The organism is uncultured Idiomarina sp., from assembly GCF_964010655.1.
GTDB lineage: Bacteria > Pseudomonadota > Gammaproteobacteria > Enterobacterales > Alteromonadaceae > Idiomarina > Idiomarina baltica.
On the sequence record NZ_CAXGLS010000002.1, the window covers coordinates 57,672 to 143,056 of the forward strand.

At 48.5% G+C, this 85,385-nt stretch carries 72 protein-coding genes and 1 pseudogene (1 of these 73 only partly in view); 56 read left to right on the forward strand and 17 right to left on the reverse strand.

The genetic code is table 11. The annotated features are described in order from the left end of the window. Nucleotides 1–1,500: the 3' portion of a DUF1302 domain-containing protein gene (locus ABNS04_RS01040; protein ID WP_272977674.1), read on the forward strand. Its footprint begins 321 nt before the window's first position; only the last 1,500 of its 1,821 coding nucleotides appear in the window; the start codon falls outside the window, past its left edge; it ends in the stop codon at nucleotides 1,498–1,500. A gap of 119 nt (nucleotides 1,501–1,619) precedes the next feature. Then, complete coding sequence (locus ABNS04_RS01045; RefSeq protein ID WP_348671165.1) at nucleotides 1,620–3,644, forward strand: S9 family peptidase; 2,025 nt, start codon at nucleotides 1,620–1,622, stop codon at nucleotides 3,642–3,644. A 58-nt stretch (nucleotides 3,645–3,702) separates the two neighbouring features. On the opposite strand, the gene ABNS04_RS01050 is transcribed toward ABNS04_RS01045, so the two are convergent. Genes ABNS04_RS01050 through ABNS04_RS01060 form a run of 3 tightly spaced genes read right to left on the reverse strand, consistent with a single transcriptional unit; the run spans nucleotide 3,703 to nucleotide 6,631 of the window. Continuing rightward, on the reverse strand, nucleotides 3,703–4,815 hold the full coding sequence (locus tag ABNS04_RS01050) for a glycosyltransferase (protein ID WP_272978719.1): 1,113 nt from the start codon (nucleotides 4,813–4,815) through the stop codon (nucleotides 3,703–3,705). After that, nucleotides 4,812–5,534 (reverse strand): glycosyltransferase family 25 protein, encoded by a 723-nt coding sequence (locus ABNS04_RS01055; protein WP_272978717.1) that lies wholly within the window; start codon nucleotides 5,532–5,534, stop codon nucleotides 4,812–4,814. Before ABNS04_RS01055 ends, ABNS04_RS01050 begins: the two co-directional genes overlap by 4 nt. Then, entirely contained in the window at nucleotides 5,534–6,631 is a 1,098-nt protein-coding gene (locus ABNS04_RS01060; protein ID WP_272978716.1) for a glycosyltransferase, read from the reverse strand. The genes ABNS04_RS01055 and ABNS04_RS01060 overlap by 1 nt, the downstream gene beginning before the upstream one ends. Before the next feature lie 75 nt (nucleotides 6,632–6,706). Between ABNS04_RS01060 and ung the strand changes: the two genes are divergently transcribed. Continuing rightward, nucleotides 6,707–7,381: a uracil-DNA glycosylase gene (gene ung / locus ABNS04_RS01065; protein WP_272978714.1), complete on the forward strand. Its 675-nt coding sequence runs from the start codon at nucleotides 6,707–6,709 to the stop codon at nucleotides 7,379–7,381. On the opposite strand, the gene ABNS04_RS01070 is transcribed toward ung, so the two are convergent. Next, nucleotides 7,368–7,607: a cytochrome b/b6 domain-containing protein gene (locus ABNS04_RS01070; protein ID WP_272978713.1), complete on the reverse strand. Its 240-nt coding sequence runs from the start codon at nucleotides 7,605–7,607 to the stop codon at nucleotides 7,368–7,370. The two genes, ung and ABNS04_RS01070, sit on opposite strands and share 14 nt — an antisense overlap. Next, nucleotides 7,607–7,879, reverse strand: coding sequence for a cytochrome b/b6 domain-containing protein (locus ABNS04_RS01075; RefSeq protein ID WP_272978712.1), 273 nt, complete (start codon nucleotides 7,877–7,879; stop codon nucleotides 7,607–7,609). The genes ABNS04_RS01070 and ABNS04_RS01075 overlap by 1 nt, the downstream gene beginning before the upstream one ends. 265 nt (nucleotides 7,880–8,144) lie before the next feature. Here ABNS04_RS01075 and ABNS04_RS01080 point away from each other — a divergent pair, with 265 nt between their 5' ends. Beyond that, nucleotides 8,145–8,318 (forward strand): DUF3545 family protein, encoded by a 174-nt coding sequence (locus ABNS04_RS01080; protein WP_006956962.1) that lies wholly within the window; start codon nucleotides 8,145–8,147, stop codon nucleotides 8,316–8,318. Between the two features lie 50 nt (nucleotides 8,319–8,368). Here ABNS04_RS01080 and suhB read toward each other — a convergent pair whose 3' ends face one another. Further along, nucleotides 8,369–9,166: an inositol-1-monophosphatase gene (gene suhB, locus ABNS04_RS01085; RefSeq protein ID WP_272978711.1), complete on the reverse strand. Its 798-nt coding sequence runs from the start codon at nucleotides 9,164–9,166 to the stop codon at nucleotides 8,369–8,371. Nucleotides 9,167–9,279: 113 nt separating this feature from the next. On the opposite strand from suhB, the gene trmJ reads away from it, so the two are divergent. The 3 genes from trmJ (at nucleotide 9,280) to ABNS04_RS01100 (ending at nucleotide 11,716) form a co-directional block, all read left to right on the forward strand. Then, the gene (gene trmJ / locus ABNS04_RS01090; RefSeq protein ID WP_272978710.1) at nucleotides 9,280–10,005 is read left to right on the forward strand and encodes a tRNA (cytosine(32)/uridine(32)-2'-O)-methyltransferase TrmJ; all 726 of its coding nucleotides are present in this window, start codon (nucleotides 9,280–9,282) and stop codon (nucleotides 10,003–10,005) included. Nucleotides 10,006–10,081: 76 nt separating this feature from the next. Beyond that, the gene (iscR, locus tag ABNS04_RS01095; RefSeq protein ID WP_006956955.1) at nucleotides 10,082–10,549 is read left to right on the forward strand and encodes a Fe-S cluster assembly transcriptional regulator IscR; all 468 of its coding nucleotides are present in this window, start codon (nucleotides 10,082–10,084) and stop codon (nucleotides 10,547–10,549) included. Nucleotides 10,550–10,564: 15 nt separating this feature from the next. Continuing rightward, entirely contained in the window at nucleotides 10,565–11,716 is a 1,152-nt protein-coding gene (locus tag ABNS04_RS01100) for an IscS subfamily cysteine desulfurase (RefSeq protein WP_272978707.1), read from the forward strand. On the opposite strand, the gene msrA is transcribed toward ABNS04_RS01100, so the two are convergent. Beyond that, on the reverse strand, nucleotides 11,702–12,250 hold the full coding sequence (gene msrA / locus ABNS04_RS01105) for a peptide-methionine (S)-S-oxide reductase MsrA (RefSeq protein WP_006956951.1): 549 nt from the start codon (nucleotides 12,248–12,250) through the stop codon (nucleotides 11,702–11,704). The genes ABNS04_RS01100 and msrA overlap by 15 nt on opposite strands. 164 nt (nucleotides 12,251–12,414) lie before the next feature. Here msrA and ndk point away from each other — a divergent pair, with 164 nt between their 5' ends. The 9 genes from ndk (at nucleotide 12,415) to der (ending at nucleotide 21,535) form a co-directional block, all read left to right on the forward strand. After that, entirely contained in the window at nucleotides 12,415–12,846 is a 432-nt protein-coding gene (ndk, locus tag ABNS04_RS01110) for a nucleoside-diphosphate kinase (RefSeq protein ID WP_006956949.1), read from the forward strand. Nucleotides 12,847–12,925: 79 nt separating this feature from the next. Next, nucleotides 12,926–14,062 carry a bifunctional tRNA (adenosine(37)-C2)-methyltransferase TrmG/ribosomal RNA large subunit methyltransferase RlmN gene (locus tag ABNS04_RS01115; RefSeq protein WP_006956946.1) on the forward strand — a complete coding sequence of 379 codons (1,137 nt, stop codon included), beginning with the start codon at nucleotides 12,926–12,928 and terminating at the stop codon, nucleotides 14,060–14,062. A 49-nt stretch (nucleotides 14,063–14,111) separates the two neighbouring features. Beyond that, a complete protein-coding gene (locus ABNS04_RS01120) occupies nucleotides 14,112–14,522 on the forward strand; it encodes a tetratricopeptide repeat protein (RefSeq protein ID WP_116287568.1) in 411 nt (136 codons plus the stop codon). A 48-nt stretch (nucleotides 14,523–14,570) separates the two neighbouring features. Then, the gene (locus ABNS04_RS01125; RefSeq protein ID WP_006956942.1) at nucleotides 14,571–15,734 is read left to right on the forward strand and encodes a RodZ domain-containing protein; all 1,164 of its coding nucleotides are present in this window, start codon (nucleotides 14,571–14,573) and stop codon (nucleotides 15,732–15,734) included. Between the two features lie 20 nt (nucleotides 15,735–15,754). Further along, nucleotides 15,755–16,873: a flavodoxin-dependent (E)-4-hydroxy-3-methylbut-2-enyl-diphosphate synthase gene (ispG, locus tag ABNS04_RS01130; RefSeq protein ID WP_272978704.1), complete on the forward strand. Its 1,119-nt coding sequence runs from the start codon at nucleotides 15,755–15,757 to the stop codon at nucleotides 16,871–16,873. Nucleotides 16,874–16,939: 66 nt separating this feature from the next. Then, a complete protein-coding gene (gene hisS / locus ABNS04_RS01135; RefSeq protein ID WP_272978702.1) occupies nucleotides 16,940–18,217 on the forward strand; it encodes a histidine--tRNA ligase in 1,278 nt (425 codons plus the stop codon). 9 nt (nucleotides 18,218–18,226) lie between these two features. After that, nucleotides 18,227–18,844: a tetratricopeptide repeat protein gene (locus tag ABNS04_RS01140; protein ID WP_006956937.1), complete on the forward strand. Its 618-nt coding sequence runs from the start codon at nucleotides 18,227–18,229 to the stop codon at nucleotides 18,842–18,844. Next, complete coding sequence (bamB, locus tag ABNS04_RS01145; RefSeq protein ID WP_272978700.1) at nucleotides 18,844–20,082, forward strand: outer membrane protein assembly factor BamB; 1,239 nt, start codon at nucleotides 18,844–18,846, stop codon at nucleotides 20,080–20,082. Before ABNS04_RS01140 ends, bamB begins: the two co-directional genes overlap by 1 nt. A gap of 13 nt (nucleotides 20,083–20,095) precedes the next feature. Continuing rightward, nucleotides 20,096–21,535, forward strand: a complete 1,440-nt coding sequence (gene der, locus ABNS04_RS01150; protein WP_006956933.1) for a ribosome biogenesis GTPase Der — start codon at nucleotides 20,096–20,098, stop codon at nucleotides 21,533–21,535. Between the two features lie 52 nt (nucleotides 21,536–21,587). On the opposite strand, the gene hslO is transcribed toward der, so the two are convergent. Then, complete coding sequence (gene hslO, locus ABNS04_RS01155; RefSeq protein WP_006956931.1) at nucleotides 21,588–22,424, reverse strand: Hsp33 family molecular chaperone HslO; 837 nt, start codon at nucleotides 22,422–22,424, stop codon at nucleotides 21,588–21,590. Continuing rightward, nucleotides 22,421–22,816, reverse strand: a complete 396-nt coding sequence (hslR, locus tag ABNS04_RS01160) for a ribosome-associated heat shock protein Hsp15 (RefSeq protein WP_006956928.1) — start codon at nucleotides 22,814–22,816, stop codon at nucleotides 22,421–22,423. The genes hslO and hslR overlap by 4 nt, the downstream gene beginning before the upstream one ends. Nucleotides 22,817–23,019: 203 nt before the next feature. Here hslR and gspC point away from each other — a divergent pair, with 203 nt between their 5' ends. From gspC to ABNS04_RS01225, 13 genes are all read left to right on the forward strand, one after another. Next, on the forward strand, nucleotides 23,020–23,901 hold the full coding sequence (gspC, locus tag ABNS04_RS01165; RefSeq protein ID WP_272978697.1) for a type II secretion system protein GspC: 882 nt from the start codon (nucleotides 23,020–23,022) through the stop codon (nucleotides 23,899–23,901). 5 nt (nucleotides 23,902–23,906) lie between these two features. After that, nucleotides 23,907–25,994, forward strand: coding sequence for a type II secretion system secretin GspD (gspD, locus tag ABNS04_RS01170; RefSeq protein WP_272978696.1), 2,088 nt, complete (start codon nucleotides 23,907–23,909; stop codon nucleotides 25,992–25,994). Beyond that, on the forward strand, nucleotides 25,987–27,468 hold the full coding sequence (gene gspE, locus ABNS04_RS01175) for a type II secretion system ATPase GspE (RefSeq protein ID WP_272978694.1): 1,482 nt from the start codon (nucleotides 25,987–25,989) through the stop codon (nucleotides 27,466–27,468). Before gspD ends, gspE begins: the two co-directional genes overlap by 8 nt. A 3-nt stretch (nucleotides 27,469–27,471) precedes the next feature. Continuing rightward, nucleotides 27,472–28,698 (forward strand): type II secretion system inner membrane protein GspF, encoded by a 1,227-nt coding sequence (gspF, locus tag ABNS04_RS01180; protein ID WP_006956923.1) that lies wholly within the window; start codon nucleotides 27,472–27,474, stop codon nucleotides 28,696–28,698. Nucleotides 28,699–28,700: 2 nt separating this feature from the next. After that, entirely contained in the window at nucleotides 28,701–29,138 is a 438-nt protein-coding gene (gene gspG, locus ABNS04_RS01185) for a type II secretion system major pseudopilin GspG (protein WP_006956922.1), read from the forward strand. Nucleotides 29,139–29,141: 3 nt separating this feature from the next. Next, a complete protein-coding gene (gene gspH / locus ABNS04_RS01190) occupies nucleotides 29,142–29,720 on the forward strand; it encodes a type II secretion system minor pseudopilin GspH (protein WP_272978692.1) in 579 nt (192 codons plus the stop codon). Then, nucleotides 29,707–30,108 (forward strand): type II secretion system minor pseudopilin GspI, encoded by a 402-nt coding sequence (gspI, locus tag ABNS04_RS01195; protein ID WP_006956920.1) that lies wholly within the window; start codon nucleotides 29,707–29,709, stop codon nucleotides 30,106–30,108. The genes gspH and gspI overlap by 14 nt, the downstream gene beginning before the upstream one ends. Continuing rightward, nucleotides 30,098–30,766 (forward strand): type II secretion system minor pseudopilin GspJ, encoded by a 669-nt coding sequence (gene gspJ, locus ABNS04_RS01200; RefSeq protein WP_006956919.1) that lies wholly within the window; start codon nucleotides 30,098–30,100, stop codon nucleotides 30,764–30,766. Before gspI ends, gspJ begins: the two co-directional genes overlap by 11 nt. Further along, nucleotides 30,759–31,727: a type II secretion system minor pseudopilin GspK gene (gspK, locus tag ABNS04_RS01205; RefSeq protein WP_272978689.1), complete on the forward strand. Its 969-nt coding sequence runs from the start codon at nucleotides 30,759–30,761 to the stop codon at nucleotides 31,725–31,727. The genes gspJ and gspK overlap by 8 nt, the downstream gene beginning before the upstream one ends. Before the next feature lies 1 nt (nucleotide 31,728). Next, nucleotides 31,729–32,946 carry a type II secretion system protein GspL gene (gene gspL, locus ABNS04_RS01210; protein ID WP_272978688.1) on the forward strand — a complete coding sequence of 406 codons (1,218 nt, stop codon included), beginning with the start codon at nucleotides 31,729–31,731 and terminating at the stop codon, nucleotides 32,944–32,946. Continuing rightward, nucleotides 32,943–33,473: a type II secretion system protein M gene (locus ABNS04_RS01215; RefSeq protein ID WP_286681441.1), complete on the forward strand. Its 531-nt coding sequence runs from the start codon at nucleotides 32,943–32,945 to the stop codon at nucleotides 33,471–33,473. The genes gspL and ABNS04_RS01215 overlap by 4 nt, the downstream gene beginning before the upstream one ends. After that, a complete protein-coding gene (locus ABNS04_RS01220) occupies nucleotides 33,470–34,207 on the forward strand; it encodes a type II secretion system protein N (protein WP_272977377.1) in 738 nt (245 codons plus the stop codon). The genes ABNS04_RS01215 and ABNS04_RS01220 overlap by 4 nt, the downstream gene beginning before the upstream one ends. 105 nt (nucleotides 34,208–34,312) lie before the next feature. After that, nucleotides 34,313–35,137 (forward strand): mechanosensitive ion channel domain-containing protein, encoded by an 825-nt coding sequence (locus tag ABNS04_RS01225; protein WP_006956914.1) that lies wholly within the window; start codon nucleotides 34,313–34,315, stop codon nucleotides 35,135–35,137. A 31-nt stretch (nucleotides 35,138–35,168) separates the two neighbouring features. Here the strand turns inward: ABNS04_RS01225 and ABNS04_RS01230 are convergent, their stop codons facing one another. Together ABNS04_RS01230 and ABNS04_RS01235 are read right to left on the reverse strand one after the other, a co-directional pair. Beyond that, nucleotides 35,169–36,443 carry an O-acetylhomoserine aminocarboxypropyltransferase/cysteine synthase family protein gene (locus ABNS04_RS01230; protein WP_272977376.1) on the reverse strand — a complete coding sequence of 425 codons (1,275 nt, stop codon included), beginning with the start codon at nucleotides 36,441–36,443 and terminating at the stop codon, nucleotides 35,169–35,171. After that, entirely contained in the window at nucleotides 36,440–37,390 is a 951-nt protein-coding gene (locus ABNS04_RS01235) for an alpha/beta fold hydrolase (protein ID WP_272977375.1), read from the reverse strand. The genes ABNS04_RS01230 and ABNS04_RS01235 overlap by 4 nt, the downstream gene beginning before the upstream one ends. Nucleotides 37,391–37,513: 123 nt before the next feature. Here ABNS04_RS01235 and xseA point away from each other — a divergent pair, with 123 nt between their 5' ends. From xseA to ABNS04_RS01260, 5 genes are all read left to right on the forward strand, one after another. Beyond that, entirely contained in the window at nucleotides 37,514–38,833 is a 1,320-nt protein-coding gene (gene xseA, locus ABNS04_RS01240; protein ID WP_272977374.1) for an exodeoxyribonuclease VII large subunit, read from the forward strand. A gap of 67 nt (nucleotides 38,834–38,900) precedes the next feature. After that, the gene (gene guaB, locus ABNS04_RS01245) at nucleotides 38,901–40,370 is read left to right on the forward strand and encodes an IMP dehydrogenase (protein WP_006956910.1); all 1,470 of its coding nucleotides are present in this window, start codon (nucleotides 38,901–38,903) and stop codon (nucleotides 40,368–40,370) included. A 69-nt stretch (nucleotides 40,371–40,439) separates the two neighbouring features. Further along, nucleotides 40,440–42,017 (forward strand): glutamine-hydrolyzing GMP synthase, encoded by a 1,578-nt coding sequence (gene guaA, locus ABNS04_RS01250; RefSeq protein WP_272977373.1) that lies wholly within the window; start codon nucleotides 40,440–40,442, stop codon nucleotides 42,015–42,017. Between the two features lie 107 nt (nucleotides 42,018–42,124). Beyond that, a complete protein-coding gene (locus ABNS04_RS01255) occupies nucleotides 42,125–44,581 on the forward strand; it encodes an ATP-binding protein (RefSeq protein ID WP_272977372.1) in 2,457 nt (818 codons plus the stop codon). A 6-nt stretch (nucleotides 44,582–44,587) separates the two neighbouring features. Next, nucleotides 44,588–44,965, forward strand: coding sequence for a response regulator (locus tag ABNS04_RS01260; RefSeq protein WP_006956907.1), 378 nt, complete (start codon nucleotides 44,588–44,590; stop codon nucleotides 44,963–44,965). Nucleotides 44,966–44,996: 31 nt separating this feature from the next. Here ABNS04_RS01260 and ABNS04_RS01265 read toward each other — a convergent pair whose 3' ends face one another. Next, on the reverse strand, nucleotides 44,997–46,190 hold the full coding sequence (locus tag ABNS04_RS01265; protein WP_006956906.1) for an endonuclease/exonuclease/phosphatase family protein: 1,194 nt from the start codon (nucleotides 46,188–46,190) through the stop codon (nucleotides 44,997–44,999). A gap of 430 nt (nucleotides 46,191–46,620) precedes the next feature. Here ABNS04_RS01265 and ABNS04_RS01270 point away from each other — a divergent pair, with 430 nt between their 5' ends. The 3 genes from ABNS04_RS01270 (at nucleotide 46,621) to ABNS04_RS01280 (ending at nucleotide 54,619) form a co-directional block, all read left to right on the forward strand. Further along, entirely contained in the window at nucleotides 46,621–49,824 is a 3,204-nt protein-coding gene (locus tag ABNS04_RS01270; protein WP_272977371.1) for a TonB-dependent receptor, read from the forward strand. 129 nt (nucleotides 49,825–49,953) lie between these two features. Further along, entirely contained in the window at nucleotides 49,954–53,109 is a 3,156-nt protein-coding gene (locus ABNS04_RS01275; RefSeq protein WP_006956904.1) for a TonB-dependent receptor, read from the forward strand. A 118-nt stretch (nucleotides 53,110–53,227) separates the two neighbouring features. Then, entirely contained in the window at nucleotides 53,228–54,619 is a 1,392-nt protein-coding gene (locus ABNS04_RS01280) for a Na+/H+ antiporter NhaC family protein (RefSeq protein WP_272977583.1), read from the forward strand. Here ABNS04_RS01280 and tadA read toward each other — a convergent pair. Continuing rightward, on the reverse strand, nucleotides 54,578–55,075 hold the full coding sequence (gene tadA, locus ABNS04_RS01285; RefSeq protein WP_272977584.1) for a tRNA adenosine(34) deaminase TadA: 498 nt from the start codon (nucleotides 55,073–55,075) through the stop codon (nucleotides 54,578–54,580). The two genes, ABNS04_RS01280 and tadA, sit on opposite strands and share 42 nt — an antisense overlap. Before the next feature lie 115 nt (nucleotides 55,076–55,190). On the opposite strand from tadA, the gene ABNS04_RS01290 reads away from it, so the two are divergent. Together ABNS04_RS01290 and mltF are read left to right on the forward strand one after the other, a co-directional pair. Further along, complete coding sequence (locus ABNS04_RS01290) at nucleotides 55,191–56,453, forward strand: amidohydrolase (protein WP_050750018.1); 1,263 nt, start codon at nucleotides 55,191–55,193, stop codon at nucleotides 56,451–56,453. After that, nucleotides 56,454–57,827, forward strand: coding sequence for a membrane-bound lytic murein transglycosylase MltF (gene mltF / locus ABNS04_RS01295; RefSeq protein WP_006956900.1), 1,374 nt, complete (start codon nucleotides 56,454–56,456; stop codon nucleotides 57,825–57,827). Nucleotides 57,828–57,833: 6 nt separating this feature from the next. Here mltF and rfaH read toward each other — a convergent pair whose 3' ends face one another. Both rfaH and ABNS04_RS01305 read right to left on the reverse strand, forming a co-directional pair. Further along, entirely contained in the window at nucleotides 57,834–58,331 is a 498-nt protein-coding gene (rfaH, locus tag ABNS04_RS01300) for a transcription/translation regulatory transformer protein RfaH (RefSeq protein ID WP_006956899.1), read from the reverse strand. Nucleotides 58,332–58,534: 203 nt separating this feature from the next. Continuing rightward, nucleotides 58,535–58,678, reverse strand: coding sequence for a hypothetical protein (locus ABNS04_RS01305; RefSeq protein WP_272977582.1), 144 nt, complete (start codon nucleotides 58,676–58,678; stop codon nucleotides 58,535–58,537). Between the two features lie 146 nt (nucleotides 58,679–58,824). Here ABNS04_RS01305 and purL point away from each other — a divergent pair, with 146 nt between their 5' ends. Together purL and ABNS04_RS01315 are read left to right on the forward strand one after the other, a co-directional pair. Beyond that, nucleotides 58,825–62,715, forward strand: coding sequence for a phosphoribosylformylglycinamidine synthase (purL, locus tag ABNS04_RS01310; RefSeq protein WP_348671166.1), 3,891 nt, complete (start codon nucleotides 58,825–58,827; stop codon nucleotides 62,713–62,715). A gap of 133 nt (nucleotides 62,716–62,848) precedes the next feature. After that, nucleotides 62,849–63,352, forward strand: coding sequence for a hypothetical protein (locus tag ABNS04_RS01315; protein WP_242603679.1), 504 nt, complete (start codon nucleotides 62,849–62,851; stop codon nucleotides 63,350–63,352). Between the two features lie 33 nt (nucleotides 63,353–63,385). Here the strand turns inward: ABNS04_RS01315 and ABNS04_RS01320 are convergent, their stop codons facing one another. Then, nucleotides 63,386–66,307, reverse strand: a complete 2,922-nt coding sequence (locus ABNS04_RS01320) for a zinc-dependent metalloprotease family protein (RefSeq protein ID WP_272977580.1) — start codon at nucleotides 66,305–66,307, stop codon at nucleotides 63,386–63,388. A 211-nt stretch (nucleotides 66,308–66,518) separates the two neighbouring features. On the opposite strand from ABNS04_RS01320, the gene ABNS04_RS01325 reads away from it, so the two are divergent. From ABNS04_RS01325 to ABNS04_RS01380, 12 genes are all read left to right on the forward strand, one after another. Beyond that, on the forward strand, nucleotides 66,519–66,875 hold the full coding sequence (locus ABNS04_RS01325; protein WP_272977579.1) for a hypothetical protein: 357 nt from the start codon (nucleotides 66,519–66,521) through the stop codon (nucleotides 66,873–66,875). A 96-nt stretch (nucleotides 66,876–66,971) separates the two neighbouring features. Further along, on the forward strand, nucleotides 66,972–67,709 hold the full coding sequence (locus tag ABNS04_RS01330; RefSeq protein ID WP_272977578.1) for a YjbF family lipoprotein: 738 nt from the start codon (nucleotides 66,972–66,974) through the stop codon (nucleotides 67,707–67,709). Then, nucleotides 67,709–68,563, forward strand: coding sequence for a capsule biosynthesis GfcC D2 domain-containing protein (locus ABNS04_RS01335; protein WP_272977577.1), 855 nt, complete (start codon nucleotides 67,709–67,711; stop codon nucleotides 68,561–68,563). Before ABNS04_RS01330 ends, ABNS04_RS01335 begins: the two co-directional genes overlap by 1 nt. Before the next feature lie 5 nt (nucleotides 68,564–68,568). Then, a complete protein-coding gene (locus ABNS04_RS01340) occupies nucleotides 68,569–70,713 on the forward strand; it encodes a YjbH domain-containing protein (protein ID WP_272977576.1) in 2,145 nt (714 codons plus the stop codon). Between the two features lie 19 nt (nucleotides 70,714–70,732). Next, complete coding sequence (locus ABNS04_RS01345) at nucleotides 70,733–71,899, forward strand: nucleotide sugar dehydrogenase (protein ID WP_272977575.1); 1,167 nt, start codon at nucleotides 70,733–70,735, stop codon at nucleotides 71,897–71,899. Between the two features lie 74 nt (nucleotides 71,900–71,973). Next, the gene (galE, locus tag ABNS04_RS01350; protein WP_272977574.1) at nucleotides 71,974–72,996 is read left to right on the forward strand and encodes a UDP-glucose 4-epimerase GalE; all 1,023 of its coding nucleotides are present in this window, start codon (nucleotides 71,974–71,976) and stop codon (nucleotides 72,994–72,996) included. Between the two features lie 14 nt (nucleotides 72,997–73,010). After that, complete coding sequence (pgi, locus tag ABNS04_RS01355; RefSeq protein ID WP_272977573.1) at nucleotides 73,011–74,513, forward strand: glucose-6-phosphate isomerase; 1,503 nt, start codon at nucleotides 73,011–73,013, stop codon at nucleotides 74,511–74,513. Next, nucleotides 74,513–75,268 (forward strand): 3'(2'),5'-bisphosphate nucleotidase CysQ, encoded by a 756-nt coding sequence (cysQ, locus tag ABNS04_RS01360; protein WP_272977572.1) that lies wholly within the window; start codon nucleotides 74,513–74,515, stop codon nucleotides 75,266–75,268. Before pgi ends, cysQ begins: the two co-directional genes overlap by 1 nt. A gap of 133 nt (nucleotides 75,269–75,401) precedes the next feature. Beyond that, the gene (locus ABNS04_RS01365; RefSeq protein WP_272977571.1) at nucleotides 75,402–77,624 is read left to right on the forward strand and encodes a S8 family serine peptidase; all 2,223 of its coding nucleotides are present in this window, start codon (nucleotides 75,402–75,404) and stop codon (nucleotides 77,622–77,624) included. 23 nt (nucleotides 77,625–77,647) lie between these two features. Then, nucleotides 77,648–78,133, forward strand: a complete 486-nt coding sequence (locus ABNS04_RS01370) for a hypothetical protein (RefSeq protein ID WP_272977570.1) — start codon at nucleotides 77,648–77,650, stop codon at nucleotides 78,131–78,133. Between the two features lie 123 nt (nucleotides 78,134–78,256). Continuing rightward, a complete protein-coding gene (locus ABNS04_RS01375) occupies nucleotides 78,257–79,564 on the forward strand; it encodes an alkaline phosphatase (RefSeq protein ID WP_272977569.1) in 1,308 nt (435 codons plus the stop codon). Nucleotides 79,565–79,701: 137 nt separating this feature from the next. After that, nucleotides 79,702–80,100: a hypothetical protein gene (locus tag ABNS04_RS01380; RefSeq protein ID WP_272977568.1), complete on the forward strand. Its 399-nt coding sequence runs from the start codon at nucleotides 79,702–79,704 to the stop codon at nucleotides 80,098–80,100. A 25-nt stretch (nucleotides 80,101–80,125) separates the two neighbouring features. Here the strand turns inward: ABNS04_RS01380 and ABNS04_RS01385 are convergent, their stop codons facing one another. Further along, nucleotides 80,126–81,301: a DcaP family trimeric outer membrane transporter gene (locus tag ABNS04_RS01385; RefSeq protein WP_272977567.1), complete on the reverse strand. Its 1,176-nt coding sequence runs from the start codon at nucleotides 81,299–81,301 to the stop codon at nucleotides 80,126–80,128. A 158-nt stretch (nucleotides 81,302–81,459) separates the two neighbouring features. Between ABNS04_RS01385 and acs the strand changes: the two genes are divergently transcribed. The 3 genes and pseudogenes from acs to ABNS04_RS01400 form a co-directional block, all read left to right on the forward strand. Next, nucleotides 81,460–83,400 carry an acetate--CoA ligase gene (gene acs, locus ABNS04_RS01390; protein ID WP_272977566.1) on the forward strand — a complete coding sequence of 647 codons (1,941 nt, stop codon included), beginning with the start codon at nucleotides 81,460–81,462 and terminating at the stop codon, nucleotides 83,398–83,400. Nucleotides 83,401–83,412: 12 nt separating this feature from the next. Next, on the forward strand, nucleotides 83,413–84,045 hold the full coding sequence (locus ABNS04_RS01395) for a response regulator transcription factor (RefSeq protein ID WP_006954150.1): 633 nt from the start codon (nucleotides 83,413–83,415) through the stop codon (nucleotides 84,043–84,045). 51 nt (nucleotides 84,046–84,096) lie between these two features. Then, nucleotides 84,097–85,385 (forward strand): annotated as a pseudogene (locus ABNS04_RS01400) (hybrid sensor histidine kinase/response regulator); the annotation flags it as partial.

Sequence of the window (85,385 nt, forward strand, 5' to 3'; positions counted from 1 at the left end):
TATGACTTCGTCATCTCTGAAGAGAATATGCCGCATGGTCATCCGGGTAACAACTACTACCCTGACACAAAACTTAACGACGATGTGTTCGACGATTACTCGCAAGGGAGCGGTATTGAGTTACTCGATGCGTTTGTCTTCGCTAATTTCGATTTGGGTGATATGCCCACCAGCTTGCGCGTCGGTCGCCAAGTATTGAGCTGGGGTGAGAGTACCTTTGTCTTCAATGGTATCAACGACATCAACCCTCTTGATGTAAACGCCGCGCGTCGTCCCGGTGCAGAAATCAAGGAAGCGCTGCTGCCTGTGGGTATGGTCAGCCTCAACGTGGGCTTGACCGACAGCTTGAGTCTCGCAGCGTTTTATCAATACGAGTGGGACAACACCAAGCTTGATGGTTGCGGCACATTCTTCTCGAGTGTCGACATTATCGGTGGCCCAGGTTGTGGCAAAGTGACGCTGAACCCACAATTGGTCCCAGGTGACCCAGACAGTTACTTAAGTGACCGCGAATCGGTAGAAGCGGGCGCTTATATTGGTAGTAACCCACGTCTTGAAGCCTCTGACAGTGGTCAGTGGGGTATGAACCTGCGTTACTACTCAATCGACCTCGATACCGAGTTCGGTTTGTATTTCATGAATCTGCATAATAATACGCCAATTATCTCAGCGTATAACTGGACCGTTGATCCTGAGCAATTCATGGATGCAGCGGATCGTCAGAACCCTAATTACACCTATGCAACGCCGAACGGTTACCCTATCGATGGTCCTCGTTTGGTTATTGAATACCCTGAAGATACAGAGTTGTACGGTGCAAGCTTCAGTACTAACATTGGTCTTTGGTCAATTGGCGGTGAGTATAGCTATCGCAAAGACATGCCTGTACAAATCAACACCACAGAGATCTTAACAGCGGGTTTGCGTCCTAACGTACCGAGTACCTTTGGTGACCGTGTACAAAGCACTGAACTAGGTGGTTTAGCTCACGGGTATGACCGGTTGGACGTGAGTCAGGCGCAAGCCAGTTTCGTTCGTTTCTTCGATCGTTTCATGGGCGCTGACCGCATGACCTTCGTGGGCGAAATCGCAATGAACCAAGTACATGACCTGCCGGGCTTAGAAGAGCAGCGTTACGGTCGTTTACCGTTATTTGGTAAGTGCCTATTACCGAGTGAAGTCGGTCCAACAGCAGCAGGTAACTGTGAAGGCTTTGTGACAGAAAACTCTTGGGGCTATCGCACACGCCTACAATGGGAATATTTGAGTGTTTGGAACGGTTGGAGCTTAACGCCAACGCTTCAGTTTAATCATGACGTTGACGGTTACTCTCCAAACAGTAACTTTATTGAAGACCGTAAGTCAGTCGGTCTAAATTTAGCGGCTGATTACTTGTCGACTTATAAAGTGACATTGGGTTATACCCAGTACACAGGTGGCGACTTTGATGCGACTACCGATCGTGACTACGCATCAGTAAGTTTCTCATACGCATTCTGATGATGCCGTCAGTTTGTACAAAAAGCATGCTTATTTAGCTTGCATGTTTAACGCACTAACGCTAAAACCGTCTCTTATGAGGCGGTTTTTTATTTGTAGGCAACACCGAGAGAACACGCATGAAAAAGTGGCTAATGGGAGCGGTAGCGGTGACGTTGTCGGCCAGTGCCGTTGCACAGACGGAGCGCACGTTGCAGTTACAGAATGTCTTTGATCTCGAGTATGCAGCGTCGCCCGCATTGCATCCAAGTGGAGACTACGGTGTGTTTGTGCGTCAATCGATGGACATTAAGCATGACCAAAAAACAGGGCGTCTGTGGACGGTAAAACCGAACGGTGACATCCGCCCGCTTACGGGCGATTCTGCTCATGAGTGGAGTCCTGTTTGGTCACCCGATGGCAAACGGCTCGCTTTTATCTCGGACGCTTCGGGTAGCCCACAAATTGCAATTTATTGGACCGACACGGGCAAACATGCGGTTGTGAGTGAATTGACGCAAACGCCGAGTTCGTTGAGTTGGTCGCCCAACGGTGACTATATCGCGTTTAGCCAATTTACTCCGATTAAGTCGGCAGCCCCTGTGTCGTTGCCGGGTAAGCCGGAAGGCGCTGACTGGACCGCGCCTCCGCAGTTCGTTGACAAAGACAACTACCGTTACGATGGTGGCGGTTACGTCAGTGATGGCTATCAACAAATTTACGTGATTAGTGCCGAAGGCGGCACCGCGCGTCAAATCACTGATGACGAGTATAATAATGGTGGTGATCTGGAGTGGTCAGCTGACGGCAAACAAATTTATTTCTCGGCAAACCGCCGTAGCGATGCGTTTCGCCAACCGATGAACAGTGAAATTTATGCGGTTCAAGTCGACACGGGGCAAGTACGTACTCTAACTGACCGCAATGGTCCTGATGGTGCGCCAAAACGTTCGCCTAACGGCGATTGGCTCGCCTTCATTGGCAATGACGATAACGGCATGAGCTCACAGATTTCACGTCTTTACGTGATGTCCGTGGATGGTACCCAGTCACGTGTACTGACGTCGGAATTAGATCGTAGTGTGACAGGTTTCGCATGGGACACTGACGGTGAGGGTATTTACTTTACATACGATGATAAGGGTGTTGGTCAATTAGCGCGCACTGATCTTGACGGTGACTACGAGCCGTTAACGGGTCGTGTTGGCGGTTTATCTTATGGTCGCCCTTATGGTGGCGGTGACTTTTCAGTCGCAGGCGATGATCAAGTGTTATATACCTTATCAAACCCATTGCGTCCTGCCGATTTAGCATGGTGGGATGATGGCGACAGCCAACAAGTCACACAACTTAATGAAGATGCGCTCGGTCATAAGAAGCTCGCGCAGGTTGAAGAAATCACCTATAAATCGTCAGTGGATGGCCGAGATCTACAGGGCTGGATTGCTTATCCCCCCAATTTCGATAAAGATAAAGACTATCCATTAATTTTAGAAATTCACGGTGGCCCCCATACAAACTACGGTCCACGCTTTTCCGTAGAGGTACAGTTGTACGCAGCGGCAGGATACGTGGTGCTATATACCAACCCGCGGGGTTCAACCAGTTACGGTGATGACTTTGCCAATGAAATACACCAGAACTACCCCAGTCATGACTATGATGACTTGATGGATGGTGTGGATGCCGTTATCGATAAAGGCTTTATCGATGAAGACCAATTATATGTCACCGGCGGTAGCGGCGGTGGTGTATTAACCGCTTGGATTGTCGGACACACCGAACGTTTCCGTGCCGCGGTGGTGGCGAAGCCTGTTATCAACTGGTACAGCTTCGTATTAACGGCGGATATGTATAATTACTTCTATCAATATTGGTTCCCTGGTTTACCATGGGAAAATCTCGAGCAGTATATGAAGCATTCGCCTATCAGTTACGTAGGCAACGTCACGACGCCCACTATGTTATTAACCGGTGAACAAGATTATCGAACGCCGATTTCAGAGACTGAGCAGTACTATCAGGCGCTAAAATTAGCAGGTGTTGAGACAGCGATGGTACGAATTCAAAATTCTGGACATAGTATTTATGCGCGCCCGAGTAACTTGATGAGTAAAGTAGCCTACATTTTGTATTGGTTTGAACAGCACAAATCAGACGACTAACGCTATATATCCTCAAAAAAGCCGGCATGAACGCCGGCTTTTTCGTATCTCAATATACCTACTGGATACTTTCTAAGTAGCGATTCACCGCATACTCTGGCGTCACTTTATCGCGTAATGCCCACTGATCATGGTCAATGGTTACGGGCTCGTTTAGCATAGCCACTAAACGCTCTGCCAGTGCATTCGGGTCATTCATCGGTACCAACCAATCTTCTAAAATACCCTCAGCGATTTCGGTCGGACCACACTGACACCGTGTTGAAACAAACGGCGTGCCACACACAACAGACTCGACAAGTACGTTAGGAAGACCTTCAAAATCTGAACTTAACGCCAAACATTGGGCTTGTTTAATCCAAGGAAACGGATTGTTTTGGAACCCTGGCACAATCACGTCATCGTGTGCATCAAACCGATCAAGTAACCGGCGTAGCTTTTTATCTTTGCGGGTTAATAACACTAACTTAACGTCGGGTCGGTGTTGGCGAACCTGCTTAAATGCGGCGAGCAACACATCATGACGTTTTGCTTTGGCGCAACGTCCAATATGGATGACATAGGGCGTATCAGGGAGCGCATCGTGAGTCTGTGCGGCCTGATGCTGGATATCTTCCCAGTCAATAGGGTTGTGGATCGACTCGACGGTACCAAGGGGGAGCCAATCATCAGCCGCTGAGTATTCGCGTGCTAATTCGTCCGATACGGCAATAACGTGTTGATCCTTGAGTGACAACTTCTTGCGTTTTAATCGCCAATGTTTTAACCAGCTCATACGGCGTGCGGTAGCCATCTCGCCTTCGAGGGAGGTATGCACCACATAGCGCTTGGGGATATCACGCGGTAAGCGACGGACCACCCAATGTGCTTCATCCAGGTGGGCAAACAGTGCGCTAATACGGGTGTTGCTGTCTCCCTCTATTGTTTTTAAGCAGCGTTCAAGAGAGGCGACCATTTGCCTTGATTTACCCAGTAAATCAATATTCTTGGTATTCTCAAATGGAAGCATGTGAATATTGGTGAGCCGCTCGATGTCGTAGACACCTTTAGTACACAACACGACAATGTGGTGGTCAATTCCACGCTTGAGAAACTGTTCATGTAAGCGTAGGCACACTTTTTCAGCACCACCGCCTGTTAAGGTTGGTATAACAGTTACTATCGTCGTCATTGATGACTCGCCTTTTTTAATTTAAATTTGATAGATTCTTTTAGCTTTGTCCAACGGCGCTGCTTGAGGTCTTTGCGTTGGGCCATTTGCTGAATTTCACTTTCGGCATCACTCACGTTGGCGACATAGGGCACCAAGCCTTGAACCTTTATACCGAGTTCCCACTCCCATTGCAGATCAACATCAATGGCACGGAAAAAGGGTGGACGATGACTGAGCAGAGTCTCCGCCCCCTGAAAGCTAACTGCTTGTGCGACCGTGCCTGTGGGTGCTTTGGGATAATTTACAAGTGTGAAGCGGTCGAGTGCTGTTCGCGTTTGGTAAGGACGCTTTTTAAAGGGGTTAGCCAGCTTAATATAGTCCCATTCATTGCTATGAGTGAACTGTTCGATAGCACCGATAGCATGGGGAAATTGATCGTCTAAGACTAAATCATCTTCAAGAATAATGGCGAAATCGAGTTTATCGGTAATAATCCGTCGCCAACACTCAACATGGCTGAGGTAGCATCCAATTTCACCAATCGTCAAATTATAAGCGGTTCGTCGTTCGGCTTGCTCAGTATCAAACGCCGCATCGATCTCTGCTCCCGTGAGCTTTGAACCATCCACCGCTGATACTCGCTCAAACGGCACATTGAGCCGATTCAATTGTTGCGCGGCTTTTTCCAAGCGCTCGGTAGAGCGATCTAAGTTAATCAAGAAAATTTTCACATTCATCAGCGGCTTGATCCTTGCTGTAGATCTCTGAATAGATTGAGATAGTGTTGGCTCATCTGAGTTTGCGTGTAATGCGATAGGGCGTCTTGACGGGCCGATAGCGCAAGACGGTCGCAGAGTGAATCGTCTTTTACCAACCGCTCAAGTTGGTCAGCCAAGTGCTCCGCGTCTTGGTGCCGATGTGTCAGACCGTTGCTGTCTTCAACAATGACCTCTTGTACACCGGGTACTTGGCTACCAACGACCGCACATCCAGCCGCCATGGCTTCGATCAAAGTCAGCGGCATTCCCTCATAATGAGTACACTGCACAAAAATACGTGTGCTTTTTAGCAATTCCGGCACGTCTGAACGAAAACCCGCAAACTCAACTTGAGATTCCAGACCTAATGTTTGGACTTGTTGTTTGAGCCCATCAACGATACGTGGCTTACCCTTGCCAATGAGGTGCAGCTTAACGTTTACATGGCGCTGCTGCAAAATGGCGATCGCCTCGATGAGAGTACGATGGTCCTTTTGCTTTGCAATACGCGCTACCATGATAATGTCATTTGGGCGCTTTGATGCTGGTACGGGTTCATCGATGAAAGGGTCGGGCTTAATGCCATTGCTAATCGCTATGCATTTGTCAGCGTCATAACCTCGCCTGAGGAGTACTTGGCGGACACCTTCTGAACAGCCAACAATGGCATCTGTGACTGTATTTAGTTTACGCGATAGCCAATAGCGAAACCGGGTGTAACGCTCTTTGGTGTTGTGTTCCACTTGAACGATATGCGGCACACCCGCCAAGTAAGCCGCCAAGCGGCCCCACAAATGTTCACTGAATCCATGGGCGACAAAAACATCAGGTTTTAACTGGTGACAAAGACGTACGAGTGCGAAGACGGTTGTAAGGTGTAGCCAGTTATTAACGACATACACGTGAATACCTTCCTGCCTGAGTGCTTCGACCCGCTGTTTGGGCATGTGGCTTTTCTTTCGAAGCACTAGAATGCTCTCTACGTCGGGCTCGTGCTGCGTCGCACGCACCAAAGATAGAGCGACCTGCGTAGCGCCGCCGGAAAAACCACCCGTAACAAAATGAATGACTCGCAAAAACGATGTACCTTTTAAAACCTAGCTAGTGAGTGGCATTATAAGGCAAAGTGAATCATCAAGTAAGGTCGTATCATGGCAAAAGCGTGGCAGCCACTCCTGGCAGAGGAAAAGCAAAAAGAATACTTTGTGCAACTCATGCAGCGTGTCGAGCAGGCGCGAGAAACAGAGGTTATCTTTCCACCCGAATCGGAGGTGTTTAATGCGCTTAAGTTGACGGCTCCCGAGCACGTTAAAGTCGTCATTTTAGGGCAAGATCCTTACCATGGGCCTGGACAAGCGCATGGTTTGAGCTTCTCGGTACCTGAGGGGGTCAAATTACCACCCTCACTACGGAATATTCTCAAGGCAATTATACAAGACTATCCGGAAGCGCAAGCACCCACTCAGGGTGATTTAACGGCTTGGGCACAACAAGGTGTTCTGCTACTCAACACGGTACTCACGGTGGCACAGGGTCAGGCACATAGTCACGCAAATTGGGGCTGGGAAACCTTCACCGACACAGTGATTGAGCGCTTAGCTAACGAGTACGACAACATCGTATTTATGTTGTGGGGCGCTCATGCGCAAAAAAAGGCAGCACTTATCCCGGATGATAAGCACTGCATATTAAAGGCACCTCATCCGTCACCATTATCCGCTCATCGTGGCTTTTTCGAAGCGCATCACTTTGTGCAAGCCAATCAATACCTCATGGCGCACGGACGGACACCCATTCAATGGGCGCCGGGTATCAGCGTCGATTAACTTCACGATGAAACTGTTTGATAGCCGCAAGCATGTGCAGCGCGATCAAACTTGGTAGCACGTAAGTTGCCAGGATCTTGTGTATTTCTTCGGCTGGTTCATGAAGCCATGACCAACCGGAGAGATCAATAAGCCAAGTAGTTTGTGAAGAAAGAGCGATCCCTTCGCCTTCGGTGAATAAGTATAAAGGACCGGTGATGAGCACGACTAAGAGTGTCAGTAACATCAAGCTTTGTAATCCTTTAGCGAGCTTAAATGTTGTTTGCTCATCGGCTCTGGCGCGCGAAAGCCTGCGAATGCTCTAAATCCAATGCGCACTAATAAGAAGAGCCCAAGATAAAAGCCTGTCGTTACATGAATGCCTTCAACGGCATGTTTAAAGGTGCGTTCGTCGGCAAATACCATCATAAAGCCGAGTGTTAACATGATTGAGAGTGCGATTACAGTGAGCCAGTGCATAAACTGTGCAAGCGCAGAGTAATGTGTGGATGTATTCATGAGTTTAACCTCGTTGATTCACTTTGCTTTAGCCTATGCCGTGAAACTTAAATTTATCTTAATTAGAGCAACTTTCGTTTAACTTATTCCTTACAAGTGTCTATATCATGATCCATGTCATGTAAGATTCATGCGCAGTTAACATATTTGAAACAAACTGCTTTTATTCTTGCAAAAAGTGTGATATTTAATCATATGTGAACAAATTGTTGGGCAGTTTGTTTTGTGCGCTAATCCATAATTATAATGATACTGAGAGGTAGTCATGGACCATTCAGAAGAGCTTCAGAAAGTAAGTGAAAAATCATCGAAAGGACGCACAAGTAAGCGTAGGTGGCGTGAAATAGAACAATTAAAAGAAAAATACCTCTTACGCGAGGAGCTCACCGATATCGATTCTTCGTTTGATATCGATTTGGAAGAAATCGAGCTTCGTTAAAAGAAAAAGGCCGGCAAATTTGCCGGCCTTTGTCGTTCTTATCATAGCGTTTAGTCGTTGCTTTCTGGCTTTTTACGCAGTTGTGCAAGCATCTGCTTGAGCACCTTAGGTGCGCCGGCCACGATATGGCCGCTTTGAACATAATTGTGGCCACCTTCAAAATCAGTCACGATGCCGCCTGCTTCTCGTACAAGGAGGTCACCGGCCATCAAATCCCATGGCTTCAAGCCAAGCTCGAAGAAGCCATCGTAACGACCCGCGGCAACATAGGCGAGGTCGAGGGCTGCAGCACCAGCACGGCGCATATCCGCACAACGCTCAAATAAGCGACCAAACATCGCCTGATATTCATCGTAGCGATGTTTTGCTTTAAAAGGGAAACCTGTTGCGAGCAATGCACCATTAAGTTCTGTTAATGGTGATAAACGTAACCGACGGCCATTAAGCTGAGCGCCCGCGCCACGTGATGCGGTGAATAGTTCTTCGCGTACAGGATCGTAAACGACGCCTTGTTGCACCGTTCCTTTATGAACGACAGCAATAGAAATACAGAAGTGGGGAACACCGCGCAAGTAATTTGTTGTGCCGTCCAACGGATCGATAACCCACTGAAAATCGTTATCTTTACCCGTTTGCGTGCCGCTCTCCTCAGCGATAATACCGTGTTCAGGATAAGCCTTTTTAATGGTATTGATGATCGCTTGTTCAGCCGCCTTATCCATTTCAGATACCCAGTCGTTTGGGCCTTTGGCGGTTGCATCGATAGGTTGACCCTGATCGAATTCTTTAAGCAAAATTTTACCGGCTGCACGCGCTGCGCGCACCGCAATGTTTAACATCGGATGCATTTTCAAATTACCTGTGCTGTGAAAGAACGAATTTTAAGGTCGCGCATATTACCAGTGTTGAGGTAGAATGCGCAACTTTTCTACACTGGTTAAAATTAGATAAAGGCACTGTCATGCTCGATAACGTTCGAATTGTACTGGTGAATACCTCACATACTGGCAACATCGGTTCCGTCGCACGGGCGATGAAAACCATGGGTTTTAGCGATCTAGTATTAGTCGACCCGGTTTCGGAGCCGGACAGCCATGCATCGGCACTCGCCGCTGGCGCTACCGATATCTTAGCTAACGCGCGTATTGTTGAACGACTCGACCAAGCGATAGACGACTGTGGATTAGTACTTGCTACCAGCGCCCGTAATCGTACCCTTGACTGGCCGTTGCTCGGTCCGCGTCCAGCAGCAGGGCAGGTGTTAAGCGAAGCACCGAAATACCCTGTCGCCATCGTATTTGGTCGTGAAAACAGCGGTCTCACAAACGAAGAGTTGCAGCAAAGCCATTTTCATTTACATATCCCGACCAACCCCGACTATGGTTCGCTGAATTTGGCGATGGCCGTTCAAACCGTGTGCTACGAAGTGCGCATGCAGTTCCTTGAACAGGACGAAATGCCTGAAGTTACTCAAGCGTATCCTCGCGTTGAGGCACTCGAGCAGTTTTATCAACATTTAGAGTCGACGCTGACAGATACGGGCTTCATTATTCGCCAACACCCAGGGCAAGTTATGACCAAGTTGCGACGCTTATTTAACCGTGCGCGCCCCGAGGAAAACGAACTCAACATCTTGCGCGGTATACTAGCTTCCGTGGATAAGCAAACGAAAAACTCGGGTTCTTAGAATACTTGACTAATTTAGTCGGAAAAGTACACTAATTAGGAGAACGATCACACTGAGTTATTAGAGGGGGAGATTGATGCGCCTGACTTCAAAAGGTCGCTATGCAGTGACAGCGATGCTCGACGTCGCGATGTTTGCAAAGCAAGCACCCGTGCCCCTAGCAGATATCTCAGATCGCCAAGGCATTTCGTTATCCTATCTCGAGCAACTCTTTGCTCGCTTACGTAAGCGGGGATTGGTTCATAGCGTGCGAGGACCTGGAGGTGGCTATCGCCTTGGGCGAGATGCCGACTCAATCTCTGTCGGTGCGGTGATCGATGCCGTTGACGAGTCTATCGACGCGACCAAATGCCAAGGCAAAGGTAATTGTCACAACGGTGAGCAGTGCCTGACCCATTCACTCTGGGAAGGGCTCAGTGATCGTATCGCACAATTTCTGGACGGCATTACCCTCGCCGAACTGATGGCCACTAAAGAGGTGGCCCAAATTGGCAACCGCCAAGTGGGTGACAACAACCAGAAAATAGAGCTCAATGTGCTGTAATAGCGGAGAGTTGTTTTGAAACAGCCTATCTATCTTGATTATGCGGCAACCACGCCCGTGGATAAATCCGTCGCAGATGCCATGATGAAGTACTTAACAGCGGATGGCGTTTTTGCCAATCCGGCATCGCGCTCGCACCGCCTCGGTTGGCAGGCGGAAGAGGCAGTCGACATCGCGCGAAATCAAGTTGCGGATTTAATCAACGCCGATCCGCGTGAAATCGTTTTCACCTCGGGTGCGACAGAATCGGATAATTTAGCATTAAAAGGTGTCATGCATCAGGCGCGTAACAAGGGAAAGCACCTAATTACGGTGGCGACAGAGCACAAAGCCGTTATTGATCCGGCATTGCAGCTTGAGCGCGAAGGTTTTGATGTGACGTTTTTATCGGTTGATAAAGACGGCTTGATAGATAGCCAAGCATTACAACAAGCGATGCGCGAGGATACGGTATTAGTCAGTGTGATGCATGTAAACAATGAGCTGGGTGTTATTCAAGATATCCCAGCGATCAGTGCATGTTGTCGGGAAAACAACGTACTTCTGCATGTCGATGCTGCGCAAAGTGCCGGTAAACTGCCACTTGATGTAGAACAACTTGGTGTAGACTTGCTTTCTATATCGGCACACAAAATGTATGGGCCAAAAGGAATAGGTGCGCTCTATGTGCGTCGTAAACCTAAAGTACAACTTGAGGCTGAAATGCATGGGGGTGGGCATGAACGCGGCATGCGTTCGGGTACCTTGGCGACCCATCAGATTGTTGGTTTAGGCGAAGCGGCGCAGCTTGCCCGTCAACGCTTAGGAGATGATCGTGAACATTACCGTGCGTTGAGCCAGTTGTTTCTCGATAAATTATTAGCGGAGCCTGGCATTAAATTGAATGGTGATGTATCGCAACGCGTACCCAATATCATGAATTTACGCTTTGCTAATGTAGAAGGTGAGTTATTGCTGATGTCGTTAAAGGACTTAGCGATTTCTTCAGGGTCAGCCTGTACATCCGCGAGTGTAGAGCCTTCTTATGTGCTGCGCGCGATTGGTTTATCCGATGAACTGGCACATGCATCGCTCAGGTTTAGTTTGGGCCGCGACACCACCTTGCAGGAAATGGAATATGCCGCGGACCATGTACTGAACACCTATCGCGTGTTAGCTGCGCAGTAATTCAGCGAAGGTTTTACGGAATTTTGCCAGCTTAGGTGAAATAACCGCTTGGCAATACGGGTTCTCCGGATTGCGATTAAAGTAATCATCATGGTAATCCTCGGCACTGTAGAAGGTGTCGAGCGGTGCAACTTCTGTCACAATCGGATCTTCAAACACCACATCATTTTCGAGTTCATCAATGAGTTCAAGCGCGATCTGTTGTTGCTCGTCATCATGATAAAAGATAGAAGTGCGGTATTGTGTGCCCACATCGTTACCTTGACGATTCACTTGCGTGGGATCGTGCAAGGTAAAAAAGATTTCCAAAATCTGACGATAACTAATAATCGACGGATCAAAAGTTAACTGTACAACTTCCGCATGACCGGTATCGCCATTGCAGACCTGTTTGTAGGTCGGATTCTCGGTTGTGCCGCCAGTGTAACCTGACTGCGCCGATTCAATGCCTTTAAGTTGATTAAATGCGGATTCAATACACCAAAAACATCCACCGCCTAGGGTAGCTTTTTGGAACTGGGTCGTATTCGACATCTGACGGACTCCTTTTGGACGTCTATAAGGCTAAACGTTTTTCGATAGTAGCTGAGAACGAGTTAAAAAACAATCAATAGATATTCGATTTTTTCCGAGATCTAACGTATAATTCGCGCGGAAATTTTCACCTCTGGTTAAATACCCATTTTGGAGTAAAAAAGATGGCTTTAGAGCGCACTTTATCAATTATTAAGCCCGACGCGGTTGCGAAAAACTTAATCGGCGCAATCTATAATCGTTTCGAAAGCGCAGGTCTGCGTATCGTAGCGTCAAAAATGATGCACTTGAGCAAAGAACAAGCTGAAGGCTTCTATGCAGAGCACAGCGAGCGTCCTTTCTTTGGCGCGTTAGTTGAATTCATGACTTCAGGTCCAATCGTAGTTCAAGTATTGGAAGGCGAAGAAGCTATCCTGAAAAACCGTGAAATCATGGGTGCAACGAACCCAGCAGACGCATTGGCAGGCACGCTTCGCGCAGACTATGCTGAAACTATCGACGAGAACGCAGTACATGGTTCTGACGCAGCTGAAACTGCAGCACGCGAAATCGCGTACTTCTTCAGCGATGAAGAGATCTGCCCACGTACTCGATAAGTCTTACGCAAGACTGATCGTTTAACGAATAAAATCGTGCGCCCTTTGGCGCACGGTACTTTTTAGATACAGGAAATTTATGACCAACGCTATCGATAAAAAAGTGAATCTTCTAAACCTGAACCGCGATGGAATGAAAGCCTTTTTCAAAGAGATGGGCGAAAAACCGTTCCGTGCCGATCAGGTCATGAAATGGCTCTATCACTTTTGTGTCGACGACTTTGATGAGATGACCAATCTCAACAAAGGACTACGCGAGAAGCTCAAACAATGTGCTGAAATTCGCGCACCAGAAATTCGCGAGCAGCAGCAATCGAGCGATGGCACGATTAAATTCGTCATGACATTGTTTGATGGTCAAGATGTTGAAACTGTTTGGATCCCAGAACGTGACCGCGCCACCTTGTGCGTTTCATCACAGGTAGGCTGTGCTCTTGAGTGCACTTTCTGCTCAACGGGCCAACAAGGTTTCAACCGTAACCTCAACGTAGCGGAAATCATTGGTCAGGTGTGGCGTGTTAATCAGCTACTCGGGGCCTATGGTAAAACAGGTATCAAACCTGTGACTAACGTCGTCATGATGGGCATGGGCGAACCGCTGCTCAATCTCAACAATGTGGTGCCAGCGATGGACCTCATGATGGATGATTACGGTTTTGGTTTGTCTAAACGTCGAGTTACCTTGAGTACCTCAGGTGTGGTACCGGCATTGGACAAGCTACGCGAGCAAATCGATGTAATGCTCGCTATTTCGTTGCATGCGCCTAACGACGAGCTGCGCAATGAAATCGTACCGATTAACAAAAAGTACAACATCGAACAGTTTTTAGCGTCGAGTCGTAAATACGTTGAGCAGTCAAAAGCTCAGCATAAAGTGACGGTTGAGTATGTCATGCTCGATCACGTAAACGACTCGATGGACCAAGCGCATGAGCTCGCTCGTACGCTTAAAGATACACCGAGCAAAATCAACCTGATTCCGTTTAATCCATTCCCAGGTTCCGACTATGGTCGTTCGAGTAATTCGCGCATTGACCGTTTCGCTAAAGTATTAATGGACTATGGTTTTACTGTTATGGTTCGTAAAACTCGAGGCGACGATATCGATGCCGCATGCGGTCAGCTCGTAGGCGATGTTATCGACCGCACTAAGCGTATCCTAAAACGTCAGCAAGCGCAGCGCGGCGGTGATGCTATTCAGGTTAAGTCAGACTAGACAGTGATGAATACCTATGCCTTGAGTGACTAAGTAAGGAGTAACTTCAATGCATAGGTTTATCCTAGGAGCGATAGGATTTGCTTTAACGGCCTGTTCTGTTTCCACTGATGAAACGGTAGTGGATGCCCATTTGAGAGCGGGAATGGCTTATTTAGCCCAGAACCAGCTTGACCACGCCGAACGGCACTTTAAACAGGCATTTTTGGCAGACCCAAAGCGAGTAGACACTGTGTTAGCCCTAGGACACTGGTATTTACGTAAAGAACGTGTCAATTCTGCGTTGCTACTTTACCAAGAAGCATTATCATGGCAACCTATGAGCGGAGTTCTGCACAACAACTATGCCGTAGCGCTGTGTCTATCAGGTCAGCAGCAAGCCGCTCAGCGTGCATTTGCGCAAGCCCAACGATTAGGCGCGCAAGCGAGCCAGCAAAATCACTGTGCACAACATCACTAGAATGTAATTCGCTCAACTTTAGTTAAACTAGGGAACGATCCAAAGATCATGACTGCCGATAATTCATCTGCAAATAACAACTCAAGCGCAGACTCAAATAACGAAGAACTAATGTCGTCGCAAGAGCAATCACGTCGCCCCATTGCAGGTCCGGGACACATTCTTAAAGAAGCGCGTGAGGCAAAATCGATGACGCCTCGCGAGGCCGCTGATCGTTTACGTTTGCGTTTACAGGTCATTGAACTGATTGAAGCAGATGACTATGACACCTTTTCAACGACCACCTTTGTCAAAGGCTACCTCCGTGCTTACGCCAAATTGTTAGGTGTTGATCAAAGCAAAATTGATGAAGCTTACAAATCCCTGAATATCCGAGAACCTGAAAGCACGCCGATGCAAAGCTTTTCGCGTCGAGTAAAACATCAAGAGAGCGATAACCGATTGATGATGATCACTTGGCTAGTGGTTGTGGTCGTCATCGCGTTGGTAATTTGGTGGTGGCAAGACAGTGATTTGAGCTTCTCGAAGTTGAGCAATGATGTCGAACAAGCGGTTACTGAACAAACCGACTCAGCGCAACAAGAGGACAGCACAGATACACCGACTCTGCGTCAATCAAATCAGGCGCAAGAAGCCACTTCGAGCGAACAGCCATTGCTTGAATCTGAAGTCAGTGCTGCCGATGCAAGTACTTCATTAAGTATTAATGATCCTGCCCAACAGGATGAAATGAGCCCAGACACGATTGAGCAACCTGTCGCAGAGATGCCAGAAACGTCATCAAACCAACAAGTCACATCCGAAGCGATGTCGGAGGTGGCGCAAGAAAGTGATGCGAACGAACCGCGTGAAACACGTACCGCAGAGCAAAATACTGCGTCAGAACCTGAGCCAACAGTGTCGGCGAGCAGCGACGCTAACTCAGTATCTGGCGGCGATGAAGATGAAGCAGACAATACCGCACTAGCCGCCGATTTGGTGATGGAGTTCAGCGAAGAGTGCTGGGTAAAAGTTGAAGACGCCGATGGTGAAGTGCAAGCGATTGGTACAAAAGCACAGGGCTATCGTATGCCGGTACCTGGTAAAGCGCCGTTTTCGGCGACCATCTGCAAGCCCGCCGCCGTGACTATTACCTATGCAGGTAATGCGTTAGACTTATCAAATTATCGTCAAGATCGTGTCGCACGATTAACGATTCCTTCAAGTAATTAAAAGACCGAGTGTAAGCCGTTATGATGCACGAAAATCCAATTAAGCGCAGACCTTCCCGTCGGATCTATGTAGGTAATGTGCCGATTGGAGACAATGCGCCCATTTCTGTTCAGTCAATGACGAATACTGAAACGACGGATGTTCAAGCGACTGTTGAACAGATAAAACGTATTGCAGCCGCTGGTGCTGATATTGTTCGTGTCTCTGTGCCAACGATGGATGCAGCAGAGGCGTTTAAGCTGATTAAGCAACAAAGCCCTGTTCCCCTTGTTGCCGATATTCACTTCGATTACCGCATCGCACTTAAAGTGGCTGAATACGGCGTTGATTGTTTACGAATTAACCCGGGCAATATCGGTCGTGAAGATCGTATTCGCGCAGTTGTAGACGCCGCGCGCGACAAAAATATTCCGATTCGTATCGGTGTGAACGGCGGTTCGTTAGAGCGTGAATTGCAAGAGAAGTATGGTGAACCGACACCGGAAGCGCTCGTTGAATCGGCTATGCGACATGTTGATATCTTGGACCGTTTAGACTTTCAAGATTTTAAAGTCAGCGTTAAAGCATCCGATGTATTCTTAGCGGTAGAATCGTACCGTCTTTTAGCGAAGCAAATCGATCAACCCTTACACTTAGGTATTACCGAAGCCGGTGGCCTTCGCAGTGGTTCGGTTAAGTCGTCCATTGGTTTAGGCATGCTGTTAGCAGAAGGCATTGGCGACACATTACGCGTGTCACTTGCCGCGGACCCTGTCGAAGAAATCAAAGTGGGTTTCGATATGTTGAAATCGCTGCGTATTCGCTCGCGCGGAATCAACTTTATTGCCTGCCCCAGCTGTTCACGGCAAGAGTTTGACGTGATTTCTACGGTGAATGCGTTGGAGCAGCGACTCGAGGACATCACCGAGCCGATGGATGTTTCTGTGATTGGCTGTGTGGTCAATGGTCCCGGTGAAGCATTGATTTCAGAAGTCGGTCTTGCCGGTGCCAAAAGCAAGAGTGGCTTGTATATTGGTGGTGAGCGCCAAAAGCTGAGGCTCGATAACAATGATCTCGTGGATCAATTGGAAGCTCAAATCCGTGATCGCGTAGAATATATAAAAAAGCATCGCATTGATGTAAAAGAAATCGACAACTGATTTTACCCGCCGTCGTAAAGACTCTATAATACGCGCTTATTTTGTAGGCTAAACGGAAGAGTAACCGTGGCAAAGACCATCCAAGCAATTCGAGGAATGAACGACCTGTTACCAGAGCAGACAGCTGCTTGGCAACAAGTCGAGGCGATAATCCGTCAAGTTGCCGCAAGCTATGGCTATCAAGAAATACGCATGCCAGTGCTTGAGAGCACGGCACTGTTCAAGCGTTCGATTGGTGAAGTGACCGATATCGTTGAGAAAGAAATGTACACCTTTGACGATCGGAACGGTGAGAGTGTGACCCTGCGTCCCGAGGGCACGGCGAGCTGTGTGCGAGCCGGTAACCAACATGGTTTGCTGTACAATCAGATTCAACGTTTGTGGTACATGGGCCCCATGTTTCGCTACGAGCGTCCACAAAAAGGGCGTTATCGCCAATTTCATCAATTTGGTATTGAAACTTTTGGCCTTGAAGGTGCCGATGCCGATGCTGAAGTGATTCTCTTATCAGCTCGACTTTGGAAAGCTCTGGGTATGGCCGATCAAGTTGAGTTGCAACTTAACTCGCTTGGTTCAAATGAAGCGCGGGCACGCTATCGTGATGCGCTGCGTGGCTATTTAGAGCAATATAAGAGCGAATTAGACGAAGACAGTCAACGCCGACTCGACACTAACCCGCTACGTATTTTGGATTCGAAAGATGGCAATACGCAGCAACTGTTAGAACAGGCACCTAAGTTATCGGACTACTGGGACGAAGAATCCAAGCAACATTTTGATGAGTTAAAAGCTCGCCTCGATGCAGCAGGGATTCCCTATGTATTCAACGAACGTCTTGTGCGTGGTCTTGATTACTATAACCGCACCGTGTTCGAATGGGTCACTACCGCTTTAGGCGCGCAAGGTACCGTGTGTGCGGGTGGCCGTTACGATGGCCTGGTTGAGCAATTAGGTGGTAAGGCAACACCGGCTGTTGGCTTTGCCATGGGCATGGAACGTTTAGTTCTGCTGCTCCAAGAACAAGAGAAACTTGCACCGCGACGTGCCGTTGATGCCTATTTAATGCCTTTAGGTGAAGCTGCGGAACTTAACGCCCAAGCTGTTGCCGAAAAGCTGAGAAATGAACTACCGGACCTGCGCATCGTGGTGCACAGCGGCGGCGGTGCAATGAAAAAGCAAATTAAGAAAGCCGATAAATCCGGCGCTGAAGTGGCGCTGATTTTAGGCGAGAATGAATTAGAAAATAATCAGTTAACGGTCAAACCCTTGCGGACGACTGATGACCAACAAACACTTGGTTGGGGCGAACTGGTCGTTGCGCTCAAACCATTGACACAAGAATAGGGGTGTCCTGTGGATCAAACAGAAGAACAACAAGTAGAACGAATTAAAGAGTTTTGGGCCGAACACGGTAAAGGCATCATCGCAGGTGCGATCATTGGCTTAGGCTTGTTCTTTGGTTGGCGCTATTATGATAAAGCGACCATCGAAGCGCAAAACACCGCATCACGCGGCTACGAAGCGGTCGTGAGCCAGCTTAATGCGGGTGAAGAAGGTGCGATAAGTAATGCACAAAACTTCATTAAATCGCATCAAAATTCGCAATACGGTTATCTAGCAGCGTTGCAGCTCGGTCGTTTTGCCGCGGATGAAGGTGATTTAGCAACAGCGGTCACATCGTTCCAATCCGTGATTGATGGTGGTGCTGATGATAATCTAGCAGCGATTGCGCGTGTTCGTCTGGCGCGTGTGTTGGCAGCACAAGCGCAATATCAGCCTGCGCTCGATGTTCTTAACGTTGAACTACCAAAAGCGTATTTGGCATTCGCTAACGAAATTAAGGGCGATGTATACGTTGCTCAAGGCGATACGGCAAAAGCACGTGAAGCTTATGAAAAAGCACTCAACAGCGACGGTTCGACTCTGTCTCCAGCGGTAGAACTCAAACTCAACAGCTTGGCGAAGTCATAATGCAGTCTAAAACAGCGATGAAATCTTTATTTCGTACCAGCCTGATTGCCTTAGCAGGGCTTTCATTGTCGGCGTGTTCTCTTTTCGGTGATGACGACGAAGAAATCAAAGTCGCTCCGTTACAACCAGTCAGCCAACAGGTCGATACACGGATCAAGTGGGAACGTTCGGTCGGCGATGGCATCGGCGATTATTTTTCACGGCTCAACCCAACGGTAGCCTATGGCAAGGTATTTGCCGCCGATAGACAGGGCCTTGTTAAAGCGTTTGATAAAGAAACCGGTGAAACCCTGTGGCAAGTTAATTTACATAGCCTGATAGAAATTAACGAAGGTTCAGACGATAGCTGGTTTGGAGGCTTGTTTGCTTCACCCTTCCCGGCTCGTATCGCCGGTGGCTTAGTCGCTCAATATAATAAGTTGTTTTTGGGCACCGAAAACGGTGATGTTGTCGCACTAGATACCGAAACAGGCAAACTTGTTTGGCATGCTGAAGTGGGCAATGAGGTCACATCTGACCCAGCCGTGGGTGATGGTATGGTTGTGGTGCACACAACCGGCGGCAAAGTGATTAGCCTCTCGGCTGACACCGGTGAACAGAACTGGACTTTCGAATATCAGACACCCACCCTAACTTTACGCGGCGCTTCGGCACCAACGATCGTAAGCGGTGGTGTGATTTTAGGTGATGCATCAGGCAAAGCTTCGGTCTTAATTGGCACTAGCGGTCAGCAAGCTTGGACGCAAACGGTGGGCGAGCCGACCGGTGCCACTGAGCTAGAGTCGTTAGCAGATATTGATGCCAACCCAGTGGTCGTGGGCGGTGTGATTTATATGATCGCTTATAACGGCGAACTCGTTGCGCTAGAGCTGCGTTCGGGTGAAGTGCGTTGGAAGCGTGATTACAGTTCTTATGAAAATCTCTTAGTCGACACGGGTAGCATCTATTTAACCGATGCGGATAGTCACGTGTTTGGGCTGGATATTCAAGGTGGTATTGAGCAGTGGAGCAATAACGAGCTGTTTGGAAGAGCACTCACCGGACCTAAGAAAGTAGGTAATTATTTAGCTCTCGGTGACTTTGAGGGTTACCTCCACATACTCTCGGCAAACTCGGGAGAAATAGTTGGTCGTATGGAATTGGGCGGAGATGGAATTTACGCGCAGCCAGTATCCGACGGCAACACTCTTTACGTACAAACCCGCGATGGCGACTTATACGCTATCGAGGTAAATTAGGAAATCGCTATACATGTTACCTGTCGTGGCCTTAGTAGGTCGACCCAATGTAGGCAAATCTACATTATTTAATCGTTTAACTCGAACTCGGGATGCGCTGGTAGCAGACTTCCCGGGCTTGACCCGTGATCGTAAGTATGGCCAAGCCAATTACGACGGTTATCAGTTCATAGTTGTCGATACCGGCGGTATTCACGGTGATGAAGAGGGTATTGACGAGGTGATGGCTAAACAATCGCTGCAAGCGATTGAAGAGGCTGATGTTGTCTTGTTTTTGGTCGATGCACGCGACGGCGTCACCGTAGGTGATCAAGCGATCGCGACTCATCTGCGTAAACAAAAGAAAAAAGTTTACTTAGTTGCTAACAAGATTGATGGAATCGATGCGGATTCTGCAATGGCAGACTTTTATTCGCTGGCACTAGGTAACCTCTATGGCATCGCGGCGGCGCACGGGCGCGGTGTTGAACATTTGTTGGATTCATGCTTTAAGCCGTTAGCCGACGACTACCCAGACGTTATCGTGCCGGATGAACCGGATAGCGAAGATCTGGAGCACGACGAAATTGATTACGATGCGTTACCGTTAAAGCTTGCTATTGTTGGGCGGCCAAATGTAGGTAAGTCAACACTCACTAACCGTATTCTTGGTGAAGATAGAGTGGTGGTGTTTGATATGCCTGGCACGACGCGTGATTCAGTCTACATCCCCATGGAGCGCGATGGACGGGAATATGTCTTGATCGATACTGCAGGTGTGCGGCGTCGGGGGCGTATTGATGAAGCGATTGAAAAATACTCAGTGGTTAAGACCCTGCAGGCAATCGAAGATGCCAACGTAGTTTTAGCGGTTATTGATGCACGGGAAACCATCAGCGACCAAGATCTGAATCTGATTGGTTTTGCGCTGAACGCCGGTCGTTCCATCGTGATCGCTGTCAATAAATGGGATGGTTTGCAGCAAGACCATAAGGATGAAATTAAACGGGAACTCGATCGTCGCCTAGGCTTTGTCGACTTCGCTCGTCTGCACTTTATCTCAGCGCTTCATGGTACGGGCGTTGGTCACTTATTTGAGTCCGTTGAAGAAGCTTATAAGAGTGCGACGCAACGCGTGTCGACTTCTAAGTTGACCAAGATTATGGAGATGGCACAAGAAGAGCACCAGCCGCCATTGGTTGGGGGGCGTCGAGTGAAACTGAAATATGCGCATGCTGGGGGTTATAACCCACCGCGTATCGTGATCCACGGTAATCAGGTTACTCGCTTGCCAGGTTCTTATCAGCGCTATTTAACGAACTATTTCCGTAAGGCGCTTGGGGTCATGGGAACACCGATTAAAGTTGAGTTCCGAGAGCCGAAAAACCCGTATGCCGGTAAGAAGAACAACCTGACGCTATCGCAGCAACGCAAACGGCGTCGATTGATGAAGTTTGTTAAGAAGAGCAAATAGCACAAAAAGAGGTCCTCAGGACCTCTTTTTTTGTCCATACGTAGCCGCGCGGCTACGCAAAGTCTTCGTCTTTAAAGACATATTCCGTCAGACAGTAGTCGCAGGTCATGACAATCTCGCCATCCTGCTCAAGGATCTGTTTAAGCTCGTCAACAGGGACTGACGCCAATGCCTCTAATGTGCGCTCTTTCGAACAGCCACATACAAAGCTAACCGGTTGCGATGGATACATATGTACGGTTTCTTCGTGATACAGACGATGCAGCAGTTGTTCAGCCGGAAGTGTAAACAATTCTTGTGCGGTCACGGTCTCGGTCAAGGTCGCCAAGTGCTCAAAGCCAACCATGTCTTTCCCTGAGGCAGGCATGCGTTGTAAAAACATACCTGCAGCATGCTCGCCATCGGCGAATAGCCAAACGCGGGTCGACAACTGTTCAGACTGTTCGAAGTAGTCTTGAATAACCTCTGCGAGTGAATCGGCGTCGGCACTGACAACGCCCTGATAGCGCTCGCCATCTTGCGGAGTCAAGGTAATAATCAGTTGCCCGCGGCCAATCAGGCTGCGTAAATCAGTTTCGCCAATATCAGCGCGCACCCGAGCAATACCGCGTAGTTCTAATGCATGGTTACCATTAACAGCGACAAAATTAACCGGTCCATCGCCTTGCAGTTGCACCGCAATATGGCCTTCAAACTTGAGTGTCGCAGTCAGCAACGAAACGGCCGCCATCATTTCACCAAGCAACTGTTGTACCGCCGGATGATACTGATGTCCTTTAATTAAGCTTTGGTAACTACTGGTCAATTGCACCATCTCGCCGCGTACATCTTGCTCTGCAAAGCTGTAGCGCGCGAGTTGATCGGTTGGATAGTCAAGCTGGGTTGTCATGTATTACCACCATCTTTCATTTTAATCAGTTGCCGGCGTTGTTTCTTATCCGGACGTTTGTCGGGATGTGGGTTGTAAAGCGCATTCAACTTACGCGCCTCAGCATTCTGCTCGCGTTTCTCTATACTCGCTTCAGACTCTTGGTAAAGTGATTGTGCTTCAGGCGCTCCCCGTCGTTGCTCGCTCAGCCCCAATACTTCGACCTCTTTGCTGTCAAAGCCTTGTCGTAAGGTAATTCGATCACCTATCTGCACGAGCTTAGAGGGCTTACTGCGTTTACCTGCAACGTGTACTTTGCCAGATTGAACCATCTGACGTGCAAGCGCCCGCGTTTTATAAAAGCGCGCTGCCCAGAGCCATTTGTCGAGCCTTACACCACTGTCTTGTGTCATAAAATCGTCACGAAAATATTATAAAATTAGTGTTAATCGATTGTTGACTACTCGTGCCTACGCTACAATGCCAAAACATCAAATTACTATAATTCGACGATGCGAGACTAGCGCTAGCCATCAAGTTGCGTATATTGTATCAAATTCCTATACGGATGTAGTGCATTGCTTCGGTAAAACAACAACGATAAAAGTGAATTAAATTGATAAGCCTAACGCCATCAACCCAGAACGCGAGTCAGTGGATATCCCGCTCGATCACCTTAGTAACGGTGCTTTTGTGGATATGGGTCGTCATTGTTGCTGCGCAAGCAACGTGGTGGTTTGTTACGCCCACGCCAGAGACTCAGCAACGTCCAGACGTAGACGTGCGTTCACAAAGTCGCGACAACCAAAGTGTCGATCTCGCTCAGTTACAGCAATTGCCTATTTTTGGCCGTCAGCAGGCCGGTACCCAAACGCGTGGTAATGATTATGCAAACGCACCTAAAACGTCATTGAACGTGCGTTTGGTCGGAGTCTCTGCCAGTTCGCGACCCGAGCGGTCAGCGGCTATTATTGAGCAGGCGGGTAAGCAATCGACCTACATTGTCGGTGATACGATAGGGCGAAGCCGTGTCAGTGTGGAACAAATCCTTGCCGATCGTGTCATTCTCGATAACGGTGGGCGTTTAGAAACATTGCAATTAGAGGACATTGGTGAAGACCGTCCAGCATTATCGTTAGTTGTCGAAAGTAGTGGTAAAACTGACGCTAATGAACCGAAAGAGACCGCGAACGCATTGCAACGAGTTAAACAAGATCCGGGTCAACTATTAGACTACGTTTCTATCACACCCGTTTTAGAGCAAGGTAGCTTACAAGGCTACCGCCTTTCGCCTGGTAATCAGGCCGATATATTTTATCAAGCAGGCTTTCAGGAAGGCGATTTAGCCGTCGCAATCAACGGTTATGACTTGACCGATATGCAACAAGCCTCAGAGTTGAGCAGCCAATTACAGGACGCAACCGAAGCAAATGTGACGGTGCTACGTAACGGCGAGCGTATCGAGCTGAGTCTGCAGCTTCCTAACCAGCAGGAATAATAATTATGACAGTTACCCGTTTTGGTCCAAAAACATGGTTGAGCGCGCTGGCTATCGCTATTGGGTCGGTATCAATGACAATGCCCGCGCCGTCAATTGCGCAAGAGTACGCCGCTAGTTTTAAAAATACGGATATTACCGAGTTTATCCAAGTTGTCGGACGTAACCTGGGCAAAACTATCATCATCGATCCCAATGTACGTGGCACCATTGATGTGCGTAGCTACGACGTGATGAATCAAGAACAGTACTACCAATTCTTTTTGAACGTCTTAGAAGTCTATGGCTTTGCCGCAGTGCAAATGGACTCCGGTGTGATTAAAGTCATCCGTGATAAAGACGCTCAACACGCGCCTTTACCGGTAGTCGCAGGTGACCAAAACGAACAAGGCGACACCATGATCACTCGCGTGGTGCCGGTAGAAAACGTCTCAGTGCGTGAGTTGGCACCGTTATTACGTCAGCTAAACGATCAAACGGGCGGCGGTATGGTGGTAAGCTATGACCCCTCCAATGTCATCATGATGACAGGTCGTGCCGAGACGATTTCTCGTTTGGTGCAAATTATCGAACGTGTTGATAAAGCCGGTGACCAGGATGTCGACATCGTGGAACTGCAGTATGCTTCGGCACGTGAACTGGTAGGGATTGCGCAAAATTTATTTGAAAAAGCGAATGCCGATGGCACACCTGCATTATTGATTCCGAAAATTGTCGCCGATGAACGCAGTAACAGCGTTATTGTCAGCGGTGAGCCGCGCGCACGTTCTCGGGTTGTTAAATTGATAAAGCAACTCGACCAAGACCTTAAAACTGAAGGTAACACCCGCGTTTACTACCTCAAGTATGCGCGCGCCGAAGAAATGGTCGAAGTATTACAAAACGTCAGTCAGTCGATCAAAGCGGAAGAAGCGAAACAAACGGGCCAGAATTCAGTACGAAACCGTGCTGATAACAGCATCAGTATCAGTGCGCATGAATCCACTAACACGGTGGTAATAACCGCTGAACCCGACATGTTAGCAGCGCTTGAGAACGTAATCCGTGATCTCGATATTCGTCGAGCGCAAGTGCAAGTCGAGGCGATTATCGTTGAGGTATTAGAAGGCGATAATGTCGATTTTGGTATCCAATGGATCAGTGAAAATGGCGGCTTAGTTCAATACAATACGGGTAACCAAGTTCCGATCGGTAGTTTAGCCGCAGCAGCTTACCAGGCTCGCCCGCGCGAGGGTACATCGGTGACTACCGTCAACGATAATGGTCAAACAGTGACAACGACCAATCCCGAAGAGCGTGGCAATTTAGAGCTTCTAGCGAACTTGCTTGGCAACGTAAACGGAATGATGTTTGGAACAATCCAAAATGATTGGGCGGCGGTTGTTCAAGCTGTCTCACAAGATACCAACTCTAATATTCTAGCCACGCCAAGTATTGTTACAGTTGATAACGAAGAAGCCAGTTTTCTCGTCGGTCAGGAAGTACCAACGATCACAGGCTCCACACTCGGCAATGATAACCAAAGCCCATTCCAAACAGTGGATCGCCAAGAAATCGGTATTAAGCTCAAGGTCACCCCGCAAATTAACGAGGGTAATGCCGTACAAATGGTAATAGAACAAGAAGTCTCGAGTCTAAGTGGCGCAACATCGGTCGATGTTATCGTGAACAAACGCGAGTTAAAGACCACCGTGATGGCTGAGGACGGCGAAACTATCGTTCTAGGCGGTTTGATAGATGAGGATGTCCAAGAATCGGTATCGAAGATTCCATTACTTGGCGATATTCCCTTTATCGGTCGGTTGTTCAGTTCAACCTCAACATCCACACAAAAGCGCAACTTGATGGTATTTATCCGGCCAACTATCGTTCGTAACGGTAGTAAGCTCTCTGATATCAGTAAGCAAAAATACAACTACATGCGAGCACTACAACTCGATCGTCGGTCTCGTGGTGTGGCACTGATGCCTGATAAAGAAACACCAGTGATGAACGACTGGAACAGCGATTTAACCTTGCCGCCGAGCTTTGAGGAGTACCTCAACGAAAAGGGCGCGATTAAAGAAGAGTTAAAAGAGCAGCAAGATGACTGATGCCAGCAATATTGCCACAAAGCGCTTACCTTTTAGCTTTGCTAAGCGTTTTGGTGTTGTGGTTGAAGATGGCGAGCCGCCCGTCGTGCATCATCGCGACGGCGCGTCAGCAGAGACGCTACTTGAGGTACGGCGTCGTTTAGGCGAGGTATTTACCTTACAACGGCACGATACCGAAGCATTTGAGCGTTTGTTGACCCAAGCCTATCAGCGCGACTCATCCGAGGCGAAACAACTGATGGAAGATATCGGCAATGAGTCCGATTTATTCTCATTAGCGGATGAGCTGCCGCAAACCGAAGATTTATTAGAGAGTGAAGATGACGCGCCTATTATCAAACTGATCAACGCGATGTTGAGCGAGGCGATTAAAGAAGGTGCATCAGATATTCACATCGAAACCTACGAGAAGCAGTTAACCATTCGCTTTCGTATCGATGGCGTTCTGCGTGAGGTGCTGACACCTAATCGCAAGCTGTCTTCATTGTTGGTTTCGCGTATTAAAGTTATGGCGCAGCTGGATATTGCCGAGAAGCGAGTGCCACAAGACGGTCGTATCTCTTTACTGATTGCCGGACGCGCAGTCGATGTGCGGGTTTCGACTATGCCATCGAATCACGGTGAGCGCGTGGTGCTGCGTTTGTTAGATAAAAACAATGCCCGTCTTAATCTCGAGCAACTCGGTATGACAGAAGCTAACCGCGAAGTATTCGCCGAGCTGATCCATAAACCTCACGGTATTATCTTGGTTACCGGTCCTACCGGCTCGGGTAAGTCGACCACGCTCTATGCCGGACTGACCGAAATTAACTCGAAAGACCGCAACATTTTGACAGTCGAAGACCCGATAGAATACGCAATTGATGGTATCGGGCAGACGCAAGTTAATCCGCGTGTCGATATGACCTTTGCACGAGGCTTACGCGCGATTTTGCGTCAGGATCCCGATGTTGTCATGGTCGGTGAGATCCGCGATATCGAAACCGCACAAATTGCTGTACAGGCTTCATTAACCGGTCACTTGGTTTTGTCGACGCTGCATACTAATACCGCAGCGGGCGCGATAACCCGCTTGGAAGATATGGGCGTAGAGCCATTCTTGTTGTCCTCAAGCCTACTCGCGGTGTTGTCACAGCGCTTAGTAAGGACCTTGTGCCCAGACTGTAAGCAACCGCATCAGGCCGATGAAAAAGAGCGGGCGCTACTCGGTGTGACTGATTCAGCGTTGACGATTTACCGTGCACAAGGTTGCGAAAAGTGTAATCAGACCGGTTATCGTGGCCGTACGGGCATACATGAACTCATCGAAGTGGATGAGCAAGTACGTGAGCTCATCCATAACGGTCACGGCGAGCAATCCATTGAACGCTATGTGCGTAAGCATACCCCGAGCATTCGCAGCGATGGTTTGGCGAAAGTACGCCATGGCGTAACCACCCTTGAGGAAGTTTTGCGCGTGACGCGCGAGGAGTAATCTGTGGCGGCTTTTGAGTATCATGCGCTGGCGGCAGATGGGCGTAAGAAGAAAGGCATCATCGAAGCAGACACCATTCGCCAGGTGCGTCAGCAATTACGCGATCAAGGGCTCATCCCTATGGATGTTATGCCCGCTGCCGAACAAGAACACAAGAAAGGTCAACAGCAAAGTCGTTGGCGTCGTGTACGCCGTGTCAAAGCACAAGATTTAGCGCTGATTACTCGCCAGCTATCCACTTTGGTCAACTCGGCTCTACCCATTGAGCAGTGTTTGCTCGCCGTGGCAGACCAAAGTGAAAAGCCACGCATGAAACAACTACTCATGGCGGTGCGCAGTAAAGTGGTAGAAGGCTATGGTCTGGCTGAGGCGATGGCGGAATATCCCGGAGTGTTTGATTCGCTTTATACAGCGATGGTTGCCGCGGGTGAAAAGTCAGGTCACTTGGACCAAGTTCTGGATGAGTTAGCCGATTACACCGAACAACGCCAGCATATGAAGAGCCAGTTGACGCAAGCCTTGGTGTATCCAGTGATGCTGACATTAGTGGCGATCAGTATTGTGATCTTTCTGCTAGTGTCTATTGTGCCGCAAATCGTGCACAACTTTTCTACCCTCGGACAGACGTTACCACCCACCACTCAATTTATGATTGGTTTATCGGAGTTTTTGCAGAACTGGGGCTTGTTTATCTTAGCCGGAATTGTGGTGTTGGTGTTTGCCTTTAAGCAATGGTTAAAGAAGCCTGAACATGAGCTTAAATACCATAAACGGCTGTTAAAATTGCCGTTGCTAGGTCGAGTGATTCGGGGCGTCAGTACTGCACGTTTCGCGCGTACCTTGAGTATACTTACGTCATCGGCAGTGCCGTTACTCGATGGACTTAAAATCACAGCCACGGTGATTGGTAACCGTGCGATCAGAGAAGCCGTCGACGAAGCGGCAACGCGGGTACGTGAGGGGGCATCACTGCGTGCGGCATTGCAAGAAACCGGTTTGTTTCCACCAATGATGCTCCACATGATCGCCGCAGGTGAGAAATCCGGTGAGTTACAGCAAATGTTGCGACGCACCGCAGATAACCAAGACAGAGAATTTGAATCATTGGTGCAAATATCACTCAAAGTCTTTGAGCCGGTGCTTATCGTTTCGATGGCCGGGATTGTATTCTTTATTGTATTGTCAATTATTCAGCCAATTTTGCAGTTGAACCAGAGTATAGGGTTTTAAATATGATGCGTAAAAATCAAGGTTTTTCATTGGTCGAAATTATGGTGGTTATCGCCATCATCGGTATTCTCGCTACCATGATTCTACCCAATGTGTTGGGCAGCCAAGAGCAGGCGAATAAACAGAAAGTGACAGCAGACTTAGTCTCGCTTGAGAACGCGTTAGCGCAATATCACTTAGATAACGGCATGTTTCCAACCACAGAACAAGGTTTAGAAGCCTTGGTGGAGCGGCCTAATGTTGATCCGCAGCCACGCAACTACCGCAATGGCGGCTATATTCAACGTCTGCCGCAAGACCCGTATGGTAATGACTATATGTTACTTAACCCCGGTGAGTACGACGATATCGATATTTTTTCACCCGGTCCCGATCAACAGCCAGGCACTGATGATGATTTTGGTAACTGGATGATCGGACAAGACAATGAATCCAACTAAGTAATGCGCTCATCGGCGTGCAAGCCATCAGGGTTTACCCTTGTTGAGATTCTCGTGGTGATGGCGATCGTGGGTTTGATTGCTGCATCGGTGGTATTTACTGTGCCGAGCATGACCCGCGATGAAACCACGCCACAAACCGCCGCCGCCACACTGGAAGCCCAGCTCCAGTGGGCGCGTGAACGCGCCATGATAGAGCAACGTCCGCTCGGGTTGTTACTTAACACCGAAGGGTATGAGTTTTTAAGGTGGCAGCAAACCGAAGAGGGCTGGCGTTGGCAAGCGGTCAATGAAAAGGGCTTAGCCGCTCAGGATTACCAAGATAACCTCAGTCTCGAGTGGCGCATCGATGAACCGCCCTTTATTGCGCAAGAAAAGCAGTTAGAAAACACCCTGTTTTCGCCGTCTGATGATAATGACGACGAAGATCAGCCGATGCCTCAGTTACTGATACTGCCGACAGGTGAGTTGACACAATTTTCGATTCAGTTTGCCGCGCCCTTTGATACCGAACCGAGCTACTGGTTAATTGCTGATAGCGCTTGGACCACTCGCATAGCAGATAGTGATGAAACGCAATAATCGTGGTTTTACATTAATCGAGGTCATGGTTGCCATCGCCATCTTTGCGATGGCGGCACTGGCGGCTGTGTCGGCTGCAAGCGGTCACCTTAATAGTTTAAGCACCATACAACAGCGCACCTTTGCCCAGTACGTAGCGGCTAATCGGCTGACCGAGCTGAATCTAACAACCACTTGGCCGATTAAAGATAATCAGCGCGGTAGTGAACGCCAAGGCGGCGTTGAGTGGCAATGGCGGCAACAAGTGGTTGAAACGGTCACACCCAATGTGGTGGCGGTGACTATTGAAGTCACACAGGGGGAGCAGGATTACCAATGGGCGCGACTGACCCAATATATTCGTAAACCTCAATTAGCCGATACCGACGGAGGCGATAATGCGCTCTGAACGCGGTTTCACCTTAGTTGAGATCATGGTCACCATGGTTATTTTTACCTTGATAGGGCTCGCAAGTTACACGGTGCTTGACCAAATGTCGCGTACCAAAAGCTTGTCGGAAGAATCCTCCGAACGTATCGAACAACTGCAATTCACTTGGCTGCTTATCCAACAAGACATGCGCCAAGCGGTGCCTAAGCCGACGCGTCCCAATGGTTTAGAAGTCGCACAACAGCTGATTACTAACGACGAACGCATTATTGAATCACAAAGTGGCGTCTTAGGATTTGTGCGCAGCGGTTACGATAACCCTGGCTTAATGTTGCCACGCAGTGAACTTCAGCCGGTGGTCTATCGCGTGCAAGATAATGTTTTACAGCGTATGACCTACCCGTATGTGAACGACCGCAGTGGTGAGCCTGTGGTGCAAGATCTGCTGGAGGGGGTAAAGTCCTTTCAAGTACGCTTTTATCGTTCGTCTCAACAGTCGCAATCGAATCAAGGCATTGAGGCCGGCTGGCGCACTAGCTGGGAAACACCGGATGACTTCCCGGCCGCCATCGAGTTAACGATTAACAGTGAAGACTACGGCGAAATTAGACGGCGCTTTTTAACCGGTGTTGAGCCTGCACAAACGGTCAAGAAAGAGGGTGACAACAATGCGTAAGCAGCAAGGTGTCGCTCTTATTACCGTGTTGTTGGTGATGGCTATCATCGCTGTCATTGCAACGAACTTGGGTACTCAGTTACAACGCCAAGTGACGCGCACGGCCAGCTTTGAACAATCAGAACAAAGCTATTGGATGTGGCTAAGCGGCGAAGCCGTTCTCAAGGAAGTGCTGCAACAGGAAATCGAACGTGATGACGGCATCGTTCATGCCAATCAGAACTGGGCACAACGCGCCGGGCCGTTCCCGGTGGAAGGCGGACAGATAGCTGCGCAAGTAAAGGATTTGCGTAGTTGTTTCAACCTCAACAGTTTAGCTGGCACTGAGCAGCAAGGCCTCAGCCTTGAAAAACGCCGCAAGCAGTTTCAACAACTACTCGTGAGCCTAGAGCTTGATGCCTTCCAAGCCGAGAGTTTGGCAGGCGCACTGACCGACTGGCTCGACAGCGACAGTGAACTGTCGCAAAGTGGTGCCGAAGATCCCGATTACGAAGCGTTACCACACCCTTATCAAACCGCCAATGGGTTGTTATTTGATGTCAGTGAGCTGCGTATGATTAAAGGTTTTACGGCTGAAGTCGTGCAACGTATTAAGCCCTACGTATGTGCTATTCCCGGTAACGCAGAGTTACGTATTAACGTCAACACGCTCGATGAAGAGCGCGCGGTTTTGCTGGTGGCGGCGACTCAAGGTAAGCTAACCTTGGATGGTGCCAAACAATTGATCCAAGCACGTCCTGAACAGGGCTATGAAAGCCGCGAAGAATTGCTGCAAGATAGTTTACTTACGGGGGCGCAGGACAGTGAAACCGGCTCGCTCGATGAACTCGCTGTTAGCAGTGAGTACTTTTTACTACAAGCTTATATACAATGGGGGTCGTTAGAGACCACCGCTCGCTCAGTGCTACATGTGACAGCAGGTCAAGCGCGTGTTGTGTACCGAGCCATGGGAGAAGATTGATATGCAAGAACGCTTACTCATCAGGTTACCGGCCTCCGATGCCGAGCCACGAATAAGCTGGCTGATTTGGCAGCCCTCAGGTGCCGAAGTGATTGCTAGTGGTGAGCTCAATGATCCAGCTGAACTGACGCAGCTGACCGAGCAGGCAAAGCGCTGTCAGGTGACCCTGTTGTGTCCGGGGCAAGCGATTTCGATGCGTAAAGTCACCATTCCTAACAGTGGCAAACGTCACCTCGATAAGCTAATCCCTTACGCGTTGGAAGATGAACTGGCAGATGACATTGATAGCCTGCATTTTGCTTGGGCGGAAAACGGCATTAAAGAAGGCCAGATCCCCGTCGCGGTTGTCCGTCATAGTGAAATGCAGCAGTGGCAGCAATGGTTGGCCGCAGCACATCTTGAAGCCGATGAGTGGGCGGTTGACTACCTGATGCTGCCAGAACCAGAGAGCGAACAACAGTGGACAGGTGTGCAAATTGCTGACGACGTGCTCATTCGTATGGGACGTTGGGATGGTTTGGCCGTTGAACAAACATTGGCGGACACCGTGGTCGGGTTAAAACAGCGTGAGTACCCACAAACCAACCAAGTGGTCGCTTATTCCGATATCGCGCTCAACGGCAGTGCGCTAGCGCTCGAATTTGCCAACAGTGAACTGCCGATGGTGGCGTTTGCCAACCAGCGGGTCAGTCTTGATATTCGCGGTCAACGGTATGCACCCAAGCGAGCCAAACGAACCCTTGAAATACGTTGGCAGCCGCTGGCGTGGGCGGCAGGTATCGCTCTGGCAGTGACGCTGGCGAGTAGCTGGGTCAAAACAGCCTATTTAAATCACCAAGCAGAGCAGCTACAGCAGCAAGCCGAAACGTTATACAAAGAGACGTTTCCGAATCAAACACGCATCGTTAATCTACGCGCGCAGATGCGTCAGCAATTACAATCCTTAGGTATCGATGATCAAGCCATGCCATCGGCATTAGCGATGCTGGACCAGTTGGCGCCGGCGTTTTTACAACAACCACAACTGAGCCTTGAGTTGCTGCGTTATCAAGATGGCGCACTGCGGATGCAAGCAGTGGCACAAAACTTCTCACAATTCGAGGCCTTCCAGAACCAAGCACAACAACTCGGTTTTGAGGTGCAGCAGGGCGCGCTGAATAATCGTGGTGACGGTGTCGCAGGCACCTTGACTATTGCCTATCAAGGAGGTCGTTCATGAGTCGTCTTACACCATTACTACAAAAACTCACGCAAACGCCCCTAGTACAAAGTGCGCAACAGCGCTGGGCGCAACTTGCGGTACGTGAGCAAAACCTCGTGAAAGGGCTCGGTGCTGTTATCATCGTTGCCATAATCTACTTTGCCATCTGGCAACCCACCTATAGCGCCCAGCAATTAGCTGAACGGCGCTTAGAGGGGCAACAGCAACAGTTACTCTGGCTGCGTGAACAAGTGGCACGCTATCAGTCATTGTCTGCAACCCAAGCACAATCCGAGGTCAGTGGGTCGTTGTCGCAGCGCGTCAACGAAGCGGCTGCCAGCAATAAGATCCAAATTGCACGGATGCAGCCGCAAAACAATGGACTCATCGTCAGTGTCGATGAAACCTCGTATCAACAAGCCATGAGCTGGTTATATGCGCTTGAACAGACCTATCAATTGCAAGTGACAACACTCGATTTAGCGCGATTAGACGAGCCCGGCAAAGTACGTGTGCGACAAGTGTTGGTAACGGAGAAATCATGAAGAAGTGGTTGTGGTTAATTCCAGTCTATCTCATTGCACTGATTGCCTATATGCCGGCGGCAGTGGTGCATTGGTTGCCAATGCCAGCCGGCATTTATGTTGAGCAAGTATCGGGCACGTTATGGCAAGGCCGGATTGGTTATGCGGTGGTTAATCATACCGCTTTTCATAACGTCAGCTGGTCACTGGCACCGAGTCAGCTGATTACCGGTCAACTCGGCTTTTCAGTGACGGTACCGAGCAAAAATAATCCACTGGCCGCGCAAGCATCAGGCAGTGCGTCATTGAGTTCGATTGAATTGACTCAACTGCGTGCGACAGGTGAGTTGGCGCCGCTGATGCAACTGGTTAATTTTAATATGCCACTAAAGACAGAAGGACAATGGCGTATCGCATTAGAAAATTATGCACTGAATGATCTGTCGGGCGCCAAGCTTTGTAGTGCATTAAAAGGAAACGCGTCAGGTTCGAACATTCGCGTACTGGTTAATCACCGCTGGGAGCCGCTGGGTGATTTTCCGCTTAGCCTAAGCTGTGCACAAGCCGGGGCAGTAGCCCTGTCGATGGCGGGAGAGAACAGTTTAGGTCTTAATTTCGAGGGTACGGTGAGCCCCAGTTCAATACGTGTGAATGGTACGGTGCAACCCAATCCCAGAACGCCCGAAGGACTGGCAAAAATGTTGAGCTATTTAGGACGACCGGACAATCAGGGACGTTATCGTTTCTCAATTTAGTGTTTGCCAACTTGCCGAGATCAAAATAAATCGTTAATCTGAACGCATCTTCAAGAAATCAGATGCTATATATATCCGTATCGTTGCCAACAAAAGGACATTTTGATGCAAGCTATAATTGATTGGATTAATAATAACCAAGACATGCTGATCGAATATTCGATCAAAGTGATTGTCGCGATTGTTATTCTGTTTGCCGCTTCAATAGTGACGCGAATCCTCGCCTCAATCATGCGCAAAGGGATGCAAAAACGTCAGGTCGACAATGCTGTTATCAGCTTTTTAACAGCCATTGTTAAATCACTGATTTTCATCGCCGCATTGATGGTCGCATTGAATCAAATCGGTGTTGAAACCACATCGTTTATTGCCATATTAGGTGCCGCGGGTCTTGCCATCGGTTTAGCATTGCAAGGTTCACTCTCGAACATCGCGTCGGGCGTATTATTAATCATGTTCCGTCCTATTCGTTCGGGTGAGTACGTCGAAGCCGCAGGGACAGCAGGTACGGTTGAAGAAATTAATATCTTCCAGACCATCTTAAAAACACCGGATCGTAAAGTGGTCTATCTGCCGAACTCACAAGTGATTGGCAGCGCTATTACTAACTACAACCGCGAACCGATCCGTCGTATCGATTTGGTGATCGGTGTCAGTTACAGCGCTAACTTGCAAAAAACCAAGAAAGTATTAATGGAGGTGCTCAAAAATGACGAGCGCATCTTGCAAGATCCAGAGCCTGTCGTGACCGTTACAGCACTCAATAGTTCGTCAGTGGACTTTAATGTGCGTCCGTGGACTAAAACCGAAGATCACTGGCCAACGCGCTGGGACTTACTCGAGAAGATTAAAGATCGGTTAGATGAAGAAGGTATTGGTATTCCGTTCCCACAAATGGATGTCCATATCAAAAAAGAAGACAAAGAATAAGATGACTAAACGGGGTCTCAGCCCCGTTTTTTTATGCTTGCTGTAAGGCTTGCTCGATATCCGCAAGGATATCATCAATGTGTTCGATACCCACACAAAGGCGTATCGCCTCAGGTGTCACACCAACCGCCGCTTGTTCTTGCTCATTGAGCTGGCGGTGAGTGGTTGAGGCAGGATGACACGCTAAACTTTTCGCATCACCAATGTTGACCAAACGTTTGAACAACGCCAATGCGTCGTAAAAGCGCACGCCCGCCTCAAAGCCACCTTTGATACCAAAGGTCAGCAGCGAAGCAGGAACACCGCCATTAATGTATTTTTGCACCCGTTGGTAATAAGCATCATCCTCAAAGCCGGCAAAACGAACCCAATCAACCTGCGGATGCTCACGCAAATACTCAGCCACTTTCAGTGCGTTTTCGCAATGACGCTCGATCCGTAGCGGGAGCGTTTCGAGCCCTTGCAGGATTAAAAACGCATTAAACGGTGAAATCGCCGCACCGGTATTGCGCAGCGCAACGGTCCTGACCCGCGCAATAAAAGCAGCAGACTCAAATGCCTCGGTATAGACAATGCCATGATACGCGGGCTCCGGCTGACTAAACTGTGGGAAGCGGTCTTTATGCTTAACCCAGTCAAAACGACCTGAGTCCACGATCAGTCCGCCCACCGAGGTCCCGTGGCCACCGATATACTTGGTTAACGAGTGCACGACAATATCGGCGCCAAAATCGATGGGTTTACAGAGCACCGGTGAAGCCACTGTGTTATCAACCACTAACGGTACGCCTTGGGCATGAGCGACCTCAGCGAGTCCTTCTAAATCCGCTACATTACCCGCGGGGTTGCCAATGGTTTCACAATAAACGGCTTTGGTGTTGTCATCAATGAGCGCAGCAACCGCTTCTGCTGTATCATTTTCAGCAAAGCGTACCTCGATGCCAAACGAGGGCAGCATGTGGCGGAACAAGGTATAGGTGCCCCCATAGAGCTGCGGCGTAGTGACAATATTATCGCCCTGACTGGCGAGCGTGATCAGCGCATACTCAATCGCAGCCATCCCCGATGCAACGGCGAGTGCTGCGATGCCATGTTCGAGCTCGGCAACGCGTTGCTCGAGCACATCATGAGTCGGATTCATAATGCGCGAATAAATATTACCCGGCACCGTCAAATCAAATAGATCGGCCCCATGCTGGGCGTTATCAAACTCAAAAGCGACCGACTGATAAATCGGCGTAGCAACCGCCTTGGTAGTTGCGTCGGTGGTATAACCATGATGAATCGCTAACGTTTCGTCTTTCATAAAATATCCTCGGTCAGGGGTGATTGAGCACCCCGTGTCGTCTCTAGTTGGGGCAAAAAATGGCGCACAACAGCGGCGTAGTCGGCTACGTTCTTAATAAAGCCGTCGTGACCAAAGGGTGTATCAATCAGGGCGAGTCCACGGCAATCAGGTAACGCCGCCTCTAACTGATGCATCAAGCGCGGGGGCGCAATAATGTCGGACTCAAAGCCAACCAGTTGCACCGGCACCGTAACGCGCGATGGGTCGATTCGGTACTCGTTTAAAATAGGCGTCAAATGGGTAAACAAGCTCTGCGCATGCTGGCCATGCCGCTTAAGTAACTTTTCACCTTGCGCCAGTAAATAGCTAAAGGCTTCATCGCCATCATTAAAGCGCTGCTCAAATTCATCTGCGCTGCGGTAAGTCAACATGGCCAGTGCCCGCGCCAACACGACGCCTTGTTGGGAACAATCAGCTTGTTGCAATAACGCTTGCTGAAATAGGCGCAGTGCAGCCGATTGCACCGATGGTTGATGGGCCGCGCCAATCACGACCAGTGCATCGGGTTTAATGAGCCCATCCTGTACCAACTGCAAACCAAGTACGCCGCCAAACGAACCACCCAACCAGGCACCTGGTTGTGTTAAACCGAGTGAACGCAATACGCTGGCATAAGCCTCAGCGTGCTGCGACAGAGTGATAGGCTCTTCTGGCGTATCAGAACCACCGACACCGCCGAGATAATCTAAACTGATCACTTGCAGCTCAGGGTGCGGCGCAAATAGCGGGTGTAACGACTGCCACCACCCATGACCGTCTAAGCGCCAAAGCTGACCACTGGCGCTGATACCGCCCTGCACAATCACTGTATTTTCGGGTTCCGCATCAACATTGCCGAAACGAAAGCCTTTCACCCGTCCATGAGGTGTTTCTGTATAAAAGGAGCGTCCTACCGGAAAAACCATGATGACCTCAACGCCGATTAATGGATGAGGTTAATTTAGCAATATTTACGTTTAACCGTCAAGGTGTTTAGACGTCTAAATGTGGTGTGGTGGCACGCACTTCGGGTGTGCTATGATTTGCCCATGTCGATATATACCGTCACACAACTCAACAGCGATATCCGCAAGGCAATAGAGCAGGGCTTTGGACACGTATGGTTGATGGGCGAAATCTCCAACTTTGCCGCACCAAACTCGGGTCATTGGTACCTCACCTTAAAGGATGAACGCGCCCAGATACGTTGTGCCATGTTCCGTGGTAATAATCAGCGCGCCAAAGTACGCCCGCAAAATGGCTTACAAGTATTGGTGCGTGGTCGGGTGACGGTGTACGAGCCGCGCGGCGACTACCAACTCATTGTTGAGCATATGGAAGAAGCCGGTATCGGCTTGCTACAGCAGCAGTTCGAGCAGCTTAAAGTAAAACTTGCGGCCGAGGGCTTATTTGCGCAAGAACGCAAGCGGCCACTGCCGGAACACATCCGCCGTGTTGGTGTTATCACGTCGCCGACAGGTGCAGCTATTCAAGATGTGTTAGCGGTGATGAAGCGCCGCGATCCGAGCGTCGAGGTCATTATTTACCCGACCGCCGTGCAAGGTGACGCCGCAATACCGCAAATAAAAAACGCATTACACACTGCGTTTCAGCGTAATGAAGTTGATGTGCTGATAGTAACCCGTGGCGGTGGCTCGTTAGAAGACCTTTGGTGTTTTAATGATGAGCAGGTTGGGCGCTTGTTACTTGATGCCCCGATGCCTGTTATCAGTGCGGTCGGCCACGAGGTTGATTTTACAATTTGTGATTTTATCGCCGACTTGCGAGCGCCGACACCCTCGGCAGCCGCCGAGCAGGTGACCCAAGATCGTAGCGCTCAAGTCAATCGTTTACAGCAGTTGCAACAGCGTTTGGCGACGGGCCAAAAGCGCCGCATAGAGCGTCAACACAGTTTACTACAACAACTACAAATTCGATTGAATCAGCAGCATCCGCAACGACAGCTGCAACAACAAAGCCAGCGTTTAGATGAATTATTAGCGCGTGTGTATCGTGCCCAGCAGCGAACCTTGGTTAATCAGCAACAGCGACGTCAGCATGTTATCCAACGCTTGCAGCAAGTCCACCCGCAACGTGAATTGTCGCGCGCTCAACAAAAGCTCTCGCAGATTCAGCAACGTATACCGTTAGTGGCTGAAGCATGGCTCAAACAACAACACCAGCGCCACCGGGCGTTACTGCACGCATTAAACTTAGTGAGCCCACTGAATACTCTTGATAGAGGGTACGCTATTGTGCGAGATGAAGAGGGGCATGTGATTACGCAACCTGAGCAGACGCAAGCAGAACAAAAGCTCAGTGTTAAAGTAGCAGGTGGTGAATTTAACGTTAGAAAGTGTTCAGAATAAGTTGCTAAAATAACCATTATCGAGTAAAATCCACACGCAACATGAATCCAGTCACGGAGTGTTGCAAATGCTGCGAATCGCCCAAGAAGCCCTTACTTTCGACGACGTCCTACTTGTCCCAGGGCACTCAAACGTATTACCGCATCAAGCGGATCTCAAAACCCAATTAACGCGTGGTATCACGCTCAATATCCCGTTGGTTTCAGCAGCGATGGATACCGTCACAGAAGCACCACTCGCTATCGCGCTGGCGCAAGAAGGCGGCCTAGGGTTCATCCACAAGAATATGACACCTGAAGATCAAGCAGCACACGTACGCAAAGTGAAAAAGTACGAGAGTGGCATGGTCAATGATCCTGTCACCGTGAACCCCGACACCACCATTGGTGAGATCAAAGCATTGACTGCCGAACACGGCTTCCAAGGCTTTCCTGTAATCGAGAAGAACGGCGACTTGGTCGGTATCGTGACCGGTCGTGATACACGTTTTGAGGACGATGATTCTAAGCCGGTAAAGGAAGTGATGAGCGATAAATCACGCCTAGTTACGGTACATGAGACCGCGCAAAGTGATGAAATCTTGCAGTTAATGCATAAGCACCGCATCGAAAAAATTCTCGTGGTCGATGATGCCTACAAATTAAAAGGCATGATCACCCTCAAAGACTTTGAAAAAGCCGAAAACAAACCGAATGCCTGTAAAGATGAACTCGGCTCGTTGCGCGTAGGTGCAGCGGTTGGTGTAGGTCCAGGTACCGAAGAGCGCATTAAGCTGTTAGTTGAAGCGGGCGTTGACGTACTGCTGATTGATACCTCGCACGGTCATTCAGAGGGTGTGCTAAAACGTGTCCAAGAAACCCGGAAAGCCTATCCGAACTTACAAATCATTGCCGGTAACGTGGCAACGGCGGCAGGTGCGAAAGCCTTGGTGGATGCCGGCGTAGACGCAGTCAAAGTCGGTATCGGTCCAGGTTCTATTTGTACGACACGCATCGTCACAGGTTGTGGTGTGCCACAAATCACTGCGATTAGCGACGCGGCAGATGCGCTGAAAGGCACTGGCGTACCCGTTATTGCAGACGGGGGGATTCGCTTCTCTGGCGATATTGCTAAAGCCTTAGTAGCAGGCGCGCACTGTGTGATGGTGGGTAGCATGTTAGCCGGTACCGAAGAGTCACCAGGCGAAGTCGAACTGTATCAAGGTCGTTACTACAAATCATACCGTGGCATGGGCAGCTTAGGCGCGATGAACCAGCGTAACGGCTCATCGGATCGCTATTTTCAAAATAGTAACGAGGCTGAGAAGCTCGTACCTGAAGGTATCGAAGGCCGGATTGCCTATAAAGGCCCTATTTCGGCGATTATTCATCAGCAGATGGGCGGCGTACGCTCAGCGATGGGCTTGACCGGCTGCGCCAACTTAGAAGAGATGCGCACCAAGCCACAGTTTGTCAAAGTCACTGCGGCTGGCATGGGTGAGTCACACGTACACGATGTGCAAATCACCAAAGAAGCGCCAAACTACCGCAGTTCTTAATACCGATTTGTGAGCCGCCGCTAAGGCGGCTCTTTTACTTTTAGTTTTATCTGTTACTGGGACCCAACAATGAGCAGAGATATCCACGACCACCGAATTTTAATTTTAGACTTCGGTTCTCAATATACCCAACTAATTGCGCGCCGTATCCGTGAAATTGGCGTTTACTGTGAGCTGTGGGCATGGGATGTCGACGAGCAAGACATTAAAGACTTCGACCCTAAAGGCATCATCCTTTCAGGTGGACCAGAAAGCGTCACCGAAGCCGGTTCTCCGCGCGCGCCAGACTATGTATTTAAGGCGGGCGTCCCTGTCTTGGGCGTGTGCTATGGCATGCAAACCATGGCGCATCAATTGGGTGGTTCAGTGCAAGGCTCACTCGAACGTGAATTTGGCTATGCCCAAATCGAGCTCGTAACAGAAAGCCCTTTATTTGAAGCGATCGAAGATGCGGTCAGCGAAGACGGCAAGCCATTGTTGGACGTGTGGATGAGCCACGGTGATAAAGTCGAAGCCATTCCTGAGGGTTTCCACACCGTTGCAACCACTTCGTACTGCCCATATGCGGCCATGGCCGATGAATCACGTCGTTTTTATGGTGTCCAGTTCCACCCAGAGGTTACCCACACGCGTCAGGGCATGCGCATGCTCGAGCATTTTGTCAGCGGTATCTGTGGTTGCGAAAAACAATGGACGCCCGCACAGATTATCGAAGACGCGATCGAGCGTATTCGTGAGCAAGTCGGTAGCGATAAAGTGATTTTGGGCTTAAGCGGTGGCGTCGATTCATCGGTAACAGCGATGTTGTTACACCGTGCAATTGGCTCACAGCTCACCTGCGTGTTTGTTGATAATGGCTTATTGCGTTTAAATGAAGCCGATCAAGTCATGGAAATGTTTGGTGACCACTTTGGGTTAAACATTATCCCCGTCGCAGCGGAGCAACGCTTCCTAGACGCGCTGAAAGGCGAAGCGGATCCAGAGAAGAAACGCAAAATTATCGGTAATACCTTTATTGAGATCTTCGACGAGCAAGCGTCTCAGTTGACCGAAGTCGACTGGCTGGCGCAAGGCACCATCTACCCCGATGTCATTGAGTCAGCAGGTTCAAAAACCGGTAAAGCACACGTCATTAAATCGCATCACAACGTAGGTGGCTTGCCCGAGGATATGAAACTCGGTTTAGTTGAACCATTGCGCGAGCTGTTTAAAGACGAAGTACGCAAAATTGGTCTAGAACTCGGTCTGCCTTATAACATGCTTTATCGTCATCCGTTCCCAGGGCCGGGTCTGGGTGTGCGCGTATTGGGCGAGATTAAGAAAGAGTACTGTGACTTATTGCGCCGCGCCGATGCGATCTTTATTGATGAGTTGCACAAAGCCGATTGGTATCACAAAGTAAGCCAAGCATTTGCGGTGTTCTTACCCGTACGCTCGGTCGGTGTTATGGGCGATCAGCGCAAGTATGATTGGGTTGTTTCACTGCGCGCAGTCGAAACTATCGATTTCATGACCGCACGTTGGGCACATTTACCGTACGAATTATTGGAAAAAGTGTCGAATCGTATCATTAACGAAGTCGACGGTATTTCGCGAGTCACCTACGATATTTCGGGCAAACCGCCCGCCACCATAGAGTGGGAATAACACAGTCATCGAAGCCCGCGACTCGCGGGCTTTTTTATGCCATTGCCGAACTAACAAAAAGTCGGCATAGTAGCGCTTATTCGTAGTTACTTGTTAAGCGGTATAAGATGGATCGAAACCGTTCGTTAAGTCAGAGTCTTTGGCAGGCATTTAGGCGCTATGCGCTGCTACCCATGATTATGGTGGAGCTGGCGCTGATAACTATTTATGTAGTGACCAATCAATGGGTAACACAGCAAACCAAACAAGAACTCGTCGAAACGGCTTTATCTGAATCAACGCAAATAGCCAAACGCCAAGCAACGGTCGTGGATGCTCAATTGGCCTCTGTACAGGACCAACTGGCTCTTTATCGTGAATCGATAGCTGCGGTGCTTGATGACCCACGGATCACATGGCAAGGGCATGAAGCGTGGACGCAGGGAGCGAACGGACAGTCCTTTACGCAGGAGGCACTGGGCAAAGATGGGATTGCTGCCTTCTATTCATCGCTGACACCATTGCCTCAACAGAATCTCGACCGTATCGAACAATTACATCTACTAACTCCAGTGATGCGGCAAATGGTCACTGAAGATAGTTGGGTACAGCAGGTCTACTTTAATACACACGATAGCCTTAACGTTATTTATCCGTTTATCGATGTTGGTTCACAATACGCGGCCGACGTAAACATTCCTAAGTTTAATTTTTTCTATCTCGCTGATAAAAAACACAATCCCGAACGCAAGCCTGTTTGGACACCCGTTTACCTCGATCCTGCGGGACAAGGTTGGATGTTATCGGTGATTGCACCGGTCTATAAGGATGATTCTTTGGTAGGAGTCGCGGGCGCCGATGTCACCATCGAAAAGCTCGTTAACTATCTAACTCACACGCGCGTGCCGTGGGACGGCTTTGTGGTACTCGCCAGTCAGTCGGGGAAGATTCTTGCCTTATCGGAACGAGCGCAACAGCGCCTTGATATTACTGTGCCTAAAAGCGTTGCAGTAAAACACGCAAAGCAAGATGAAATCGGTTACCAAAGTGCCGCTTTGTCAGATATTAAAGGCGCTGAACATCTTTTGTCGCTTTGGCAACATGATCATGACAGCTTAGAAGCTATTGCGTTGGGTGGGATGTCTTATATTGCCGCCTGGCACCCTGTCGCAGAAACGGATTGGCAGGTTTTGGTATTAGTGGAAGAGGAAAAGCTACTTGCACGTACCAATAGCATTTACCGGCAAACTGAATTGCTCAGTCTGATCCTGCTTGCAGGACTCGTGATTTTCTACTTACTGTATTTTCAATTTGTAAAAAGTCGCACATATCGCTTCAGCCAGCGATTAAACCGTAATCTGAAAAAGTTATCCGATGCGTTGGCACAAACCGGTCGACAGGAATTCGAACTTACGATTCCCGATCTCGAAGCGCCGGAACTGAATCGGCTCGCTTTACAAATTACGCAAGTCGCTGAGCAATTACGCAGCAACCTATTTAGTTTGCGAAAGAATGAAGCGCGATTAAGATTTGCGCTAGAAAGCAGCGGTGAGTCGCTTATTACACAATCAATAGAACACAATCGAGTCGAAGTCACTGATAACTTCGAAGAGATATCTCAGCGTCCAGAACGAGTGTTTAACCTTGATGAGTATTCGAGCTGGATTCATCCCGACGACCGTGAAAAGGTCAAGGCATTACGACTGCATGCTCAGCGTACTAAACGGCCATTGAGCGCTGACTACCGATTGCAACGAAAGGACGGTAGCTACGTGTGGGTGCAAAGTCGCGGCCAGGTACTCGAAGACGAAGCATCGGGACAAGCGCTGATTATCGGCACCCTGACCGATATTAGTGAGCGTAAGGCAATCGAGCAAAACCTCAGGGCTGCCAAGGATGCTGCTAATGAGGCAAACCGTGCTAAATCAAAGTTGTTGTCGTCGATTACGCATGAAATAAAAACACCATTGACGACCATACTGGGTATTGCAGATATTTTGCGCTTCAAGTTAGCGGATGTCGGGCAGAGAGATTCAATCAGACGTTTAATCAGTGCAGCGGAGCATTTAAATCATTTGGTTGATGATATATTAACGCTGTCGAAGCTAGAGTCTAAGTCACTTACAGTAACGATTGAGCAGGTCGTTCCACAATTTTTGATTGCTGAGACGATCGACTGGTTTAGCGAAACGCTAGAAACGTCAAAAATACAGGTTCAATGCGAACTATTGCCAAACGCTATTGAACTGAAAGCCGATCCGATACGTTTTAAACAAGTACTCACTAACCTGTTGTCTAATGCGATTAAGTACAGTCCTAAACATTCGAAAGTAAAAGTGATTGAAGCCCAAACAGAAGAGGTGTACACAATAACTGTTAAGGACGAAGGTTGGGGGATTCCGCCGTTATATCGCGCTCGTTTATTTGAAGCATTTAATCGATTTGGACGTGAACAAACGTCGGTGGAGGGAACTGGAGTCGGTTTGGCCATTTGTCGTGAGTTGATGCGCCTGATGGGAGGCGAGGTCAGTTATCAACCTCTAGAACAGGGAAGTGCGTTTACTATATCGTTTCCCATGAGGTGATTAGAAATGAAACGTTTAAAGCGTGCACTGGTTATCGATGATAACACCACGAATTTAATGGTGCTAAAAGAGCTCATTGAAATGATCGGTGTGCCACAAGTTATCGCAGAAACGAATCCTGTTTATGCATTGAATATTTTAAAAAAGACGCCCGTTGATTGCGTGTTAATCGATCAGAATATGCCACAGATGTCAGGACTCGAGCTATACAGCGAACTCAAACAGGTGATGCCTAGTATCCCCGCCACCTTCATGGTGAGTGCTATCGATGACTCCGAATTAAGAGAAAAAGCCCGCGCAATAGGAATGGTGGGCTTTATCAGCAAGCCGTTTAGGTATGAAATTATCGAGCGCATGTTGCGCGACTTGGATGAGCGTTTGTAGGCCAAGCCGTTGTGCTTGGCCTATGCCTCGATCACTCAGGTAGTTCGATATCGAGCCAAACGAGACGGTGGTCAGAAGAAGCATCCCGTTTTTTCATCAATTCATAACCTGGTTCACCCTGAACCGGCCAAAAAATCCCCGCGTCTTTCACAATTAAGTCGTCAGAAGGCAGTACATAGTCTACCCGTTTACGCCACGCGGCGGTGTGATATTTAGATCCCTCAATATCCGGTGAGTGATTTGCGCCGCCCTCACTCATTGGCATCACATCGTTGACACGCGGATGTTCTAATAACTGAGTCATAGCACCATCCACGCCGCTCGCACCGGCTTGCGCGTTGAGATCGCCCAGTACTACAAAAGAGCCATTGGCAGCGATACCACCACGCTGACCTTGGTCATCGTAAATGTAGTTATCAGCGCCAGGGGTCAGATAGTCACGCACGAAACGAATTTCGTCGTAGTTCTTCATGCCATTGCGGTTTTCTGGGCCGTCAAACGCTGGCGGGGTTGGATGCTGAGCTAAAACATGTACAACTTTACCACCTATTTGAACCGGGACATCCCAGTGAGACTTTGAGCTCAGCGGGTATTGCGCCATAGCCTCATCGCTGTACCATGGCTCATTCGTTGGCTTGCCTTCTTCATCGTGTACATAAGGGACATGGTGACCCGGCATGTCTTTCCACAAGAAGTGTTGGAAAGTGCGAATTTGTTCTCTCAGTATCGGGTACTTTGATAAGATCACCATACCGTACTGCCCTGGATACCAACCAAAGCCCCAAGCATCATTGCCCCGGCCGGTCGCTTTGCCATCCCGGTTGAGGTCAAACGCAGAAGGGGAACCGGTATTGACAGGTGCGGTGTAAACATAGGGGTACGAAATAGGTTTAAGATTATTTTGCGATTCCCCTAAATAACTGTTTAAAAATACGTCAATCCCTTGTTCTTGGGGGACGTAGTCAAACTCGTTGAGAAGAATAATATCCGGCCGAACGCGCTGGATAATCTCCGCGATGCCACGAATTTGGGCATTGTTTTCCTGCAAAACTCGCGGTAACACCGATGCATGAGTGTTGGGAAGTTCTGAGTTTGGAAGGTGGTTGCTGGAGTCCATACTGACGTTGAAAGTCGCGATACGTACGGAGTCTTGCGCTAAAGAGAAGTTTGAATAAGTCATTATTAAAAGCAACGAGAATACAAAGATACTACGCATAGAATTCATCTGAAAGCCTGCAAAATGGAACGATACGACAACACGGAAGAATAAAGGTTCCCTAAACACTAGGCAAGCGCATAAAAATTGATTAAAATATGTCACATATCTGACACGAAAATGTCGCAGAAGCTTAATGAATTTAAATGTTCTTCACAAAACAGCCCGTTTTAAGCCGCTGCCGTGAAATTTTTCACGCAGTCAGCTTTCCCGTCTTAAACCGACGGTTATACCGTGGTTCATTAAGCGTTGCTAACTCGTTTTTATGTAAAGTAGAACGTCCAGCATCCCATCTCAGTTTTTTCTGCACACCCCTCAGTGTCATCAAGTTGTCATATTCCAGCGTTATAAATGCGCACTCAAAATTTAGCTCATTTGCTAGTGAGCTTGCTGTACCAAAACCATTAGTACGTTTAATTACAACCTCAGGGATAACTCAATGAAATTCAACTCCAAGGTGAGTCGTATTTCTGCTGCCATCGCGTTAGCAGTAGGAATGTCGACGAGTGTCATGGCTCAAGAGACCTCATCGTCAATGCGCGGTGTGATCACAGGCCCACAAGGAAACCCAGTAGCGAACACTAAAGTTATCGTTACCCATGAACCGACAGGGACTGTGAACGAGTTTGTCACTAGCGCTGACGGTACCTTTACTGCGAAAGGTCTGCGTGTAGGTGGTCCTTACACAGTCGTTATCGATTCAGACAAATACCAAGACGCAGAGCTTGATAATCTTTATCTTGCTTTGGGTGATACCTTACGTGTGACAAGCCAACTGAAAAATAACGACATGGAGCGTATTTCAGTATCTGGCTCAGTTATCATGACCGAAAGCGGTGGCGCGAGCAGTAACTTCGGTGAAGAAACCATCGATAACATGCCAAGCCTAAGCCGTGACCTTAAAGACATCGCGCGTATCAACCCATTGGTTTCTATCCGTGGTAATGGCGAAATGTCGATTGCAGGTGGTAACCCACGCTCAAACAGCATTACTGTTGACGGTATCGGCCAGAACGATGACTTCGGTCTAAACTATGGCGGTTACCCAACGGAGCAGCCACCGGTTTCATTGAGCTCAATCGAACAAATCTCAGTTGACGTGGCACCTTTCTCAAGTAAGAAAGGCGATTTCTCTGGCGGTACAATTAACGCAGTCACTAAATCAGGTACTAACGAGTTTGAAGGCGAATTCTTCTACGAATACTCTTCACCTGACATGAAAGGCGATTCAAAGCGCTTAAACCGTATTACCGGTTCTTCTGGTAATGACCAAGGTTTCCGTGAATACGAAACCGTTGACGTTGAGCCGATTCAAAAGACTTCAACCTTTGGTATGGCGCTGAGCGGCCCGATCATCGAAGACACTTTGTTCTTCTTCACCAACTATGAAGAGTGGAACAGTAAACTCGATTATCAATACGGCTTCCAGGGTAGCGGGGCGAGCAACGAATTCTACACGACACGTGAGAACTTCGAAGAGTTCCTAAGTATTTTGGAAAACACTTACGGCGTCCAAGATTCACTGCCAGGCGCGCCAGAAGATAAAGACCGTAAATGGTTAACTAAGTTAAGCTGGAACGTAAACCAAGATCACCGTCTTGATTTAACCTATCAGTGGCAAGATAACTCAGACATGCGTGGTCACTCAAGTGGCGGTAACACTGTCGTACTTAACTCACGTATTTATGATTATCACACGCGCATGAGCAACATCAGCGCACGTCTATACAGTGACTGGTCAGCAAACTTCATCACCGAAATGGGTATCACCTATAAAGATGTTGTGTCTGATTCAATCACCAACGCTGACTTTGGCGCAGTAAAAGTTGAAGAATTCTTCCGCGGTCCTGCGTACGAATTCGGTGCTGACCAATATCGTCACGCGAACAAAGTTGAGAACCAGAACCTGACTTTCAACTTTGATGCGACCTACCTATTAGGTGAGCATGAGCTTGCTTTCGGTGCTGAGTATGAGCGTCTGCGCTTATACAACAAGTTTGTTCCTGAGAGTTTAGGTGCATGGGAATTCGATAGCTTTGATGGATTCCAAAACCGTGAAATCGGTAACTACAACGGTACTTATGACTTCTCGTACCAGAACGCTTATACCGGTAATCCAGAAGACGCTGCGTATGACGCAGTACGTTACACTACAGCGCTGTATGTAGAAGATACTTTCTACCCAACAACTGACCTCGAGTTGACAGCCGGTGTTCGTTACGAGCGTTTGTCATCAGATGACAAGCCAACCTTGAACCAAAACTTTGTTGATACCTACGGTTTCAGTAACCAAGAAAACCTAGACGGTATGGACATCGTATTGCCACGCGTGAGCTTCAAGTACTACTTGAACGACGACGTTACTTTACGTGGTGGTTTAGGTCGTTTCTACGGAGGTGTGCCTAACGTTTGGTACAGTAACCCGTTCACTAAAGACGGTATCACGCTGGTAGCGGCAAACAGCGATTTCATCAACGATTACTTCGCTAACAGCTCAGATCCTGCGGACTTCACACAAGTACCACAAGCGATCCAAGACTCACTGCAGCAAGGCGCAGGTAGCACCAACTACATCGACCCTAACTTTGAATTGCCAAGCGACTGGCGCGCACAGTTAGCAGCTGACTACAGCTTCGATATCCCAATGGTGGGTGACGACTTCCGTGCGACAACATCATTGCTATACATTCGTAAGCAAGATGAAGCCGTATGGTTAAATACAGCGCTTGAACCAACAGGAACCGCGGCTGACGGCGAACGCATCATTTACGATACGATCTACAGCGGTAACCGCTCGGATAATTTCGATATCATGATGACTAACGCTGAAGATCATGGCCGTAGCTACATCTTTACTCAGTCATTGGCGAAGCAGTGGGATAATGGTCTCAACGTGACCATGAGCTATACGCACCAAGACGTCGAAGAGGTTTCTCCAGGATCTTCTTCACAGGCTCAGAGTAACTACCAGCATTATGTAGCTAAATCGCGTAACCAACCGTTCTCGGCTCGTGGCGACTATGAAATTGAGCACAGCTTCAAAGTTACCGTGGGTTACGAAAAAGAATTCTTTGATGGTTACAAAACTAACATCAACTTGTTCTACGAGCGTCGCTCAGGTCGTCCATTTAGCTACACCATGAGCATGTATCAAGATGGCGATTTCGGTGATACGCGCGACTTCTACACGCAGTCAGCTTATCTTGCTTACATCCCTTCTGGTGCAGACGATCCAAATGTCGACTGGGACAACTCAGTCTCTTGGGATGAGTTGAGTGCAGTGCTTGACCGTGCTGGTATCGCTCCAGGCGGATACATCATGGATCGCAACAGCGGTACTCAACCATGGGTCACCAATTTGGACCTAAGCATTAAGCAGCAAATCCCAGGTTTTGCTGAGGGTCATCGTGGTACCTTGTACTTCACCATCGATAACCTTGCAAACCTATTGAATAGTGACTGGGGTGTTGAGAAACGCTTAGGCTATCCACAAGTCGATCTTTATGATTTCGGTGGCTTGTCTGATGATGGTAAATATCAAATCGAACGCTTGTTCAACGGCTATGCTCCGCAGAACTACGACGAATATGATATTGGCGCATCATCATGGTCTGTCAAACTCGGCGTACGCTACGAGTTCTAAGGCTCAGAGCCCCTCAATTTTGTTGAGGGGCTTTTTTTTGATCATGTCACAGAACTGACACGATCACGGATTACACTTCACGGACTGAATTACATAACAACAGTGTTGAACTAACGGGGATGAACACACATGTTTAACTCAACTTTTAAGCGCACCGCTTTGGCCGCTGCCATCGCAATGACTGTATCAGGTGCTGCGCTTGCACAAGACACCTCATCAAGCATTCGAGGCGTCGTAACCGCAGAATCAGGTTCTATCATTAGCGGTGCAACTATTCAGTTGCGTGATGAACGCACTGGCTCAGTTAAAACCTTAACGACCAACGCGCAAGGAACATTTTCATCACGAGGCTTGCCAGTGGGTGGCCCATACACGTTGATGGTTAAAGGTCCTAACGGTCAAAGCCAAGTCATCGAAAACGTTTACCTCACGTTAGGTGACTCAGAAACCGTGAATGTAGTTCTTGAACCTCAAGATATTGAAACAATCAGTGTAACGGGTGCGGCGCCAACTAATGCGTTGTACGGCAGTAATAGCCCAGCGGCAAACTTCAATCTTGCAGACTTGCAAGACGCGCCGGCCGCTAACCGTGACCTAAAAGACGTAGTGCGTATCGACCCACGTATCTACATCAACGAAACGAATGCAGGCGACATCCAGTGTGGTGGTGCAAACCCGCGTTTCAACAGCTTGACTGTTGATGGTGTGCGTATGAACGATAACTTTGGCTTGAATTCAAGCGGTTATCCAACAGAGCGTATGCCTTTCTCTTATGATGCAATCGAACAGGTTGCAGTCGAATTCGCACCGTTCGATGTACAATACGGTGGTTTCACCGCATGTAACATCAACGCTGTCACCAAATCAGGTGACAATGAAATGTTCGGTGGAGTGTTTTTTGATTACACCAACGACTCTTTACAAGGCAGTAAGCTTGAAGGCGACAGCATCAACGTTGGCGCATTCAACGAAAAACGCTACGGCTTTAATGTCGGCGGCGCTATTTTAGAAGACAAACTATTCTTCTTCACCTCTTATGAAAAGCTCGAAGGTTCTGACACCTTTGACCGCGGTCCAGAAGGCACCGGCGTAGCATCACCTGTATTAGGTGTTTCTGCAGCGGACGCGGAGCGTATTCGCCAAATCGCGATCAACAACTACAACTACGATCCCGGCACGTTCCCTGCGAGCTTGCCAGTGGAGGACGAGAAGTTCTTAGCTAAGTTAGATTGGTATATCAATGACGCACACCGTGCATCATTTACCTATAACTACAACGATGGTTTCTCGATTGCTGAATCAGACGGCGACGCAGATGAGCTTGAGTTCTCTAACCACTTCTATGAGCGTGGCTCTAAGTTCACTTCATATGTTGGTGAGTTCTTCTCTGACTGGACAGACAACTTCTCTACTGAAGTACGTGTGGGTTACTCAGAGCTAGACGCACGCGTTAACCCATTAGGCGGCACCGAGTTCGGTGAAGTACAAATCGGCGTTAACGATGCAACCGTCTACTTAGGTGCAGATGACTCGCGTCACGCAAACAAATTGAAGTATGACACGACGTTCTTCAAGTTAAAAGGGACTTACCTTGCCGGTGATCACATCATCTCCGCAGGTATCGAGCAAGAGAAATACGACGTTTATAACTTGTTCGTACAAGAAGCGGAAGGTGAATACCGTTTTGGCTCTATCGACGATTTTGAAGCCGGTACACCAAGCCGTGTAATCTATGAAAGCGCAGCAGGTACGAATAACCCAACGGATGCGGCAGCAGAATTCTCTTACGCTGTAAACACGGCATACGTACAGGACGAGTACTACTACGCGCCAATGGATATTACGTTTACTTATGGATTACGTTATGACTGGTACACTAGCAGCGATAACCCAGTAAACAACCCATTGGTAGAAGACCTTTACGGTTTCTCTAACCAGCAAAACATGGACGGCCAAGACTTGCTGCAACCACGTTTTGGTTTCAACTGGTTTGTGAGCCCACAGTTAGAAGTACGTGGTGGCGTTGGCTTGTACTCAGGCGGTAACCCGAACGTATGGATCTCTAACAACTATTCAAACAACGGTGTTACTCAGTATGAAGCGAACCTATTCGGTGACTTCTTCGCGGGCGGTAACACCTTGTTCAACATTCCTCACACAGGCGAAGGTCGTCCAATCTACGACATTCCACAAAACCTGTTTGACGAAGTCGCTAATGCGAACGGTGAAGGTCCAATCAACACCATGGATCCAAACTTCGAATTGCCAAACGAGTGGAAATACGCGTTGGGTGCAACTTACACGTTCGATAATGACTACGTGTTGTTGGTTGACTTCTTACACACTGAGAAGAAAGACGCAGCCGTTATCTACAACCTCGGCTTAGAGCAAACAGGCACAGCGCCAGATGGTCGTCCTATCTTTAGCGAACTTTCTACCGACGGTCGTGACCAAGGCGACGATTTCTTGTTAACCAATGTTAAAGGTGATTCAGGTTCACAAACGACTGTTTCACTGGCATTGAACAAATCATATGACTTCGGTTTAGACTGGAGCTTTGCATACGCTTACAACCGTGCGAAAGACGTGAACCCAATGACCAGCTCAGTGGCGTTCTCTAACTACACCAACTTAGCAACGGCGAACCCACAGAACCCAGGCGTGTCGACCTCTAACTACGAGATCCCGCACCGCTTCACGTTCCGTGCAACGTACACTTCAGAAATCATGGGTTACGAGAACACTATGACCTTGTTTGCTACGCGCAACGAAGGTCGTCCATACTCGTTCACTATGTCTGACGGTGCATTCGGTGATGTTGCGTACCAAGGTCGTCAACTACTTTACGTACCGACCGGTATCGACGATCCTAACTTTGTCGCCGGCATGGATGGTGACGGTAATCCGTTCGACTCACAAGCGTTCTTCGACTTCATCAACTCACAAGGATTGGGTGAGTACGCGGGTGGTATCGCACCACGTAACGAATTCAACTCTAAGTGGTGGACCAAAGTTGATTTACGTGTTGAACAACAACTGCCAGCATTCAGCAACGACCACGAAGCATCAGCCTTTTTCGTTGTTGAGAACTTAGGTAACTTGTTGAACGACGACTGGGGTGTATTATACGAAGCAAGCTTCCCACGCGCTGTGACGGTCGCTGATGTGAGCATCAACGATCAAGGCCAGTACGTATTTGAAAGTTTCCGTGACCCACGCGTTCAATCACGTGCAGGTGCGCCTTCATTGTGGTCAGTACGTGTAGGCTTCGAATATAAGTTCTAAGTATGTCCTAAGACATCGTCAAAGGCCGCTCATTTGAGCGGCCTTTTTATTTTCATATCTTGCCGCTTACCGCTAATTCCGCTAACCTCGCTCAATCACTTATTAGATAAAAACCACTATGGAACTGAGCTGGACCAGTTTACTACCTTCACTACTTGCCATCATTTTTGCTATCGTTACGCGACGCGTTTTATTGGCGCTTATTGGCGGTATCTTACTCGCTAATATCATTCTGTTTTGGCCCTCGTTTGAAAATATAGCGCAGGGGACTGGGTGGTCCAGTTGGAGCACACTCACCGATAGCAGTAATATGCTGGTCTGGTTCTTTACACTTGGAATCGGTGCTTTGTTCGGTGTGCTGGAAAAGGGCGGTACCTTTAAACAGTTCGTACAAAAGCTTGAGCAACGCCAGTGGGTCGAAAATAAGCGTAGGGCACGAATGATGACCTGGATATTGGGTGTGGTGGTCTTTATCGAGTCCAATGTCACCATTATGATAGCCGGTACGACCTCGCGTCCGCTCTACGACCGCTTGGGTATTTCGCGCGAAAAACTCGCCTACATCGTGGATTCCACCTGTGCCGCTATTTGTATCTTGATTCCGCTGAATGCCTGGGGTGCGTTTAACCTCACATTGATCGCCAAACAAGGCGTTGAAGAACCCTTGTGGGTATTCATTCAGTCTTTAGGCTTTAGCTTTTATGCCATTTTTGCCGTATTACTGGCGTTAGTGGTGGCATGGTTTGACTGGAATATTGGCCCAATGAAAGCGTTCGAGCGCAACGCACAGCCTGACCGCGTATCAAAACATAACTGGGGTGATGAGGGTAAAAGTAAGCCAAGCTATGGCAAAGGCACCGCTGTCGTTTTAACCTCTCTGTTGAGCCTCGTGGTGATGGTACCGGTGATGTTATTAATTACGGGCAACGGCGTGCTGGTTAAAGGCGATGGCACCTTAAGCGTGTTTATTGCTATCTATACAGCGCTGGCGATTGCCATCGTGGGTACAAAATGGGTACGTAAAACGTCGCTACTCACCATCATCAAAGCAGCCTTGCAGGGCGCGTGGAACATTTTGCCACTCGCGATTATTTTATGGTTATCGATTACCTTAGGCGGGTTAACTCGCGATATGGGAACGGGCGAATTTCTAGCATCGATTCTTGATGGCAGTATTCAAGTTTGGATGCTATTGCCGCTGATATTCGTGTTAGCGGCACTGACGGGGTTCTCTATCGGTTCAAGCTGGGGTACCTTTGCCATCATGCTGCCGCTGGCAATCCCTATCGCCATGTCGTTGAATTTGCCGTTGGCTCCTTTTATCGCGGCAGCGATATCGGGTGGTATTTTCGGTGATCATGCGTCGCCGATTTCCGACACCACGATTATTGCCTCCATGGCGTCAGGCACCGAGCATATCGACCACGTTCGTACGCAATTACCTTATGCGTTGCTGGCGGGTGGCGCGTCAGTCGTTGCCTTTGCTATCACCGGTGCTGCTATCGGTTGACGCCTTCTTTCGGCGAGCCCTGAAAAATTGGCGTAGGATATCGCCACAGGGCTCGGCTAACACGCCAGACGTTACCTCAACACGGTGGTTCATTGAGACATGGTTGAGTACTTCAATTGCCGTGCCTGTCGCACCAGTTCGCGGATCGGGAGCACCAAAGACTAGACGTTTAACACGCGCATGAGTGATCAGCCCTGCACACATTGCACAAGGCTCTAAAGTGACGTACAACGTAGAGTCAATCAGACGGTAGTTATCCACGTTTTTTCCGGCAGCGCGGATCGCTTGTGCTTCGGCGTGGGCACTGGGGTCTGATAAGGTAATGACTTGGTTGTAGCCCTCGCCAACGATCATGTCATTAAGTACCAGCACCGCTCCAACCGGCACCTCATCCTCGTCAGCGGCTTTATGCGCCAACTCAAGGGCACGTTGCATGTAGATTTCATCAGTTGTCATGGCAGCGATTTTAGCGCAGACTAAGATGAATGACATCCACATTTTGCGGCCAAACCCTATCGCGGGGAGAACAACAATGAAGCACTGGGCATTTGCACTAACAACGGCAGCGGTGATGAGCGTATGGGCACCTCCAACGTATGCGCAACAGCAGTCACCGGTGATGATTGACAGTACCCTGGAACAAAAAGTGATTGATTGGCGTCGTCATATTCACGCGAACCCGGAGTTGAGTAACCGAGAATACGAAACCGCCAAGATGGTGGCCAACCACTTGCGCGAACTTGGGTTAGAAGTGAAAACCGATATCGCCCACACCGGCGTGGTGGGTTTATTAAAAGGCCGTGGCGACGGCCCCACGGTGGCATTACGCGCAGATATGGATGCCCTACCAGTCACTGAAAAAACCGAACTGCCATTTAAGTCCACGGTTAAGTCAACTTATCGCGGCAAGGAAGTGGGCGTCATGCATGCCTGTGGGCATGACACGCACGTTGCGATGTTAATGGGGGCGGCCGAAAAGCTCGCCAGTATGCGCGATGAGCTTAACGGCAACGTACTGTTTATCTTCCAACCTGCAGAAGAGGGGGCGCCAGAAGGGGAGGAAGGCGGTGCTGAGTTGATGCTCAAACAAGGCCTGTTTAGTGATGTGTTCCCTGACTACCCACCTGAGCGTGTTTTCGGAATTCACGTTTGGGCAGGTTTTCCAACCGGTCATATTGGTTATCGTAAAGGCCCATTAATGGCGTCATCGGATAAATTTGAGATTACCGTCAAAGGCAAACAGACTCATGGCTCGCGTCCGTGGGCTGGGGTTGACCCGATTGTGACGTCAGCGCAGATTATTAATAGCGCGCAAACGATTATCAGCCGTCAAACCGATATTACAAAAGCACCGGCAGTCCTCTCATTCGGTATAGTCGAGGGCGGTGTGCGAAACAATATTATTCCCGATGATGTCACCCTGATCGGCACCATAAGAAATTTTGATATGGATATCCGTTCGGATATCCATAATCGTCTGACGCATACAGCGGAAACCATTGCCGAGGCAAATGGCGCTGAAGCGGACGTTAAAATCGATCTAGGTTACCCTGTCACGGTTAATAACCCTGACCTTGTTGAGGAAATGCTGCCTATTACGCGCGAGATCGCTGGCGCAGACAACGTTAAAGAAGTGCCATTGGTCACAGGCGCTGAAGATTTCTCTTATTATGCGTTAGAAGTACCCGGCATGTTTGTGTTTTTGGGTGTAACACCCGAGGGGCGTGATATGGCGTCAGAGCCGAGTAATCACTCGCCGTATTTTTACGCTGATGAGAAGGCGCTTAAAACGGGTGTAAACCTCTACGTAAACTGGACTTTAGAGTCATTGTAGATGCAGTTAAATGCGGTAAAGTGGTGTTATGGGGTGCTCTTAGCAACTTTTCTAATAGGGTTGCAAGGTTGTACACCCCAACCGACACCCAATCAGCTAGACATAGTGAAAGAACGGCAAGTGATCCGTGTCGGGACACTGATGAATCCGACGAGTTTTTTCTATGACCATGAGCGCGAGCAAGGCTTTGAGTATGAGTTAGCGCAGCGTTTCGCGAACCGTATGGGTGTCGAACTGCAGATAGTACCTCGCTTTGATGTCGCCGATCTTTTTACGCTATTGCAACGGGGAGAAATTGATATCGTTGCTGCGGGGCTCGATGAAACCGCCCAGCGGCGCGCTTTATTTCGATTTGGTCCTCCTTACGATGAGATAAGCCACAAGCTTATTTTTAAACAGGGGTCCAGGCAACGACCTAGAGACTGGGCACAAGTCGATGATGGTGAAGTTGTCGTCGTGACGGGTAGCTCACATGAAGAGTTTTTACGTTCAATTGAGGATGAATTCCCCAAGTTAAAATGGCGTTCAACCAGCGAACATGATGCTGTTGAGTTAATGCGAATGGTCGATCGCGAAGAAATCGACTATACCATTGCAGATAGCAATCAATTGGAAATCCAACGGCGAGCTCACCCGGGGCTCAGTGTTGCTTTTACAGCCCAACGTGAGTTGGCAGTCGCGTGGGCAATGAAAGATATGCCGGATGACTCTTTGTATGCGGCGGTTATCGAATATTTTGGCGAAGTTCGAGAAAGTGGTCGCTTAGCTTACATCAAAGAAAAGCACTTCGGTCACGTCAAACAGTTTAACTATGTCACGACGCGGTTGTTTATTGATGCGGTCGAGCAACAACTTCCTAAATATATTAATTTATTTAAACAACACTCGGGCAAGCTTGATTGGCGTCTACTTGCCGCTATTTCATATCAGGAGTCATTATGGAATCCTCGCGCCGTATCACCGACGGGCGTTCGCGGTATGATGATGTTGACTCTACCAACAGCTAAAGCGATGGGCGTACAGAGTCGTTTGAATGCCGAGCAGAGTATCCGTGGTGGCGCGCGCTACTTTGAACGTATGCTGCAACGTATCCCCGCTCGTATCCCCGAGCCCGATCGCACGTGGTTCGCCTTAGCTGCCTATAATATTGGTTTTGGGCATTTAGAGGATGCGCGTGTATTAACACAGCGGCAAGGGGGCAACCCCGATCGTTGGCTGGATGTGAAGAAGCGGTTGCCACTGTTGCGTCAAAAGCAGTTTTATCGTCAAACTAAATTTGGGTTTGCACGCGGTGATGAACCCGTCACCTATGTCGGTAACATTAGGCGTTTCTATGACACGCTCAAGTGGTTAGATAAGCAAGGACGATTGTGAATGGGTTCACTGAATTTGCAGTTCGCTATACGACATGGACGCTTTAACCTCTTTTTGCATCCACTCTAGCAGCACAAAGCAACGAGACTCTCCATCAAGCGCAACGACTTTCGCAAGAAAACCCTTGAACGGTCCTTCGGTAATCTCGACCTGGTCACCCACTTCGGGGGCTTGAGTTTCCGCTGAGGCCTCCATGCCCCGTATTGAGTCTATCCATGACTGCGGAAGCTTTGGTATTCGATCGCCAAAACGTACGACCGAATGAACGCCATAAGTGCTTCGCAATTTGTAAAACTGCGTCGCTAATTCATCAGATTGTACAAAAATGTACCCAGGAAACATGGGTTCGGTGCGAACAGTACGCTTCCCGCGCAATATACGTTCGACAGCAAGCTTGGGTCCAAAGCTGTTGAACCCTTGACGAGCTAGGTTTTCTAAAGCGCGGTCTTCCTGACGCGGCTTTGTCTTTAGAACATACCAGCCATCGTTTGCCATTGAATCCATACGCAAAACCCTATGTGTTTCATCTGACCAAAAAAGTCTATCGCTACTACAAGCAAATTTACAAAACTTTAAAGATTATATTAGTTAACGTAAAAAGTTGACGTCAAAAATCGTGAAAAATGCATCTAGAATATAGCATTGATTCTAAAAGGCTCATATTGAATCCATCAAGCCACTACGATAATGCTAATGCTCTTGAGACATTAACGCTCGATTTTAGGTGTGCCTTCTTTTTTGACTAAACGAAACCACTTTTCTCTGCGCTCAATAATTCGTTTACGACGAGCGCGGACAACAGCACGGCGGCGAGCATCATTGGCGGTCTTATTAATTCGGCGTTGTAACATACAAGACTCCTTTGCAGGTGGAACTTGATCCTAGCAGATCACTTCCTAAGCTGTCACTTAAAAAGCCAAAGTCAAACATGGCAGGCAGAGGGATTTTTCGATATAATCGCCGCGCAAATTTTACACAAGCGTTGGAGACTGTTGTCGTGGAAATCTTTCGTGGTTCACCTGCCTTATCGGCGTTCAAAATTACAAAAAAGCTTGAACAACTCAAACATGCGGGGATCCCCATAAAGAGTTTATATGCGGAGTATCAGCACTTTATTCACCTTCGCAACACACTCTCCGACGCGCATCACGACATTCTCAAGCAACTGCTAACCTACGGCCCCACCGCTCAACAACAATCACCCAGCGAATCCAGTACGCTTATTTTGGTCGTCCCACGCCTTGGCACTATTTCGCCTTGGGCATCAAAAGCAACCAACATTGCCCATAACTGCGACATTAAAGAAGTCCATCGTATTGAACGCGGCGTTGCGTATTATCTAGACGGTGACTTATCCGCCGAGGAGCAAAAACAAGCTGCACTCCTTTTGCATGATCGCATGACTGAGAGCGTGCTGTATCACATGAGTGATGCAGAAAAGCTGTTTCAACAAGCCGAGCCAGCCCCATTATCCAACGTCGATATTCTTGCCGAGGGCCGCTCAGCGCTAGAAGACGCCAACGTATCGCTCGGTCTAGCGCTTGCTGATGACGAAATCGATTATCTATTAGAAAACTTCAAAAAGTTAGGGCGTAATCCAAACGATATCGAGCTGTACATGTTTGCGCAGGCAAACTCTGAACACTGTCGTCACAAAATCTTCAACGCGGATTGGACCATTGATGGCGAGGCACAGCCTAAATCGCTCTTCAAAATGATCAAAAACACCTTTGAGGTCACGCCAGACTATGTGTTGTCGGCATACAAAGACAACGCCGCGGTGATGGAAGGACATGAAGCAGGGCGCTTTTATCCAGCGCCTGAATCGACCTCCTACAGTTATAATCACGAACCGATTCATATCTTAATGAAGGTCGAGACCCACAATCACCCGACAGCGATTGCTCCTTACGCCGGTGCCGCAACGGGATCAGGGGGTGAAATCCGTGATGAAGGCGCCACCGGTATCGGCTCAAAGCCCAAAGCAGGTTTGGTTGGCTTTAGCGTATCTAACTTAAACATTCCTGGCTTCAAACAACCGTGGGAAGAAAACTACGGCAAGCCTGCGCGTATCGTGAGCGCACTCGATATCATGCTCGAAGGTCCGCTCGGTGGTGCCGCATTTAACAATGAGTTTGGTCGCCCAGCGCTAACCGGTTACTTCCGTACTTATGAGCAAACCGTGAATAGTCATAATGGTCGTGAGGTGCGCGGTTATCATAAACCCATTATGATTGCCGGTGGTTTGGGTAATATCCGCGAGGCCCACGTACAAAAAGACGACATCCCCGTGGGTGCCAAACTGGTGGTACTGGGTGGTCCTGCGATGAACATCGGTCTGGGGGGCGGCGCTGCGTCGTCAATGGCATCGGGCGAGTCAGCAGAAGACCTTGATTTTGCTTCCGTTCAGCGCGACAACCCAGAAATGGAGCGGCGTTGCCAAGAGGTCATCGATCGCTGTTGGCAGCTCGGTTCAGATAACCCCATTGCCTTTATTCACGACGTAGGCGCGGGTGGTTTATCCAATGCCATGCCAGAGCTCGTCAGCGACGGGGGGCGGGGCGGCCGCTTCGAACTACGTGACATACCCAACGACGAACCCGGTATGACACCGCTGGAAATCTGGTGTAACGAATCACAAGAGCGCTACGTGATTGCCATCGCTCCAGAAAACATGGCGCGTTTCGAGCAAATTTGTGAGCGCGAGCGTGCCGAGTACGCCGTAATTGGTGAAGCGACCGAAGAACTCACCATCTTATTAAATGATGCGAAATTCAATAACCAGCCGATTGATCTACCGCTCGACGTGCTACTCGGTAAGCCACCCAAAATGCACCGTGATGTCAAACGTCAACAAGCGGCTGGCGAAGCGCTTAAACTCAACAGCATCGATGCCAACGAAGCTGCAGAACGCTTGATGCGCTTACCAAGCATCGCCGAGAAGACGTTCTTAATTACTATTGGTGACCGCTCGGTCACCGGCTTGGTCGCGCGCGATCAAATGGTCGGTCCGTGGCAGGTACCGGTCGCCGATGTGGCGGTCACCGCCGCCTCGTACGACACCTATCATGGTGAAGCCATGGCGATGGGCGAGCGCACGCCATTAGCCTTGCTAAACTATGGCGCTTCTGCGCGCATGGCAGTGGCTGAGGCTTTGACTAACCTTGCCGCTGCTGATGTCGGTGAATTAAAACGCGTTAAATTGTCCGCAAACTGGATGGCCGCCGCCGGTCACCCCGGTGAGGATGCTGGCTTATACGAGGCGGTAAAAGCCATCGGTGAAGAACTATGCCCTGCATTGGAAATCACCATTCCGGTAGGTAAAGACTCCATGTCGATGAAAACCCAGTGGCAAGAGGAAGGCGAAGACAAAGCCGTAACCGCACCACTGTCATTGGTGATTACCGCCTTTGCACGGGTCAACGATGTACGTAACACCGTGACACCGCAACTGCGTCTGGATAAAGGTGATACCCACCTGATTGCTATCGATTTAGGTCAAGGTAAGAACCGGTTAGGTGGTTCAGCGTTGGCACAAGTGTACAAGCAACTGGGTGAACAAACCCCCGACTTAGACGACGCAGCGCAGTTCAAAGCATTTTTCGAAACACTGCAACAGCTGATAGCCGAAGGGCGTATTCTTGCGTATCACGACCGCTCCGATGGCGGTTTAATGACGACCTTGGCTGAGATGGCGTTTGCCGGTCACTGTGGTGTCCAAGCCGACTTGAGCGATTTGGGTGATGAAGCCTTAGCGGCACTGTTCAGCGAGGAGCTCGGTGCGGTCATACAAGTGACGGCCGATCAGCGTGAACACGTACTCTCTGCATTCCAAAAAGCAGGGCTTGAGAACGCGGTCCATATCATTGGTCAGCCCACCGAGCGAGACGAGATTAAACTGACCTTTAATGGTGACACCGTTATTGATTCATCGCGCACGCATTACCGTACGTTGTGGGCCGAAACCACGCATCAAATGCAGCGGTTACGTGATAACCCAGTCTGCGCCGATGAGGAGTTTCAGCTGAAACAACGGGTAGACGACCCAGGCTTGCAAGCCGATTTAAGCTTTGATGTGCATGAAGATATCGCAGCCCCCTACATTGCTAAAGGCAGCGCACCGAAAGTGGCTATCTTGCGTGAGCAAGGTGTGAACTCGCATTACGAAATGGCCGCCGCCTTTGACCGTGCAGGTTTTGAAGCCGTCGATGTGCACATGAGTGATATTTTAACAGGGCGTGTCACCCTTGATGAGATGCAAGCACTCGCTGCCTGCGGTGGCTTCTCATACGGCGATGTACTGGGTGCCGGTGAAGGTTGGGCCAAATCCATCTTATTTAATCAACGCGCTCGTGATCAGTTCGAAGCGTTCTTTAACCGCGACAATACGTTAGCATTAGGCGTGTGTAACGGTTGTCAGATGCTTTCAACACTGAAAAGCCTGATTCCGGGTACTGAACATTGGCCGCGTTTTGTCACCAACCGCAGCGAACGGTTTGAAGCGCGCTTTAGCTTGGTCGAAGTACAAGCGACCAATTCGGCGTTCTTTGACGGTATGCAAGGCTCGAAAATGCCGATTGCCGTATCACATGGTGAAGGGCGTGCCGAATTTGCCGCAGCCGATCAACAAGCACAACTTGAGCAGGCGGGTCAGGTAGCATTACGCTATATCGACAACTGGGGCGACGTGGCAGAGCAGTACCCTGCCAATCCTAACGGCTCGCCTAATGGCATAACCGCGGTCAGCAGTCGCGATGGCCGCGTGACGGCTATGATGCCGCACCCCGAGCGTGTATTCCGCACTGTCGCGAACAGCTGGCATCCCGATGAGTGGGGTGAGGATAGCCCATGGATGCGCATGTTCCGTAACGCACGTACGCGTTTCTAACAAGCGGGTGAATAAAAAAAGAGCAAGCCATTGAGCTTGCTCTTTTTTTGCCTTTTCAAAACATTTACGACTGCGAGCCTAGCCAAATATCTGAGGAACCGCATAATAGAATTAAGACTCAACAGGAGGCAGTATGATGAAACGTATTATAGCACTCACAGGTATCTTAGCCGCATCCGTTGCGCTCACTGCACACGCAGAAGACCGTAACTATGTCAGCGGTGGTTACAACGATTTTGGTGATTCAGACTTTTATATTAAAGCATCACGTCAAATCGATTCACATTGGGTGATTGAAGGTGAGGCGTTTGATATTGGTGATTTTGGTACGCGTTTAGGCGGCCAATATTTGTTGAGCAACAGCCCGTTGTTCTTGAAAGGCGGCATGAGCCATTACGATTTTGGTAATACCGATGACACGGGTGGCTACGTGGGTATCGGTACTGAAATCGGCTTAAGCACGCAAGCAACAGCTATGTTTGATGCAACCTACGACTCAGCACTAGACGGTTATGCGTCAGTGGGCGCCAAAGTGCGTTACAACTTCGATCAGCGTTTCGCTGCCGATATCGGTTTCCGTGGCAATTTCGACGATATCGACAACGAATTCCGCGTGGGAATCACCTACAAATTCTAAGGTTTCCACTCCGAGCAAGGTGGTTTGCGGGGCTTAACGGCCCCGCTTTTTTATCCAACCTTGCTTGACTCCACCCAAGCCTGCCAGTAACAGCAGCATCAACCAACCTGTACTACCACCACTACTGCCGCCATCTGAACTACCACCCGTTGTGGTCGTTGGTGCCGCCGCAACATCGATAGTTTCCTCTAAGGTATCCGTATTACCGGCAGTATCAGTGACGGTGACCGACACGGTATAAGTGCCTTGCTCACTAAAGCTTAAGCGCGCAGAGGTCAGATCCTCATTACTAATAGTGACGGAGCTATCACTAACGGCCCATTCCGTTGTATCGATCGTTAAGGTACCCGAGGTTGTAATCGTTGCAGTCGTTGCACCGCCGGCGCGAACGTTTGAAGGCGAGAAGCTCATCGCATCGACAGCAATCGGTTCAATCGCCTCAATGGAGACACTCAGGGTGTCCATAACGGAATTGCCGTTGCCGTCGTTAATAGTCGCCACAAAGTCATATATACCTGGCGCTTGGCCCGGAATATCAAACTCAAACACGTTGCCATTGCTACGCGCTGGCTCAAACACCACGTTGTCGCGGCCTGGTAAGCGTTGCTCAACGGTCAGGGTATCGTAGAACGAAGTATCGCTCGGCTCATTCAGCGTGACGGTCAAAGTAAACGGCTCATCCTCGAGAATGGTGTCGCTACTTGCGGTAAAGCTTAAAATCGCAGGCTGGTTGTTACTATACGCACGAATCGGAATCGTCACATCGGGTGCACCTTGAACACCTAAGTCAGCAACAATAGTTACTGTACCTGTATCGGCGATACGAGTTGCATCACCTTCAACGCTGAGAGTAATGACGTCACCTTGTGATGTGGTGGTGCGGTTGGTTTGAGTCACCGTTAGGTTATCAATGCTGACATCACCGCCGATAGAATAGGTTGGCGTAATATCCGTAGGTACATTGACTAACTCAGCAGATAGGCTAACCGCTTCGTCCGATACAATCTCATAGCCTTGTGTTAGGTAACCTGTGACGGGGGTGTCGTTGCTCGTAGGACCTTCCCACCAAATCATGCTCGATACGCTGTATTCAGAGAAGTTAGTGTTTACTAAGCGCAGTGGCATCTGAAACACATTACGTTGGTCGGTATCCGCCAATTCAGCCGCAATCGCTGCCTGGGAACGCTTCGGCGTAATAGTCAGCGTCCGCTCAGCACCGCTCCCCGATACCGAGAAGTCAAACCACTCACGCGCTTGGGCGATGCCTTCACTGATACTCGGGCGACCCATGGATTCGTCAAAGTAAGTCGCGAGCTCGATATTTGCGTTAAGAATACTGTCGTCGCTTAATAGTACGGTAAACGATTGTGTCTGTTCGACGCCTGCAAAGAGTACGTTATCGTTGGTAAAAATAAATTCGTTACTTGAACCGTTAGATAACACCGAGGCAGAAAACTCGCCCATCAATTGATAGCCATTATTGGTTGAGGGCGCTAACACACAGAGGCCTAGATTACCCGGTTGAATGGTGCCGGTAAGTGTTGATTCACTTATGACTTGGCCATTGTCAATTTGCTGCTGAGTAAAGTAGCGGTTGCTGTAACAGTTGCGGTTTAACACAACATAGTCACCGTTTGACTGGGATGGCAAATGTAATTGGAGGGCTGAACCATCAACGCTCAGCCCAATATTACGATAATCGTCCCACTGTTGAAACCGGCGCGTCCATGGGGTCGTTAATGTCGTGGCGTGAGCTGCATTGGCTGCATCAACGTTAGCATCTGATTTGCCGGCGGGTGTACCGTTAACATCTAGGTCGGGGCTCGAGTATAGCGCTTCGCGGTTACAAGTTCCGTTAGGGGCAATATCTCGACAGCTCGAACCGTAGGCCATGATGGTGTAAAACTCTCCTTCGGGATCAACATAGCCATAAGGTATATGATTGTCGATTTGAGTCCCGGCGCCCTGCTCATTATTATCGAGCGTGTAGCGATCATGGAGGAGACCGATATTATGACCTAACTCATGAGGGAACGTGCCCGAACCTAGGCATTGGTATGTTGTAAATGCCACATGGAAGTCAGGCGATACACCAAAAAACGTATTATCGGCGGCAATGTCGGTAGCAACATAGGCTTGACCACAGACCGCATCACTGACGCCAATATAATGAATAACGTCTGCATTGTATTGATCGCGAAGCCGCTTTGCTGCGCCGCTATTGACCAACTGATCGAGTATGTCTTCGGAAGCCGCACCGACAAAGTCATCGCGAGTCGCAGGCAAGACGATAGGGTGGGCGCCGACAATACGGTGACTTAAACTGAGTTCAGATTGTTCAAAAACGAAGTTTGTAACGGCATCCGCATATTCGATGTCAGCATCAAATGCCGCATTGTTATCTGCCATATAAGCAGGTAAGCGAGGATCAAACAAAATAAGTGTGTCGATACTACTGTCGGATGGCGCTTCAGTACTGATAGCCGTCGGTTGAAGACGTTCATCCGAGGCGGCGCTCTGCCAATTAATCGTATCGAGGGCGCGCTGTTGAGCAGTGTTTGTCGGCATGCGCAGTGGTTCTGGATACCCCTGATTCAGTATTTCTCGGTGCGTGCCCTTAGCCGACTGGTATACCTTTATCCAAGTCCCGGCATCATTTTGCACCGTGTAAAGGGTTTGTTCGGCAGTGTGGTACAACGTACCTGCAAAAGGGATAAGCCTTCCATCACGTGTGTGTTTACTCAGTACATAAAAGCCTCGTTGAGGATGACTTCCTTCAGCAACAACGAGTCGTCCAGTCAGATCGGGCGAATCTAACGGCAGTGTACTGCCAATCGATAGTTGTTGCTGAGCAAGACGCGTATGAAGGGAGGGAGACGCGTGTTCTTGAGCGCCCACTGTCGAGTAATATAATACGCTTGAAAGCGCGAAAGAAATCGCCAATAATAGTTTCATAAAGTCAACTCAAAACGTTTACATTATGTTAGTTTCGCTCAAATATGACTTATGATCAATGTTGTGAAAAAAACGTGTAAGCTCTGTAAAATAATTTGCAAACCAAACTAAAACTGCTAACGTATAAAGTAATCGTTAATGAGTGCTGTACAGCATTAACTGATTGGCCAATCGATTAAGTTTTTAGCAAGTGTACACAGAGGTGTAATTTATGAAAAAGTTAACAGCATTATTTGCTGCTGCGCTTTTAGCCGCAGCACCAGGTATTGCATCAGCACAAGCCGCTGGTAGCAACGGTGGTAGTGTTGCTCAAACATCTGGCGCTGGCGCTGGCGCTGGTTCAGGCGCAGGCGCTGCTGGCGCAGCTGGCGCAGGCTTTGGTGGTTTGAGCGCCGGTGCTATTGGTGTTGTCGCAACGAGCGTCGTTGTTGGAACAGCAGTAGCTACAGACGGTGGTGCAGACGATGCAGAAATCGATGACGGAGACAACGGTGGCACGCCTCCGACTACGAATACAAATACGTCAACAACAACCACGACTTCTACAAATACATCGACCAACGGTTAATTATTTGGGAAGTATGGGCTAAAACCGCTGTGAGAACAGCGGTTTTTTTATGTCTTTTGTCATTAGAAATTAACGTAACAAAGATGGAACATCTTTATGGGTATCGCGTTTCCCTGTAAACGAAGTAAAAGGTTTTTCGCTCTACTAATTGTCAGTGGGCTGCTGTCCGCATGTGGGTCACGAGTTTCGAGTGTTGCCGATACGGTGAAATTCGCATTTTCGGGACCTCAGGACGTAACCTTGACCGCTTCGCAAATAAATCAATTAAACTATGCTACAACGTACGCAACGTTAAGCGGTCAACCTAGAGCCGCGATAGTACTGACGTTTATCGATCACTCGGCAGCGTACGGACAACAAACGCAGTGGGCCGCTCAAGATGATGAAATCATATTGTTACGCAACGGACGTCTGTATGGGACACGCAACTTGCGCGACGAGTTTAGTGCCGTAAAGTATGATGTGCTCGGTATCGAGAGTGCTCAAACGGATCCTTTAAACTGTTATCTGCGCAGCGCGCAAGCCCCTCAAAACTGTGCTAAATCCTGGCAAGCGACGGCAACCGTTACTTCCGATTTTCGTGATATTCGCTACGATCTAACGAGCCAGATTAGCGAGGTGAGCCATGAATCGGTCGCACTCTCGAATGCCACGTTAGATGCAGTAAAAGTCACTGAGACATTGACGGTAAAAGCCCAGCACGGTGGTTCGCATAAATACAAGAATACGTATTGGTTTGCTCATCATCAGTTAATCAAGAGTGACCAACAGCTGGTGCCAGAACTTCCGCGTCTGACGACTGAGTCAATCAAGATGATAGGTGGGCTTGAATAATGATGAATCGTATGTTCCAAACGTTAGTCGCCGGGTTGTTAATTGTGTCGTTTACAGCTTTAGCACAGCAACATCATCCCGTCACGTTGACTTGGAAAACCGCAACTAGCGAACATAATTACACGATTAATCCAAATGCGACGTTGGGTGACTTCTTAGCACAACAAGTGAACGATCCGACCGTTTACAACTGGGCTGCCTCGCGACTTGTTTCAGATGATCTCACTCGGCAAGTAGAGCGCGAAAGAACTGCAGTGCTAGCTGAATTAAACTTACAAAAACAAAGTGCATTGAGTTCGGGTGAGTCAGAACGAGCGGCAGCGTTAAATGATATCCGCAGTTGGCTAGCAGCCTTACCGTTAGCGGGATCGCACTTCATCGGTGTTCCATTTTATCAGTTACGGGCCCATAAGAACTTTAATCCACAAATGCAGTTACCTAAACAGCGCACGCAGTTAACGCTGGTTTCGCCCAAGACTCAGAATGTTATAAAAGCAGAGGTGGTTGGCGCCGTCAATTCACCAATTTTAGTTGAACCTGGAACTGACTTGGTAACCGCTTTAGAACGTGCTCAGCCCAATCCACATGCTTTAGATAGTCGTGTTTGGCTTATCAAACAAAATGGAACCGTAATTCACATGCCTGCGGCGGTTTATAATCAAAACCAAGCTGCGGTCTGTTACAGACATGAAACGGCACTGCCATGGATCGATGTCGAACAGTGGCAAGGCATTGATTGTTGGCCAGATGAGGCAGTCAATGAGGGCGACATAATCTTTGTGGGATTAAAGAATGCAGTAAACCTCAATAAACGAATAAGCCAATTACTTAAACATCGAGCGATATTTCAATGAGTTCTATGAAAACGGTGAAACATATAACCCCACTATTTTTGCTATCAGCCGTGTTCTCGGTAACGAAGGTGCAAGCGCAAGATATCAGTGAGCATATGATTGGACAGCCAACGCAAAGTGACTTTGGTGGCGTTGGCTTAATGCAAATGCCGACGGCTCGAATGGGGCGCTCAGGTGAGTTCACATTATTTTATTACGACAACGAAGAATATCGTCGTATGGCATTCAACATGCAGCTTTTCCCTTGGTTTGAAGCGACTATTCGATATAACGATATTCGTACACGCTTATACAGCTCATCTCCAGAGTTTAGTGGCGATCAAACTTATAAGGATCGAGGTGTCGATGTTAAATTTCGTTTGTGGGAAGAGTCGAAATGGATACCCGAATTAAGCGTGGGATTACGTGACCTTGCTGGAACGGGAAAGTTTGCCGGCGAGTACATCGTTGCCTCAAAACGCTATAAGAATTTTGATTTTACGCTCGGATTAGGCTGGGGGAACTTAGGCACAAACGATAATATCTCGAATCCATTTTGCGAAGTCACGGACCGCTTTTGTAATCGACCTGAGGGCACCACCGCACGGGGCGGCACCTTTGAGACGGATAAGTGGTTCCGAGGAGACACGTCGCTATTTGCTGGCGTTGAATATCAGACGCCATGGGATCCTTTATCAATAAAAGTGGAATACGAGGGGAATGATTACTCGGATGAAGTGTCTGGTACGCCAATTGTACAAGACAGCCACTTTAATTATGGTGTGCATTATCGGGTGACTGATAACTTAAACGTGCAGTTAAGTTATGAACGCGGCAACACATGGATGTTCGGGTTTAACCTACGTGCTAACTTTAATGATATTAAGCAATATAAAAAGCGTGAGCGCAAACGCGATAAGTCAGACTTTGCTGATCGTCCGGTCGATATAAAGCAAGTCAATACGGATAAACTCGTCACGGATTTACGCGCCGAGGGCGGTTGGCTGAGCCACAATATCGCGCTTTCAGACGATGGTAAAACGCTTTCGTTAACCGGTTACCCTATTGGCTATAGTAATCAAATGGAGGCGCTGGATAGATCTTCTCGCGTTTTACTGACAGAACTTCCTGACTCGATTGAGCAGTATCAATTTATCGATAGCGTTCTGGGTATGCCGATGAGTCAAACTAACGTTGATGCTGTAAAGCTTGAAGATAATGTGAAGCAGCGTTACTTAACAAAACATGATGAGATCTATCGGCTGACGGAAGTAAATGAGTCACAGGATAACACGCTATATGATCGACCGTTCGAGCTTGGTTGGCCGCGTGTCAGTGCTCGTCCTTATTTAGTCCAGAGTTTTGGCGGTCCTGAAAACTTTTACATGTACCAGCTGAGCGCCGACATACAGATGAATTGGCAGTTAGCCAATAATTTTGTTGTAACCGGCGCTCTGGGTGTAAATCTACTGACCAATTATGACGAATTTAATTTCTTAGTCCCTGGCTCAGATGAGGCGCCATTGCCTCGGGTACGTACCTATATTCGTGAGTACGTCACTTACTCTGATGTATGGCTAGATGATCTGCAAGCGACTTATATCAAGCAATGGAATCAAAATTTGTATACCTCAGTTTATGGTGGGTATTTCGAACGAATGTTTGGTGGTGTCGGGTTCGAGACCCTATACAATCCACTCAATCAGGGCTGGGCGATTGGTATTGATATTAACTATGCAAAGCAGCGCGACTTTGATAGTTATACTGGCTTCCGCGATTACTCGGTCGTGACCGGACATGTGACGGGCTATTGGAAAGTACCCAAGCTTGATGATGTTCTTGTGAAAGTGGCATTGGGACGCTTCTTGGCCAAGGACGTCGGTGTGCAAGTGAACTTCGAGAAGAAATTCGATAGTGGTATTATCGTTGGCGCTTATGCCGCGAAGACTGATGTATCGGCAGACGAGTACGGTGAAGGCAGCTTTACTAAAGGCTTCTACTTAAGTATTCCGTTTGACTTGATGCAGATTTATGACTCGGTTGGTCGTGCCAGTTTTGGCTGGACACCGCTTACACGCGATGGCGGTCAAATGTTGATGCGTTCACAACGTTTATTTGGCGTGACCGAGCCGCGTAACCGCTACTATACCGAATCTGATTTATATAAGTAGAGCGAAGAAGGCGAGAGAAGTGAAAATTACAGTTGCAGGAACAGGCTATGTCGGTCTCTCCAATGCGGTGCTACTGTCGCAAAATAACGAGGTGGTTGCCTACGATATCGATCCTGAGAAGATCGATTCCATTAACCGTAGGCAAGCACCGATTGTGGATACAGAATTACAGCAGTACTTAACGGAAAAACCATTATTTCTCAACGCCACGAATGATGCAGCAGAAGCATTTAGTGACTGTGATTGGGTGATTGTAGCTACGCCGACAGATTATGATCCGATGACGAATCACTTTAATACCGCGTCGGTCGAAAGTGTCATTCAGCAAGTTATTACAGTCAATCCGGATGCAGTCATTGTGATTAAATCCACGGTGCCTGTAGGTTATACTGAGAAAATAAAACGCCAGTTTAATACCAATAATATTATGTTTTCACCTGAGTTTTTACGTGAAGGTAGGGCGTTGTTTGATAACTTATATCCTTCACGTATTATTGTAGGTGAACGCTCCGAGCGGGCAAATTTATTCGCGGGCTTATTGCAGCAAGGCGCGATCAAGCAAGATATTCCAGTTTTGACAACCGATAGCACCGAAGCAGAAGCTATCAAACTATTTGCGAATACCTACTTAGCAATGCGTGTTGCCTACTTTAATGAACTTGATACATATGCCGAAGTCCACGGCTTAGATACGCGGCAAATCATTGAGGGAGTTTGTCTCGACCCTCGAATTGGTGATCACTATAATAATCCAAGCTTTGGTTATGGTGGCTATTGTCTACCCAAGGACACCAAGCAACTCCTCGCAAATTATCATCAAGTTCCGCAAACGCTGATACAAGCGATAGTCGATGCGAATACAACCCGAAAGGACTTCGTAGCGCACCAAATCGCTGCCAAACAACCCGAACACGTTGGTATTTATCGCTTGGTGATGAAAACCGGGTCTGATAATTTTCGGGCTTCCGCTGTGCAAGGAATCATAAGCCGTTTGAAGGAACGTCAACTTAATGTCGTTATCTATGAACCGGTGCTCGAAGAGGAAAACTTTTTGGGATGTGAGGTTATTCGTGATCTCTCAGTATTTAAAAGCAGAGCGGACTTGATTGTGAGTAATCGTCTTACCGAAGAACTCTTCGATGTTGCAGATCGCGTTTACACCAGAGACTTGTTTAATGCCGATTAAACATTAATATCATTTGATAATCTTTCTAGTGAAACAGACATACGCTAATAACTATAGTTTTAAAAGGCCGGTGAATGAATAAGAGTATCCTATTAACAGGTGGCACAGGTTATATTGGCTCCCACACAACCCTCGAACTTTTAAATAACGGCTATGAGGTGGTAGTCATTGATAATCTCTCAAATAGTAGCCGTGAGAGTTTAAAGCGCGTTGAGCAATTGACACAAAAATCCGTGACCTTTGCACAGGTCGATGTGCGTGACGCAGAGGCATTAAACCGAGTATTTGAGAGCCATAATATTCAGTCTGTGTTGCATTTTGCTGGCCACAAAGCGGTCGGTGAAAGTGTCGAAAAGCCCATTCAATATTACCAAAATAATGTCGCGGGTACGTTAACGCTGTGTGAGGTGATGGCGCGAAATAATGTATTTGAACTGATTTTTTCATCGTCAGCTACAGTTTATGGTGCAAACGCGCAATCGCCAATTAGCGAGTCAATGCCGATTGGTGCAACGACAAATCCGTACGGAACCAGCAAATATATGGTGGAGCGGATGCTAATGGATCTAGCCGCTTCGGATCCTCGCTGGCGCATCGCTACATTGCGCTATTTTAACCCAGTCGGCGCACACCGATCTGGCCAAATAGGCGAAGACCCCAATGGTATACCGAATAATCTAGTGCCTTTTGTCAGTCAGGTCGCCGTAGGTAAACTCGATCAGTTACAGGTATTCGGTAATGATTATGATACGAGCGATGGCACGGGCGTTCGTGATTATATTCATGTTGTCGATCTGGCATTAGGACATATTGCGGCATTGCGTTATATGGACAGTCACCAAGGTTTCGAGGCCTTTAACTTAGGCACAGGTAAAGGCTACTCAGTCTTGGAAGTGGTGGACGCTTTTGAGCAACAGTCTGGATTGAATATCCCCTATACGGTTGCGCAGCGTCGACCGGGTGATATTGCAAAATGTTTTGCAAACCCAGAAAAGGCGAGCAAGCTGCTAGGTTGGCAAGCCAAGTGTGAATTAGCAGAAATGATGCGAGATACTTGGCATTGGCAGTCGCAGAACCCGAATGGATACGACCAATAAGCGATAGACTCATCATGTTAAAAATAAAAAGCACTGACTCAAACCGCACACTGCTCTCACTTGACGATAGTTATTTATTTGACGACGTTCACGATTGGCGTGCGCAACGCCTTACCGAGATTGACCTTAAACCGGCAAAGCAGCAACTGGTTATTGGCGAATATAAGAACGTGACAGAGGGTCGAAAGGTCACTCATACGTTGTGTAGAAGCCGTGCGGCCATTGAAGCACTTCAACAACCCACTCATTCTTTTACAGCGATTGTAAACAAAATTCGCTCGGGTCAGTGGCTGGGTGTCACGGGAAAACCCATTACCGACGTTGTAAATATTGGTGTCGGAGGATCGGATTTAGGTCCTCAAATGGCAAGTTTTGCACTCAAAGAGTTTGATGATGAATCGTCTTCAAGCGCGGTTGATGTCCACTTTGTCTCATCGATGGATGGTGGGCAGCTATACGCAGTCCTTCCTATCGTTGATCCAGAAACCACGTTATTTGTAATTGCTTCAAAATCATTTGGCACGATAGATACGTTCGCGAATGTGGACACCGTAAAGTGCTGGGTGAATCATGTCATGTCCGAGTCAGCTTGGCTGGAGCACCATGTCATTGGTGTGTCTTCTAATAAGGAGAAAATGACGGCTTACGGTATACCTGAATATCACCAGCTCAGCTTTGACGAAGGCGTAGGCGGGCGTTTCTCGCTGTGGTCCACGATAGGTCTCAGTATTGCAGTGTCTATCGGTATGGCGCCATTTTGTAAGATGTTAGCCGGTGCGTTAGCGGTGGACGAGCATTTTTTAACTGTACCAGATAACGACAACGTACCTGTTCGATTGGCGTTAAATGGTGTCTATTTACGTCAGCAAAAGGGCATCAATAATTTAGCAATTTTGCCTTATGATGGGCGTTTACGCATGCTGCCTTCCTATCTTCAGCAACTGGATATGGAAAGTAATGGTAAGCAGGCCACACGTGACAATAAATCTTTGCATCAGCCGACAGGACCCATTTTATGGGGCGGATTTGGTCCAAATGGGCAACATGCCTTTTATCAACATTTACATCAAGGCTACGATGATTTTGCGGCTGATTTCGTACTGGTTCTTAATCGAAGTGCTACGAGGTTTTCTCCACAAGTAGCAGCCTCTTTGCAACAGCAACAACGGCTCTCTGTGGCAAACTGTCTAGCTCATCGACGCTTGCTGTGGTGGGGGGACAAAAGTGTTGAATCGCCGCGTGATAATTACCCGGGGAGTCATGCATCGAATCTTCTTCTCTTAGATGAATTGACGCCAGAGAGCTTTGGCGCATTGATAGCAGTGTACGAACACAAGATATTCATTCAAGGACTGCTGTGGGATGTTAACTCCTTTGATCAACCGGGTGTTGAGAAAGGTAAAAAGTACGCCCTCTCAGTGCTAGATGCGCTCTCGGATAATCAGAATGAAGACTTCGACGATGTGACTAACGCGTTGATAGATTATTATCGCCAGCATATAAATAGAGACAGCTAATGTTTAAACGCGACGTGATACGCATTGCGCGAGAGGCAGGGGCGGCTATCATGCGGGTAAAGCAAGAGCATTCGCTTCAGATTTCAACGAAAGCTGACGAGAGTCCAGTGACCCAGGCTGATTTAGCGGCGCACCATGTGATTGTCGATGCCTTGCGAAAACTAGCAACAACATACCCTGTGATATCGGAAGAGTGTTGTGATATTTCCTGGAGCCAACGCAAAAACTGGCATCGTTACTGGTTAGTTGACCCCCTAGATGGCACGCAAGAATTCATTAAAGGCAACGATGAATTTAGCGTTAATATCGCGTTGATCGAGCAGGGAGTTCCCATTTTAGGGGTTGTCTATGCACCTGCTTTAGATGATCTTTACTACGGTGAGCGCGATGTCGGCGCAGAGCTTAATGGACAATCGATTACTGCGGTTACTCGAGTGCCAGAAACACTACGTGTGATGATCTCACGTTCACACCCTTCTGAAGAAACCTTAACTTGGCTTGAGCAACTCACGGTGCCTTATGAGACGATTGCAGTGGGAAGCGCACTCAAACTGTGTTGGATTGCAGCGGGCAAAGCAGATTTATATCCTCGCCTAGGGCCCACCAGCGAATGGGATATCGCCGCCGGTCAAGCTGTATTACTATCAGCAGGGGGTGTTGTAAATAAAATTAACGGAGAACCCTTGCGGTATAACCAAAAAGAGTCCTTCTTAAATCCGTCGTTTATCGCTAAAACAAGGGCTTATGTCATATAGTTATGAGAATATGAAATATTAGTAACAACTAATTTACAAAATGTTACATTTTGTTCGATTTGGGGGTTACTAAATATTAACAACTTGGTGTAGGATTGGTGGTCCTGGGTAAAAACACAACAACGAGGTTCCCATGACAACCAAATCTTTCAAGCTGGCCTCTCTGTCAGCAGCAGTGCTTTTAGGCCTCACGGCATGTGGGGGCAGCGATGATACAAACTATGCTCCCGAGGTGAGTGGGCAAAACATTGCGTCAGCACAACAGTGGTCTCCAGTTTCTGGTTCTGTGACCGCTACTGATGCGAATAACGATAATCTAACGTATAACGCAAGAGTTGTTGTTCCTGAAAATTCTGAAGCCCCCGGAACGGTTTCGATTGATAGTAGCGGTCACTTCACTTACTTCCCGCTTACACTGGATCCTGCAACGATTGAAGTGTTAGTAAGTGATGGTGAGTCAACATCGATTGCAAAAATCGAAGTCCAACATGTCGATGGTGACCCGCTTGCCTATCAACAATGGCACCTGCGTAACACCGGGCAATTAGCGTTTGTGCAGAGCGAAGCATTCTTCGACTTCCTGATTAACAGTTTCGGTTACACCCAAGAGCAAGCTTACGACTTGTTCCTAGACCCAACCGTATCAATTGCAGGTAATGACATGAACGTCATTCGTGCATATGCCGAGGGTGCTTATGGCCAAGGCATGATGGTGGGTGTCGTGGATTCAGGTGTAGAAATTAATCACCCTGATCTGCGCGCTAATATCGCAGCAAATAAATCGCTAAACTTGGTTGCTGATGCAACAAATAAGTCGGATCCAACCAGTTCGGCGGTGTTGGGTGACCACGGTACTTCAGTCAGCGGTTTGATTGCCGCAACCGCAAACAATGGTATTGGCGGCCGTGGTGTAGCGCCTCAAGCAAAAGTATTTGGCGTAAATTATCTAGGTGGTAGTGGCACGCAAACTACACTTAACAATGGCTTAAGTCACGGTATCCCCGGTAGTGGAGTGAGTGAAAGCGATCCTGTCATCGCTTATAACCGAAGCTACGGAATTTCTGTACCTTTTGCACTTTATGCCTCAGCAACTGACGAAGCTTTTGCAACTTACTCAATGTTAAACCTCCGTAACGGATTGGGTGCTGTAAACGTTAAGTCTGCGGGTAACTCGTTTGATGACACGGGTTCAGCAGGGTACTTTTCTGATATCTGTAGTGCAACTGGTGCGATAGAATTAGGTTTGAGTTGCCTAAATGGTAACTTGGATCCAAGTAATGCGAGCTTTTTTAACGTTTCGGTTGCAGCTGTTAATGCGGACGGTACACACACAAGCTACTCAACAGCGGGTTCAAATATTTTCATATCAGCACCGTCAGGTGAGTTTGGTGAGTTAGAACCAGCCATGGTTACCACTGACCAATCAACCTGCTTACAAGGCTATTCAAGCTTTCCTTACGGTGACTCGCTTGATGGTCAGGTGGGAGTGCCTGGATATTATGCCGGCGTCCAGTCGTTCAATGCACCAGGCCATCCAGAGAACGTGTCGTGTGACTACACCAGTACGTTCAACGGTACGTCGTCTGCGGCACCAAACACTACCGGTGTGGTCGCTCTCATTGGTTCCGCCAACCCAAGCTTAAGTGCGCGTGAAATTCGTCATATCTTAGCAAGCACAGCGACCGTGGTTGACGAAGCTGATCCAGGTGTTGTCTTGACCGTCGGTGATGGCGAGTTCGTCGCAGACGCTGGCTGGATCGAGAATGCCGCAGGTTATAACTTTAACCTAAAATATGGTTTTGGTCGTGTTAATGCCGGTGATGCGGTTCAAATGGCTAAAGAAATGAGCCCTGGCACACTGGGTCCACTTGCGACTTCAGATTGGGTTGACGTTTCTCCAGAAGAGCCAGTTGAAGTACCTGATAATAATGCAGAGGGCGCAACATACACCTTTGATATGGAAGCGGGTATCACCCTTGAAGGTTTAGAGTTTGAACTGACTGTAGCAAACGACGATTTTGCCGGTTGCTCATTGTCAACAGCAGGTAACGACATCGCAATCGAGGTGACCTCTCCTGCGGGTACCACAACTCAATTGCTAACAGGTCGTCAGGCACTTAACGTCGGTGCGGATGCTACCTGTAGCGAATATATTCTTGAAGACACGCGCTTCTTAGCAAATGCCTTCTATGGCGAAGACGTAGGCGGCACTTGGACTATCCGTTTAGTCGATACTAACGGCGAAGATTTAATCGCTGACGGTCGGGCGTTAGGTGGCGCAGCAGAAGACACGTTCGCTAATAACTCTACACCTACACGCTTAGAAGCTGTTTCAGTGCGTGCCTTTGGTCACTAATAATTGAGCGCTAGGAGAATAACATGAAAAACGCATTATTAATCACAGCAGTGGCGCTCGGCGTGGCTTCGACCAGTGCGATGGCACAGGACGACGGAAAGTTGCCACACCGCGCAAAAGCGGAAGCGCCTACTAAAGCATTTAACGTAGGTAATGATTACAAAACCTATCGTTTTACCAAGTTACCAGAAGGCGCTGCACCAGTGCTCAAAGGTCGTGGCGATGTACTACTTGCTGGTACCGAGATGACTAACAGCATTACCGGTAAGCCAGCGTTGGTATCGGGTATTATCTCTGTATTAATGAATACCCACGATGCAGACGCCGTTGCTAACCAACTGGGCTTAACTGTTGAACGTGTTTACCCACGTTTAGACTTAGTACTTTTCAAGGCCTCTGAAGGCACTGAAATGCTGGCGTTACGTAATTCTATTAAGGCAATTGAGGGCGTTAGTGGAGTTGACGTAGAGATCGTTGAAGAACGTATGACGCCAGATGTATTGAGATAATTTGACAAGGACTGTGTACAGGCTCAAATAGAGATTCCCTGGTGTTTTGAGTCTGACTACATACATTTGTCATAATTTCTCTGCTAAGATTGGCCCCACTAATAGTTAGTGGGGCCTTTTTTTATGAAACGAACTTTGATCGCCGCAAGCTTAGTCGCTTGTTCTTTTTCTGCCGCAGCTCAGACTTCAACTGAAGAGCCTAATATTATCTATATCATTGGTGATGGTATGGGCTTTGAATATATCAGCGCCTATCGCTATGCAATGTCTGATCTTGAGACGCATACTGTCGCACCGATTGAATTTGATGCTATGCTGACTGGCGCTGCAACGACTTACCCAGAGGACAAAACGTGGGTAACCGATTCAGCAGCGGGCGCGACAGCATTAGCAACAGGTGAAAAAACATATAACGGTGCAATCGGTGTAGATAACGATAAGCACCCACTTAAAACCATTATGGAAATGGCTAAGGACAACGGTTGGGCAACGGGTGCTGTTTCGACCTCTCAAGTCAATCACGCGACTCCTGCATCCTTCTTTAATCATCATCCCTCACGCTACGAGTATAATGAAATCGCTGACTTGATAGCTGAGCAAGTCGTTAATGGTCATCCATCATTTGACGTGCTGTTGGGCGGCGGACGGAGTTACTTTGAGCGCGTAGATAAAAATTGGTTTGAAATTTTACCTGACTATGGACTAGCAATTACGACCGATTTAAATTCGTTGGACGAAATTGACGAAACACCTGTTTTGGGTACGTTCGCTCCAAAAGGCTTGCCTTTTGCGATTGATGGGGACGTCAATGCTTTAGCAAAAATGACTGATGCAGCGTTACGTTTACTTGAGCCAAAAGAAGGCTCATTTGCCCTTATGATTGAAGGCAGTGAAATTGACTGGTGCGGTCATGCTAATGATATTGCCTGTGCGGTACACGAAATGGATGGCTTGAATCGCGCTCTTAAGGTGGTACGAGAGTTTCAAGAGAAGCACCCAAATACGTTAGTGGTGATGACGGCTGATCACTCCACCGGTGGATTAACATTGGGCCGTGACGGTGATTATGCCTGGTATTCCGACCGAGTAATGAACATCGAGTCATCGATTAGCTCAATGGTTTCTGAGCTGCTTAAACTGGATACTGAGAAGTGGGCCGGTTACGTGGCAGACAAAGTGAACTACGATATGAGTGAAGAGTACATTGATGAGTTGATGTCAGCTGCCGACGAAGATGAGAAAGATCGCAAGGATGCATTGCATGACGCCTTGGTCTACATTACCGGCGACATAACAGGGACCGGCTGGACAACGAGCGGTCATACCGGCGTTGATGTCCCAGTATTTGCTCGCGGTCCTCATAGTGAGGCGTTCCGTGGCTACATGAACAATACAGATATCGCAAAAGCCCTAATCGATATCGTCAAATAGATACTCGGTAAATACCGGTTTTGTGACCGCGTGTATCCCAGTGGGTATGCGCGGTTTTTTGTAAATAACCTTGATATATACTTGCAAATGAGAAACGTTCGTATTTAAATGGTGTCATCCGTTGAGAGGGAGTAGCTATGAACGTGTTCCGACAGCAAGAATTATTGTATCAACAATTGCGTCAAGGCTCGGGGTATTTAAAACGTGCCCAGTGGCAAGACGCATGCACGGTACTTAACGATGCGCAAGCCACCGCACTTGAGTTATCCCATGTGCCTTGGTTTGCGAGCAACGCTCAACAGCACTATGCCACAGCAGTCATGCTAAGCTGTGGTGCATATATACATTTAGATGACTTTGAGCATGCGTTGCGTTTGATTCAAACCGCTACGCGACAGTTTGATAGTTGGCTGAGTGATAGCTCGATGCATGAGGCGAGAAAAACCTTATACGCGTGCAGAGCGCAGCTGATTAAAGCATGTCGTCATGTGCATCAAGTCGCTGCCGTGCAGGCACAAAAAAGCAGCACTGAATGAGTGCGGCTTAGTCATAAATCCACGCTTAAAATGCGTATTTTGCCATGAACTGTAAGCGGTTAAGATCACCGTCAAAACCGGCTTCTGTTTCACGCTGTGCTTTTGAAATTTCTGCACCAAACGTCAGATTCGAAGCGGCACTATACATGACGTTAAAAGCTAACCGTTGAGAGTACTTGGTCGAACTACCACCAACCCATGCCTCGGGGTTATCGGCCCAGCCACGTGAGTAAATCACGTTCGAGCGAATTTTGTCGGTCCAAAAATGACGGTAAGCAAACGAAATACCAGTTGAATCGATCGCTTCTAAATCGCCGTTGCCATTAATCACAGCACCATTCCATTGGTTCAGCGCAAGGTAACGACCTAAACCTGACCCGGTTGTGATTGATGCGCGAATGTCGTCCATACCAAAGCTATATTTCGCGCCTAAACTCACGCCGTAACCAAATTCAGTTTCGTCGTCGCCATCACCGTTGACGTCATAGGTCAGCTGACGTAAGAGCGTTGATGCCTGCCAAGTGAGGTTATCGCTCTTGCCTGAGTATTTTAAGGTCACATCCGGCATAAAGCCGTCGCTAGAGACAATACGTCCATTACCATTCGCAATGGTATCAGTGACTGTGGTTTCTGGGTTTTCAATCGATACGCTGAAGCCGCCAGATGTATAGCGGATCTGCGCTTGACGGTTAAAAACGATACCGTCCGTTACCCCGATGAAGTCAACTGACTCACCCAAAATGTTCAGATCTTGGAAGTTTGACCAGGTTTGACCAAAGGTCCAATTTTTGTATTTGATGAACGCGTGACGCAAGCGCGGATTATACGAGTTCGAGATACGTTGATCGCCGTCTGGGGTCAATTGGAAATCCATTTCAACATGGCCGGTCAGTACTTCACCGTTATCTAGTTTCGTTTTTGTGCTGAGGAAAAAACGTGACTCACGTGCACTGAAATCAGTGACCATATCGTCACCATTACCGCCTACTGGCGTCAGGCTTGGAATATATTGTTGGCGCGCAATGCTGCCACTGGCTGGCGCTTGACCATCGGTGTAGTCAGAAACCATTAAGTCGAGTTTTACGTATCCACCAAAAGATACGTCAGTGTCTGCTGCTTGTGCGCTGATTGATGCGGTGCCAAGCGCCGCTGCAATAGCTGCAGATAATGCAATAGATTGTGTAGAGCGTGCTTTTGCCATGGTGTTCTCCCGTGTGAAAGCCGTCGTTATTGTATTATTCACGTCAGTAATTCTCGGTAATTGGTCAGTTTTTAGCAATCTAGACTATGGTCTAATAGTGTTAATAAAGTGTAGTACGTACAACAGTTACCATCTTGCGAATAAAGGAGGAAGAGGTAATGTCGCAACTGTACAAAGTTCCAGAAAACATAAAAAACACCGCGAAAATTACAAACGACGATTATTTGGAAATGTATCAAGCGTCGATTAATGACCCAGAGGGCTTCTGGCGAGAACAGGGTAAACGAATCACGTGGTTTACTCCATACACCAAGGTCAAAAATACCTCTTTTAGTCCGCGTAACATCAATATTAAGTGGTATCAAGACGGTACGCTTAACGCCTGTTATAACTGTATTGACCGCCATCTTGCCGATAAGGCCGATAAAACAGCCATCATTTGGGAGGGCGACGACCCGAGTGTCGATAAACACATTACGTATCGCGAGATGCATAAAGAAGTTTCCCGCTTCGCCAATGGACTGAAGAAGCTGGGCGTTGGCAAAGGTGACCGTGTGGCGATTTACATGCCGATGGTGCCTGAGGCGGCTTATGCCATGCTAGCGTGTGCGCGTATCGGTGCGGTGCATTCGGTCATTTTCGGTGGCTTTTCTCCGAATGCTATTGCTGATCGTATCAACGACTGTGGCGCTAAGGTGATTATCACCGCCGATGAGGGACGTCGCGGTGGTAGCACCATTGGTTTGAAGAAGAACGTTGACGCAGCGCTCGAAGACGACGCCTGCCCGACTCTGGAGCATGTTGTCGTTAGCCAAGTCACCGAAGGCGTTGTGAATTGGACTGAGGGTCGCGATGTATGGTGGCATGAGCTCATTGCCGACGTCAGCGAAGAATGTCAGCCGGAAGTCATGGATGCAGAAGACCCACTGTTTATTCTTTATACATCAGGCTCTACGGGTAAGCCGAAAGGCGTGGTGCACACCACCGGTGGCTACATGGTGTGGGCTTCCATGACCCATGAATACGTCTTTGATTGTCACGACGACGATATTTATTGGTGTGCGGCGGATGTGGGCTGGATTACCGGTCACTCGTACATTGTTTATGGGCCCTTTGCGAACGGCGCAACCTCATTAATGTTTGAAGGCGTACCGACGTATCCGGGTGTCGGTCGTATTGGAGAGATCGTCGATAAACATCAAGTATCGATTCTTTATACAGCGCCAACGGCGATTCGTGCGCTGATGGCAAAAGGCGATGAAGCTGCGAAAACCTCAACACGTGAATCACTCCGTGTACTGGGCAGTGTGGGTGAGCCGATCAACCCAGAAGCATGGGAGTGGTATCACAAACGCATTGGTAACGGTCAGTGTCCGATTATGGATACGTGGTGGCAGACTGAGACCGGCGGCATCATGATTACGCCGTTGCCAGGCGCGACCGATTTAAAGCCAGGCTCAGCGACGCGACCTTTCTTTGGTGTCAAACCGGCGCTGGTCGACGGCGAAGGTAACAAACAAGAAGGCGAGGCTGAAGGTGGCTTGATCATTGAGGACTCATGGCCGGGCCAAATGCGTACGCTGTGGGGCGATCACGAACGCTTTGAGCAGACCTATTTCTCGACCTACAAAAATGTCTACTTTACCGGTGATGGTGCCAAACGCGATGCCGATGGCTATTACTGGATTACCGGGCGCGTCGATGATGTCTTGAACGTTTCAGGTCACCGCTTAGGTACTGCTGAAATTGAGAGCGCGTTGGTTGCACACAGTGCGGTCGCGGAAGCGGCTGTCGTAGGCTTCCCGCACGATATCAAAGGGCAGGGCATTTACGTTTATATTACGCCGGTCGATGGTGTTGAGGTGACCGATGAACTGACCAAAGAGGTACGCAACTGGGTACGTTCAGAGTTAAGCCCGATTGCGACGCCGGATATCTTGCATTGGACGAAAGGTTTACCTAAAACACGGTCAGGAAAAATCATGCGTCGTATCTTGCGCAAGATCGCAGCTAATGAGTTTGATAATTTAGGTGATACCTCTACGCTTGCCGATCCAAGTGTGGTAGATTCTTTGATAGAACATCGTAAGAATCAATAACCTAAAGCGCTCATGGCAAAATTTCTAATAGCAGATGACCACCCGCTGTTTCGCGAGGCGCTTCAAGGCGCGCTCGCGAACCATTTCGAAGAATTGACGCTGCGTGAAGCCGAGGATTTAGACTCGACACTCGCCGCGCTTAATGAAGACGATGACGTGGATCTTCTGCTGTTGGACTTACACATGCCGGGTAGCGGCGACCTGTATGGTCTTATTCGGGTGCGGGAAGATTATCCAATGCTTCCCGTTGCCATTATCTCGGGTTCTGAAGATGCATCCATCGTGGCTAAATGCATCGGTTTTGGCGCCCTGGGATTTATCCCCAAATCACTTCCTTCAGCGCAAATTGCCGAAGCGATTAGTACCATTCTCGATGGCGATACCTGGGTACCGAAAGATAATCGTGACCGACTCGATGGTATTTCAAACGAGGATCAAGAGCTGGCGCGTAAAGTTTCAGAATTAACACCTCAACAATATCGCGTGCTGCACTTTCTGCACGAGGGTCTTCTTAATAAACAGATTGCGTATCAGCTCAACATCACTGAAGCGACTGTTAAAGCGCATATCACCGCCATCTTCCGTAAGCTTGGGGTTTATAGCCGTACGCAAGCTGTCCTAGTGGCTGAACGTTTGCAATTGTAGACTGCGCACGATGCGCAAGAAAACCACGATGCAATTACTGAGGATTCACCCATGACTTGGATACTCGTACTGGCCTCACTACTTTATGTTGTGTTTCTTTTCGCCATTGCGAGTTGGGGTGATAAAACGAACTCATGGGCGAACAAACTGAGTCATCGCCCGTTTGTTTATGCCATGTCGCTTGCGATTTACTGCACCAGTTGGACCTATTACGGCGCGGTGGGTAATGCGGCTGTTGATGGTTGGGCATTCTTTCCTATTCTGCTCGGTCCGATTTTGCTGTTTACCTTTGGTATCCGAGTGCTGAAAAAGCTCGTGTCGGTGAGTAAGCAGCAGAATATTACCTCGATTGCCGACTTTATCTCGTCACGTTATGGCAAGAAGCGGCGGTTAGCCGTGGTGGTGACCTGCATTGCAGCGCTTGCGATTGTGCCTTACATTGCGCTGCAGTTAAAAGCGGTTGGCTTGAGCTTTGCGGTGCTAACCGAAAGTGATTCGATCACCAGTGAGTTTTCTCTAAAAGAGCTTGGCGCAGCTGCCTTGATGGCGCTATTTGCTATGCTATTTGGTACCCGTCATGTCGAGGTGACAGAGTACCGCAGTGGTATGATGTTAGCGATTGCGGTTGAGTCGATGATAAAGCTCACTGCGCTCACAGCCGCGGGTATTTTTGCCTGGCATTTACTGAGCGAACAGCCTAGTTTCGATTGGACTCAAACATTTTCGGCGAGCGTGAATCCACATTGGAGTCTGGCGAGTTTTGGCTCTTTTGAATTTATCGTACAAACCTTTATGGCCGCTGGCGCGATACTCTGCTTACCGCGCCAATTCCACGTTGCTGTGGTCGACAATGTTGATATCAAACATTTGGGTACTGCACGGTGGGGCTTTCCTGTTTACTTAGCGCTGACAGCGTTGGCCATTGTGCCGATCGCTTTGGCGGGCAGTTTGTTGTTGCCCAACTATCAAGATGGCTCCACGTTTGCGTTGCAACTTCCACTGTTAAAAGACCAGCTTTGGCTCTCGCTGATTATCTTTATTGGCGGCATCTCTGCGGCCACTGCGATGGTGATTATTGCATCGGTGACACTGAGCACCATGATTACCAACGACGTGATCATGCCGATCTTGTTGCAGCGTGAGTCGCGTTTGCCACTGCGTGAGCGGCGCCGCGAGTATGACCGTAGTTTGCTTCTTTTTCGTCGTGTGGCGATTGGCGTCACCATGGCATTGGCGTTTCTTTGTTATTACTTTTGGGCGGCACGCACTAATTTAGTCAGTATTGGTTTACTTGCCTTCTCTCTAGTTTTACAGCTGTTGCCCACGCTCATTGGGGCACT

Excerpts from the sequence above, each read along its gene's own strand:
- ABNS04_RS01045 (WP_348671165.1), top strand. The coding sequence starts at position 1,620 with ATGAAAAAGTGGCTAATGGGAGCGGTAGCGGTGACGTTGTCGGCCAGT.
- ABNS04_RS01050 (WP_272978719.1), bottom strand. The coding sequence starts at position 4,815 with ATGACGACGATAGTAACTGTTATACCAACCTTAACAGGCGGTGGTGCT.
- ABNS04_RS01055 (WP_272978717.1), bottom strand. The coding sequence starts at position 5,534 with ATGAATGTGAAAATTTTCTTGATTAACTTAGATCGCTCTACCGAGCGC.
- ung (WP_272978714.1), top strand. The coding sequence starts at position 6,707 with ATGGCAAAAGCGTGGCAGCCACTCCTGGCAGAGGAAAAGCAAAAAGAA.
- ABNS04_RS01070 (WP_272978713.1), bottom strand. The coding sequence starts at position 7,607 with ATGTTACTGACACTCTTAGTCGTGCTCATCACCGGTCCTTTATACTTA.
- ABNS04_RS01075 (WP_272978712.1), bottom strand. The coding sequence starts at position 7,879 with ATGAATACATCCACACATTACTCTGCGCTTGCACAGTTTATGCACTGG.
- ABNS04_RS01080 (WP_006956962.1), top strand. The coding sequence starts at position 8,145 with ATGGACCATTCAGAAGAGCTTCAGAAAGTAAGTGAAAAATCATCGAAA.
- suhB (WP_272978711.1), bottom strand. The coding sequence starts at position 9,166 with ATGCATCCGATGTTAAACATTGCGGTGCGCGCAGCGCGTGCAGCCGGT.
- trmJ (WP_272978710.1), top strand. The coding sequence starts at position 9,280 with ATGCTCGATAACGTTCGAATTGTACTGGTGAATACCTCACATACTGGC.
- iscR (WP_006956955.1), top strand. The coding sequence starts at position 10,082 with ATGCGCCTGACTTCAAAAGGTCGCTATGCAGTGACAGCGATGCTCGAC.
- msrA (WP_006956951.1), bottom strand. The coding sequence starts at position 12,250 with ATGTCGAATACGACCCAGTTCCAAAAAGCTACCCTAGGCGGTGGATGT.
- ndk (WP_006956949.1), top strand. The coding sequence starts at position 12,415 with ATGGCTTTAGAGCGCACTTTATCAATTATTAAGCCCGACGCGGTTGCG.
- ABNS04_RS01115 (WP_006956946.1), top strand. The coding sequence starts at position 12,926 with ATGACCAACGCTATCGATAAAAAAGTGAATCTTCTAAACCTGAACCGC.
- ABNS04_RS01120 (WP_116287568.1), top strand. The coding sequence starts at position 14,112 with ATGCATAGGTTTATCCTAGGAGCGATAGGATTTGCTTTAACGGCCTGT.
- ABNS04_RS01125 (WP_006956942.1), top strand. The coding sequence starts at position 14,571 with ATGACTGCCGATAATTCATCTGCAAATAACAACTCAAGCGCAGACTCA.
- ispG (WP_272978704.1), top strand. The coding sequence starts at position 15,755 with ATGATGCACGAAAATCCAATTAAGCGCAGACCTTCCCGTCGGATCTAT.
- bamB (WP_272978700.1), top strand. The coding sequence starts at position 18,844 with ATGCAGTCTAAAACAGCGATGAAATCTTTATTTCGTACCAGCCTGATT.
- der (WP_006956933.1), top strand. The coding sequence starts at position 20,096 with ATGTTACCTGTCGTGGCCTTAGTAGGTCGACCCAATGTAGGCAAATCT.
- hslO (WP_006956931.1), bottom strand. The coding sequence starts at position 22,424 with ATGACAACCCAGCTTGACTATCCAACCGATCAACTCGCGCGCTACAGC.
- hslR (WP_006956928.1), bottom strand. The coding sequence starts at position 22,816 with ATGACACAAGACAGTGGTGTAAGGCTCGACAAATGGCTCTGGGCAGCG.
- gspD (WP_272978696.1), top strand. The coding sequence starts at position 23,907 with ATGACAGTTACCCGTTTTGGTCCAAAAACATGGTTGAGCGCGCTGGCT.
- gspE (WP_272978694.1), top strand. The coding sequence starts at position 25,987 with ATGACTGATGCCAGCAATATTGCCACAAAGCGCTTACCTTTTAGCTTT.
- gspG (WP_006956922.1), top strand. The coding sequence starts at position 28,701 with ATGATGCGTAAAAATCAAGGTTTTTCATTGGTCGAAATTATGGTGGTT.
- gspH (WP_272978692.1), top strand. The coding sequence starts at position 29,142 with ATGCGCTCATCGGCGTGCAAGCCATCAGGGTTTACCCTTGTTGAGATT.
- gspI (WP_006956920.1), top strand. The coding sequence starts at position 29,707 with ATGAAACGCAATAATCGTGGTTTTACATTAATCGAGGTCATGGTTGCC.
- gspJ (WP_006956919.1), top strand. The coding sequence starts at position 30,098 with ATGCGCTCTGAACGCGGTTTCACCTTAGTTGAGATCATGGTCACCATG.
- gspK (WP_272978689.1), top strand. The coding sequence starts at position 30,759 with ATGCGTAAGCAGCAAGGTGTCGCTCTTATTACCGTGTTGTTGGTGATG.
- gspL (WP_272978688.1), top strand. The coding sequence starts at position 31,729 with ATGCAAGAACGCTTACTCATCAGGTTACCGGCCTCCGATGCCGAGCCA.
- ABNS04_RS01215 (WP_286681441.1), top strand. The coding sequence starts at position 32,943 with ATGAGTCGTCTTACACCATTACTACAAAAACTCACGCAAACGCCCCTA.
- ABNS04_RS01220 (WP_272977377.1), top strand. The coding sequence starts at position 33,470 with ATGAAGAAGTGGTTGTGGTTAATTCCAGTCTATCTCATTGCACTGATT.
- ABNS04_RS01225 (WP_006956914.1), top strand. The coding sequence starts at position 34,313 with ATGCAAGCTATAATTGATTGGATTAATAATAACCAAGACATGCTGATC.
- ABNS04_RS01230 (WP_272977376.1), bottom strand. The coding sequence starts at position 36,443 with ATGAAAGACGAAACGTTAGCGATTCATCATGGTTATACCACCGACGCA.
- ABNS04_RS01235 (WP_272977375.1), bottom strand. The coding sequence starts at position 37,390 with ATGGTTTTTCCGGTAGGACGCTCCTTTTATACAGAAACACCTCATGGA.
- xseA (WP_272977374.1), top strand. The coding sequence starts at position 37,514 with ATGTCGATATATACCGTCACACAACTCAACAGCGATATCCGCAAGGCA.
- guaB (WP_006956910.1), top strand. The coding sequence starts at position 38,901 with ATGCTGCGAATCGCCCAAGAAGCCCTTACTTTCGACGACGTCCTACTT.
- guaA (WP_272977373.1), top strand. The coding sequence starts at position 40,440 with ATGAGCAGAGATATCCACGACCACCGAATTTTAATTTTAGACTTCGGT.
- ABNS04_RS01255 (WP_272977372.1), top strand. The coding sequence starts at position 42,125 with ATGGATCGAAACCGTTCGTTAAGTCAGAGTCTTTGGCAGGCATTTAGG.
- ABNS04_RS01260 (WP_006956907.1), top strand. The coding sequence starts at position 44,588 with ATGAAACGTTTAAAGCGTGCACTGGTTATCGATGATAACACCACGAAT.
- ABNS04_RS01265 (WP_006956906.1), bottom strand. The coding sequence starts at position 46,190 with ATGAATTCTATGCGTAGTATCTTTGTATTCTCGTTGCTTTTAATAATG.
- ABNS04_RS01270 (WP_272977371.1), top strand. The coding sequence starts at position 46,621 with ATGAAATTCAACTCCAAGGTGAGTCGTATTTCTGCTGCCATCGCGTTA.
- ABNS04_RS01275 (WP_006956904.1), top strand. The coding sequence starts at position 49,954 with ATGTTTAACTCAACTTTTAAGCGCACCGCTTTGGCCGCTGCCATCGCA.
- ABNS04_RS01280 (WP_272977583.1), top strand. The coding sequence starts at position 53,228 with ATGGAACTGAGCTGGACCAGTTTACTACCTTCACTACTTGCCATCATT.
- tadA (WP_272977584.1), bottom strand. The coding sequence starts at position 55,075 with ATGACAACTGATGAAATCTACATGCAACGTGCCCTTGAGTTGGCGCAT.
- ABNS04_RS01290 (WP_050750018.1), top strand. The coding sequence starts at position 55,191 with ATGAGCGTATGGGCACCTCCAACGTATGCGCAACAGCAGTCACCGGTG.
- mltF (WP_006956900.1), top strand. The coding sequence starts at position 56,454 with ATGCAGTTAAATGCGGTAAAGTGGTGTTATGGGGTGCTCTTAGCAACT.
- rfaH (WP_006956899.1), bottom strand. The coding sequence starts at position 58,331 with ATGGATTCAATGGCAAACGATGGCTGGTATGTTCTAAAGACAAAGCCG.
- ABNS04_RS01305 (WP_272977582.1), bottom strand. The coding sequence starts at position 58,678 with ATGTTACAACGCCGAATTAATAAGACCGCCAATGATGCTCGCCGCCGT.
- ABNS04_RS01315 (WP_242603679.1), top strand. The coding sequence starts at position 62,849 with ATGATGAAACGTATTATAGCACTCACAGGTATCTTAGCCGCATCCGTT.
- ABNS04_RS01320 (WP_272977580.1), bottom strand. The coding sequence starts at position 66,307 with ATGAAACTATTATTGGCGATTTCTTTCGCGCTTTCAAGCGTATTATAT.
- ABNS04_RS01325 (WP_272977579.1), top strand. The coding sequence starts at position 66,519 with ATGAAAAAGTTAACAGCATTATTTGCTGCTGCGCTTTTAGCCGCAGCA.
- ABNS04_RS01330 (WP_272977578.1), top strand. The coding sequence starts at position 66,972 with ATGGGTATCGCGTTTCCCTGTAAACGAAGTAAAAGGTTTTTCGCTCTA.
- ABNS04_RS01335 (WP_272977577.1), top strand. The coding sequence starts at position 67,709 with ATGATGAATCGTATGTTCCAAACGTTAGTCGCCGGGTTGTTAATTGTG.
- ABNS04_RS01340 (WP_272977576.1), top strand. The coding sequence starts at position 68,569 with ATGAAAACGGTGAAACATATAACCCCACTATTTTTGCTATCAGCCGTG.
- galE (WP_272977574.1), top strand. The coding sequence starts at position 71,974 with ATGAATAAGAGTATCCTATTAACAGGTGGCACAGGTTATATTGGCTCC.
- pgi (WP_272977573.1), top strand. The coding sequence starts at position 73,011 with ATGTTAAAAATAAAAAGCACTGACTCAAACCGCACACTGCTCTCACTT.
- cysQ (WP_272977572.1), top strand. The coding sequence starts at position 74,513 with ATGTTTAAACGCGACGTGATACGCATTGCGCGAGAGGCAGGGGCGGCT.
- ABNS04_RS01365 (WP_272977571.1), top strand. The coding sequence starts at position 75,402 with ATGACAACCAAATCTTTCAAGCTGGCCTCTCTGTCAGCAGCAGTGCTT.
- ABNS04_RS01370 (WP_272977570.1), top strand. The coding sequence starts at position 77,648 with ATGAAAAACGCATTATTAATCACAGCAGTGGCGCTCGGCGTGGCTTCG.
- ABNS04_RS01375 (WP_272977569.1), top strand. The coding sequence starts at position 78,257 with ATGAAACGAACTTTGATCGCCGCAAGCTTAGTCGCTTGTTCTTTTTCT.
- ABNS04_RS01380 (WP_272977568.1), top strand. The coding sequence starts at position 79,702 with ATGAACGTGTTCCGACAGCAAGAATTATTGTATCAACAATTGCGTCAA.
- ABNS04_RS01385 (WP_272977567.1), bottom strand. The coding sequence starts at position 81,301 with ATGGCAAAAGCACGCTCTACACAATCTATTGCATTATCTGCAGCTATT.
- acs (WP_272977566.1), top strand. The coding sequence starts at position 81,460 with ATGTCGCAACTGTACAAAGTTCCAGAAAACATAAAAAACACCGCGAAA.
- ABNS04_RS01395 (WP_006954150.1), top strand. The coding sequence starts at position 83,413 with ATGGCAAAATTTCTAATAGCAGATGACCACCCGCTGTTTCGCGAGGCG.